The sequence below is a fragment of the Nocardioides sp. Soil774 genome (assembly GCF_001428125.1).
Classification (GTDB): domain Bacteria; phylum Actinomycetota; class Actinomycetes; order Propionibacteriales; family Nocardioidaceae; genus Nocardioides.
The window spans coordinates 1-115,343 of record NZ_LMSM01000008.1 but is presented as its reverse complement, the minus strand read 5'-3'; the positions used below and the strand labels follow the sequence as shown (position 1 = coordinate 115,343).

General features: G+C 72.9%; 100 protein-coding genes and 1 tRNA gene (1 of these 101 running past the window's edge). 45 read left to right on the top strand and 56 right to left on the bottom strand.

What is annotated here, in order from left to right:
- Positions 1-1,788, top strand: partial view of a glycosyltransferase family 2 protein gene (locus ASG76_RS11785; protein ID WP_056603203.1) — the 3' portion only. It extends 336 nt beyond the left edge of the window; only the last 1,788 of its 2,124 coding nucleotides appear in the window; its start codon lies off the left edge, out of view; its stop codon occupies positions 1,786-1,788.
- Between the two features lie 10 nt (positions 1,789-1,798).
- Here ASG76_RS11785 and ASG76_RS11780 read toward each other — a convergent pair whose 3' ends face one another.
- Both ASG76_RS11780 and ASG76_RS19800 read right to left on the bottom strand, forming a co-directional pair.
- Positions 1,799-2,884, bottom strand: coding sequence for a hypothetical protein (locus ASG76_RS11780; protein WP_056603201.1), 1,086 nt, complete (start codon positions 2,882-2,884; stop codon positions 1,799-1,801).
- Entirely contained in the window at positions 2,881-3,792 is a 912-nt protein-coding gene (locus ASG76_RS19800; protein ID WP_056603199.1) for a glycosyltransferase, read from the bottom strand. The genes ASG76_RS11780 and ASG76_RS19800 overlap by 4 nt, the downstream gene beginning before the upstream one ends.
- A gap of 157 nt (positions 3,793-3,949) precedes the next feature.
- Here ASG76_RS19800 and ASG76_RS11770 point away from each other — a divergent pair, with 157 nt between their 5' ends.
- Entirely contained in the window at positions 3,950-5,059 is a 1,110-nt protein-coding gene (locus tag ASG76_RS11770) for an acyltransferase family protein (protein ID WP_056603196.1), read from the top strand.
- On the opposite strand, the gene ASG76_RS11765 is transcribed toward ASG76_RS11770, so the two are convergent.
- A complete protein-coding gene (locus tag ASG76_RS11765) occupies positions 5,037-6,986 on the bottom strand; it encodes a hypothetical protein (RefSeq protein WP_157559088.1) in 1,950 nt (649 codons plus the stop codon). The genes ASG76_RS11770 and ASG76_RS11765 overlap by 23 nt on opposite strands.
- A 76-nt stretch (positions 6,987-7,062) precedes the next feature.
- Between ASG76_RS11765 and ASG76_RS11760 the strand changes: the two genes are divergently transcribed.
- From ASG76_RS11760 to pabB, 4 genes are all read left to right on the top strand, one after another.
- Entirely contained in the window at positions 7,063-8,970 is a 1,908-nt protein-coding gene (locus ASG76_RS11760; RefSeq protein WP_056603190.1) for an anthranilate synthase family protein, read from the top strand.
- Positions 8,971-9,090: 120 nt separating this feature from the next.
- A complete protein-coding gene (locus ASG76_RS11755; protein WP_157559087.1) occupies positions 9,091-10,791 on the top strand; it encodes a sulfatase-like hydrolase/transferase in 1,701 nt (566 codons plus the stop codon).
- 25 nt (positions 10,792-10,816) lie between these two features.
- Entirely contained in the window at positions 10,817-11,377 is a 561-nt protein-coding gene (locus ASG76_RS11750; RefSeq protein ID WP_056603184.1) for an anthranilate synthase component II, read from the top strand.
- Positions 11,374-12,654 carry an aminodeoxychorismate synthase component I gene (gene pabB, locus ASG76_RS11745; protein WP_056603181.1) on the top strand — a complete coding sequence of 427 codons (1,281 nt, stop codon included), beginning with the start codon at positions 11,374-11,376 and terminating at the stop codon, positions 12,652-12,654. Before ASG76_RS11750 ends, pabB begins: the two co-directional genes overlap by 4 nt.
- 51 nt (positions 12,655-12,705) lie before the next feature.
- On the opposite strand, the gene ASG76_RS11740 is transcribed toward pabB, so the two are convergent.
- The 5 genes from ASG76_RS11740 to ASG76_RS11720 all read right to left on the bottom strand — a co-directional run bounded on the left by ASG76_RS11740 (position 12,706) and on the right by ASG76_RS11720 (position 16,615).
- Positions 12,706-14,100: a sensor histidine kinase gene (locus ASG76_RS11740; protein ID WP_056603177.1), complete on the bottom strand. Its 1,395-nt coding sequence runs from the start codon at positions 14,098-14,100 to the stop codon at positions 12,706-12,708.
- Positions 14,097-14,792, bottom strand: coding sequence for a response regulator transcription factor (locus tag ASG76_RS11735; RefSeq protein WP_235529555.1), 696 nt, complete (start codon positions 14,790-14,792; stop codon positions 14,097-14,099). Before ASG76_RS11735 ends, ASG76_RS11740 begins: the two co-directional genes overlap by 4 nt.
- A 63-nt stretch (positions 14,793-14,855) precedes the next feature.
- Positions 14,856-15,719: a fructosamine kinase family protein gene (locus tag ASG76_RS11730; protein WP_056603174.1), complete on the bottom strand. Its 864-nt coding sequence runs from the start codon at positions 15,717-15,719 to the stop codon at positions 14,856-14,858.
- A complete protein-coding gene (locus ASG76_RS11725) occupies positions 15,719-16,219 on the bottom strand; it encodes a low molecular weight protein-tyrosine-phosphatase (RefSeq protein ID WP_056603171.1) in 501 nt (166 codons plus the stop codon). Before ASG76_RS11725 ends, ASG76_RS11730 begins: the two co-directional genes overlap by 1 nt.
- Positions 16,220-16,225: 6 nt before the next feature.
- On the bottom strand, positions 16,226-16,615 hold the full coding sequence (locus tag ASG76_RS11720) for a phage holin family protein (protein WP_056603168.1): 390 nt from the start codon (positions 16,613-16,615) through the stop codon (positions 16,226-16,228).
- Between the two features lie 54 nt (positions 16,616-16,669).
- Here ASG76_RS11720 and ASG76_RS11715 point away from each other — a divergent pair, with 54 nt between their 5' ends.
- Entirely contained in the window at positions 16,670-17,236 is a 567-nt protein-coding gene (locus tag ASG76_RS11715) for a VanZ family protein (RefSeq protein ID WP_056603165.1), read from the top strand.
- Entirely contained in the window at positions 17,233-18,303 is a 1,071-nt protein-coding gene (locus ASG76_RS11710; protein WP_056603162.1) for a histidinol-phosphate transaminase, read from the top strand. Before ASG76_RS11715 ends, ASG76_RS11710 begins: the two co-directional genes overlap by 4 nt.
- A gap of 122 nt (positions 18,304-18,425) precedes the next feature.
- On the opposite strand, the gene ASG76_RS11705 is transcribed toward ASG76_RS11710, so the two are convergent.
- Both ASG76_RS11705 and ASG76_RS11700 read right to left on the bottom strand, forming a co-directional pair.
- Entirely contained in the window at positions 18,426-19,688 is a 1,263-nt protein-coding gene (locus ASG76_RS11705; protein WP_056603159.1) for an MFS transporter, read from the bottom strand.
- A complete protein-coding gene (locus tag ASG76_RS11700) occupies positions 19,685-20,254 on the bottom strand; it encodes an ArsR/SmtB family transcription factor (protein ID WP_056603156.1) in 570 nt (189 codons plus the stop codon). Before ASG76_RS11700 ends, ASG76_RS11705 begins: the two co-directional genes overlap by 4 nt.
- Before the next feature lie 79 nt (positions 20,255-20,333).
- Here ASG76_RS11700 and ASG76_RS11695 point away from each other — a divergent pair, with 79 nt between their 5' ends.
- The 6 genes from ASG76_RS11695 to ASG76_RS11670 all read left to right on the top strand — a co-directional run bounded on the left by ASG76_RS11695 (position 20,334) and on the right by ASG76_RS11670 (position 28,187).
- Entirely contained in the window at positions 20,334-21,323 is a 990-nt protein-coding gene (locus ASG76_RS11695) for a glutathione S-transferase family protein (RefSeq protein ID WP_056603153.1), read from the top strand.
- 234 nt (positions 21,324-21,557) lie between these two features.
- Positions 21,558-22,670 carry a hypothetical protein gene (locus ASG76_RS11690; protein ID WP_056603150.1) on the top strand — a complete coding sequence of 371 codons (1,113 nt, stop codon included), beginning with the start codon at positions 21,558-21,560 and terminating at the stop codon, positions 22,668-22,670.
- 437 nt (positions 22,671-23,107) lie between these two features.
- The gene (locus ASG76_RS19110) at positions 23,108-23,707 is read left to right on the top strand and encodes a hypothetical protein (RefSeq protein ID WP_157559086.1); all 600 of its coding nucleotides are present in this window, start codon (positions 23,108-23,110) and stop codon (positions 23,705-23,707) included.
- A 756-nt stretch (positions 23,708-24,463) separates the two neighbouring features.
- A complete protein-coding gene (gene pdhA / locus ASG76_RS11680) occupies positions 24,464-25,618 on the top strand; it encodes a pyruvate dehydrogenase (acetyl-transferring) E1 component subunit alpha (protein ID WP_414858323.1) in 1,155 nt (384 codons plus the stop codon).
- Position 25,619: 1 nt separating this feature from the next.
- Complete coding sequence (locus ASG76_RS11675) at positions 25,620-26,606, top strand: alpha-ketoacid dehydrogenase subunit beta (RefSeq protein WP_056603143.1); 987 nt, start codon at positions 25,620-25,622, stop codon at positions 26,604-26,606.
- A 12-nt stretch (positions 26,607-26,618) separates the two neighbouring features.
- Positions 26,619-28,187, top strand: coding sequence for a dihydrolipoamide acetyltransferase family protein (locus ASG76_RS11670; RefSeq protein ID WP_056603140.1), 1,569 nt, complete (start codon positions 26,619-26,621; stop codon positions 28,185-28,187).
- 84 nt (positions 28,188-28,271) lie between these two features.
- On the opposite strand, the gene ASG76_RS11665 is transcribed toward ASG76_RS11670, so the two are convergent.
- On the bottom strand, positions 28,272-29,219 hold the full coding sequence (locus tag ASG76_RS11665) for an NAD-dependent epimerase/dehydratase family protein (protein WP_056603137.1): 948 nt from the start codon (positions 29,217-29,219) through the stop codon (positions 28,272-28,274).
- Positions 29,220-29,370: 151 nt separating this feature from the next.
- Here ASG76_RS11665 and ASG76_RS11660 point away from each other — a divergent pair, with 151 nt between their 5' ends.
- Both ASG76_RS11660 and ASG76_RS11655 read left to right on the top strand, forming a co-directional pair.
- Entirely contained in the window at positions 29,371-30,804 is a 1,434-nt protein-coding gene (locus tag ASG76_RS11660; RefSeq protein WP_056603133.1) for a hypothetical protein, read from the top strand.
- Positions 30,797-31,825, top strand: a complete 1,029-nt coding sequence (locus tag ASG76_RS11655) for a hypothetical protein (RefSeq protein WP_157559085.1) — start codon at positions 30,797-30,799, stop codon at positions 31,823-31,825. The genes ASG76_RS11660 and ASG76_RS11655 overlap by 8 nt, the downstream gene beginning before the upstream one ends.
- 113 nt (positions 31,826-31,938) lie before the next feature.
- On the opposite strand, the gene ASG76_RS11650 is transcribed toward ASG76_RS11655, so the two are convergent.
- From ASG76_RS11650 to ASG76_RS11640, 3 genes are read right to left on the bottom strand one after another with little or no spacing between them, the layout of a single operon-like run.
- On the bottom strand, positions 31,939-33,411 hold the full coding sequence (locus ASG76_RS11650; RefSeq protein WP_056603127.1) for a carboxyl transferase domain-containing protein: 1,473 nt from the start codon (positions 33,409-33,411) through the stop codon (positions 31,939-31,941).
- A gap of 9 nt (positions 33,412-33,420) precedes the next feature.
- Positions 33,421-34,953, bottom strand: coding sequence for a M1 family metallopeptidase (locus tag ASG76_RS11645; protein WP_056603126.1), 1,533 nt, complete (start codon positions 34,951-34,953; stop codon positions 33,421-33,423).
- On the bottom strand, positions 34,950-35,528 hold the full coding sequence (locus ASG76_RS11640; RefSeq protein ID WP_056603123.1) for an RNA polymerase sigma factor: 579 nt from the start codon (positions 35,526-35,528) through the stop codon (positions 34,950-34,952). The genes ASG76_RS11645 and ASG76_RS11640 overlap by 4 nt, the downstream gene beginning before the upstream one ends.
- A 20-nt stretch (positions 35,529-35,548) precedes the next feature.
- Here ASG76_RS11640 and ASG76_RS19400 point away from each other — a divergent pair, with 20 nt between their 5' ends.
- Positions 35,549-37,018 (top strand): serine/threonine-protein kinase, encoded by a 1,470-nt coding sequence (locus ASG76_RS19400; RefSeq protein WP_082587469.1) that lies wholly within the window; start codon positions 35,549-35,551, stop codon positions 37,016-37,018.
- Between the two features lie 21 nt (positions 37,019-37,039).
- On the opposite strand, the gene ASG76_RS11630 is transcribed toward ASG76_RS19400, so the two are convergent.
- Complete coding sequence (locus tag ASG76_RS11630) at positions 37,040-37,687, bottom strand: hypothetical protein (RefSeq protein WP_056603116.1); 648 nt, start codon at positions 37,685-37,687, stop codon at positions 37,040-37,042.
- Positions 37,687-38,346 (bottom strand): hypothetical protein, encoded by a 660-nt coding sequence (locus ASG76_RS11625; protein ID WP_157559084.1) that lies wholly within the window; start codon positions 38,344-38,346, stop codon positions 37,687-37,689. Before ASG76_RS11625 ends, ASG76_RS11630 begins: the two co-directional genes overlap by 1 nt.
- Before the next feature lie 104 nt (positions 38,347-38,450).
- Here ASG76_RS11625 and ASG76_RS11620 point away from each other — a divergent pair, with 104 nt between their 5' ends.
- Positions 38,451-39,935 (top strand): amidohydrolase, encoded by a 1,485-nt coding sequence (locus tag ASG76_RS11620; RefSeq protein ID WP_082587522.1) that lies wholly within the window; start codon positions 38,451-38,453, stop codon positions 39,933-39,935.
- A 135-nt stretch (positions 39,936-40,070) separates the two neighbouring features.
- Here ASG76_RS11620 and ASG76_RS11615 read toward each other — a convergent pair whose 3' ends face one another.
- The gene (locus ASG76_RS11615; protein ID WP_056603108.1) at positions 40,071-41,252 is read right to left on the bottom strand and encodes a PucR family transcriptional regulator; all 1,182 of its coding nucleotides are present in this window, start codon (positions 41,250-41,252) and stop codon (positions 40,071-40,073) included.
- Positions 41,253-41,355: 103 nt separating this feature from the next.
- Between ASG76_RS11615 and ASG76_RS11610 the strand changes: the two genes are divergently transcribed.
- The 5 genes from ASG76_RS11610 to ASG76_RS11590 all read left to right on the top strand — a co-directional run bounded on the left by ASG76_RS11610 (position 41,356) and on the right by ASG76_RS11590 (position 48,901).
- On the top strand, positions 41,356-42,486 hold the full coding sequence (locus ASG76_RS11610; RefSeq protein WP_056603105.1) for a ferredoxin reductase: 1,131 nt from the start codon (positions 41,356-41,358) through the stop codon (positions 42,484-42,486).
- 63 nt (positions 42,487-42,549) lie between these two features.
- Positions 42,550-43,779 (top strand): fatty acid desaturase family protein, encoded by a 1,230-nt coding sequence (locus ASG76_RS11605; RefSeq protein ID WP_056603102.1) that lies wholly within the window; start codon positions 42,550-42,552, stop codon positions 43,777-43,779.
- Positions 43,780-44,169: 390 nt separating this feature from the next.
- Entirely contained in the window at positions 44,170-46,875 is a 2,706-nt protein-coding gene (locus tag ASG76_RS11600; protein WP_056603099.1) for a carboxypeptidase regulatory-like domain-containing protein, read from the top strand.
- 159 nt (positions 46,876-47,034) lie between these two features.
- Positions 47,035-47,298: a hypothetical protein gene (locus ASG76_RS11595; protein WP_056603095.1), complete on the top strand. Its 264-nt coding sequence runs from the start codon at positions 47,035-47,037 to the stop codon at positions 47,296-47,298.
- Positions 47,299-47,386: 88 nt separating this feature from the next.
- Positions 47,387-48,901, top strand: a complete 1,515-nt coding sequence (locus ASG76_RS11590; RefSeq protein ID WP_056603092.1) for a hypothetical protein — start codon at positions 47,387-47,389, stop codon at positions 48,899-48,901.
- Here ASG76_RS11590 and ASG76_RS11585 read toward each other — a convergent pair.
- Positions 48,898-49,818, bottom strand: a complete 921-nt coding sequence (locus ASG76_RS11585) for an oxidoreductase (RefSeq protein ID WP_056603089.1) — start codon at positions 49,816-49,818, stop codon at positions 48,898-48,900. The genes ASG76_RS11590 and ASG76_RS11585 overlap by 4 nt on opposite strands.
- Positions 49,815-50,630: a maleylpyruvate isomerase family mycothiol-dependent enzyme gene (locus tag ASG76_RS11580; RefSeq protein WP_056603086.1), complete on the bottom strand. Its 816-nt coding sequence runs from the start codon at positions 50,628-50,630 to the stop codon at positions 49,815-49,817. The genes ASG76_RS11585 and ASG76_RS11580 overlap by 4 nt, the downstream gene beginning before the upstream one ends.
- 155 nt (positions 50,631-50,785) lie before the next feature.
- Between ASG76_RS11580 and ASG76_RS11575 the strand changes: the two genes are divergently transcribed.
- Complete coding sequence (locus ASG76_RS11575) at positions 50,786-50,998, top strand: DUF6458 family protein (RefSeq protein ID WP_056603083.1); 213 nt, start codon at positions 50,786-50,788, stop codon at positions 50,996-50,998.
- Positions 50,999-51,017: 19 nt separating this feature from the next.
- On the opposite strand, the gene ASG76_RS11570 is transcribed toward ASG76_RS11575, so the two are convergent.
- The 6 genes from ASG76_RS11570 to ASG76_RS11545 all read right to left on the bottom strand — a co-directional run bounded on the left by ASG76_RS11570 (position 51,018) and on the right by ASG76_RS11545 (position 56,653).
- A complete protein-coding gene (locus tag ASG76_RS11570; protein WP_056603079.1) occupies positions 51,018-51,248 on the bottom strand; it encodes a hypothetical protein in 231 nt (76 codons plus the stop codon).
- A gap of 23 nt (positions 51,249-51,271) precedes the next feature.
- Positions 51,272-51,877 (bottom strand): response regulator transcription factor, encoded by a 606-nt coding sequence (locus tag ASG76_RS11565; RefSeq protein WP_056603076.1) that lies wholly within the window; start codon positions 51,875-51,877, stop codon positions 51,272-51,274.
- Entirely contained in the window at positions 51,874-52,941 is a 1,068-nt protein-coding gene (locus tag ASG76_RS11560; RefSeq protein WP_157559083.1) for a sensor histidine kinase, read from the bottom strand. Before ASG76_RS11560 ends, ASG76_RS11565 begins: the two co-directional genes overlap by 4 nt.
- Positions 52,938-53,714, bottom strand: coding sequence for an ABC transporter (locus ASG76_RS11555; RefSeq protein WP_056603070.1), 777 nt, complete (start codon positions 53,712-53,714; stop codon positions 52,938-52,940). Before ASG76_RS11555 ends, ASG76_RS11560 begins: the two co-directional genes overlap by 4 nt.
- Positions 53,711-54,592 (bottom strand): ABC transporter ATP-binding protein, encoded by an 882-nt coding sequence (locus ASG76_RS11550; RefSeq protein WP_056604364.1) that lies wholly within the window; start codon positions 54,590-54,592, stop codon positions 53,711-53,713. The genes ASG76_RS11555 and ASG76_RS11550 overlap by 4 nt, the downstream gene beginning before the upstream one ends.
- A gap of 186 nt (positions 54,593-54,778) precedes the next feature.
- Complete coding sequence (locus tag ASG76_RS11545; RefSeq protein WP_056603067.1) at positions 54,779-56,653, bottom strand: acyl-CoA dehydrogenase; 1,875 nt, start codon at positions 56,651-56,653, stop codon at positions 54,779-54,781.
- 307 nt (positions 56,654-56,960) lie between these two features.
- On the opposite strand from ASG76_RS11545, the gene ASG76_RS11540 reads away from it, so the two are divergent.
- Together ASG76_RS11540 and ASG76_RS11535 are read left to right on the top strand one after the other, a co-directional pair.
- Positions 56,961-57,866: a sulfite exporter TauE/SafE family protein gene (locus ASG76_RS11540; protein WP_056604361.1), complete on the top strand. Its 906-nt coding sequence runs from the start codon at positions 56,961-56,963 to the stop codon at positions 57,864-57,866.
- A gap of 57 nt (positions 57,867-57,923) precedes the next feature.
- Positions 57,924-58,382: an RrF2 family transcriptional regulator gene (locus ASG76_RS11535; RefSeq protein ID WP_056603063.1), complete on the top strand. Its 459-nt coding sequence runs from the start codon at positions 57,924-57,926 to the stop codon at positions 58,380-58,382.
- A 4-nt stretch (positions 58,383-58,386) separates the two neighbouring features.
- Here the strand turns inward: ASG76_RS11535 and ASG76_RS11530 are convergent, their stop codons facing one another.
- The 6 genes from ASG76_RS11530 to ASG76_RS11505 all read right to left on the bottom strand — a co-directional run bounded on the left by ASG76_RS11530 (position 58,387) and on the right by ASG76_RS11505 (position 63,299).
- A complete protein-coding gene (locus ASG76_RS11530) occupies positions 58,387-58,923 on the bottom strand; it encodes a hypothetical protein (protein ID WP_056603060.1) in 537 nt (178 codons plus the stop codon).
- Between the two features lie 73 nt (positions 58,924-58,996).
- Positions 58,997-59,623, bottom strand: a complete 627-nt coding sequence (locus ASG76_RS11525; RefSeq protein WP_056603057.1) for a DUF2461 domain-containing protein — start codon at positions 59,621-59,623, stop codon at positions 58,997-58,999.
- Between the two features lies 1 nt (position 59,624).
- Positions 59,625-60,752, bottom strand: coding sequence for a hypothetical protein (locus ASG76_RS11520; protein WP_056603054.1), 1,128 nt, complete (start codon positions 60,750-60,752; stop codon positions 59,625-59,627).
- Position 60,753: 1 nt separating this feature from the next.
- On the bottom strand, positions 60,754-62,031 hold the full coding sequence (locus ASG76_RS11515) for a C39 family peptidase (RefSeq protein WP_056603051.1): 1,278 nt from the start codon (positions 62,029-62,031) through the stop codon (positions 60,754-60,756).
- A gap of 390 nt (positions 62,032-62,421) precedes the next feature.
- Positions 62,422-62,497 (bottom strand) — tRNA-Gly (locus tag ASG76_RS11510).
- A gap of 28 nt (positions 62,498-62,525) precedes the next feature.
- Positions 62,526-63,299 (bottom strand): SGNH/GDSL hydrolase family protein, encoded by a 774-nt coding sequence (locus ASG76_RS11505; protein ID WP_056603048.1) that lies wholly within the window; start codon positions 63,297-63,299, stop codon positions 62,526-62,528.
- A 56-nt stretch (positions 63,300-63,355) separates the two neighbouring features.
- On the opposite strand from ASG76_RS11505, the gene dcd reads away from it, so the two are divergent.
- Entirely contained in the window at positions 63,356-63,931 is a 576-nt protein-coding gene (dcd, locus tag ASG76_RS11500; RefSeq protein WP_056603044.1) for a dCTP deaminase, read from the top strand.
- Positions 63,932-64,117: 186 nt separating this feature from the next.
- On the opposite strand, the gene ASG76_RS11495 is transcribed toward dcd, so the two are convergent.
- The 9 genes from ASG76_RS11495 to ASG76_RS11455 all read right to left on the bottom strand — a co-directional run bounded on the left by ASG76_RS11495 (position 64,118) and on the right by ASG76_RS11455 (position 76,243).
- On the bottom strand, positions 64,118-64,951 hold the full coding sequence (locus ASG76_RS11495; protein WP_056603042.1) for a DUF4097 family beta strand repeat-containing protein: 834 nt from the start codon (positions 64,949-64,951) through the stop codon (positions 64,118-64,120).
- A gap of 99 nt (positions 64,952-65,050) precedes the next feature.
- Positions 65,051-65,599, bottom strand: a complete 549-nt coding sequence (locus tag ASG76_RS11490) for a toxin-antitoxin system HicB family antitoxin (protein ID WP_056603038.1) — start codon at positions 65,597-65,599, stop codon at positions 65,051-65,053.
- A gap of 234 nt (positions 65,600-65,833) precedes the next feature.
- Positions 65,834-69,481, bottom strand: a complete 3,648-nt coding sequence (locus tag ASG76_RS11485) for a (Fe-S)-binding protein (RefSeq protein WP_056604358.1) — start codon at positions 69,479-69,481, stop codon at positions 65,834-65,836.
- Positions 69,482-69,587: 106 nt separating this feature from the next.
- Positions 69,588-72,167 (bottom strand): hypothetical protein, encoded by a 2,580-nt coding sequence (locus ASG76_RS11480; RefSeq protein ID WP_056603035.1) that lies wholly within the window; start codon positions 72,165-72,167, stop codon positions 69,588-69,590.
- Between the two features lie 47 nt (positions 72,168-72,214).
- Positions 72,215-72,997 carry an IclR family transcriptional regulator gene (locus ASG76_RS11475; protein WP_056603027.1) on the bottom strand — a complete coding sequence of 261 codons (783 nt, stop codon included), beginning with the start codon at positions 72,995-72,997 and terminating at the stop codon, positions 72,215-72,217.
- Positions 72,998-73,022: 25 nt separating this feature from the next.
- Complete coding sequence (locus ASG76_RS11470) at positions 73,023-73,601, bottom strand: hypothetical protein (RefSeq protein ID WP_056603017.1); 579 nt, start codon at positions 73,599-73,601, stop codon at positions 73,023-73,025.
- A gap of 50 nt (positions 73,602-73,651) precedes the next feature.
- Positions 73,652-74,101, bottom strand: a complete 450-nt coding sequence (locus ASG76_RS11465) for a hypothetical protein (protein WP_056603014.1) — start codon at positions 74,099-74,101, stop codon at positions 73,652-73,654.
- Positions 74,102-74,212: 111 nt separating this feature from the next.
- Positions 74,213-75,469: a vanadium-dependent haloperoxidase gene (locus ASG76_RS11460; RefSeq protein ID WP_056603011.1), complete on the bottom strand. Its 1,257-nt coding sequence runs from the start codon at positions 75,467-75,469 to the stop codon at positions 74,213-74,215.
- A gap of 36 nt (positions 75,470-75,505) precedes the next feature.
- Positions 75,506-76,243: a helix-turn-helix transcriptional regulator gene (locus ASG76_RS11455; RefSeq protein WP_056603008.1), complete on the bottom strand. Its 738-nt coding sequence runs from the start codon at positions 76,241-76,243 to the stop codon at positions 75,506-75,508.
- A 167-nt stretch (positions 76,244-76,410) separates the two neighbouring features.
- On the opposite strand from ASG76_RS11455, the gene hutH reads away from it, so the two are divergent.
- The gene (gene hutH, locus ASG76_RS11450; protein ID WP_157559082.1) at positions 76,411-77,985 is read left to right on the top strand and encodes a histidine ammonia-lyase; all 1,575 of its coding nucleotides are present in this window, start codon (positions 76,411-76,413) and stop codon (positions 77,983-77,985) included.
- Positions 77,982-79,682 (top strand): urocanate hydratase, encoded by a 1,701-nt coding sequence (gene hutU / locus ASG76_RS11445; protein ID WP_056603003.1) that lies wholly within the window; start codon positions 77,982-77,984, stop codon positions 79,680-79,682. Before hutH ends, hutU begins: the two co-directional genes overlap by 4 nt.
- A 122-nt stretch (positions 79,683-79,804) precedes the next feature.
- Here hutU and ASG76_RS11440 read toward each other — a convergent pair whose 3' ends face one another.
- A complete protein-coding gene (locus tag ASG76_RS11440) occupies positions 79,805-80,875 on the bottom strand; it encodes a hypothetical protein (RefSeq protein ID WP_056603000.1) in 1,071 nt (356 codons plus the stop codon).
- Positions 80,876-81,007: 132 nt separating this feature from the next.
- On the opposite strand from ASG76_RS11440, the gene ASG76_RS11435 reads away from it, so the two are divergent.
- Positions 81,008-82,033, top strand: a complete 1,026-nt coding sequence (locus ASG76_RS11435) for a M48 family metallopeptidase (RefSeq protein ID WP_056602997.1) — start codon at positions 81,008-81,010, stop codon at positions 82,031-82,033.
- 65 nt (positions 82,034-82,098) lie between these two features.
- Here the strand turns inward: ASG76_RS11435 and ASG76_RS19395 are convergent, their stop codons facing one another.
- The 7 genes from ASG76_RS19395 to ASG76_RS11405 all read right to left on the bottom strand — a co-directional run bounded on the left by ASG76_RS19395 (position 82,099) and on the right by ASG76_RS11405 (position 88,365).
- The gene (locus ASG76_RS19395; protein WP_175507317.1) at positions 82,099-82,242 is read right to left on the bottom strand and encodes a hypothetical protein; all 144 of its coding nucleotides are present in this window, start codon (positions 82,240-82,242) and stop codon (positions 82,099-82,101) included.
- A gap of 117 nt (positions 82,243-82,359) precedes the next feature.
- The gene (locus tag ASG76_RS11430; protein ID WP_056602995.1) at positions 82,360-83,229 is read right to left on the bottom strand and encodes an HpcH/HpaI aldolase/citrate lyase family protein; all 870 of its coding nucleotides are present in this window, start codon (positions 83,227-83,229) and stop codon (positions 82,360-82,362) included.
- A gap of 1 nt (position 83,230) precedes the next feature.
- Positions 83,231-84,313, bottom strand: coding sequence for an HpcH/HpaI aldolase/citrate lyase family protein (locus ASG76_RS11425; RefSeq protein WP_056602992.1), 1,083 nt, complete (start codon positions 84,311-84,313; stop codon positions 83,231-83,233).
- A 59-nt stretch (positions 84,314-84,372) separates the two neighbouring features.
- Positions 84,373-84,933, bottom strand: a complete 561-nt coding sequence (locus tag ASG76_RS11420) for a DUF1992 domain-containing protein (RefSeq protein ID WP_056602989.1) — start codon at positions 84,931-84,933, stop codon at positions 84,373-84,375.
- A gap of 26 nt (positions 84,934-84,959) precedes the next feature.
- Complete coding sequence (locus tag ASG76_RS11415; protein ID WP_056602986.1) at positions 84,960-86,423, bottom strand: MFS transporter; 1,464 nt, start codon at positions 86,421-86,423, stop codon at positions 84,960-84,962.
- Entirely contained in the window at positions 86,420-87,754 is a 1,335-nt protein-coding gene (locus ASG76_RS11410) for a M20/M25/M40 family metallo-hydrolase (protein ID WP_056602983.1), read from the bottom strand. The genes ASG76_RS11415 and ASG76_RS11410 overlap by 4 nt, the downstream gene beginning before the upstream one ends.
- Positions 87,751-88,365: a nitroreductase family protein gene (locus ASG76_RS11405; RefSeq protein WP_056602980.1), complete on the bottom strand. Its 615-nt coding sequence runs from the start codon at positions 88,363-88,365 to the stop codon at positions 87,751-87,753. The genes ASG76_RS11410 and ASG76_RS11405 overlap by 4 nt, the downstream gene beginning before the upstream one ends.
- Positions 88,366-88,461: 96 nt before the next feature.
- On the opposite strand from ASG76_RS11405, the gene ASG76_RS11400 reads away from it, so the two are divergent.
- The 6 genes from ASG76_RS11400 to ASG76_RS11375 all read left to right on the top strand — a co-directional run bounded on the left by ASG76_RS11400 (position 88,462) and on the right by ASG76_RS11375 (position 97,511).
- Positions 88,462-89,667 (top strand): allantoate amidohydrolase, encoded by a 1,206-nt coding sequence (locus ASG76_RS11400; RefSeq protein ID WP_235529553.1) that lies wholly within the window; start codon positions 88,462-88,464, stop codon positions 89,665-89,667.
- A complete protein-coding gene (locus ASG76_RS11395) occupies positions 89,664-90,968 on the top strand; it encodes a formimidoylglutamate deiminase (protein WP_056602977.1) in 1,305 nt (434 codons plus the stop codon). The genes ASG76_RS11400 and ASG76_RS11395 overlap by 4 nt, the downstream gene beginning before the upstream one ends.
- A complete protein-coding gene (gene hutI, locus ASG76_RS11390) occupies positions 90,965-92,140 on the top strand; it encodes an imidazolonepropionase (RefSeq protein WP_056602974.1) in 1,176 nt (391 codons plus the stop codon). The genes ASG76_RS11395 and hutI overlap by 4 nt, the downstream gene beginning before the upstream one ends.
- Positions 92,141-92,439: 299 nt before the next feature.
- The gene (locus ASG76_RS11385; RefSeq protein WP_162254106.1) at positions 92,440-95,361 is read left to right on the top strand and encodes a helix-turn-helix transcriptional regulator; all 2,922 of its coding nucleotides are present in this window, start codon (positions 92,440-92,442) and stop codon (positions 95,359-95,361) included.
- A gap of 46 nt (positions 95,362-95,407) precedes the next feature.
- Entirely contained in the window at positions 95,408-96,163 is a 756-nt protein-coding gene (locus ASG76_RS11380; protein WP_056602967.1) for a sucrase ferredoxin, read from the top strand.
- A 52-nt stretch (positions 96,164-96,215) separates the two neighbouring features.
- Positions 96,216-97,511 carry an MFS transporter gene (locus tag ASG76_RS11375; RefSeq protein WP_235529550.1) on the top strand — a complete coding sequence of 432 codons (1,296 nt, stop codon included), beginning with the start codon at positions 96,216-96,218 and terminating at the stop codon, positions 97,509-97,511.
- Positions 97,512-97,517: 6 nt separating this feature from the next.
- On the opposite strand, the gene ASG76_RS11370 is transcribed toward ASG76_RS11375, so the two are convergent.
- The 3 genes from ASG76_RS11370 to ASG76_RS11360 all read right to left on the bottom strand — a co-directional run bounded on the left by ASG76_RS11370 (position 97,518) and on the right by ASG76_RS11360 (position 99,706).
- Positions 97,518-98,531 (bottom strand): hypothetical protein, encoded by a 1,014-nt coding sequence (locus ASG76_RS11370; RefSeq protein WP_056602959.1) that lies wholly within the window; start codon positions 98,529-98,531, stop codon positions 97,518-97,520.
- On the bottom strand, positions 98,528-98,827 hold the full coding sequence (locus ASG76_RS11365) for a hypothetical protein (protein ID WP_056602955.1): 300 nt from the start codon (positions 98,825-98,827) through the stop codon (positions 98,528-98,530). Before ASG76_RS11365 ends, ASG76_RS11370 begins: the two co-directional genes overlap by 4 nt.
- Positions 98,828-98,911: 84 nt before the next feature.
- Positions 98,912-99,706, bottom strand: a complete 795-nt coding sequence (locus ASG76_RS11360) for a hypothetical protein (RefSeq protein WP_056602952.1) — start codon at positions 99,704-99,706, stop codon at positions 98,912-98,914.
- Between the two features lie 127 nt (positions 99,707-99,833).
- Between ASG76_RS11360 and ASG76_RS11355 the strand changes: the two genes are divergently transcribed.
- On the top strand, positions 99,834-100,361 hold the full coding sequence (locus ASG76_RS11355; RefSeq protein ID WP_056602949.1) for a hypothetical protein: 528 nt from the start codon (positions 99,834-99,836) through the stop codon (positions 100,359-100,361).
- On the opposite strand, the gene ASG76_RS11350 is transcribed toward ASG76_RS11355, so the two are convergent.
- Positions 100,348-101,565, bottom strand: a complete 1,218-nt coding sequence (locus tag ASG76_RS11350; protein ID WP_056602946.1) for an MFS transporter — start codon at positions 101,563-101,565, stop codon at positions 100,348-100,350. The two genes, ASG76_RS11355 and ASG76_RS11350, sit on opposite strands and share 14 nt — an antisense overlap.
- A gap of 158 nt (positions 101,566-101,723) precedes the next feature.
- Positions 101,724-102,566: an aldo/keto reductase gene (locus ASG76_RS11345; RefSeq protein WP_056602943.1), complete on the bottom strand. Its 843-nt coding sequence runs from the start codon at positions 102,564-102,566 to the stop codon at positions 101,724-101,726.
- A 73-nt stretch (positions 102,567-102,639) separates the two neighbouring features.
- On the opposite strand from ASG76_RS11345, the gene ASG76_RS11340 reads away from it, so the two are divergent.
- Complete coding sequence (locus ASG76_RS11340; protein ID WP_056602940.1) at positions 102,640-104,580, top strand: M3 family metallopeptidase; 1,941 nt, start codon at positions 102,640-102,642, stop codon at positions 104,578-104,580.
- A 26-nt stretch (positions 104,581-104,606) separates the two neighbouring features.
- On the opposite strand, the gene ASG76_RS11335 is transcribed toward ASG76_RS11340, so the two are convergent.
- From ASG76_RS11335 to ASG76_RS11325, 3 genes are all read right to left on the bottom strand, one after another.
- On the bottom strand, positions 104,607-106,046 hold the full coding sequence (locus ASG76_RS11335) for a M28 family metallopeptidase (RefSeq protein WP_056602937.1): 1,440 nt from the start codon (positions 106,044-106,046) through the stop codon (positions 104,607-104,609).
- A 100-nt stretch (positions 106,047-106,146) separates the two neighbouring features.
- Positions 106,147-108,144 (bottom strand): M4 family metallopeptidase, encoded by a 1,998-nt coding sequence (locus ASG76_RS11330; protein WP_056602934.1) that lies wholly within the window; start codon positions 108,142-108,144, stop codon positions 106,147-106,149.
- Between the two features lie 197 nt (positions 108,145-108,341).
- A complete protein-coding gene (locus ASG76_RS11325; RefSeq protein WP_056602932.1) occupies positions 108,342-109,052 on the bottom strand; it encodes an SGNH/GDSL hydrolase family protein in 711 nt (236 codons plus the stop codon).
- Between the two features lie 136 nt (positions 109,053-109,188).
- On the opposite strand from ASG76_RS11325, the gene ASG76_RS11320 reads away from it, so the two are divergent.
- The 7 genes from ASG76_RS11320 to ASG76_RS11290 all read left to right on the top strand — a co-directional run bounded on the left by ASG76_RS11320 (position 109,189) and on the right by ASG76_RS11290 (position 115,197).
- On the top strand, positions 109,189-109,977 hold the full coding sequence (locus ASG76_RS11320; protein ID WP_056602929.1) for a GNAT family N-acetyltransferase: 789 nt from the start codon (positions 109,189-109,191) through the stop codon (positions 109,975-109,977).
- A gap of 282 nt (positions 109,978-110,259) precedes the next feature.
- Positions 110,260-112,125 carry a molecular chaperone DnaK gene (gene dnaK, locus ASG76_RS11315; RefSeq protein ID WP_056602924.1) on the top strand — a complete coding sequence of 622 codons (1,866 nt, stop codon included), beginning with the start codon at positions 110,260-110,262 and terminating at the stop codon, positions 112,123-112,125.
- Entirely contained in the window at positions 112,122-112,784 is a 663-nt protein-coding gene (grpE, locus tag ASG76_RS19600; RefSeq protein ID WP_235529548.1) for a nucleotide exchange factor GrpE, read from the top strand. Before dnaK ends, grpE begins: the two co-directional genes overlap by 4 nt.
- 41 nt (positions 112,785-112,825) lie before the next feature.
- Positions 112,826-114,010: a molecular chaperone DnaJ gene (dnaJ, locus tag ASG76_RS11305; RefSeq protein WP_056602922.1), complete on the top strand. Its 1,185-nt coding sequence runs from the start codon at positions 112,826-112,828 to the stop codon at positions 114,008-114,010.
- Positions 114,010-114,420, top strand: a complete 411-nt coding sequence (locus tag ASG76_RS11300; protein WP_056602920.1) for a heat shock protein transcriptional repressor HspR — start codon at positions 114,010-114,012, stop codon at positions 114,418-114,420. Before dnaJ ends, ASG76_RS11300 begins: the two co-directional genes overlap by 1 nt.
- Positions 114,421-114,422: 2 nt before the next feature.
- Positions 114,423-114,887, top strand: a complete 465-nt coding sequence (locus ASG76_RS11295) for an SRPBCC domain-containing protein (protein WP_056602917.1) — start codon at positions 114,423-114,425, stop codon at positions 114,885-114,887.
- 52 nt (positions 114,888-114,939) lie between these two features.
- Positions 114,940-115,197: a hypothetical protein gene (locus ASG76_RS11290; protein WP_056602914.1), complete on the top strand. Its 258-nt coding sequence runs from the start codon at positions 114,940-114,942 to the stop codon at positions 115,195-115,197.
- The last annotated feature ends 146 nt before the right edge of the window (positions 115,198-115,343 follow it).

Sequence of the window (115,343 nt, the reverse complement as noted above, 5' to 3'; positions counted from 1 at the left end):
ACCCGGGTCAGCGACCGACAGCGCGGCTACCACCTCGAGGACGACACCGACCCGTCGGCGGCCTTCCTGCAGGAGACCAGGTATCCCGGCTCGGACGACGAGCACGACGACCCCGACGACGAGGACGACGAGGACGACACCGACGAGGCGGAGGGCGAGGACGACGAGGGCGACCCCGACGAGGCGGAGGGCGACCGGGCGGAAGACGTGGGCCCGGGGCGCGACGACGCCGCGATGTCGAGCCACGACCTCCGGGCGCAGGACGGCTTCGTCCTGCAGGCGCGGGTCAGCGGCGCGTGCTGCGCGACGCGCGCCGCGCACGTCGCCGCGCTCGACGATGCCCTCCTCGCCGAGCCGTCGGAAGTCTCGGGCAACGCGCTGCTCGACGCCGCCGCGGCCCGCGGCATCGACGTCGTCGTCGCCGAGACGGGTGTCGTCAGCCTGCCGCTCCGGCTCGGGTGGGACGCCCGGATCGAGGGGCTGGTCCCCGTCGCGGCCGACCGCCCGGTGGAGTGGGACCCTGCGACCCACCCGGCCCTGCTGCCGGGCAGCGCGCTCGGCGCGCTCGCGCAGCAGCTCGGCCTCCGGCCCGCCGCGAGCGCCGACCGCGCCACGGCCGCGGACACGCCGTTCCTCAGCATCGTGACGCGCACCCAGGGGCGCCGCCTGCACTGCCTCGAGGACATGCTGACCTGCCTGGCCGGCCAGGGCGACCGCGACTTCGAGGTCCTGCTGATGTGCCACCGCACGACGACGCAGGAGCTTGCGGCGGTGCGATCGGTCGTCGACTCCGCGCCCGGGTGGCTGCGCTCGAGGGTGCGGGTGGTCGAGGCCGAGCGGCCCGGGCGCGCCGCGCCCCTGAACGACGGCTTCACCGCAGCGCGCGGTCGCTACGTCGTCGCGCTTGACGATGACGACACGGTCCTGGCGCACTACGTCGCCACCTTCAAGGCCGCGGCAGCCGAGCACGACGGGCGCGTCCTGCGTGCGGTGGCGGTCCGCCAGGACGTCGCGCCGGTGGGGGGCATCGACACGCTGTGCGCGGTGTCGGTCGACGACCCGTTCCGCGAGTGGCCGATGGACTTCAGCCTCGTCGACCACCTCGTCGCCAACTACAGCCCGTTCATGACGGTCGCCTTCCCCCGCGGGGCCTTCCACGACCTCGGCCTGCGCTTCGACGAGTCCCTCGACACCACCGAGGACTGGGACCTCCTCGTGCGGTGCGCCGCCGTCCTCGGCGTGGCATCGGTCCGCGAGGTCACGAGCGTCTACCGCTGGTGGGTGCACACCGGGTCCTCTCGAGCGGTACACAGCAAGGCTGAGTGGGCGGCGGCCCGCAAGCGGGTCCAGAGTGCCTTCGAGCAGTCGGTGCTGCTCATGTCGCCGGAGGAGACGCAACGCACGGTCGCGTCGCTGCGCAAGGCCCACAAGGACTCCAACACCGCCCACCGCATGGCGCGCCGGCTCGCGACCTCGCAGCACCACGTGATCCTGCAGATGGACGAGGTCAAGGCGGCCCACGACCGGGCCGTCGAGGCCTCGCACGAGTGGCGCGAGCGCGCCAAGGCCGCCCAGGACAAGGTGCAGGAGGTCCGCGAGCGGCTCCGCAAGCGGCACGCCCGGCAGCTCGCGCTGCTCCGCGAGGCCGACCTGTTGCTGGCCGAGCGGCCGCACGCGCGGCCCGCGACTTCCATCGTGGACCTGTCGCCCGGCGACCTCGAGGAGCTGGTCGCGCGGCTGCGCGCGGAGCCCGTCATGCGGTCCCGCGCAGGACGTCGTACGCGCTGAGCCGGGGACGTCAGTCCCCGGAGCCGCGGCCCCGTCGGCGCCACGAGCCCTTGGTGGCCGGCTTTTCGGTGGGCACAGCACCGTCGCCCGGTCGAGCCGAGCGGGCCGACTCCAGCTTGCGGCGCAGCCGGGCCACCTGCTGCTCGTGGCGGTCCTGCTCGGACTCGAGCCGGTCCTGGAGGCTGCGCACCACGGCCTCGAGGTTGACGGCGTGGTCATGGGTGAGGCGCAGCTCCTCGGCGGTGCGCGTGAGCTCCTGCGCCAGCGCCCGGGTGGTCGCGCTCTCCGACGACCCGGCCCGCAGGTGCTGCGCCTCGCCCGGCGGCACCACCAGGGGGCGGGCGTCGATGAGGTCGCGGGCCGTAGGCCCGTCACCGGTGCTGGCGGGTGCGGTGCCGACCCACTCACGGTGCAGCGACGTGACGACCTCAAGGTCGCTGACCCCGACGAGCTCCGCGGCGCGGACGAGGAGCTCCCAGTCGGCGTCGTCGGTCACGGTCGCGTCGTAGCCCAGCCCGTGGCTCCGCACCAGGTCTCGCGGCCACGCCCAGGTCGCCGGCGCGGAGAGCGGCTCCAGGGCGTGCTGCCACAGCGAGAAGCGGCTGGGTGCCAGCGCGCGCGGCGGCCCGTCCGCGCGGACCGCCTGGTGGCCCGCCACCTCGACGAGCGAGTGCTCCTGGGTGACGCCGAGCGCGCGCAGCAACCGCCTCTCGGGCGACGGCTCGGCGGCGCGGAAGGTGGTCACCCAGCTGCCGAGGACGAGGTCTCCCTCGGGCAGCACCGTCACGAAGCGGCCCTGGGCATCCGCCAGGCCGGCGTTGCGCACGGCGCCCGGGGTCGCCGCGTCGGCGACCACGCGACGCAGGCGTGCGGCCAGGCGGGGCGGCTGGTCCGAGACGACCTCGTCGACCTCGCCGTCCTCCTCGGGAGCGGCACCGGGCGGCGTGACGAGCACGACCTCGAAGTCGACGTCGTCCTGGCCGACCAGGCAGAGCAGCGACTCGCGCAGTGCCTGGGTGCCGGTGGTGCCGACGGGCACGACGACGGTCAGGAAGGGGCTGGTGGACCGGTCGAGGTCCTCGGCCACGGCGCTCACAGGGCGAACCTGTGCTGGGCGTAGTTTCCGGCGACGAACTGGCCGACCGCGTGGTCCGCGTCGCGTCGCGGGGCCAGCGTGCCGGCGTCGCGGCGCTTGCGGAACTCCGTCGTTGCCCGCCGGTGCACCTCGTCGGTGGAGGCGTCCAGCAGGGCCAGGGTGTCGTCGAGCACGTCGTCGCGCGACCACTTGTGGGCGAGCAGCAGCGCCGCCTCGGCGGAGAAGTAGCGCTCGGCCTCGGTGGGCACCCAGCCGCCCTGGGGGCTCAGGTCCTTGTCGTGGAAGACCACCGCGGACGGCTGGTTGACCACACGGTGACCGGCCTCGCGCAGGCGCCAGGATAGGTCCACGTCGTCGCAGTAGAGGAAGAAGGTGTCCTCATCGAAGCCGCCGACCTCCTCGAAGGCCGAACGTCGAACCAGTGAGAAGGCCCCCGAGCCCCACGAGCTCGCGCCGGTGGCGGGGTCGTAGTCCTTGGGGTGCTCGACCGGCTGCTGCTTGGCCTCGGCCATGCCCACGCCCGGGTCGGCGAGGGCCTCGAGCAGCCGCACGAGCCCGCGTCCCTCGGGGACCACGTCGGGGTTGCAGATCAGCACGTGGTCCGACGCGGTGGAGCGGCTCAGCCTGTTCTGGCCCCGTGAGGTGCCGGTGTTCTCGTCGAAGAACTCGTAGGTGACCTCGATGTACGAGGTGCTCTCGCGCAGCCGGGCGACCTGGCCGTCGTCGAGCAGGGGCTGCGGTGACGCGTCCCCGAAGGCGAGCACCAGCCGGTCGAGGAGCCCTTCCTCGGAAGCGATCCGGGCGGCGTTGTCGAAGGCTGAGACGGTGCGCTCCGCGGCGGCCGGCGAGTTGCCGTACAGCACCGTGAGCGCGGCGATCGAGCTCGGCGGGGAAGGGGGGACGGTCAAGGGTCGGCTCCTGGCGTGCTGACGGATATCCGACCGAGTCTAAGGTCGGCGTAGGCTACGACCCGCCCTGACCGCTGCTGATCGGACCGCTGCACATGACACCCTCCCTTGGCGGGAGCCACCCGAGGTGACCGCCGCGGACCGGACGGTTGGCCGGGTGGAGGCCGAGAGCCAGGTCGTGGCGGACCCGGACGAAACCGTCGAGCGCCCGATGACCCACCGCGCCAACAACTTCGACTTCCTGCGCCTGGTGGGCGCGCTGCTGGTGGTCCTCGGGCACGCCTACCCGCTCCTGGGCGCCCCCGCCGCGACGCCGGGCCTGATCGGCTACGGCGTGCAGAGCATCGGCGTCGTGATCTTCTTCTCGATCAGTGGCTACCTGATCACCGCGAGCTGGAACCGCACGCGTGACCCGCTGTCCTACGCTGCCGCACGATGCTTGCGCATCTTCCCCGGCCTAGCCGTGGTCGTGCTGGTCTGCGCCTGCGTGCTCGGCCCGCTGCTGACGGTGCTGCCGGTCGGCGACTACGCCACGCATCCGCAGACGACCGACTACCTCAACAACATCCTGATGAAGCCCGTCTACTTCCTGCCCGGCGTCTTCACTGACCTCCCCTACGCCAACGTCGTCAACGGCTCGCTCTGGACGCTGCCGGCCGAGTTCCTGTGCTACATCGTGGTCCCCCTGGCGCTCGTCGTGCCGCGGCTGGCGCGGCCAGCGGTCATCGCGGTGCTCCTAGCCCTCTCGCTCTGGTACGCCGCGACCCCGCCGATGGAGTCGGCGGTCGTCTACGGCACGCGCATCTCTGACGCCGCGGTCATGTGGGTCTTCTTCGCCGCCGGAGTGCTGCTGCGCTTGGGGCACGAGCGGGTCTCCGGACTCTTCCGCGCCGACGTTGCCGTCGGCCTCTTCGCGACCTACCTGTTGGTCATCGCGATCGAGCCGACATGGGTCGGCCACGTCTCGTGGGTCGCGCTGCCTTATCTCGTCCTTGCCGTCGGCCTGGCGAGCACGCCGTACATCCGCCAGGCTGCGCGCTTCGGCGACCTGTCCTACGGCATCTACCTATGGGCCTTCCCCGTTCAACAGACCGTGATCCATGTGGCCGGCGTGCAGAACATGGCTGTGAACCTGATCGTCGTCACCGCCCTGACCGCGCTCCTGGCACTGATCTCCTGGCACGTGGTCGAGAAGCCTGCTCTGCGTCTGAAGAACAGGGTTCCCCGGCTGGCGCAGGTCAAGGTCAGCTGGCGGGGTGGACGCTGACGACGCTCCAGTCGGCGTCCTGGCAGCGCCTCTCGAGCTGGCGGCCCCACTGGACGTCCTTGGTCCACACCTCGAGTCCCGGACCCCACGTCGTGGCCAGGTCGCAGAAGGAGTCCGGGTTGTCCGGTTCGAGGAAGTAGGCGTAGTACCGAACAGCGTCGTTGTCCTCGACGACCGGCTGGGAGAGCAGCCAGAAGTTCACGAACGCATCCAGTGCCGGGTCGGCGTGGAACCGGGAAAGCACGTGCTTCTCCTCCGGTGATGAGATCTTCAGCAGGGTCGCGACTGCCGGGTCCAGCTCGCTGGAGCCGTGCTCCTGGGCGATGGACAGCACAGGCAGGATGGCGCCCGGACTCCATACGGGCGTTGGCAGCGACACCGGGTGGGCGGCGGTGAGAGGCCGTGGATCCGCGGGGGGCACTTGGATGAGCATGGCCACCGTCGTAGCGATAGGGGCAATCGCGGCAGCCGCTGATCGCCCCGAGCCAGGCCGCCGATCAGGCGCGCCTGGCGTCGGCTCCGTGGGCGAAGGCATGGCGATCGCAGCTGCGGCGCGTGCGCCCACCAAGATGGCCAGGTAGGCGATGAGCCACCCAAACTTGGCGGGGTAGTAACCCCACGGACCCGAGGGCGCTCCTTCCCGTTGGGCGATCAGGTACTCCAGACCCGCTATCCCTGCGATCAGCACAGCAGCAGCGCCGAGCATCTCGCCGGTCCGGCCGCGCCCCGAGTAGGCGAGGAGACCGATCGCCGCGCTGGTGATCAGGATTGCCTGCACCGTGGTCTTGGCCATCGGGAACATCGCGCCGTCCGCGCCGAGTGCGGCTCCTTGGGAGGTGAAAAGGGGCCGCACCACGAACACGAAGTACCAGGCCAGCAGGGCCACCGGTGCGAGCCAGGCACCGAGCGCCCACCTCCGTAGTCCCATGTGCGCGCGCCAGTGGCGCAGGACCAGGATCAGGCCGAACAGTGCTGGAGCGAGAAGGAGCGGCGCCCAGAGCGCCAGCAGCGCCGTGCCCGCGAGTGCCTGTGCAGCGGAAGCAGCCGTTGGGTGCCGGTCGGCCTCAGCGAAGGCCAGCCACGCAGTCGCGAGGACCGCGCTGCTGACGATCGCGTTCCAGAACCCGAACTGGGTCGCCTGTCCGAACATGATCCAAGTCCAGGGCAGCACCGCGACCGCCACTGCCACACAGAAGCGGGTCACGAGCGGTCCGCCCCGCGCCGCAAGGACAACACCTATGGCGCCGACGAAGCTGAGAGCCGAGGTGGCCAGAACCAGGAGCTGCATCGCCCTGACCAGATCGTGCTCCAAGAGGTCAGCCGACGCAATTCCATCACGCCCCGGCCCGGTGAACAGCGCCACCATCTCGCTGATCCCCGCGGCTGGGCTGGGGTGCTTCTCGGGGTCTACCCCGCCGTCCCTCAGGATGTGCTGCGATGTGAACAGGTTGAAGGCGCTGTCGTTGTTCATCATCCAGGCGAGCTTGGGACTCGATGAGGCCATCCGGACGACGATCAGAGAGGCGGTGCAGACGGCGGGGGTGATCGCGGCGCCGAACGCGAGCCACCGAGCCTCGCCCGAGAGGGGACGAGGTCTGACGCCCTTGGCCATCACGGCGAGGGAGGAGGCGCCCGTCAACGAGAGAACGAGGGTGTTGCCCGCGACGAAGGGGATTCCGATGCGGAGGTAGAGCTGTCCCAACGCCATAAATGCAGCCACCAGCGTGAGCGAGGCGACTGCAGCTCCCAGCACCCAGCCGAATGGGCGGGAGAGAGCGGCGCTCAGCAGGGCGACGACGCACGACAGCAGTACCACGGGGCTCAGCCCGGCGACGGTCGAGAGGACGCTGCCGAGCAGTACCAAGGTGGCGAGCCCCCATGCTGCCCGTCCGGAGCGACAGACCCGACTCGCAAGCACGGTTGCCATGGTCGCAGTCTGCCGCAGAATTGCCGGCCCCAAGACGGTGCGGAACCCGCATTCCCTCGGAAGTAGGGTCTGCGTCATGACCGACACCGCTTCCGTCCACGACCTCCTGGAGCAGATCCAGGGGCACGGGGCGTGGGCGGTCATCCGGCGAAAGGCCGCGCCCACCGCGGGCCTGGTCGGTGGCACGCCGCACGAGGTCGCGAGCCTGCTCGACATCCCCCTGGAGACCGGTGCGCCCGAGCCGGGGCGCAGCGCCGACCGGCTCGTCGCGGTGCCGTTCCGCCAGGTGCGCGAGCGCGGCTTCGCCGCCATCGACGACGGCACCCCGCTGACGGTGGTCGACATCGAGGTCGAGCACGAGGTGTCGGTGGACGACCTGCTCGCGGCGCTGCCCGACGTGCCGGTGGAGCTCGCCGACCGCGGCGGGTTCGCCACCAGCGACGACGACTACGAGCGGGTGGTCGAGGCGATCATCCGCGACGAGATCGGGCAGGGCGAGGGTGCCAACCTCGTCATCGGCCGGCACTACCGCGCGGTCCTCGCCGACTGGGACGCCTCGCGCGCCCTGACGGTGTTCCGCCGGCTGCTCGAGCGCGAGCGCGGGGCCTACTGGACCTTCGTCTTCTTCACCGGCGACCGCTTCCTCATCGGCGCGAGCCCCGAGCGGCACGTGTCGGTGCGCTCGGGCGACGTGCGGATGAACCCCATCTCCGGCACCTTCCGGGTCGCGGGGCACGGCGACGCGCTCAAGGAGCGGCTGCTCGACTTCCTCGCCGACGAGAAGGAGGTCTTCGAGCTCTTCATGGTGGTCGACGAGGAGCTCAAGATGATGTGCGACATCTGCCACGAGGGCGGGCAGGTGCTGGGCCCCTTCCTCAAGCCGATGACCCACCTCATCCACACCGAATACCTCCTCGCGGGGCGCTCCGAGCGCGACCACCGCGAGATCCTGCGCGACACGATGTACGCCGCCACGGTCACGGGCGCGCCGGTCGAGAACGCCTGCCGGCTGATCGCCGACTACGAGCCCGAGGGCCGGGGCTACTACGGCGCGGCCCTGGCGCTCTTCGGCCGCTCGCCCGACGGCACGCCCACCATGGACAGCCCGATCCTGATCCGCACCGCCGACGTCTCGCCGGCGGGCGAGCTCAAGGTCACCGCCGGGGCGACGCTCGTGCGCGACTCCGACCCGGCCTACGAGGTCGCCGAGACCCGCGCCAAGGCCGGCGGCATCCTCAGCGCCTTCGGGCTCGCGCCCGCGGCCGGCTCCGACGGCACCGACATCGCCGAGCTGGCCCGCGACGAGGACGTCCTGCTCGCCCTCGGCTCGCGCAACCAGCGGCTCTCGCGCTTCTGGCTCACCGACCAGGCGGGCGAGCCCGCCGACCCGGGCCTGGCGGGGCGGAGCGCGGTGATCCTGCACGGCGAGGACGACTTCGTGAACATGCTCGTCCACGTGCTCGGCGTCTTCGGGATGACGTCGCGGGTGGTGCGGCACGAGGACTACGAGCCGGGTGCCTTCGACGGCGCCGACCTGGTGATCGTCGGCCCCGGACCGGGTGACCCCCGCGAGGGCGAGCACCCCAAGATCGCGTCGTTCCGCCGCGCGGTCGACGACCTGCTCGCCTCCGGGCAGCCCTTCCTCGCGGTGTGCCTGGGCCACCAGACCCTGTGCCAGCGCCTGGGCCTCGACCTCGCCTACAAGGACGTCGTCTTCCAGGGCACCCAGTCGCCGGTGCGGCTCGACGGGCGCACGGAGCGGGTGGGCTTCTACAACACCTTCGTCGGCCGGGTGCCGGCCGGCTTTGCCCTCCCCGACGGCACTCTGCCTCATGGACTGCGTGTGGAGGCCGATGAGACGACCGGCGACATCCACGCGATCGTCGGGCCGCACTTCCGCGGCATCCAGTTCCACGCCGAGTCGATCCTCACCGAGAACGGCTACGACCTGCTGCACACGGCGGTCCGCGACCTCCTGACCTGATCCGCGGCTCCCGTGCGCTATTGTCTAGTCAACGACTAGACATTCGTTCGGCGTGGCAGGCAACCCCACCGCGCCGGGGGACGTCACTCTGGGTAGTCGGCAGGACATGACGGGGGAGACGTGCAGCACTTCAGGGGAGCGTGGGTGGGCCTGTGCCTGCTCGCGGTGATGGCGGCGGGTGCGGCCTGCGGGGCGCCGGGAGGTGCCGGGCCGGACGGCGCCCGCCCCCCGCGTACGACGAGCAGCGCGGCGGCGGTCGGTGAGCTGCAGCCCGCGGCCGCCCGCGCGAAGCGCCCCAACGTCGTCGTGGTGATGCTCGACGACTTCTCGATGGACCTCGTGCAGACGATGCGGTCGGTGCAGCGGATGCGGCGCACGGGCGCGAGCTATCCGCACTCCTTCGTCACCGACTCGCTGTGCTGCGTGTCGCGCTCGAGCTTCTTCACCGGGCAGTACCCCCACCAGACCGGCGTGCGCACCAACACGTCCCACCAGGGCACCTCGACGCTGGGTGGCTGGCCGGCCTACGACACCCACGGCAATCCCGAGCGCGCCTTCAACGTGCGCCTGCAGGAGGCCGGCTACACCACCGGCTTCGTCGGCAAGTTCCTCAACGAGTACGAGTGGTCGCCCGGTCGCGCGCTCCCGCCCGTCGTGCCGGGCTGGACGACGTTCGACACGGTCTTCGGCTCGGCCTACGACGGGTGGGACTTCGCCAGCACCTCGCTCGTCGACCAGCGGCTGCGGCTCACCCAGCACCCGGCGCCGCCGGCGAGCGCGAGCGACCGCGCCAAGGACAAGGCCTACGCCGGCACCGTGATCGGCGACCTCGCGATGGACTTCCTGCGCGACGGCGAGGCCTCCGACGCGCCCTACTTCCTCGAGGTCGCCGTCTACGCCCCGCACAACCGTGTGAACGCCGAGGGCCACTACCCCGGTGACCCGCTCTTCCCGGCGGCGTTCCGCGACCGCGAGAGCGAGCGCAGCTGTGGTCGGGTCGCCTGCCGCAAGCTCACGACCGCAGACCTCCCCGGCTCCGGCGACTCCCGCACGGACAACCGCCCGCGCCTGGCCGACGGCAGCCGCGCCCGCGCGTGGAACACCGTCCGCACGCTGCCGGCCCCGCTCGCCGTGCGCGACCTGCGGGACCGCGCGCGGATGGCGCAGTCCGCCGACCGGCTGGTCTCGAAGATCCTGCGCACCGTCGGCCCGAACACCTACGTCGTGCTCACCTCCGACAACGGCTTCCACCTCGGCCAGCTCGGGCTCGGCCGCGGGAAGGGGACGCCGTACGACACCGACGTGCGGGTGCCGCTGCTCGTCACCGGACCGGGCGTGGTGCCCGGCGCGCGCGGCGAGGTCACGAGCAACATCGACCTCGCCCCGACCTTCGAGGAGCTCGCGGGACTGGCACCCGCGCCCTGGCGCAGCGGCGTCTCGCTGGCGCCGACCTTCGCCCAGCCGGGCCTGGTGCGCCAGCGCTACGCCTTCCTCGAGCACACCCAGCAGACCCTGACCGGGGGCGACCCCGACGCGGCGTTCAGCGGTGCCGAGCTCGACCGGATCCCCTCCTTCACCGCGGTGCGCAGCCGCACCGCGCTGCTGGCCCGCTTCGACCTCGACCCCCGCCCGAACGAGGTCACGTGGGGCTACGAGTACTACTCGTTGAAGAAGGACCGCTTCGAGCGCCGCAACACCTTCGCCAGCCCCCGGCACCAGCAGGACGTGGCCGCGCTGCTGGCCCGGCTCGCGGCCTTCGACACCTGCACCCAGGCCGGCGACGAGGCGGTGCCCGACGCCTGCCGAGCCGTGCGGCAGTAGCCCGCGCGGGCACTACTGTCGCTCCGTGCAGCCGGACGTGATCGTGGTGGACCACCACGACTCCTACACGTGGAACCTGGTGCACCTCGTCGCGTCGGTGACGGGCGTCCTCCCGCGGGTCGTGCAGCACGACGAGGTCTCCGCGGCCGACGTGCTGCGGCACTCCCACGTGGTCCTCTCGCCCGGGCCCGGTCACCCGTCGGTCGCCTCCGACTTCGCCGTCGGCACCGAGGTGCTGCTCGCCGGCAGCCGCCCGGTGCTCGGGGTGTGCCTGGGCATGCAGGGGCTCGTGACGGCGTACGGCGGCCGGGTGGAGCGGGTGCGGCCCGCGCACGGCGAGGTGGCTGCGATCCGGCACGACGGCCTCGGGATCTTCGCAGGCGTCCCGCAGGACTTCGCGGCCGTGCGCTACCACTCGCTCGCCGTCACCGCCCTCCCGGAGCACCTCACGGCGACCGCGTGGAGCGAGGACGGCGTCGTGATGGGCGTGCGGCACCTCGACCTGCCGCTCGAGGGCGTGCAGTTCCACCCCGAGTCGATCCTGTCCGAGCACGGCGAGGCGATGATCAGGAGCTTCCTGTCATGAAGGTCGACCCTGCTTCCTTCTTCGCTGACGTGGCTGCGCGCCACGCGCGGTGCTTCTGGCTCGACGGCGGCGGCGCCCGCGACTGGTCGGGGCGGCGCTCGCTCATCGGCTGGCTCGACGACGACGACGAGTCGCTGTCGTTCTCCGCGGCCCGGCGCGAGGTCTCCCTCCACGCCGGCGGCACCACGACCGTCGTCGGCGACGACGTCTTCGCCGTGCTCGAGTCGAGGCTGCGCGCGGGCGAGCAGTGGTTCGGCTACCTCGGCCACGCCGCGCGCACCGACCTCCCCGCCGCCCCCGACCCGCTCCTGCCCGACGCGGTGTGGATGCGGCCGCGGGGGGTGCGGGTGTTCGAGCACGCCGCGCCTCCTGCGCCTGCGTCGGGATCCCCGGTCAGCCGGGGATCCCTGAACTTGTCGGCCGGTGCAACGCCTGACAACGTCAGGGAAAGGCCGACAAGCCAGTACGCCGACGCCTTCGCGCGCGTCCAGGAGCACCTCCACGCCGGCAACTCCTACGAGGTCAACCTCACCCACCGGCTGACCCGGCGCTCCGGCCTCGACCCGCTGACGGCGTACCTCCGGCTCCGCGAGCTCAACCCGGCGCCGTACTCGGGGTTCCTCCAGCACGACGTCGACGGCGCGCGGGGCTGGCTGCTCTCGAGCTCGCCGGAGCGCTACGCCGTCATCACCGCCGACCGGCACCTGGAGACCAAGCCGATCAAGGGCACGACGCCGCGCGGCGCGACGCCGGCCGAGGACGAGGCGCTGCGCGAGCGCCTCGCGACCGAGGTGAAGACCCGCGCCGAGAACCTCATGATCGTCGACCTCCTGCGCAACGACCTGTCCCAGGTCTGCGAGGTGGGCTCGGTGGAGGTGCCGTCGCTCATGCAGGTCGAGACCTACGAGTCGGTGCACCAGCTCGTCTCCACGGTCCGCGGCCGGCTGCGCGACGAGGTGTCGACGATCGCTGCGCTGCGCGCGCTCTTCCCGGCGGGCTCGATGACGGGGGCGCCCAAGCTGCGGACCATGGAGATCATCGAGGAGGTCGAGTCGACGCCCCGCGGGGTGTACGCCGGCGCGTTCGGCTGGATCAGCGGCGACGGCCCGGCCGACCTCGGGGTCGTCATCCGCTCGCTGACGACCGACGGCAGCGGCACCTGGATGCTCGGCACCGGCGGCGGCATCACGGTGAAGTCCGACGTCGCCGAGGAGTGGGCCGAGGCGGGCTGGAAGGCGGAGCGGCTGCTCAGGGTGTTCGACGGAGAGCCGCTGTAACGCCGGGTCAGGGCTTGTACCCACCCCCGTGCACGGGGGTGGGTAGGTGCACTAACCCGGCGTTACAGCGGGGACGCCAGGGATCCACAGGCTGAACCGCGCGCCACCTGCCGGCGACTGCGACGCCTCCACCCGACCGCCGTGGCGGTCGACGACCTGGCGCACGATCGCCAGCCCGAGCCCGGAGCCGGGCATCGCCCGCGACTCCTCGGCGCGGTAGAACCGCTCGAACACGTGGGGCCGGTCGGCCTCGGCGATGCCGGTGCCCTCGTCGTCGACGGTGAGCACGCCGCCGACGAGCCGGACCGTCACGGTGCCCTCGGCGGGGCTCCACTTGCCGGCGTTGTCGAGCAGGTTGGTCACCGCGCGCTCCAGCGTGCTGGAGTCGCCGACGACCGGCCACGGCTCGAGGTCGACGTCGAAGGCCACGCCGTGCGCGCGGCGGCGCACGCGGGTCACGGCACGCTCGACGACCTCGGCGAGGTCGACCTCCGCCACCACGTGGGTCGTGGGCTCGTCACGCGCCAGCTCGACCAGGTCGCCGACCAGGGCGCTGAGCTCCTCGATCTGGCCGCGCACGTCGTCGAGGAGCTCGAGTCGGGCCTCGGCGGGGAAGGCGGTGTTGCCCTCGGCCTGGCGCAGCAGGTCGAGGTTGGTGCGCAGCGAGGTCAGCGGCGTGCGCAGCTCGTGGCTCGCGTCGGCGACGAGCCGGCGCTGCCGGTCGCGCGACGCCCCGAGCGCCAGCAGCATCTGGTTGAAGGCGGTCGCCAGTCGCGCGACCTCGTCGTCACCCTCGATCCGCAGGGGCCTCAGGTCCTCGGTGACCGCGATGCGCTCGACCGCGGAGGTGAGCCGGCGCACCGGCCGCAGCCCGTTGCGCGCGACCATCCACCCGATCAGCAGCGCGGCGAGCACGCCGAGGGCACCGAAGACGAAGAGCACGCCGCCGAGCTTCTCCAGCGTGCGGTCGTTGGGGGCGAGGGGCTGGGCGAGGATCAGCGCCTGCCCGCTGTTGGCCTGCACGGTGGCCACGCGGAAGCGCTCGCCCTCGCGGGTCACGATCGTGCGCACCGCCGAGTCGCGGCGGCCGGTCGCGACGTCGTACTCCGGCTGCCCGAGGGTGAAGTCGGGGACGTCGTCGCCCGTCATCGCCTTGCCCTCGGCGGTGATGAAGATGATGCGGACGTCGGCCGCGCCGAGCATCCACGCCGGTGCGCCGCGCGCGGTGATCTCCGACAGCGTGGTGAACGCCGTCGCCTTGTGCGCCCGGTTGAGCAGCGACTGGTCGAGCGAGCTCATCAGCTGCGCGCGCATCACCACGAAGGCCGTGAAGGCCAGCACGGCGATCGAGAGACCGATCGCCACCGTGGTGAGCACGGCCACCCGGGAGGCCAGCGAGCGCCGGTAGTGCCAGCGCCCGTCGGGCCACGTGGCGGTGGAGCTCATGATTCCTTCAGCACGTAGCCGACGCCGCGCACCGTCTGGATCAGCCGCGGCTCGCCCTCGGCCTCGGTCTTGCGGCGCAGGTAGCCGACGTAGACCTCGAGGGAGTTGGCGCTGGTCGGGAAGTCGTAGCCCCAGACCTCCTCGAGGATGAAGGAGCGGTCGAGCACGCGTCGCGGGCGGCGCAGGAACATCTCCAGCAGGGTGAACTCGGTGCGGGTCAGCTCGATCGCCCGGCCGCCGCGCGAGACGTCGCGGCTCGCGACGTCCATCGTCAGGTCGGCGAAGGTCAGCACCTCGCCGTCGGCGCCGTCCTCGGGCACCACCCGGCGCAGCAGGGCGCGCAGCCGGGCCAGCAGCTCCTCGAGCGCGAACGGCTTGGTGAGGTAGTCGTCGGCGCCGGCGTCGAGGCCCTCGACCCGGTCGCCGACCGCGTCGCGCGCCGTCAGCACCAGCACCGGTACGTCGTTGCCCGCCGCGCGCAGCGCACGCGTGGTCTCGATGCCGTCGAGGCGCGGCATCATCACGTCGATCACCACCACGTCGGGGTGCTGCGCGCCCACGGCGACCAGGCCCTCGGCACCGTCGGCGGCCAGCGCCACCTCGTAGCCGTTGAACTCCAGCGAGCGGCGCAGCGAGTCGCGCACGGCGCGGTCGTCGTCGACGACCAGCACGCAGGGCTTGGACTCGCTCACGGGCACATCACGACTGCAAGGATGCCAGTCGTGCCTGAGCGCACGCTGAAGATCGGGTGAGGGTCAGGCGTAGCGCGCCGCGACGCTGCCGGCCCGGGCGCCGTAGCCCCCGCCGAACATGCAGGCGTGCACGAGCAGCGGGAAGAGCTGGTGCAGGCCGAGGCGGTCCTCCCAGCCGTCGGCCAGCGGGTGCGCCTCGTCGTACGCCGCCATCGCGCGCGGCAGGTGCGTGAGGCCGAAGAGGTGCAGCATCGCGAGGTCGACCTCGCGGTGACCGCCGTAGGCGGCGGGGTCGATGACGTGGATGGCCAGGTCCTGGCCCCACAGGCAGTTGCCGTTCCAGAGATCTCCGTGCAGCCGCGAGGGTGCCTCGTCGGGGAGCAGCTCGGTGAGCCGGCCGACGACCGCCTCGACCGCCGCGGCGTCGGAGTCGGTGATCGCGCCGCGGTCGCGCGCGAGCTTGAGGTAGGGCAGGAGCCGGCGCACGGCGTAGAACTCCGCCCACGAGCCGGCCGTGCGGTTGGGCAGCGGGAGGCGGCCGATGAAGCCGTCGTGGTCGAGGCCCCAGCCGTCGGCGCCGGCCGCGTGGGTGACGGCGAGCTGCTGGCCGAAGGTGGTGGCCGCCTCGACCGGCGTCTTCGGGCCCTGCTCGACCCAGGCGAGGATGAGGCAGTCGCTCGCGGCGGCGAGGACCTCTGGCACCGGGACGCCGCCGTCGACCTCTCCCAGCCACGCCAGGCCCGCGGCCTCGGCCTCGAAGAAGCCCTCCGGTGCGTGCGGGAGCGTCTTCATCAGCGCGGTCTGGCCGCTGGAGAGCCGCAGCCGGGTCGCGGTGGCGATGTCACCGCCGGCGACCGGTGAGGTCGCGACGACCGACGAGCCGAGGAGCTCCTCGGCCCGACGGGCGATGATCGGCTGACGAGCCATCAGTCCCGGCCCGCCAGGGCGTCGCGCAGTGCAGCGACGATCGCGTCGCTCGTGCGCTCGACCATCGCCAGCACCTCCTCGAACCCGTCGGCCCCACCGTAGTACGGGTCGGGGACCTCGCCCCCGGGATCGACCGGATCGAGGTCGCGGAACAGCCCGACACGCGCGCTGCGCCCGCCCACGTCGGCGAGGTTGGCCTCGTCCATGACCAGGACTACGTCGTGGGTGTCGGGGCGCGCGGCGTCGTACTGCCGGGCGCGGTGCCGCGTCGGGTCGTAGCCGGCGCCGGTCAGTGTTGCGGCGGCGCGCTCGTCCATCGGGTTGCCGACGTGCCAGCCGCCGGTGCCCGACGAGGTGACCTCGACACGGTCGTCGAGGCCGGCGTCGGCGATCCGGCTCTCCAGCACGACGTGGGCCGTGGGCGAGCGGCAGATGTTGCCCAGGCACACCAGCTCGATGCGGTAGGTCCCTGCGGTGCGGGGCGGGGGGAGGCTCGGCAAACCGGGTCAGTCCCGCGCCGGGAGGGCGGCGCGGACGCCCCAGCCGACGATGGTGACGATGACCGCGCCCACGAGGGCGTTCCAGAAGCCGCCGACGTGGAAGCCGAGGTCGAAGGCCTGCGCGAGGCGGGCGGTGAGCAGCAGCATGAGCGCGTTGATGACGAGCAGCAGGAAGCCGAGGGTGAGGATGATGAACGGCAGCGACAGCAGCTTGACGACCGGCTCGACGAACGTCGACACCAGGCCCAGGATCAGCGCCACGACGAGCAGCGGCACGATCTTCTCCTGCACCTCGGCCTGGCCGGCCGCGGGTCCGTCGAACCGGATCCCGTCCAGCAGCTGGGCTGCCACCGCCAGGCCGACCGCGTAGGTCAGCAACCACGTCACGAAGCGCATGCCCCGACCATAGCCAACGTGCGTCGTCCACCGTCCCCGCTCTAGCCTCACCGGGTGGTCAGGATCGGCGGCACCGGCGTGATGGTGCTGGGCGCCCTCGTGGCCGCCGTGCTGGGCGTGCTCCTCGCCGTGGCGCTGCGCCGGCGGCTCGGCCCCGTCACGGCCGTCGCGGTCGCGGGGCTGCTCTGGTCGCTCGTCGCGATCGCGCTGGTGACGCTCGTGCCGACCCGCCCCGACGTCGGGATCGTGCCGGCCGACACGCGCAGCGAGTCGTGCTCGTGGGACTACGGCGGCCCGTCGGGCACCACGTTCGAGGTGCTCGGCCTCGACCAGCGCACCCTCAACGTGCTGCTCTTCGTGCCGGCCGGCATCTTCCTGGTGCTCGCCGCGGGACGGTGGTGGTCGGGGCTGGTGCTCGCCCCGCTCGGCCTCGCGCTGCTGGCGGCGTACAGCCTGGGGATCGAGCTCACCCAGCTCCAGCTCGCGCGCCTCGACCGCGCCTGCGACGTGACGGACCTCGTCGACAACGTGCTCGGTGCCGGGATCGGGTCGCTCGTCGGGCTCCTCCTGCTGCCGGTGCTCAGGCCGTGGCGCGGGCGGCTCACTAAGGTGCGGACATGAGCTCTCCCCAGCCGCGGCCCAACGTGCTCGCCATCCCTGCCTACGTCGCCGGCAAGCCGCCGGTCGCCCGCGAGGGGCTGACGTCCTACAAGCTGTCGTCCAACGAGAACCCCTACCCGCCGCTGCCCGGCGTGCTCGAGGCCGCCCACGCCGCCGCGGCGGAGATGAACCGCTACCCCGACATGGGCAGCTCCGCGCTCTACGCCGCGCTCGGCGAGGCGATGGGCGTGCCGACCGACGACCTCGCCGCCGCCACCGGCTCGGTCGCGCTGATCTACCAGCTCGTCAACGCCTTCTGCGACGCCGGCGACGAGGTCGTCTACGCCTGGCGCTCCTTCGAGGCCTACCCGATCGCGGTCACCGCCGGCGGCGCCACCAGCGTGCAGGTGCCGCTGCTGCCCGACGGGCACCACGACCTCGACGCGATGGCCGCGGCCGTCACCGACCGCACCAAGGTCGTCATCGTCTGCACGCCCAACAACCCCACCGGGCCTGCCGTCACCCAGCCCGAGCTCGACGCCTTCCTCGCGAAGGTGCCCTCCCACGTGGTCGTCGTGGTCGACGAGGCCTACCTCGAGTTCGTCCGCATGGACGACGCGGTCGACGGCATCGCGACCTACCGCCGCCACGACAACGTGGTGCTGACGCGCACGTTCTCCAAGGCCTACGGGCTGGCCGGCTTCCGGGTCGGGTACGCCGTCGCGCCGGCGCCGCTGGCCGCCGCGCTGCGTGCGGTCTCGCTGCCGTTCGGCGTGAGCCACGTCGCCCAGGCCGCCGCGATCGCCTCGCTGGAGGCGCAGGACGAGCTGTTCGCGCGGGTCTCCGACCTCGTCGAGCGACGCGCCGACCTCGTCGCCCGACTGCGCGAGGTGGGCTGGGAGCTCCCCGACGCGCAGGGCAACTTCGTGTGGTTCCCCCTCGGCGACCGCGCCCTCGACTTCGCCGCGGCCTGCGGCGAGGTCGGGATCTCGGTGCGGCCCTTCGCCGGAGACGGCGTACGGGTCAGCATCGGGGAGGCCGAGGCCTTCGACCGCGTGGTCGAGGTGGCGGCGCGCTTCGCACCCTGATCGCTCTTGGGGCGGTGCGTGAGGCGGGTTCTGAGGCCTGACAACCCCCCTCACACACCGCTCGGAACCGTTCGATCGGACCAGCGGTGCGTGAGGCGGGTTTCGGTGAGCCAGAAGCCGCCTCACACACCGCTCGGGACAGAGCCGGGCGCCCGGTCCATCGTGCGGAACGACGGCACCCGGGTCGGCGCCATCGTGGTGACGAGGTAGACCGCGCCCGCGACCAGCAGGGCCGGTGAGATGCCGAGGCCGGTGACCGCGAGCCCGCCGAGGATCCCGCCGAGCGGCATCAGCGACCAGCAGATCGCGGTGTTGAGCGACGACACGCGCCCGAGCAGCGGCGCGGGGATGCGCTCGAGGATGACCGCGCCCAGGATCGGGTTGAGGAAGCCCGACGCGACGCCCGCCACCGCGGTCACGACGAAGACCGCCCACACCGGCGACTCGAGCGCCATCGCGACGAAGCGCGGCGCCCCCGCGACGAGGAACGCGAGCACGTAGGTGCGGAAGCGCGGCAGCGTCTCGCCCCACCGCGCGGCGGTGAGCGCACCGACGACCGACGCCCCGCTCATCACCGCGAACAGGCTGCCGAGCACCGCGACGCCCGCGCCGGACTCCTTGGCCCACACCGGCGAGAGGACCGCGGTCCAGGCCTGGTCGACGAGGTTGGTCACCGCGACCATCGCGCAGATCGCGATCAGCACCGGTTCGGTGCGCAGGAAGTCCCAGCCCTGCCGCAGCTCGGTGGCGTACGACGTGGGGTGCACGTCGGCCTCCGGCGGGACCGGCCGGCCCAGCCCGCGCGTCGCCAGGCCGAAGACCACGAAGGACACGACGAACGACGCGGCGTCGACGTAGAGCGCGTCGGCCGCGCCGACGCCTGCCACCAGCAGGCCCGCGAGGGCGGCGCCGGCCATCGTGGAGGTCCGCTCCACCGCCGACGCCAGGCCCGACACCCGCTCCAGAGACCAGCCGGCCACGCGCGCGAGTTCGGGGCTCATCGCGGCCTTGCCGGCGTCGCCCGGCCCCCGCAGCGCGCCGGCGGCCGCGACCAGCACCAGCAGGGTGGGGAAGGAGAGCAGGCCGAGCCCGTGCAGGACCGGGATCGTGGCGACGACGACGGCCGAGACCAGGTCGCACGCGAGCGTCACGCGTCGCGGGCCGACCCGGTCGAGCAGCGGGCCGCCGAGGGCCTTGAGCAGCACGAGCGGGGTGATCTCGGCGGCCGCGACCAGCCCGGTCTGGGTCGCCGATCCGGTCGTCGACAGCACGAACCACGGGATGGCGATCATGGAGATCCGCGTGCCGACGAAGGAGACGCCCTCGGCGACCAGGCCGCCGACCAGCGGCGTACGCCGGGTCGCGGGGGCCACCGCGGTCGTCATGCCTGCTCCCCGGTGTCGAGCTCGCCGGGGCGGAGGTAGGCGTTGAGGTTGACCACGAAGCCTGCCGCGCCCTCCTCCTCGGTCTCCTCGACGTCCTCGATGAGGGTGGTGAGCGCCTCGACGAGCGCCTTGGCGCGCGCCGGGGTGAGGGAGAACTGCCAGTCGCTGAGCGTGCTCACGCCCTGCCACTCCTCGGGGTAGAACCGCAGCTCGGAGACGACCGTGCGCAGCCGCTCGCCGTAGATCATCGCGACGGTGCCGAGGTAGGCCTCGACGTCGTCGGTGATGTCGTCGCCGCGGAACTCGGTGCGCGTGGCGTCGTGCGTCGCGCGCCACCAGCGGTCGCGGGCGTTGCCGCGCTCGGTGTCCTCCTCGATGAAGCCGTGCTGCGCGAGCTGGCGCAGGTGGTACGACGTCGCGCCGGTGTTGAGGTCGAGGCGCCTGGCGAGGGTGGTCGCGGTGGCCGCGCCCTCGGCACGCAGCAGCCCGAGCATCCGCAGGCGCACGGGGTGGCTCAGCGCGCGGAGGCCGGCGATGTCGGGGGTGATGGCGGAGGTCGGCTTCACGGGACCAGCGTAGGACTGCAAAGAGTTATTTGCAAACACTTCTTTGGAGTCTGCATGGCCCGGTGGCTATGGTTGAAGCGTGAACGACACGGCGACCTACACCAAGCAGGGCGAGCCCTTCGAGCGCGACATGTCCTACCTCCCCGACCGGGTGCTGGCCGGCGAGCGGTCGGCGGACCCGCTCGACGACGCCTTCCCCAGCGGGTCCAAGGACAGCCCCCGCGACGTGGAGCGCTGGCCCGTCGAGCCCGGGCGCTACCGCCTCGTGGCCGCCCGCGCTTGCCCGTGGGCCCACCGCTCGATCATCGTGCGCTCGCTGCTCGGCCTGGAGGACGTCATCTCGTGGGGTGCTCCGGGCCCGACCCACGACGCGCGCAGCTGGACCTTCGACCTCGACGAGGGTGGGCGCGACCCGGTGCTGGGCATCGAGCGGCTGCAGGAGGCCTACTTCGCGCGGCAGCCCGACTACCCGCGCGGCATCACGGTGCCGGCGCTGGTCGACGTACCTTCCGGCAAGGTCGTCACCAACGACTTCCCGCAGATCACCCACGACCTGTTCTTCGAGTGGCGCGAGCACCACCGCCCCGACGCCCCCGACCTCTGGCCCGCCGACCTCCGCGAGGAGATGGAGGCCGTCATGAAGCGTGTCTTCACCGAGGTCAACAACGGCGTCTACCGGTGCGGCTTCGCCGGCTCGCAGGAGGCCTACGACGAGGCCTACGAGCGGCTCTGGGCCGCGATGGACTGGCTCGAGGAGCGCCTGGGCCAGCGTCGCTTCCTCATGGGCGAGGCGATCACCGAGGCCGACGTGCGGCTCTTCACCACGCTGGTGCGCTTCGACGCGGTCTACCACGGGCACTTCAAGTGCAACCGCAACAAGCTCACCGAGATGCCGAACCTCTGGGGCTACGCCCGCGAGCTCTTCCAGACCCCCGGCTTCGGCGACGAGGTCGACCTCGACCAGATCAAGCGCCACTACTACGTCGTGCACACCGACATCAACCCCACGCAGATCGTGCCTGCCGGCCCGGACCCGGCCGTCTGGCACACCCCGCACGGCCGCGGGTGACGCACCTGATCCGTGCGTACGCCTGAGGCTGGCGGGGTTGTCGTGACGGGTGTTCTGTCAGGTTTTCCCACGCTCGGTCGAGGTTCGGTCAAGCAGCTCCTCAGGTAGGCCGGGGCTTCGTCGAAGTCCTGCCCGACCCGCGTGTCGGGACGGCACCGTGGTGACCACGGCTGCCGACAGGGGTGGCAGCCCTCGACCGATCCCGTCCGGGATCGACGGCCAGGGGAGCACACAGTGGGAGCTGCACACGGGACCGCGACGCGCCGCACGGCCGCGCGCACCGGACGCGCCGTCCGGCTCGCACCGGTGCTGCTCATCCTGCCCGCGCTCGCCCTCGACCCGGCCCCGGCCACCGCAGCGTCGTACGACGCCGGAGCCACGCCGACGACCACGGTCACCGCCGTGGGCCACGTCGACCGCTCCTACGCGTGGTCGCTGGAGAAGGCCGTCGACGCGACCACACGGTCGGTCGACGCCAGCGGTCGCGCGCGCTTCCACTACACCGTGACGGCCCGGGCCGGTGCGATGACCGAGTCCGGGTGGACGCTCTCCGGCGAGGCCACCGTCACCAGCTCCGGCACCTCCGCGACGACCTCCGACGTGTCGGTCGCCACCGACCTCGGCGGAGCGCCCACCTGCACCGTCACGGGTGGCGACGACGTCCTCGTGGGCGCGGGCGAGACGGTGACGCTGCCCTGGACGTGCTCGTTCGGCTCCGTCCCCGCGTCGTCCGGCACCGTCACGGCCACCGCGGCCTGGGACCCGGCGGGTGACGGCGTCGCGGCGACCTCCGAAGGCTCCGCGCCGGCGTCGTTCGTCGCCCGCGAGACCGACGCCACGGTCGCCGTCGTCGACGACCAGGGCGTCTCGGGCCAGCGCGTCGTCCTCGAGCCCGCGCTGGGCTGGGCGCCCGGGCTGGAGCGATCGTGGGCCTACGACCTCGCCCTCGCGGGGGGTGCGCCCGGTGCCTGCGCCAGCCACACCACCACCACGTCGATCGACCTGGCGAGCGGCGCTGCGAGCGCCTCGACCACCGTGCGGGCCTGCACGCCGGAGGTGCTGCCCGCGCAGGCGTTCGGCTCTCCGGTCGGCTCGGTCCGCGCGCGCTGCCGGGGCCGGGTGCGCGCCCGGATGGCGAACCGCTCCGGCGAGGTGGCCGTCTACGTCCTGCGGATCGGTGCCACGGTGCACCGCGTCGCGGTCGGGCCGCTGGCCAGCCGGTCCTTCGTCACGCGGGCCCGCGCCAACCAGAAGGTCACCCTGGAGGTCGACGGCCGTCGCCTCGACCGGATCCGGGTCCCGCAGCGCTGCGCGGCCTCGGTGTCGCTCGACGACCTGGGCCTGTGACGAGGCCTCCTCCGCCGTCCTCGACGGCACCCCCGCACTCCGGGTAGCAGTCCTGCTCCCGAGCCTCCACCCCATGGGAGGGAATCGGCGCCGACGGGTCACCCACGGGCCCGGCGGCGCCGCTTCAGCTGTGGCGTGGCCCAGCCCTGCGGGTGGGCCGGAAACCCGCATGGGAGCGGCATTTCGGGCGCTTGAGGGTGTCTGCCGAGCGACGCAGACCGACCCACTGGTCCGGCCCAAACACCGGTGTTCCTCCAAGTACGTCGAGGTTCCCTCAAGTCCTCTCGCAGATCCCCCGGTGCCTCGTCCAAGCCCCTATGTCACGCCCATTCCAGCGACGAGGCTTGTGCTTGCAGAAGTGCCGACGTCTTGGGGGCGACGGCAGATGCAGCCGGCGGTAGTTGGGGCGCCGGCTCCACGGCAATCGAAGGAACATCATGTCCAATTACTCTCGCCGCACCGTCGTACGAGGAGCCGCCTGGTCGGTCCCGGTCATCGCGATCGCGGCACCGATCCCGGCCTTCGCCACCTCGCACGAGCCGCCGCCGCCGGTCATCGACTTCGGCAGGGCATGCGGAAACACCGGATCCGTCGGGAAGGGGTGTGGCGGCAAGTTCACGCTCGAGGTCCCCCTCACGCTGAGCAACCCGGGATCCACCGCCATCATCTTCCAGATCACGGGCATGTTCACCAGCAACGTCGGACCGGCTCCCACCGGACCTGGCCCCGGCGTCTACAGCGGGGTTCGGGGCATCTTCGACACGCCCGGGCATGCGCCAGCGAACCAGAACCAGTGCACGCAGGTGGCCGCGCCGGCGCCCGGTTGTAGCGGTGGGGTAACTGGCGGCAGCGTCCTCGTCCCGGCTGGGACCATCGGCGAGACGTACTGGATCGAGTCCGCGCCGACTGGTTCTGCGGATGACTTCGCCTCGACCATCTATTGGAGTTTGCTCGACGCAGCCACCTGCGACGTCCTCAGCTCGGGCAACGCACAGACGGCCGGAGCCATCCAGCCGCAGAACTGCGTTGGTTCGTAGGGCTGCGTCGGCCCAAGCCGGGTCGCTCGTCTCCAAACTGGCCCGCGCACCGTCGTTCCAGGGGAACAACCGGTCGTTCGCGCCTCCGGCCATCACAGGAAGGAGTGCTCATGCGCCGCGCCGCATTGGCTCTCGTAGCCGTCGCACTCACAGTCGGTGGGTTGTCCGTCGGACAGCCCAGCGGGTCCTCCGCCGCTCCGGCGGGCGGGACCGTGCCCAGCACGGCCCTGCACGCCACGAGCAGCTGACGACCGTGTCTCAGCTCCCGATGGGCACGTGTGCCAATCGGGACGTGGGCACGAGCCCACGGCATGCTGGAGGTCCTGTCCACCACGCTCGCAAGATCCTGCATCCCGGCGTCGCGCCCGGCCCTCGTGGTCGGACGGGACGCCGGTCTGCGGTTCCCGAGCAGGAGGTGGCTGCCCCCAGCTCCGGGTAGCGCGTGGAGCTGCCCGTGCCTCCACCCCCCAATGGAGGCGAGCCGGCGTCGACGGGTCACCCACGAGCCCGTCGGCGCCGGCTCATCCGCATGCCCCGATAGTCCGTATCAAATGTGTCGGCCGCCACCACGGGGGACGACCCATTCGACACGGACTATCGGTGCACGGGAGGGGCGACCCAGATTGGTGCTGGCTGGCCCCGGCCGATACGTTGAGCGCCACCATGTGGTCGGGGTCACACACGCCGACGACCACGCTGCAAGCCGTCGGCGTCCGGCGATCCCGGGACCGCCGCTAGCTGTTGAAGGAGAGCCCGTTGTCCGAACATGAGAGTTTCGGCCCCGACCTGGCGGACGTCTTCGGACCGTCCCAGTCCGACGGTGGCCCCGAGCTCGTCCAGCTCCTCACTCCCGAGGGTGAGCGCGTCCACCACCCGGAGTTCGACCACGACTTCTCGGCCGAGGAGCTGCGTGGCCTCTACCGCGACATGGTCCTGACCCGGCGCATCGACGTCGAGGCCACGGCGCTCCAGCGCCACGGCGAGCTCGGCATCTGGGCCCAGCTGCTCGGCCAGGAGGCCGCCCAGATCGGCGCCGGCCGCGCGCTGCGCCCCCAGGACTACGTCTTCCCGACCTACCGTGAGCACGGCGTCGCCTACTGCAAGGGCGTCGACCCGCTGCGGCTGCTCGGGCTGTTCCGCGGTGTCGACCAGGGCGGCTGGGACCCCAACGAGAACAACTTCGGGCTCTACACGATCGTCATCGGCGCCCAGACCCTGCACGCCACCGGCTACGCCATGGGCATGCAGCGCGACGGCGTGGTCGGCACCGGCGACCCCGAGCGCGACTCGGCCGTGATCGCCCACTTCGGCGACGGCGCCTCCTCGCAGGGCGACGTCAACGAGGCGTTCATCTTCGCGGCCTCCTACAACGCGCCCGTGGTGTTCTTCTGCCAGAACAACCAGTGGGCCATCTCCGAGCCGATCGAGCGCCAGACCCGCATCCCGCTCTACCAGCGCGCGCTGGGCTTCGGCTTCCCGGGCATCCGCGTCGACGGCAACGACGTGCTGGCGACGTACGCCGTCACCAAGGCCGCGCTGCAGCGCGCCCGCGAGGGCAACGGTCCGTCGTTCGTCGAGGCCTACACCTACCGGATGGGCGCGCACACCACGACCGACGACCCCACCCGCTACCGCCTCAACGACGAGCTCGAGCACTGGAAGCTCAAGGACCCGATCGAGCGGCTCAAGGTCTACCTGCGCCGCAACGGCCTGGTCGACCAGCAGTTCTTCGACGACCTCGACGCCGAGGCCAAGGAGATGGGCCACCACCTCCGCGAGGGGTGCAAGGCGCTGCCCGACCCGAAGCCGATGGACCAGTTCGGCTACGTCTTCACCGAGATGACCGAGGAGATCGCCGCCCAGCGCGACGGCTTCGCGGCCTACCTCGCGTCGTTCGAAGGAGCCCACTGAGATGAGCACCACTCAGAAGATCACTCTCGCCAAGGGCCTCAACATGGGCCTGCGCAAGGCGATGGAGGCCGACGACAAGGTCCTGCTCATGGGCGAGGACGTCGGCAAGCTCGGCGGCGTCTTCCGCATCACCGACGGCCTGCAGAAGGACTTCGGCGAGGACCGCGTCATCGACTCACCCCTCGCGGAGTCCGGCATCGTCGGCACTGCCGTCGGCATGGCGCTGCGCGGCTACCGCCCCGTCATCGAGATCCAGTTCGACGGGTTCGTCTACCCCGCCTACGACCAGATCGTGTGCCAGGTCGCGAAGTACACCTACCGCTCGCAGGGCAAGGTGAAGATGCCGATCGTCATCCGCATCCCCTTCGGCGGCGGCATCGGCGCGGTCGAGCACCACTCCGAGAGCCCGGAGGCGCAGTTCGCGCACACCCCCGGCCTCAAGGTCGTGGCCTGCTCCAACCCCGTCGACGGCTACTGGATGATCCAGCAGGCCATCGCCCACGACGACCCGGTCATCTTCTTCGAGCCCAAGCGCCAGTACCACGCCGACAAGGCCGAGCTCGACGAGTCGGCCACGCCCGAGCCGCTGTTCACCTCGCGCGTGGTGCGTCCCGGCACCGACGCCACCGTCCTGGCCTACGGCCCGACGGTGAAGACGGCGCTCAAGGCAGCCGAGGCCGCCGCGTCCGAGGGCCGCAACCTCGAGGTGATCGACCTGCGCACGCTGTCGCCGCTGGACATGAAGCCGGTCTACGAGTCCGTACGCCGCACCGGTCGCTGCGTCGTCACCCACGAGGCGCACGTCAACCTCGGCATGGGTGCCGAGGTCGCGGCCCGGGTCACCGAGGAGTGCTTCTACTCCCTCGAGGCCCCGGTGCTGCGCGTCGGCGCCTTCGACATGCCCTACCCGCCGTCGCGGATCGAAGAGGAGTACCTCCCCGACCTCGACCGTGTGCTCGACGCCGTCGACCGCACCTTCGCGTTCTGAGAGGGATCCGAGATGTCTGAGTTCCTCCTCCCCGACGTCGGCGAGGGCCTCACCGAGGCCGAGATCGTGGCCTGGAAGGTCAAGGTCGGCGACACCATCGAGATCAACGACGTGATCGTCGAGATCGAGACCGCCAAGTCGCTCGTCGAGCTGCCCTCACCGTTCGAGGGCACCGTCCTGGCGCTCCTGGTCGCCGAGGGCGAGACCGTCCCCGTCGGCACGCCGATCATCTCGGTCGGCGCTCCGGGTGAGGAGCCGTCGGCTCCCACCGCCGCCCCGGCCGAGCAGACCGAGTCCGACCCCTATCTCGGGATCGCGCAGAAGGCAGGTCAGCAGGCGGGTGCGGCCGAGGCTGCCCAGCAGGTCGACCCGGCCGACATCGACCTGTCCAACCCGGCTGCCTCCGGCTCGATGGAGGGTGCCTCCCTCGTCGGGCGGATCAAGGCCGAGCGCGGTCCGATGCGCCGGGCCCGCCGCGGCTCCGCGTCGCCGAGCACCGACGCCGGCGCCCAGACGCAGATGCAGGTGCAGGGCGCGTTCTCCCCGGGCGGGGCCCAGTCGCAGGACGTGCTGCCGGCCGACGAGCCGCCGGTGCCGGCCGTCGACCAGCGGCCCGCGCCCGCGGCCGCGCCCGCCGAGGCGCTCGTCCCGGCAGCCGCCCAGGTCGGCGCGGGCGACGTACGGGCGCTGGCGAAGCCGCCCGTGCGCAAGCTCGCCAAGGACCTCGGCGTCGACCTGACGACCCTGACCGGTTCGGGCCCCTCGGGCTCGATCACCCGCGACGACGTGCAGGGTGCCGTCTCCGGATCCGCCACGGCCCGGACGACGTCGGTCGAGGAGGTCGCCCAGCGACCGTCACGAGACCAGGCGTCCGGGGAGCGCGAGACGCGCGAGCCGATCAAGGGCGTGCGCAAGATGATGGCGACGGCGATGAGCCAGTCGGCCTTCACCAGCCCGCACGTCACCGAGTGGGTCACCGTCGACGTGACCGCCACGATGCAGCTCGTCGACCGGCTCAAGGCGCGGCGCGAGCTCAAGGACGTGCGGATCAGCCCGCTGCTCGTGCTCTCGCGTGCGGTGCTGATGGCGATGAAGCGGACCCCGGAGATCAACTCGTTCTGGGACGACGCCGCGCAGGAGGTCGTCTACAAGCACTACGTCAACCTCGGCATCGCGGCCGCCACGCCGCGCGGCCTGGTGGTGCCCAACGTCAAGGACGCCGACGCGATGTCGATGGTCGAGCTGGCCGGCGCGCTTGGCGAGCTCACCGCCACCGCCCGCGACGGGAAGACGCAGCCGGCCGAGATGGCGGGCGGCACCTTCACCATCACCAACGTCGGCGTCTTCGGCGTCGACGCCGGTACGCCGATCATCAACCCCGGCGAGTCCGCGATCCTGTGCTTCGGCGCGATCAACAAGCGGCCGTGGGTCGACGAGGCCACCGGCGAGATCGTGGTGCGCGACGTGACGACGCTGGCGCTGTCGTTCGACCACCGTCACATCGACGGTGAGAAGGGCTCGCGCTTCCTCGCCGACGTGGCCGGCATCCTGCAGGACCCGGGCACCGCGCTGCTCTTCTGACCGATCTCTGTCCGGGGTAGTGAGGGACGTTCTGGTCGGCGATCGGCCGACCTTCCTACCGGAACGTCCCTCACTACCCCGAGGTCACCGGGCGTGCCAGGCGGCGAGCACCTCGGCCTCCCGCTCGGCCGACAGCGCGACGACCGGGGAGTCGAGGCAGCCCGGTGCGGTCTCGGCCACCGGTCGCAGCCGCAGCCCGGCGGCGAGCGCCGGTGCGGGGTCGTGCGCCAGCATGCCGTCGTACTCCGGGCGCGGGAGCCACAGCGGCAGCGAGCCCTCGCCCGCCCACGGCGCGACCTCGTGCGCCTCGAGGAAGTCCTGGTCGACCCAGGTGAGCCGCGGGTCGGCCCCGACGCCGGACGCCACGCCCGCGAGCAGGTCGGCGAACGGCATCGGCTCGCCGACCGCGTCATAGGCGCCGGTCGTGCGGGCCTCGGCGAGGTCGAGCAGCCACGTGGCCAGGTCGCGCACGTCGATCACCTGCACCACGTCGTCGGGCGCACCCGGCGCCAGCACCTCGCCGCCGCGCGCCAACCGCTGCGGCCAGTGCGCGAAGCGTCCCGTCGGGTCGCCCGGACCGACGATGAGCCCGGGGCGTACGACGACCGCGGACGCCGCGGCGTCGACCACCAGCTGCTCGCAGGCGACCTTCATGCCGCCGTAGGCCTCGGGGTCCTCGGCCAGGTCGACGTCGTCGGTGATCGCCTCGACCAGCGGCTCCATGGCGGCTGAGGAGTTGTCGGCGTAGACGCTGATCGTCGAGACGAACACCCAGTGCGCCGCCGGCGCCGCCTCGACCGCGCGGCGCACGTGCGAGGGGTGGCGCGCGACGTCGACCACGGCGTCCCAGTCGCCGTCAGCCAGCTCGGCGGGAGCCGGCTCGGCGCGGTCCCACCGGAGGTGGGTGGCGCCCTCGGGCACGGTGCCCGACTCGCCGCGGCACGCACACGTCACGTCCCACCCGCGGGCCAGGGCCTGCGCCGCGGTCTCACGTGAGAGGAACTTGCTTCCGCCGAGGACGAGGAGCTTCATGACCCCCACTCCACCGGCCCGGCAGCGTGGGCGGCAAGGCGTTTCGCTCTGGGCGCAACAGTGCCGACCGCCCCTGTGTCTGCCCCTTTGTCACCCGCAGGGGTGGCCTGCGAGGATGAGGGTCTCGGAACGCACACGAAGGAGCGGGCGCATGGCTCTCGACGCCGCCACGGCCGCCTCCGGCGAGCCCAGCACGGCGACCTTGCTGGCGCGTGCCCAGCAGGTGGCCGACCAGCTGCAGAGCGAGGCCCGCGAGGAGGCCGAGCGGCTCACCGCCGACCTGGCCACGCTGCGCGCTGAGGCCCGCCGGCTGATGGCCGAGGCCGAGCGCGACCGGGCGGAGGCCGCGCGGGCGCGCAAGCAGGCCGAGGAGGTCCTCGCCGGCGCCTCGGAGGAGGCCGCCACGATCGTGCTCGACGCCAACGAGCAGGCCTCGCTGCTGATGACCGCGGCCGGGAGCGCCCGCGACCAGCAGGTCGAGGCGGCCCGCGCCGAGAGCGAGAAGCTGCGCGCCCAGGCCGCCGACGACGCCGTGTCGCTCCGCGCCGAGTCGCAAGAGCTGCGCGACAGCGCGGCGGCCGAGCGCGACGCGCTGCTCGAGGCCGCTCGCGTCGAGGCCGAGCAGACAGTCACCGGCGCGCAGGAGACGGCGGCCCGTCTGGTCGAGGAGGCACGTGCCGCTGGCCAGCAGCACCTGGACTCCGCCACGGCCGAGGCCGAGACGCTGCGCGCCAGCGCGTCGGCCGAGTCGGCGCGGATCCGTGACGAGGCGTCGCTCCACGTCGAGGACCTGCGTCGCACCACGGGCGCCGAGGTGGAGCAGATGCGCCTCGCTGCGGAGGAGACCCTCGCAGCTGCGCGCGCCGAGAGCGACGACAAGCTGCGTCACGCCTCCGAGCAGACCGAGTGGGCCACCCAGACGGTGCAGTCGGTGCTCGCCGGCGCGGCCACCGAGGCCGACTCGATCCGCAAGGCCGCCCATGCCGACGCGGGCGACCACGTACGCCGCGCACGCGAGCGCGCCCACGGCATCATCGCGGCGATCGACGCTCGCGTGGCCATCGAGCTCGCCGAGGGCAAGCAGCGCGCCGCCGAGATCGAGCACGCCGCCTCCCAGGCCGCCGCCGAGCGGACCGCGGAGGCCAAGGCGGTGCTCGAGCAGGCGCACACCGAGGCGGAGCGCATCATGGCCGACGCGACCGACGAGTCCGAGCGGGCCGTCGAGCGCCTCGAGCGCCGGCGCGCCGAGGCCGAGAGCGGCGCGGCGAGGCTGCGTGCCCTGGTCGCCGAGGAGGTCACCCGCAGCCGGGCCGAGGCGGCCGAGGACCGGCGCAGCGCCCGCGAGGAGGCGCTCGCCATGGTCGCCGACGGCCGGGCCGAGGCCGACCAGCTGCGCGACGGCGCCCGCCGCGCGGTGGAGCGGGCCCGCGCCGAGATCGCCCAGCTGCAGACGCAGCGCGACAGCATCGCCGCCGAGCTGGCCCGGCTCTCCGGCGTCATCGAGGCACTGTCGGTGCCCGAGCGTGCGACGGGCGCCCCCAGCTCCTCCAGCCAGACCCCCGACCAGGAGAACTCCGATGCCTGAAGAGATGTTCACGTCCGTGCGCCGCGGCTACGACCCCACCGAGGTCGAGCGCGCCATCGCCCAGGCCCGCGGGGAGGCCGCCGCCCTCCAGAAGCGGCTCGAGGCGGCCGAGGCCGCCGCCGAGCAGGCCCGGTCGGAGGCGGCCGCGTCGCGCGAGGCGCTCGTCTCGCGGGAGGCGCACGAGCCCGAGCTGCCGACGTACGCCCACCTCGGTGAGCGCATCGGCCAGATCCTGTCGCTCGCCGAGGCAGAGGCGGCAGAGGTCCGCGACCGCGTGCGGGGCGAGGTCGAGGCGCTGCGCAAGGACGCGGAGGCCGAGGTCGCCGCGCTGCGCGCCGAGGCCGACCGCTACGCCGAGGAGACCCGGCGCGACGCCGAGGCCGAGGGTGCGCGCGTGCTCGCCGACGCGCGCACGGCCGCCGACTCCGAGCGCGACGCCGCCGAGCGGGACGCCTCCGCCCGTCGGGCCGAGGCCGAGGCGCTGCACGAGGAGGCCCGCGCCCAGGCCGCGCAGGCCGCCGCCGACTTCGAGACCACGCTGGCCGAGCGCCGGCAGAAGGCCACCTCGGAGTTCCAGGCCCAGCAGGCCGCCAGCCAGGCCGAGCTCGACGCGATGACCGCGCGCAACCGCGACGCCGAGGCCGCGATGGAGCGCAGCCGCAGCGAGGCCGAGGCGAAGGTGGCGCGGATGCTCGCCGACGCCGAGGAGCGCGCCACCACGATGGTCGCCGAGGCTCGCGCCACCGCCGACCGGGTGCGCGCGGAGTCCGATCGCGAGCTGGCCGCGGCCGGGCAGCGCCGCGACAGCATCAACGCCCAGCTCTCCAACGTGCGCCAGATGCTCGCCACCCTCAGCGGCACCAGCGTGCCCGGCGTCGGGATGGCTCCGGCGGCCAGCGCCGGCGAGGACGACGTACCGGAGGCCGTCACCGAGGCCGAGGTCGTCGAGGCCCAGGAGGAGGCGGCTGCCGAGGCCGCCGAGCGCTCCGACGCGCCCGAGGAGTCCGCCGAGGAGCGGTGAGTGAGGAGGGTTCGGGCACTGCAGAACCCTCCTCACACACCGCCCGCTGAGTCGGCGGTGAGTGAGGCGGCTTCCCCGGGCCCAGAACCCTCCTCACGCACCGCTCGGGCCGATCACACGTAGCGCCGCGCCCGCTTCTGCGCCGACCCCGGACCCGACGCCAGCAGCGCGCTGAGCTCGTGCTCGAGCACCGCACCGACGCGCCGGCAGAACTCCTCCGGCTCGTCGGCGGCGTCGGGCTTCTCGGCGACGATGCGGTCGACGATGCCGCGGCGGTAGAGGTCGAGCGCGCGCACCTGTTGCGCGCGCGCCATCTCGGCCGCGTGGTCGAGGTCGCGGTGCACGATCGCGGAGGCGCCCTCGGGCGGGAGCGGTGAGAGCCACGCGTGCTGCGCGGCGACGACCCGGTCGGCGGGCAGCAGCGCCAGTGCGCCGCCACCGTTGCCCTCCCCGAGCATCAGGCACAGCGTGGGCGCATCCAGGGTGACGAGGTCGGCGAGGGAGCGGGCGATCTCGCCGGCGAGCCCGCCGTTCTCGGCGTCGGCCGACAGCGCGGCGCCCTGGGTGTCGATGACGGTGACGAGCGGCAGCCCCAGCTCCGAGGCCAGCCGCATGCCGCGCCGGGCCTCGCGCAGCGCCTCGGGGCCCATCGGGTGGTCGGTGGTCTGCCCGCGCCGGTCCTGGCCCAGGAAGACGCACGGCGCCTCGCCGAAGCGCGCCAGCGCGATCAACAGGCCGGGGTCGCGCTCGCCCTGGCCGGTGCCGTTGAGCGGCACGACGTCGCTGGCGGCGTAGCGCAGCAGACGGCGTACGCCGGGCCGGTCGGGGCGCCGCGAGCGCGTCACGCAGTCCCACGTGTCGACGTCGGGCACGTCCTCCTGCCCGGGGTCGGCCACCGGCGCGACGCCCTCGCGCGCGGCCATCAAGATGGTGAGCGCGCGGTCGAGGATGTCGGCGATCTCCTCGGGCGGCAGGACCGCGTCGACGATGCCGTGGGCGTAGAGGTTCTCCGAGGTCTGCACGCCCTCGGGGAACTTCTTGCCGTAGAGCGCCTCGTAGACCCGGGGGCCCAGGAAGCCGACCAGCGCACCCGGCTCGGCGACGGTCACGTGGCCGAGCGATCCCCACGAGGCCATCACGCCGCCGGTCGTGGGGTGGCGCAGGTAGACGAGGTAGGGCAGGCCCGCGGTGCGGTGGGCCGCCACGGCCGCCGAGATCCGCACCATCTGCACGAAGGCGGGCGTGCCCTCCTGCATGCGCGTGCCGCCGCTCACCGGCGCCGCGACCAGCGGCAGGCCCTCGCGGGTGGCGCGCTCGATGCCGGCGACGATCCGGTCGGCCGCGGCCCGGCCGATCGAGCCCGCCAGAAAGCCGAACTCGCCCACGAGCACCGCGATGCGGCGCCCGTGCATGCGCGCCTCGCCGGTGAGCACCGACTCGTCGACGCCGGACTTCTCGGCCGCGGCGGCCAGCTCGGCGGCGTACGCCTCGCTGACGCCGTCGCGGGCGGGCGGGGTGTCCCACGAGGTCCAGGAGCCCTCGTCGAGGACCAGGTCGATGAGGTCGTGGGCGGAGAGGCGGCTCATCCAGCGAGGCTAGCCGCGACGCGGCTCAGCTCCGGGCACTCCCGGCTTCGGCGTGGTGCGGCCCATGATCCACGCGTCGAAGAACGCCGACAGCTCGAGGCCGGTCTCGCTCTCCCAGTGGTCGTAGAGCTGCTCGCGGGTCACGGAGGTGTTGTCGTGGGCGGCCAGCCACGCGCGGGCGATCCGGAAGAACTCGTCGTCGCCGAGGGCCACGCGCAGCTCGTTCCACATGAGCGCGGGCGTGTAGTAGACGTTGGAGCCGCCGAACTGCGCCGGGTCGTAGTCGCCGGGCGGGCCGTACTCCGCGCGCAGCCCGCGGTCCGCGAACCGCGCGCCCTGCAGCGCGGTGCGCAGCGGACGTACGTCGTGCTCGTCCTCGTAGAGCCACTGCATGAGCATCGTCATGCCCTCGTTGAGCCACACGTCGCGCCAGTCGGCGGGCGAGACCTGGTCGCCGAACCACTGGTGCACCAGCTCGTGCGCGATCACCGGCGGCGACAGGACGTAGTCGCTGTTGCCGAGCGTGACCATGGTCTGGGTCTCCATCGCGCTCTGCGAGTCGGTGACGACGAGGCCGAGGGTGTCGAAGGGGTAGGGCCCGAGCTTGTCCTCGATCCAGTCGACCGACGCCGACGCGGTCCGCAGCCGGCCCAGGCGCTGCACCATGCCCCGCGGCGTCCAGTAGTCGACGCGCAGGCCGTCGTCGGTGGTGCTGGAGCCGTGGGCGTAGTCGCCGATCGCGAGGGTGACGAGGTAGGACGCGGCCGGCTCGGTGAGCTGCCACGAGGTGGTGGTGCCGTCCTCGTCGGTGCTCAGCTGTGTCAGCGCGCCGTTGGAGATCCCGGTCCAGGGGGCCGGTGCGTGGACGGTGATGTCGTAGAGCGCCTTGTCGGAGGGCTGGTCGTTGACGGGGTACCAGGTGTAGGCCCCGTAGGGCTCCTGCATCGTCCACACCTCGCCGGTGTCGGTGACGGTGAAGCCGGTCGTCGAGAAGTCGCTGCGCGTCGTCGGCGCCGGCGCCGGCCGCGGCGTGCCGACGTAGTCGAGGGCCAGCTCGTAGCGCTGGTCGGCGCTCACCGGCGCCTGCACGACGAAGTCCTTGCCGCGGCGGGCGAACCGCACGGGCTCGTCGTCGAGGGTGACGCGGCCGACGGTGAGGGCGGGGGAGAGGTCGAGCTGGAAGCGCGGCGCGCGGCGGGTGGCGCGGAAGGTCACGACGGCGTGCCCGGTGAGGCGCCGCGCGACGGCGTCCCACGACAGGTCGAGGTCGTAGTGGAGGGCGTCGACCCGCGGGTCGCCGACGGCGGGGTAGACGCTGTCCTCGCGGGGCTCGGAGACGGCGAGGTCGAGGTCGGGCTCGACCGCGTCGGTGACGGTGGGCGCCGAGGCCGGTGCGGGCGCGTCGCCGTCGGACTGGTCCACGGCCTGCGTGGCGGCGGGGGTGACGAGGTCGTCCGGTGTGCCTGCCTCGGTGGAGCAGGCGGCCAGGACGGCGACCGAGGCGACGAGCGCGAGCCCCCGGGCGCCGCGGTGGCGGGTCACCGGTCGCCGCGCAGCAACGGGCGGGCCAGCTTGCGGCCGTGGTGGATCTGCGCCTTGACGGTGCCGAGCGGGGCGTCGACCAGCGCGGCGATCTCGTCGTAGGGCAGGCCGTAGACGTCGCGCAGCAGCAGCGGCTCGACGTACTGCGGGTGGTCGACCTCGATGGTCTCCATCGCCTCGAGCAGGTCGAGGCGGGTGCCGGCGATCACGCTGGTGGTGCGCGGGTCGGGACGGTCGTGGGCGCCGTCCTCGAAGTCGGTCGGGACGGCGAGGTTCTTCAGCCGGCGGTACGTCGTGCGCGCGCTGTTGACCGACACGATGTGCAGCCAGGTCGTGAAGCGGCCCCGCGCGCCCCAGGTGTGGATCTTGGTCGCGACGTTGAGCATCGCCTCCTGGCACGCGTCCTCGGCGTCGCTGGAGTAGGGGAGCACCCCGCGGCAGATGTTGAGCACCCGCGGGCGCACCGCGGCGAGCAGCATCTCCAGCGCCTCACGGTCGCCGTCGCGCGCCCGTCGGGCCAGGTCGTCGATGTCGTCCGGCGCGAGTGCGGCACCGTGGTCCCCCGTATTGCTCACGCCTGCACGATAATGCCCGGGTGTCCGCTCCCTCTCGTCTCGGTCGGTACCCGGTGCGGCGTCGCATCGGGTCCGGGGCCTTCGCGACCGTCTGGCTCGCGCACGACGAGCACCTCGACTCGCCCGTGGCGATCAAGGTGCTCGCCGACAACTGGGCGGGCGACCTGCACATCCGCCAGCGCTTCATCGAGGAGGGACGCTTCCTGCGCAAGGTCGAGTCGCCCCACGTGGTGACCGTCTACGACGCCGGGGAGCTCGCCGACGACCGCCCCTTCCTCGTCATGGCCTACGCCGACCAGGGCACGCTGGCCGACCGCCTCGAGCTGGCCACCCTCACGCCCGGCGAGGCCCTGGCCGTGATCGACCAGGTGGGCAAGGGGCTCAGCGCGCTGCACGACCGCGGGGTGCTGCACCGCGACGTCAAGCCCGCCAACGTGCTGTTCCGCAGCGTCGAGCACCCCGGCGGCGCGCAGGTCGTCGCCATGGTCGGCGACCTCGGCCTCGGCAAGGCGATGGACATGTCGTCGCGGCTGACCATGGTCGGCGGCACCCCGACGTACGTCGCCCCCGAGCAGGCCCGCGGCGAGGGCCTGGACGGCCGCGCCGACCAGTTCTCGCTGGCCGCGCTCGGCTACTACCTCCTGGCGGGCCGCCAGCCGTTCTCCCACACCAGCCTGTCCGCGGCCGAGGACCCCGCACCGCCGCCGCCGATGGGCATCGACAACGCCGAGGCCGAGGCGGTCGTGCTGCGCGCGCTGGCCCGCGACCGCGACGACCGCTTCGACGACGTCGCGTCCTTCACCGCCGCGCTGGTGGAGGCGATGGGCGGCCAGGTCGAGGATGCCCCGCGCACGTGGGTGCCGATCGACCCCGACCTCACGCGCGCCGAGCCGCCGGCTGCCACCACGGCCGGCGACGTCGACGCGGCGCCGCTGCGGCCCGGGGGGCGGTGGCGGCGGGCCCGGCGTCCGGCGGCGGTCGTGGCCGCGCTGCTGGTGCTCGCGGTGGGCGCCGGGGCCGGCTGGACCCTCGAGCGCACGAGCACCGCGACGCGGACCGTCGCGGACCGCACGGGCACGATCTCGGTGACGGTGCCGGAGTCGTGGACCGCCCAGGTCGACCCCGAGCAGTGGACCCCCGTCGAGGGCGAGCAGGCCCAGCCGTCGCTGGCCTCGGGCAGCCGGGCCGGCTGGAACTCCGCCGACGACCCGTCGCCCGGCGTCTTCGTCGGCATCCTCGCCTCCGACAAGCTGCCCTCGCGCGTGCCGCAGCACAAGGAGTGCGTCGACGCGCCCGGTGGCCTGATCCGCGACCAGCGCGACGGCGACGCGTCGATGACGGTCTTCTTCAGCGGCTGTCCCGGCGCCGACGTCATGGTCGAGCGCGTCATCCAGGTCAACTCCAGCCAGCTGCTGTGGGTGCAGGTCCGCAGCGACGAGCGGGCCACCGCCAACCAGGTGCTCGACTCCGTCACCGTGTCGGGCATCTGAGACGCCCGACGACCGGTGCGGTCAGTCTCCGCCGAGCCGGATCCCCGAGGCGACGCGGGAGATGAGGTCGGCCATGCCCTCCTCGTCGACGGCGCGGCCGGTGACCGCGATCTCCACCTGCGCGTTGTCGGAGCCGGTGAGGTCGAGCCAGGTGAGGTAGCCGTTGCGCAGGTGGTTGCTGGTGACGTACGAGAAGTGCAGCCGCCCGTCGTCCTGGCCGAGGATCCTCACGTTGGACTCGTCCTCGTAGAGCTCGGCGATGCGCCGGTTGAGGGTCCAGTCGATCGAGCGCCGGTTGCTCAGCACCTGCTCGACGCGCATGACGTAGCCGAAGGACGGCTGGCCGGGCGGGCGCCACTGCCACTCGTTGAGCGAGTTCTCCGAGAAGTCCCAGCCCCGCGGCACCGGCAGCACCATCTGGAAGTCGCCGGTGCCGACCTGTCCCCTCACCATCCTGAGGCGGGGCTCCAGGGGCGGGTACGCCGGGTCGCGGAACAGCTCGGGGACCGGGTCGACGGGCAGGCTGGGCGACGCGGCCGCGACCGGTGCCGCCGTGCCGTCGCCGCGGGGGTTCTCGCCCAGCGCCCAGGACGCGCCGAAGCCGGTGACCAGGCCGGTGACCAGCAGCACCGCGAGCACGCCCGCCCAGCGGCGGACCGGGACGCCCATCAGGGCAGCTCGATCGCCTGCGCGGTGGCGCCGCGCATGCCGTCGGCGACCCGCCGGATGAGCGCCCGGCTCCCGGGCACGTCCATCTCGCGGCCGTGCACGACGATCTCGACGTCGGCCTGGCCGCTCTGGTCGAGGTCGAGCCAGCGCATGAAGCTGTGGCGCTTGTTGCCCTCGTTGCTGCGGTAGGTGTACTCCAGCGAGCTCGCGCCGCGGTCCTTGATCGAGACGTCGTCCTGCTCGGCGCCGAGGCGCTCGATGCGGATGTTGATGGCGTCCTCGATGGTGATGTCCTGGCTGTTGATCTGCTCGATGCGCATCACGTAGCTGTTGTTGGACGTGCCGGGCTTCTTCAGCTTCCACTCGTTGGTGGCGTTGGCGTTCGTGCTCCAGCCGACCGGGGCGGGGAAGGTGATCTCGAACTTGCCGCTGCCCAGCGTCTCGCGCCGCATCGCGATGCCGGCCTCGAGGGGCGGGTCGTCGGGGTCTGGCTGGTAGGGACGGGGCGCCTCGATCGGCATGTCCGGGCCCGCGGCGGGCACCGGGGCGGCCACTCCGGTGCCGATGGAGGTGTCGCGGGTCTGTGCGGACGCGGCGAAGCCGCTCCCGGCGCCGACGGCCAGGAGCGCGACCAGCACTGCAGCCCCCCGCCACTCCACCCGGACAGTATGTCGCCCCTCGGGGTGGTCTGGTCCAGCCGCCGCCCCGGGTGCGCGCGCGGGGTCGTCGCGCAGGGGTGACCTGCACCTCCTACGGTGGTCCCGTGCTCATCCGCAACGCCCACCTCGTCGCCGTCACCGAGACCGTCCCCGGCCCCGTCGACGTACGCCTCGAGGACGGCCGCGTGGTCGAGGTGGGCGCTGACCTCGCGCCCCGCGGGACGTCGTACGACGCGGGCGGGCGCTGGCTGATGCCCGGGCTGTGGGACCAGCACGTGCACCTCGGCCAGTGGACGCTCGCCTCGGCGCGCCTCGACCTCGGGCCGGCGCGCTCCAGCGCCGACGCGGTCACGCTCGTGCGCGAGCGGCTCGAGCAGTGGCCCGACCTCCCGGTCATCGGGTGGGGACACCGGCCCACGGCGTGGCCGGACAACCCGACCGTCTCCGACCTCGACGCCATCGACACCGACCAGCCGATCGTGCTGATCGCCGGCGACGGCCACCACGGCTGGCTCAACACCACCGCCCTGCACATGCTTGCCCTGCCGACCCGGGACAGCGTGGTCACCGAGGCCGAGTGGTTCCTGGCCTACGGCCGGCTCGCGGCGGTCGTGGGCTCCGACGGCACCAGCCCGGAGGCCTACCGCCGCTCGATGGAGGCCGCCGCCGCACAGGGCGTGGTGGGCCTCGTCGACCTCGAGTTCAGCGGCGGGGTCGCCGACTGGGTGGCCCGGTGGAGCGGGGGCGCCGACCTGCTGCGGATCCGGCACGCCTGCTACGCCGACGGCCTCGACGACGTGCTCGCCCGCGGGCTGCGCTCCGGCGACCCGCTCGACGACGACCCGCGCCTGACCATGGGCCCGCTCAAGATCATCAGCGACGGCTCGCTCAACACCCGCACCGCCTGGTGCTGCGAGCCCTACGCCGAGAAGGCCGTGCCGGGCGCTGAGGAGGGCCAGCCCAACCAGACCCCCGAGGAGCTGCGCTCGCTCCTCGCGCGCGCCGCCGCCGGTGGCCTCGACGTGGCGGTGCACGCCATCGGTGACCGCGCGGTCACCGAGGCCCTCGCCGCCTTCGCCGACACCGGCGCCCGCGGCGGCATCGAGCACGTGCAGCTCACCACCCGCGACGACGTACGCCGCATGGCCGAGCTCGGCGTGCGCGCCAGCGTGCAGCCCGCCCACCTGCTCGACGACCGCGACGTCACCGAGCGGCTCTGGCCCGGTCGCGCCGAGCGCTGCTTCCCGCTGCGCTGGATGCTGGACGACGGTGTCGACGTCGTCCTCGGCTCGGACGCCCCCGTCTCGCCGCTCGACCCCTGGCTGGCCGTCGCCTCCGCGGTCCACCGCTCCGGTGACGACCGTGAGCCGTGGCACCCCGAGCAGTCGATCACCGCCCGCGAGGCGCTCGCCGCCTCGACCGACGGCTGGGGCACGGTCGCCGTCGGGCACCCGGGCGACCTCGTCCTGCTCGACGCCGACCCGCTCGACGGCGGCTCCGACCGCGAGCACGCCCGGCGCCTGCAGGCCTTCGCCGACCGGGTCGCGGTGACCTGGGTGGCCGGCGAGGCGGCGTACGAGCGGGGCTGAGTGCGGCCCTGCTGTAACGCCGGGTTGGTGCTTGTTCTACCCATGGTGCAACGGGGTCCCTATAAGCACTAACCCGGCGTTACAGCGCCGCCGGCCCGCCTCCTCGCCCAGCAACACTGGCCCGCTGCCAGCGCCCTACGCCAGCGCGAGCGTCGCGTCGAGCACGAACGCCGGGTCCTCCAAGCGGTCGCCGTAGACCTCGCGCAGCTGCTGCACGCGGTAGCGCACGGTCTGGGCGTGGACGAAGAGCTCCTCGGCCACGGCGTCGCGGCGCCCGTGGTGGAGCAGCCAGCTGCGCAGCGTGTCGGTGAGCTTCTCGGCCGTCGATGGTCGCAGGTCGGCCAGCGGAGCGAGCACCCGCGCGCGCAGGTCGGCGCGGGCGTCGGGGTCGGCGCCGAGCACGAGCGCGGCGAGGTGCTCCTCGGAGTCGACGAGGCCGTCCAGGCCGAGGGCCGCGCACCGCAGCGCCCGGGCGTGGGAGGCCGCAGCCTCCAGCCACGGCGAGCCGGGGCCGACGACCGCGTCGGTGTCGCGCAGCGCACGCAGCAGGGCGGGGCGCGCCCCGGCGGAGCCGCTCCCGGGGACGAGCAGCGACGCGTGGCCGTCGGGCAGGCCGGGTACGTCGTCGGTGGGCTGCAGCGTGCCCGGGTCGAGCGCGGTCAGCGCCGCCGAGACCTGCGACTCGGGCAGCACGACCGCGGTCAGGGTGGCGGGCGGCTCCCAGTCGGCCCGCTCGGCGGCCGCCGCGACCGCGTCGGCCGGCGCCCCGGTGAGCAGGGCCCGTGCGAGCCGCTCGAGGTTGCGCTGGCGGACCCGTCCGCTGCTCTCGAGCTCGTCGGTGTGCCCGGCGACCGAGGCGGCCGAGAGCTCGTCGATGTAGGCGAAGACCAGCTCGGCGAAGCGGGCGAGCTGGCCGGGGTCGATCCCGGCCGCCACGGCCGCATCGGCCATGTCGCGCCAGGAAACGCGGGCCCCCACGCGGTAGGCCGCGAGCAGCGCCTCGACCGTGCGCCCGCTGCGGGCCTCGCCCCGCCCGAGCTGGTAGGCGCCCTCGATGGCCGGCGCCTTGGGGGCGTCGGCGTCCTGGCGGGTGGCGAGGGTGAGGAAGCCGCCGAGCGCGAGCTGGACGGCGTTGCGGATCACCTCGCCCATGCGCCCGGTGAGCGCGCCGGTGTAGCTCGGCACCTCGTCGATGATGGTGAGCACCGCACGGTCGGCGACGTCGGCCAGCCGTGAGCGCAGGGCGTCGGCCACGTGGGGGTCGAGCCCCACGACGGTCTGCAATTGTGTGGTGGGACGCACACTGCGTGAGGTCATTGGCCCTCCCGGGGTCAATCTTGTTCGCGACGAACAAGAGTCTACGCCCGATTCACGTGCTCGAGGCAGGAAGTCAGCGCCCGGATCCGCGACATTTGTTCTCATGAGCACGACTCTCGAGCCGCCGGTGCGCGGCGCACGGCTGGGCAGGAAGGTGGGAGACCGCCTGGTCCGCGTCGCCGAGGCCGCCACCACCCCCTACCTGCCCGCCGACTTCATGGACCTGTTCGCGCCCCTGCGCGCCGGTGCCGACCTGCGTGGTCGCATCGAGTCGATCGAGCCCGAGACCGCCGACGCCGCCACCATCGTGATCCGCCCCGGCGCCGACTGGGCGGGCCACGTGCCCGGCCAGTACCTCCGCATCGGCATCGACATCGACGGCGTACGCCAGTGGCGCGCCTACTCGTTGACCCACGGTCCGCGCCGCGACGGCCGCATCTCCATCACCGTCAAGGCCGTGCCCGACGGGCTGGTGAGCAACCACCTCGTGCACGAGGCCCGGCCCGGCACCCTGGTGCACCTCGAGCAGGCCGCCGGCGAGTTCGTCCTGCCGCCCGAGGGCGGCAAGTTCCTCATGGTGACCGCCGGCTCGGGCATCACCCCGGTGATCGGCATGCTGCGCAACCTGTTCCCGAGCACCGACGAGGGCGTGCTGCGCCCGGCCCGCAGCGCCGACCACGACATCGTGGTCGTGCACGTGGCTCCCAGCCACCCCGACTCGATCTTCATCCGCGACCTCGAGGCGCTCGACGCCGCCGGCGCGATCCGCCTGGTCGCGCGCTACGACGACGAGCACGGCGTGCTCGCCGTCGACGACCTGGCCGACCTGGTGCCCGACCTCGGCGAGCGTACGACGCTGGCGTGCGGCCCCGCCGGCCTGCTCGACGCCCTGGCCGCGCACCACGAGGCCGCCGGCATCACGCTGACGACCGAGCAGTTCCGCACCGCCCGCGTCGAGCCCGGCGACGGCGGCACCGTGAGCTTCACCTCCGGCACCACCCTCGAGGTCGACGGCGCCACGCCGATCCTCGACGCCGCCGAGGAGGCCGGGGTGCTCATGCCGAGCGGGTGCCGCATGGGCATCTGCATGGGCTGCGTCATCCCGCTGCGCGAGGGCAGCGTGCGCGACCTGCGCAACGGTGCGATCACCACCGCCGTGCCCGGCGAGACCGGCGACATCAAGGTGCAGACCTGCATCAACGCCGCAGCCGGCCCCTGCCACATCGACCACTGACCAGACCGGTCTCGTGACGGTCGCAGAGCGACCTCCTCGACCAGCGCCACGGAAGGAAATCCCATGACCACGATCCAGAAGAAGTCCGTCCTCGGGCAGGACAACCCCATCGCCCACCTCACCGAGGCCGACATCGAGCAGATCGGCATCGAGCTCGACGCGATCCGCCAGGACGTCCTCGAGAGCCGCGGCGCGGCCGACGCGGCGTACATCCGCCGGGTCATCGACACCCAGCGCAAGATCGAGCTCGGCTCGCGCGCGGTGCTGCTCTTCAGTGCCTTCCCGCCCGCCTGGGTCCTCGGCACGCTGGGCCTCAGCGTCTCCAAGATCCTTGACAACATGGAGATCGGCCACAACATCCTCCACGGCCAGTGGGACTGGATGCGCGACCCCAAGATCCACTCCAGCACCTGGGAGTGGGACATGGCCTCGCCGGCCGAGCAGTGGAAGCACAGCCACAACGAGCTGCACCACACCTACACCAACGTCATCGGCAAGGACAACGACCTCGGCTACGGCATCATGCGCGTCGACGAGGACCAGCCCTGGACGCCGGCCTCGCTGGCCCAGCCGATCTTCTGCTTCATCAACGCGGTCTTCTTCGAGTACGGCATCGCCGCCTACGACCTCGAGCTCGGCGCGGTCATCGCGAAGAAGCAGACCAAGGACCCCGAGTTCCGCCGTCGCGCCAAGCAGGTGCTGGGCAAGATCCGCAAGCAGGCCACCAAGGACTACGTCGTCCACCCGCTGCTGTCGATCCCGACCGGCTCGTTCCTGCCCACCCTCGCGGCCAACTTCACCGCCAACATCGTGCGCAACCTGTGGTCCAACTCGGTCATCCTGTGCGGCCACTTCCCCGAGGGCGTCGAGACCTTCGAGAAGCGCTCCATCGAGGGCGAGACCAAGGGCGAGTGGTACGTCCGCCAGATGCTCGGCAGCGCCAACATCTCCGGCTCCAAGGCGCTGCACCTGATGACCGGCAACCTGTCGCACCAGATCGAGCACCACCTCTTCCCCGACCTGCCGTCCAACCGCTACGCCGAGGTCGCGCCGAAGGTGCAGGCCCTCTTCGAGAAGTACGACCTCACCTACTGCGCGCGCCCGATGGTCCCGCAGGTCTACTCGGCCTGGCACAAGGTCGTACGCCTCTCGCTGCCCAACGGCTGGCTGAAGACGACGAACCGGAAGAACGCGCCGCAGCAGCTCGCGATCCTCTACAAGATGGCCACGGGCGACCGGCGCACGCGTCGCCTGCTGGGCCGCAAGCTCGAGAGCGAGGCCCGCGCCGCCTGACCAGCTGGTCTGGACATGCGTGCAATCGCGGATGTATCAGGACGGCCCCACGAGCATCCTCTATGTCGACAGCACGACCAGGGGGAGCAGCACGTGGGGACACTGATCAGCACCAGCAGGACCGGCACGCAGGGAGGGCACCGATGATCCGCATCGGTTCGGTGGAGGCACCGATGCTCGACGTCCGTGTCGCAGGAGCGCAGCCTTTGCTGCCGCGCCCGCGCGCGTCCGTGGACCGGGGGCCCACGGCGCGTCCGCCGGTGCGTTGACGGGGGAGGACCGGCGGGGTGGGGGCCGCCGGTCCGTCCGTGGACGTGAGCCACCGGGTGGTGCATCCTTGGCCCACGACCCCGGACGCTTCGGCCGTGGCGTGCACCACGGGGGAAGCACATGACTCGGTCTCGGCTCTGGCTCGCGCTCTGGAGCGCACTCGTCTCGACGGCGCTGGTCCTGACGGCGGCGTCCTCGCCCTCGTCGGCGCGCAGCGCCGCCGCGGAAGGCGTGGGCGGGCTCACCGGCCGGGTGTCTGCGCCCGACGGCAGCCCGCTCCCCGGGATCAGGGTGCTCGCCCGTCCTGACCAGGGCTACACGACGACCGTCGTGACCGACAGCGAGGGACGCTACGTCTTCGACGCCCTCGACCCGGGCCCCCACCAGCTGACCTTCTCCGACCCGAGCGGCGCGTGGGTCACCGAGCGCTACGACGACGCCTTCGGCTCCGAGCCCGGCACGCCCGTCACCGTGGTGGCGGGCACCGTCGCGGGGCCGTACGACGCCACGCTGGGCAGGCCCGCCTCGATCTCCGGTGAGGTGCGGGCCGGCGGCGTGCCCGAGGTCGACTCGTACCTCTACCTCTACGCCCGCGACGGCAACCGCTGGACACGGGTGAAGTCGACGAGCACCGGCTACACCGACGCCGGCTACACCTTCGACGGACTCGCGCCCGGCACCTACCGCGTGGGAGTCAGCCACCCCGACGAGCCCTACGTCGACACCTTCCACCCCTCGGCCGGCCTCGTGGCCGACGCCGCGGACGTGACGGTCGGCCACGGGGACGACGTGACGGGCGTCGACGTCGACCTGCTGCCCGGGGGTGCGGTCGCCGGCAGGGTCGTCGACGAGGCCGGTGCCGGCATCGGCGGCGTCAGGGTCGTCGTCACCGACGTCACGATGGAGACCCGCTACTTCGAGGCCGTCACCGACCCCGACGGCCGCTACCGCGTCGGCCTGCTCACCACGGGCGACTACGTCGTGCGCTTCGGCGGCTACGACGCCGGCAAGCAGTCGGAGTACTGGAAGGACGCCCCGACGCGCTACGCCGCCACGCCGGTGCACGTCGTCTCGGGCCAGGACTCGAGCGGCATCGACGCCGTGCTCACCGAGCCCAGCACGTTGAGCGGGACGGTCACCGACCGCGACACCGGCGACCCGATCCCCTGGGCTCGGATCGACCTCTACGAGCTGCAGGGCACCTCCTGGCAGGCCACCGGCGCCCACGCCTACGCCGATGCCCGCGGCCACTACGAGCTCAGCGGCACCTGGGGCACCTACCGTCTGCTCGCCTTCGACACGGGGTACGAGACGCATGACTACGCCTTCCACCCCGGCGTGCGCTCGGTGGACGACGCGACGAGCGTCGAGCTGCCGGCCGGTGCGGACGTCGTGGTCGACTTCGGGCTGACCCGGAAGGCGGAGACCTCGACCATCGCCGGCACCGTCCGCGTCGGCGGGCAGCCCCGCGGAGGCATCGTGGTCGAGCCGGAGATCCTCTACGACGGCCGGTGGCAGGTGATGAACCACGTCACGACCGCCGCCGACGGCAGCTACCGCACCTACGTCGCCGTGCCCGGCACCTATCGCGTGCACTTCACGGACCCGTCGGGGGCGCTGGGCGACCGGTGGTGGGACGGCGCGGCCACCGCGCCCGAGGCGACCGAGCTGAGCGTCGCCGCGGCCGCCGACCTGACCGGCATCGACGCCGACCTCGTCGCTCCGACGCCCACCGGCGGGATCGACGGCAGGGTGCAGGACGCCTCCGCCGCACCGATCCGCGACGTCGACGTCACCGCCTACGCCTGGAACGAGATCGAGGGAAGGTGGACCGCGGTCGACCACGCCCGCACCGGCGACGACGGCCGCTACGCCATCACCGGCCTCCCCGTCGGCACCTACCGTGTCGGCTTCGACGCCGGTCGCGCATGGATCGGCGAGTTCCACCACGACAGCGCGACCGTCGACGCCGCGGACGACGTCGCTGTCACCGAGGGCCCGGCCGCCGCGGTCGACGCCACGCTCGCGTCGGCGCCGGGAGCGATCGCCGGGCGGGTGAGCAGCGACATGGACGCGTCGCTGGAGGCCGTGCGCGTGGAGCTGTGGGCGTACGCCGACGGCGCATGGGCGGTCGCCCTGGACACCGCGCTCGACTCGTCGGGCACCTTCCGGTTCCCCGGGCTCGTGGGCGGCAGCACCTACCGGATCGGCGTCAGGGACACCGCCGGGCGCCACGCGGTCGTCTTCTGGCCGGGCGCGCCCGACGTGGACGAGGTGGACGAGGGCTTCGACGTGGTGGTGCGGCCGGGCGACACGTCGTTCTACGACTTCACGCTGCGCGCGGTCGCGCCGCCGGAGACCGAGAGCCCGAGCCCGAGCCCGAGCCCGAGCCCGACGCCTACGCCGACGCCGACGCCGAGCCCGACGCCGAGCCCGACGCCGACTCCGACTCCGACTCCGACTCCGACTCCGACGCCCGCGTCGACTCCGACGCCCACGCCGACTCCGACTCCCACCCCGACGCCCACGCCCACCCCGACTCCCGTCCCCGCCGCCATCAGCCAGGACGGAACGCCCCGCATCCTGGGCAGCCTCCGGGTCGGCGAGGTGGTCCGGGTCCGCCGGGTCACGTTCTCGCCTGCCGCGGTCCGCCTCAGGTATCAGTGGCGGGCCGACGGCCGGACGATCCGCGGCGCGACGCGGTCCAGGATCACCCTCACCCGCGCGCTGGCCGGCGCCCGGCTCCGGGTGCGGATCACCGCGACCCTCGACGGCGCCAGCCCGGTCGTCGTACGCACCCGCCCCACCGCACGCGTGCAGGCGTGACCGCACCGTCTTGACGGTTCGCGGGGCGGTCTGGACCGTCTCTCGAAGACTTCGCCAAGGCTTCACCTAGTCGTGAACAGTGCCCTCGGCCGCTCCTAGCCTTGGTCCACGAGGCGGTCCGTGGGGGACGTGCCGGGTGGGGACAGAAGGAGTGCGCAGATGAAGCGCGAGCGTGACAACCAGGTCGGGGACCTCTCAGGACGCATCAAGGCGTTGGACATCTTCAGCGGGTCGTTGGTCGCCCGCACGGTGCCCGACGAGGTGCCGGAGCCCTCCGCCGAGGTGATCCCGATCCACGAGGCGGTGCCGGCGCGCATCCCGCTGCCGCGGCGCTCGCGTGTCTTCCTGCGCCACGGCGAGGGCCACGGCGCGTTCGCCGACCTCACCCTCACCGCGCCGCGGCCCCGCGTCGCCGTCGACTGAGCTGCTCCCGGCGCGTGTGACCCACGCATCGCGGCGCTCCCCGTCGAGCCTGCCCGGAGGACCCGCCGCGCTCACCTAGAGTCGCCCGGTGGTCTGGCTGGTCGGCGCGCTCCTGCTCTCCTGGCTCGCCTGGGGACCGGCCGTCCTGCTCGTCGCCGCAGCGTTGCTGTGCGTGCCGCGCGTCCGCTGGTGGGTCGAGGACCGTGCCCACGTCGAGCGTCGCGTCGCCGGCCTGGCCGGAGCGGTCGTCCTCGCCCTCGTCGCGCTCGTGCTCGTCGTCCCGGACGGCTGGCTGCCCGTCCCGCCGGCGCCGGGCGTCCTCGCCGGGCCGTCGTACGTCGGACGTCCCGCCACGGCGCACCCCGCCGGCCCCGCCCCCGACGCGCCCGCGAACCCCCACCTGGCAGCGGACGACTCCACCCGGCCCGGTCCGCTGGGCCTGCAGCCGGAGGTGGACACCTCGTGGTTCGGCCTCCAGCGCTGCGGGAGGCTCGACGCCACCTCCGCCGGGACGCTCGTGGCCCGCTGCGTCGACCGGTCCGGGCCCAGCCTGCGACTGGTCGACGCCGACACGATGCGCCCGGTCGTGAGCCGCGACCTGCCCGACGCCGAGACGTGCGCCGACGCCGACGGACTCGACACGTCGTACGTCGACGAGGCCGACCGGGTCGTGGTGGCCACCCGCACCCGGGAGGTGCGCGTCGTCGCGACGCGGTCGGCGAAGGGCGACCCGGACCTGGGCACCGTGACGTCGTGGGACCTCAAGCCCTACGTCCCCTACGGCGACTGCCTCGTCGCAGTGGCCCCCGACTGGTCGGGCCGTGTCTGGTGGGCCTCGCAGCAGGGGCTGGTCGGCACCATCGACCCGGCGTCGGGCCAGGTGGCGGTGACCGACCTCGGCGAGGACGTGCGGCGCGGGCTCGCGACGGACGACACGGGGGCCTACGTCGTGACCGACGAGGCGCTGCACCGGCTGGTCGCCGGCTTGGGCGGCGGGCTCCAGGAGGTCTGGCGCAGCGAGTACGACGGCGCGAGCGGCTCCGCGCCGGTGCTGCTCGACGGCGGCGTCGTGGCCGTCACCGACCGCGTGGACGCCCGGCTGGGCGTGCTGTTCCTCGCGCGCGACGACGGCCGGCACCTGTGCCGCCAACCCGTCTTCGAGAAGGACGACGGGGCCACGGACAGCCCGCTCGCGCCGCTCGGCACCGGCGTGGTGGTGACCAACAACGACGGCTACTCCTCGCCGCGCAGCACGCTGCTCGGCTTCACCTCCAGCCCCGGGATGTCCCGCGTCGACCTCGTCGACGGCGGGTGCGTGGTGCGCTGGACCAGCGACGCGGTGTCGCCCGGCTCCGGGGCGACACCGAGCTGGCCCAACGGCCTGCTCTACGCCTGGACCAAGCGGCCCTCGCTCGTCGGGGTCAGTGCGTGGTACCTCACCGCCGTCGACGCGTCGTCCGGGCGGAGCATGTGGAGCGTGCGCACGGGCACCGGCCTGCTCGCCGGGAGCGACCGCTCCCAGGTCGCCGTCGGGGCCGACGGCACCGTCTGGCTCGGCACCCTGTCGGGCCTGGTGCGGGTGCGCGACCGCACCCGGTCCTAGGGCCAGGCCAGGCCGACGGTCTCCTCGCTGGTCTCCCACAGCCTGCGCTGCGCGACCTCGTCGCGCGCCAGCGGCGACGTGCCGACGACGCGCGGCGGGCCGCCGGCCTGGCCCGGACCACTGGGGCCGACGTAGGTGCCACCGGGCAGGTCGTCGGTGGCGGCCATCAGCGTCGGCCACGCGCCCGCTGCCGCCGACTGCGAGACCGCCTTGACCGCCGCGTCCATGATCGCCGCCCGACGGCCCTGGGTGGTGCCGAGCTGGCCGTTGACGGCGAGGTGGGTGCCGGCGAACCCGGGGTGGGCCGCCAGCGCGGTGACCGGCAGGCCGGCGCGGCGCAGGCGACGGTCGAGCTCGGAGGTGAAGAGGAGGTTGGCCAGCTTGGTCTGGGCGTAGACGTGCCAGCGCGAGTAGCGCCGACGGGTGTGCGGGTCGCCGAGCGGTGCGGACCGCGCCACGCGGTGCATCTGCGACGACAGGGTGACGACCCGGCCGTCGCCGGACGCGACGAGCTGGTCGAGCAGCAGCCCGGTGAGCAGGAACGGCCCGAAGTGGTTGGTGGCCATCTGCGACTCGAGCCCGTCGGCGGTGCGGCGCAGCGGGGTCGCCATGATCCCGGCGTTGTTGACCAGCAGGTGCAGCGGGCCGAGGCGCGCGGCCTCCGCGCCGGCGGCGCGCACGGAGGCGAGGTCGGAGAGGTCGACGACGAGGGTCTCGAGCCGCGCGTCGGGCACCTCGGCGGTGATGGCCTCGGCGGCCGCCCCCAGCCTGGCCGGCGTACGGCCTGCGAGGGTGACGCGGGCGCCGTGCCGGGCCAGCTCGAGGGCGGTGTGGAAGCCGAGGCCGCCGAGGGTGGGGCCGGTGACGAGGGCGGACCGGCCGGTCTGGTCGCCGATGTCGGCCGTCGTCCAGGTCACGGGGTCACGCCCATCACCGACAGCACCTGCGCGGCCAGGCCGGTGTCGCCGGAGACGCGCACGGCGTCGGTCGCGGACGCGCGGCGGCCTCCGGCGAGCAGGACGAAGGTCTCGCGGTCCATCGCCAGCGTCGCGGTCGGCTCGCCGTCGTCGGAGGTGCCGCGTCGTCCGCGGCCGTCCTCGCCCACGACGGCGGTCGCGGGCTCGTGGCCCTCCACCTCGAGGCGTACGACGCTGCCCGCCGGCGCTCCGGCCCGCTTGGCGACGACGAAGGGCCACGACTCCATCAGGTAGTCGGTGGTGTGGCGCGCGGGCGCCGAGTCGAGGTTGCCCGGACGCCCCAGCGCACGACGGACGTCCTGCTCGTGCATCCACACGTCGAGCGGGCGGTTGCGCAGCAGCAGGCCGGTGGTCCAGCCGATGGCGCCGAAGACGCCGGGAGCCGGCGCGCCGGGGTCGCTCGGCGGATCGGCGAGCAGCTGCGTGTGGCGCGCCGTGGCCGACTCGCGGATCTCGGTGATGAGCTGGTCGGCGGACTCCCCGCGCCGGGCGAGCACCCCCTGCTCGGTGAACTGGCCCATCGTGCCGCGCGCGTGGGGCGCGTCGACGACCTCCACGTCGTCGTGCGGCCGTCCCGCGAGCAGCGCCTCGAGATGGGCGGTGTGCGCGGCGACCGCGTGCACGTCCCACCCCGGAAGGTCGGTCGGCGCGGCCCACTCGTCGCCCTCGACGTGCTCGAGGAGGTGGGTGAAGGAGTCGATCGCCTCCCACCACACGGCGACGAGTGCGGAGAGCCGGTCCTGGTCGGTCATGGCACGAGCCTAGGGGCGCGCGCGTCGTCCCGGCCCGTGCGGCCGACCCGCGCCCACCCGCGCGGGTGGGCGGGTGCCGCGATCCGGGGCCGCGCAGGTCCTAGGCTGGTCGCGACGGCCGGGCCGACCGGCCGCACCCCGGCAAAGGAGTCGTCATGGGTATCGGCATCGGCATCGTGCTGCTCGTCATCGGCCTGATCCTGCTCTTCGCGATCAAGGAGTTCCCCGACTCCCTCCAGGAGGTCGTCGACCCCACCACGGTCGGCTGGATCCTCGTCATCGCGGGCGTGCTCGCCCTCGTGCTCAGCCTCGTCATGAACAACCAGCGCTCGAGGACCACCCACGTGGAGGAGCGCCGCGAGATGTGAGCCGGGCCGTGGCCCGGGGCTAGAGCCGGCTGAGCACCGCGCCGGTCGGCAGCACGAACGACAGCACCAGCACCACGAGGGACACCAGCACCGCCGGGCCGGCCAGGTCCTCGCCGCGCGCCATCGCCAGGGTGGCGCAGACCATCGCGACGACCGCCAGGAGCGGGCCGCCGAACCCGAGCACCGCTGCTCCCGCGCAGACGAAGGCGACCACGGAGAGAGCCGACCCGGGGCTGGTGCCGTACGCCATGGCCAGCAGTGTGGCAGAGCGCGTCAGAGCCAGCCTCGGTCCTGCGCGATCCGCGCGGCCTCGGTGCGCGTGGTGGCCCCGGTCTTGCCGATCGCCGACGACAGGTGGTTGCGCACCGTGCCCTCCGAGAGGTGCACGCGCGCAGCGATCGCGGCCACCGGCGACCCGTCGAGGGCGTAGGTCAGCAGCTCGCGCTCGCGCCCGGTCAGCGGGCTCGGCCCGTCGATCAATGACTCCGCGGCGAGGTCGGGGTCGATGACCCGCAGCCCGGCGTGCACGCGACGTACGGCGTCGGCGAGCTGGCGCGACGGGGTGTCCTTGACGACGAAGCCCGAGGCGCCTGCCTCGATCGCGCGACGGACGTAGCCCGGGCGCCCGAAGGTCGTGACGACGAGCGAGCGCACACCGGGCAGCTCCCGGCGCAGGGCCGCCGCGGCGTCGATCCCGGTCATGCCCGGCATCTCGATGTCGAGCAGGCAGACCTCCGCGCCGGAGGCGCGGGCGGCCTCGACCACCTCGTCGCCGCGCCCGACCTGTGCCACCACCTCGAGGTCCGGCTCGAGGTCGAGCAGCGCAGCGAGGGCGCCGCGGACCAGGGCCTGGTCGTCGGCCAGCAGCAGGCGGATCACGGCAGCACCACCTCCACGCGGGTCCCCGGTGACACGGCCGAGACGTCGAGCGTGCCCCCGACCCCCGTGACGCGCTCGCGCATGCCGCGCAGCCCGTTGCCCTCGGCGCCCGAGGGGCCCGCGCCGTCGTCGGTGACGCTGAGGCCGCGGGGGCCGAGCTCGATGACGACCGACCGCGCCCGCGCGTGGCGTACGACGTTGGTGACCGACTCGCGCAGCACCCAGGCCAGCAGCGCCCGGTGGCGCGGGTCGGTGTCGGCCACGTCGCCGACCGTCGTCGTCTCGACACCCGCGTCGGCGAGCACCCGTGGCGCGGCGGCCAGCTCGGCCTCGAGGTTGCCGGCCCGCAGGCCGCCGACGGTGGCGCGCACCTCGGCGAGCGCCTGGCGCGCGGTGGCCTGGATCGACTCCAGCTCCGCGCGGGCCTTGTCGGGGTCGACGTCGATCAGCCGGGCGGCGAGCTCGGCCTTCACCGAGAGCGCGGTCAGCGAGTGGCCGAGCACGTCGTGCACGTCGCGGGCGACCCGCTCCCGCTCGGCGACCAGGGCGAGCGAGCTGCGGGTCGCGCCCGCCCTCATCTCGGCCTCGGTCAGCACGCGCACGATGGTGCAGCCGCCGATGATGGGCCACACCAGGATGAAGAAGAACGCCGGGAAGTCGTCGTTGCCGAGCAGGGAGAGCACCGGGATCACGGCGGTCACCGGCGTCGTCCACTTCCACGCCGGTGCCGGCACCTGCAGGGCCGAGAAGGCGCCGAGGTAGGGCGTCATGCCGAGCGAGTCGACGCCGAGCACCGGCACGGTCGCGACCATGCAGAGCGCCATCGCCGCGAGCACGCCGAGGGCCAGGCGCTCGGGCACGACGCTGAAGCCCAGGACGTACAGGACCGCGAAGACCACGATCGCGGCGATGGTCGCGGCCCTGGCGGCGGCCGGCGCATCGGACTCCCACACCCCCACGAGCGGGAAGAACAGGAACCCGAGCCACACCACCGCCATGGCCCAGCCCCAGCGCGCCCACGGGCCGGGGGCACCGTCCGCGCCGCCGGCCAGCTGCTGGGTCACGCCCGCGCCCGGCTGCGGCGCAGGCCCCACAGGGCCAGCAGGGCGAAGATCACGGTCCACGCGAGCACGTTAGCGACCGGGAGCCACAGCGGGTCGTGCCCGCCGAGGGGGAGCCACCCGTCGGTCTGCGGGTAGTGCGCCAGCGCCGCGAAGCCGTACATCGGCGTGAGGCGCCCGATGTCGAGCATCAGACCGTCCATCGGCGTGAAGAGGTTGCCCAGGAAGGCCATCACCACGATCAGCCCCGAGGCGATGCCGGGGGTGTTGGGCCCGCGGAAGAGCAGGCAGATCGCCAGACCGTAGATCGCGAACATCGCCGACAGCGCCCACACCAGCAGCGCCGACAGCGCCCAGTCGCTCGCCGCTCCGGAGGCGCCGGTGAGCGCGCCGATGGTGAAGACCAGCGCGACGGCGACGGCTGCCACGGTCATGGCCACCGCCGCCTTGATGCCGACGATGGCGATCGGTCGCAGCGGGGTCAGCGCGAGCTGGCGGCCCCAGCCCATCACCTGCTCGGTCGTCGCGCCGCCAGCGACGGTGGTCGTGGCGGTCACCGCGGCGTAGGTCGCCATCGAGACCATGATGTACATCGCGACGTTGCCGCTGCCGACGGAGTCCTCGGACCCGAGCCCGAACACGACGTACATGAACGACGGCAGCGCGACGATGAAGAACATCCCCACGCGGTCGCGCAGCTGGCGGCGCAGGTCGAGGGCGGCGTACGTCGCCAGCGCGGGCCGCGGGCTCCGGGTGGTGGGTGCCAGGGCGGTCATCGCGATGCTCCGGCCAGCTCGTCGGCGGGGGTGGTCAGGGCGAGGAAGGCCGCCTCGAGACTGGCGCTCGACACCTCGAGCCCGTCGACGCCCAGGGGCACGAGGGCCTGCTCGACGCGGTCCAGCCAGGCCGGGTCGAGCCCGTCGGGTCGTACGACGTCGGGCGGGGGCCGGAACGACACGGTGCGCCCGCCGAAGGACGCGCGGACGTCGGCGGTCGGGCCGTCGGCGACGATGCGGCCGCGGGCGATGAGCACCGTGCGCTGGGCGAACTCGTCGGCCTCGGCGAGGTAGTGGGTCGCGAAGACGATCGTGCGGCCCTGCGCGGCGTCGGCGCGCATGGTGTCCCAGAAGTGCTGGCGGGTGGCCACGTCCATCCCTGCGGTCGGCTCGTCGAGGATGAGCAGGTCGGGGTCGGGCACGAGGGCGAGCGCGAACTTGAGGCGCTGCTGCTCACCGCCCGAGCAGGCCTGCACGCGCCGGCCGGCGATCGCGGACAGCCCGGCGCGCTCGATGACCGTTGCCACCCGGTCCGTACGCCCGTGCGTCGCGGCGATCGCGCGCACGGTCTCCTCGACGGTGAAGTCCGGCAGCAGGCCACCGGTCTGCATCACCGCGGAGACGCGGCCCGCGGCCACCGCCTGCCGCGGCGTGCCGCCGTAGACCTCGACGGTCCCGGAGTCGGGCCGGGTCAGGCCGAGCAGCAGGTCGACGGTGGTGGTCTTGCCGGCACCGTTGGGGCCGAGGAAGGCCACGATCTCGCCGGGCTGGACGCACAGGTCGACGCCGTCGACCGCGACCACCGTGCTCCCGTCGGTCGACCGGAAGGTCTTGCGGAGGCCGGTGGCCCGGATGGCAGGGGGATGTCTCTCGCTCACGCCTCCAGCCTCGTCGTACGCGCGGCCCGGCACAGGGGGCAGAGGTCATGACCTCGGCGTGACACCTGTCATCGGTCGGGCTTTGTACCCGAGTCTCCCGCTTCGCCCCCCAGATCTCGGGCGCAAAGCAGGAAAGTCCCCGGATATCCGGGGACTTTCCTGGCTGGTGCTGTCAGAGGCCGAGGCTCAGAAGGCCGCCTCGTCGAGGTCCATCAGGTCGAGGGTGGTGGCCTCGGCGATGGCTCGCTCGGCGCTGATCTTGGGCAGGTTGGTCTGCGCGAAGAACTGCGCGGCCTGCACCTTGCCCTCGTAGAACGCCTGGTCCTTGCCCGACACGTCGCCGGCGAGCTTGCCCAGCGCGACGTCGGCCTGGCGCAGCAGCAGCCAGGCGCACACGACGTCGCCGAGCACCATCAGCAGGCGGGAGGTGTTGAGCCCCACCTTGTAGATGTTGCGCAGGTCGTCCTGCGACGACATCAGGTCGTTGATCATGTGGCCGACGATCGCGTTGGCGTCCTCGAGCGCGGTGGCGAGCAGGGCGCGCTCGTTCTTCAGCCGGCCGTTGCCGGCCTCGGAGGCGATGAAGCCCTCGATCTCCTTCGCCAGGTGGCCCAGGGCACGGCCCTGGTCCTTGACGATCTTGCGGAAGAAGAAGTCCTGGCCCTGGATCGCGGTCGTGCCCTCGTAGAGGGTGTCGATCTTGGCGTCGCGGACGTACTGCTCGATCGGGTACTCCTGCAGGAAGCCCGAGCCGCCGTAGGTCTGCAGCGACTCGGTGCCCAGGAGCACCCACGAGCGCTCGGACCCGTAGCCCTTGACGATCGGCAGGAGCAGGTCGTTGACGGCCGCGGCCAGGCGCGCCTCGTCGGAGTCGGCGGTGCCCGCGTGCTCGGCGATCATCACCTGGTCCTGCCAGGTGGCGGTGTAGAGCACCAGCGCGCGCATCGCCTCGGCGAACGACTTCTGCGTCATCAGCGAGCGGCGTACGTCGGGGTGGTGGGTGATCGTCACGCGCGGGGCCGTCTTGTCGGCGGCCTGGGTGAGGTCGGCGCCCTGCACGCGCTCCTTGGCGTAGTCGAGCGCGTTGAGGTAGCCGGTGGAGAGCGTCGCGATGGCCTTCGTGCCGACCATCATGCGGGCGTTCTCGATGACCTGGAACATCTGGGCGATGCCGTCGTGGACCTCGCCGAGGAGCCAGCCCTTCGCGGCCTCGCCGCCGCCGACCTGCGGGTCGCCGAAGGTGACCTCGCAGGTGTTGGAGACCTTGATGCCCATCTTGTGCTCGACGTTGGTGACGTAGACGCCGTTGCGCTCGCCGGTCAGCTCGCCGGTCTCGAGGTCGAAGTGGTGCTCGGGCATCCAGAAGAGCGAGAGGCCCTTGGTGCCCGGGCCGCCGACGCCCTCGACGCCCTCGGGGCGCGCGAGCACGAGGTGCATGATGTTCTCGCTCATGTCGTGCGTCGCGCTGGTGATGAAGCGCTTGACGCCCGTGATGTTCCACGAGCCGTCCTCGTTGGGGGTGGCCTTGGTGCGGCCCGCGCCGACGTCGGAGCCCGCGTCGGGCTCGGTGAGGACCATGGTGCAGCCCCACTGGCGGTCGACCATGAACTGGGCGACGGCCTTGTCGCGGTCGTTGCCGTTGCGGTGCACGACGTTGGCGAACGCCGGCCCGGCGGCGTACATCCACACCGGGGCGTTGGCGCCGAGCACCATCTCGCCGATCGCCCAGATCAGCGAGGACGGCGCGGGCGTGCCGCCCATCTCCTCGAAGACCTGCAGGCGCCAGAACTCCGAGTCCATCCAGGCCTGGTAGGAGGCCTTGAACGACTCGGGCACGGGGGCGGTGTGCGTGGCGGGGTCGAAGACCGGCGGGTTGCGGTCGCTGTCCTCGTAGGAGCTGGCGAGGTCCTCGCGGGAGAGGCGCTCGACCTCGCGCAGGATCTCGCGGGCGCTCTCGCCGTCGACGTCACCGAAGGGACCGGTGCCGAGCACCTCGTCACGGCCGAGCACCTCGAAGAGGTTGAACTCGATGTCGCGGAGATTGGTCTTGTAGTGGCTCACGGATTCCACCTGTCAGGTCGCGTGTGGGGTGCGGTTCCGGGGTGCGAGCGCAGTGCGCTACTCGCCAGTAACAAAATGATGCCTCGCCGGGCCGCGTGACGCAACACGAACGCCGGATGTCGCGGCTCACACGCGTGGATCCGGTCTGGATCCGGGCCTGGGCCCGGGCCCGTGGAACTCGTCGCCGGACACGCCGCCACCCATGTCGGTTTTGTCTATCACCTCATGTATGTCTACTCTTTCACCTGACAAACATCACTCGCTCGACGTACGCCGTCGACCGGACGCGGAAGGGGGCTTGGCGATCGTGCGCAAGCTCATCGTTCTCGGCTTCGTGGGCCTCCTGGCCCAGCTCATCGACGGATCCCTGGGCATGGCCTACGGCGTGACGTCGTCGACCCTGCTGCTGGCCGTGGGCGTGGCCCCCGCTGCCGCGTCCGCCGCGGTGCACTTCTCCGAGATCGGCACGTCGCTGGTCTCCGGCTTCTCCCACCACAAGCTCGGCAACGTCGACTGGCGCACCGTCTCGATCCTCGCGGTGCCCGGCTTCGTCGGCGCCTTCCTCGGCGCGACCCTGCTCTCCAACCTCGACGCCGCCGTCGCCAAGCCGGTCGTGGCCGTGATCCTGCTGAGCCTCGGCTTCTACGTCGTCTACCGCTTCCTGCGCCTCGGCGGCGCCCGCCCGACCTTCAAGGGCCACCCGTCGGCGGCCTTCCTCGCGCCGATGGGCCTCGTGGCGGGCACGCTGGACGCCGTCGGTGGCGGCGGCTGGGGGCCGGTCGGCACCACCTCGCTGCTCTCCAGCGGTCGCCTCGAGCCGCGCAAGGTCGTGGGCTCGATCGACACCTCGGAGTTCGTCGTCGCCGTCGGCGGCTCGCTCGGCTTCCTCGTCGGCCTCGGCGCCGCGGGCATCAACTGGGGCTACGCCGGCGCGCTGCTCGCCGGTGGTGTCGTGGCCGCCCCGGTCGCGGCCTGGCTGGTCAAGCACCTCGCGGCCCGGGTCCTCGGCACGGCTGCCGGCGGCCTGATCATCCTGACGAACTCCAAGACCCTCCTCGAGGCCATGGGGGTGCCCGGGGTCGGTGTCGCGGCCACCGCGGCCGTCGTGTTCGTCCTCTGGATCGCGGGCATCGTGTGGGCGGTCAGGCAGGAGCGCCTCGCGCGTGCGACCGCGCCCGAGCACGACGCGGAGCTGCAGACCGCCGCGGTCTGAGCGCGCCCGGAGCCCAAGCTCGAGTGTGTGGGTCGACTTGTCTGACAAACTGGGCCCATGCGCGTCTCCGCCAAAGCCGACTACGCCCTCCGGGCCCTGATCGAGATCGCGGTGCGCACCGACGGCACGGCCGTCAGCGCCGAGCAGCTCGGCAAGGCCCAGGGCATCCCGCACGGGTTCCTCCAGGCCATCCTCGCCGACCTGCGCCGCGCAGACATCGTGGTGTCCCAGCGCGGCCAGTCCGGCGGGTGGCGCTTCGCGCGCAAGCCGGAGTCGGTGACGGTGGCCGACGTGATCCGCGCGGTCGACGGGCCGCTGGTCTCGGTCTACGGCCTGCGACCGGAGGCGGTCGAGTACGACGACTCGGCGCAGGTGCTGCAGCACGTGTGGATCGCCGCGCGCCACTCGCTGCGCATGGTCTTCGAGCAGGTCACCATCCAGGACCTCGCCGACGGCACCCTTCCCCAGGGAGTCGCCGCCCTCACCGAGGACGACGACGCCTGGCAGCCCCACTGAGCCGTCACGCGGCCAGGCCGCGGTCCACCTGACGGCGGCGCCCGGAGACCTTGGCCAGTCGCTTGTCGAGGCGTCGCTCCTCCTCCATCAGCGCGATGCGGGCGACCTGGGCGGCGAGCTGCTCGTCGGACAGGTGCGAGGGCAGCACGTGCACGCGGTCCTGCCGGACCTCTGCCAACCAGGCGGCCGGCGGCTCCACGTCGAAGCCGCTCGTCACGACCAGCACCACCTTCGAGCCGGCGAGGCCGTCGAGGGCCAGCGCCACCTGCTCGGAAGTGGCGTCGAAGAACGCCGGCACGCTGACGAAGCAGTCGGCCTTCGCCTTGCGGGCCCGGCGGCAGACCTTCGCCCACGAGCCCTCGACCTGCTTGCGCTTGAGCCCGGCGGCCTTGTGGCTGCGCCGGATCTCGATGCCGGCGTGGACGAGCACGTCCGCGGCCACGTCCGGGACGGCGACGTCGCCGTGGGCCAGGGTCGCGGTCATGGCGCGCAGGTCGACGGGATCGGGGCCCACGTGGAGCAGGAACAGTCTCTTGGCCATGGCGCGAGCGTGGCGGCGTCGTACGACGGGTGCGTGAACGCAGCCCGACCGCGACCGGAACTGTGGGAGTGCCTCAGTCGGTGGCGCGCAGCCAGCTGACGAGGGGTCGCAGCGCCTTCCAGTCCGCGCGCACCCGGTCGACCAGGCCGGCGTCGATGGCGTCGGCGTCGAAGCCGTAGGAGCGGCCGACGAAGAGCTGCTTGCGGCGCAGCAGGTGGATGCGCGGGTGGTTGGCGTCGTAGCCGCGCGGCGAGGTCTTGAGCTGCTCGCCGCCGACCTCGAAGCCGTCCTTCTCGAGGCGCTTCAGCAAACGGTCGAGCGCGGGGCCCGTCCTGTCGTCGGCCATCGCCTCGCGGATGCTCGCCAGCTGGGGGCCGTCGGCGTCGTAGAACCCGGCGCCGACGCGTGTGCCGCGCGGTGAGATCTCGAAGTACCACCCCGTCCGCGGGCCCGCGGCGACGAACGCGCCCTGGTGGGTCTTGTAGGGCGTCTTGTCCTTGGCGAAGCGCACGTCGCGGTAGGGACGGAACACCTTCGCGGGCCCGAAATCCGGCTCGAGCGCGGCCATCAGCGCCTTCATCGGCGCCTCGACCGACTCCTTCCACACGTGCTTGTGCGACTCCCAGAAGGACTTCGTGTTGTCCATCTCGAGGTCGTCGTAGAAGTCGAGCGCGGCGACGGGGAATCCGGTGAAGCTCACGTCAGGAGACGCTAGCCCAGACCTGCTCGTCGCCCTCCTCCCCGAACGACGTGAGGGTGACCACGCCGCCACCGCACACCGGCTCGCCGAGGAACGCGTTGCCGAGCGAGCGCGACTCGTAGGCCACCTCGAGCGTGTGCTCGGGTGTCCAGCGCATCAGCCGCGCGGGGTCCTGCGGCCCCTGCGGGTCGCGGACGAAGAACACCGAGTCGCCGCAGGGCAGCGCGGTGCCGGTGGTGCCGGGGCCGAGGTCGAAGAAGGCGCCGTCGGCCGAGGCGAGGAAGTGTGCCTCCTCCTGGCGCCGCGGCTTCGGGACCTCCGACCAGACGGCCCCGTCGGCGGTCGCCGCGACGTCCCACGCCGTGCACTCCTGCGGCCCCTCGAGCGGCTGGGGCACGCCACTGCCGTCGAGGAGGTTGACGGTGCGGCACGCGACCGGCCGGGCGTCGTCGAAGGTCATGACCCCGACGCCGTTCTCGCTCGCGGTGAGGCCGGAGAACCCCGAACCCTCGGGGGCGCACCAGCCGTCCTCGCCGTTGCTGTCGGCCAGCGCCGCGGTGGCCAGGCAGTAGGCCCCGCCGTCGCCGTACGTCGGGTAGTAGAGGTCGCCGGCGGTGAGGGCCCACGAGCCGCCGCTCGCCGCCTCGGGGGAGACCACGTCCTGCTGCTCGCCGCTCGCGAGGTCGACGGCGACGACGCGGCTCGGCGCGGTCTCCGCCTTGTCCTGCGCGACCACGACCGCCCAGTCGGTGCTCATCAGCACCTCGGAGATCGTGCGCCCGCTGCCGGCCTTCAGGCCCACGTGCTCGCCGTCCGCCGTGAGGTCGACGCGGGTGTCGGCCGCGTCGGACAGCGCCTCCCACTGCGGGCCCTTGACGTAGTGGGTGTCCGGGAGGACGCCGGTGTCGTTCCACTCGAGCAGCGCCTCGGTCGGCTCGACGGGCGCGGGGTCCTCGGCGGCGCCGCCAGTGGGCGCGGAGTCGCTGCTCGTCGGGCTGCTCGGGGTGCTGGGGGTGCTCGGGCTGCTGGGGGAGCTCGGCCCGGCGCCCGGGTCAGGGTCCGACGGGTTGCTCCCGCAGCCCGTCAGGACGAGCAGCAGCGCCAGCGCGAGCGTCGTACGCACCGGCACGTCAGACCCCGACGTTGTGCTGGAAGTGGTCGAGGTTGGCGCGGTAGGCCTTGTAGGCGTTGCGCCACTGCACGCGGCCGATCGCGGGCTCGCTGGGGTCGAAGCGCGACTGGTCCCACGGCTCGAAGTAGCCGAGCTTGGGGTTGCTGTCGGGGTCCTGGTCGAAGCCGCGGCCGACCTGGAAGTGCCCGCTGGCGTCGTCGTCGAGGTAGGGGTAGTACTGCTTGAGCAGCACGGGGTGGAGCACCACGGGCGCCTGGTAGTCGTGGATGTGGCGCATCATCAGGCGGTACCACTGCTTGAAGGTGAAGTCGCTGATGTCGAGCACGACGTAGGGGCCCGCGTGGGTCTCGTCGTCGTAGGTGGTCTTGTTGTTGACCACGCGGACCATGTCGGTGATCGCCGTCCCGGCGGTGGTCGTGCCGAGGCGCCGGGCCCAGTAGGACTGGTTGCGGCGCTTCTGGTCGCTGCCCCAGCCGATGGCCTGCATGGCCGTGGGCCCGCACCAGTAGGTCTGGTTCTGCGACTGCACCTGCGACTCGTCCATGATCGCGAACGTCTCTGGATACGTGTCCCCGAAGCCGCCACGCGCGGTCACGGCGGGGTCAGCGGTGACCTCGGGGTGCTTGGCGGCGAAGTCGGCGGGCAGCTCGACGCCCTGGATCTCGTGGCGCAGCATCCAGACCTTGCCGACCGACCGGGCGGCCATCGTGAGCTCGGCACGCTCGGCCTCGGTGCGCGCGGTCGACGTGCGTCCCGCGGCGCGGGCGAGCAGGCCGTCGGCGTCGAGGTCGCCGGTGCGCTCGACGCGCTTGAAGGACGGGCGCGTCTCGAGGCGCGCCGCGAGGGCCTCGGCCGTCTGGTTGGTCCAGCCGAATCCGAGGCAGTAGCGCTGGCCCTCGAAGGTCGCGCACCGCACCGACGCCCGCGCCAGCGCCGTGCGCCCCTGCGCGCGGTCGAGCGCGCCGCCCTCGGCCAGCACGCGGTCGATCTCGCGCTGCATCTCGGGCGTGAGCTCGCCGCGGCCGACCGCGCCGGGCGTCCCGGTCGACTCGGCGGTGGGCGCGAGGGAGCCGGTGTCGTCGCCGTCGGGCAGGAACGGCACGGCGCCGAGGGTGAGCGCGAGCGCGGCCGCCGCGATCGTCGCGGGGTGGCGCCAGAGCGGTCGGCGTACGTCGTCAGCGGCGATCTGGTGGGCGAGCTTCGGGGCGACCGGCCGGGCGAGGCGGGGGAGTCGGCTGGGGGTGCGGCGGGGGATTCGGCGAGGGGGAAGAGGCATGGGGAAGGACCTTCGGATCCGAGAACACGGACGCCTCACTGTCCTCTCTGGCCCCAGAAGGCGCAAGTCTCCCTCTGGTCACACGCCGGGCGGGTCTGCAGGTTTCCCCGGATATCCGGGGAAACTGGAGGTTCCAGTGCGAAGTTTCGGGGGTGAGGCTCGAGTTTCCCCGGATATCCGGGGAACGCGACGCCGCCGATCGGCAGGGGATCGCGCGGACGCGAGCCGGGAAAGACGTTGGAGCGGATGACGAGACTCGAACTCGCGACATCGACGGTGGGCAGAGCGTCGCGCTCGCGCGCCCGGGAAACACATTGGAGCGGATGACGAGACTCGAACTCGCGACATCGACGGTGGGCAGAGCGTCGCGCTCGCGCGCCCGGAGAGCAGTGGAGCGGATGACGAGACTCGAACTCGCGACATCGACCTTGGGAAGGTCGCGCTCTACCAACTGAGCTACATCCGCACGCCGTCGTACGACGGCGGGCCAGATGCTACCGGACCGGCTGGTCCACCCTGGTCAGCACCGGGTGCTTCGGGGTGACGGAGTCGCCCGACGAGCGCCCGGTGACCCGACGATGCACCCACGGCACGAGGAACTCGCGGGTCCACTGCGCGTTGGCCGCCCACTGCTCGCGGCGGCGCAGGACCGGCAGCGGCTCGACGACGACGGGGTCGAGGCCGTGCTCGACACCGATGGCCTCGAGGACGGCGTGCGCCATGTGGGTGTGGCCGTGGCGGTTGAGGTGCATCCGGTCGGTGTCCATGACGCTGCCGACCTCGATGTCGCGCATCCGCCACATGTCGACCACGGTCGCGCCGTGCCGGTCGGCGATCTCGCGGACCCACTCGTTGAAGATGGCCATCCGACCGCGCACGGGGCCGTAGATGCCGCCGCCGCCCGGGTCGAAGATGGTGAACATCACGACGTGCGCCCCGGTCGCCGCGAGCCTCGCGATCGCATCGTCGTACGTCCGGGCGAGGACGTCGAGGTCGACGCGGGGTCGCAGCACGTCGTTGCCGCCGCCGTGGATGGTCACCAGGTCGGGGGCCAGCGCCACGGCGGCGTCGACCTGCTCGTCGACGATCGCGCCGAGCTTGCGGCCCCGGATCGCGAGGTTGGCGTAGCCGAAGTCGTCGGTCTGCTGGGCGAGCACCTCGGCGACGCGGTCGGCCCAGCCGCGCAGGCCGTTGGGCCGCGATGCGTCGGGGTCACCGACGCCCTCGGTGAAGGAGTCGCCCAGGGCGACGTAGCGGTGGAAGGTCACTGCTCCATTGTGATCACGCCTCCCCGAGACGCCGCAGCAGGGCTAGGGTCGGCCGCGTGCTGCTCTCCGACCGTGACATCACCGCTGAGATCGACGCCGGCCGGATCGCCCTCGATCCCTGGGAGCCCGCGATGATGCAGCCCTCGAGCGTGGACGTGCGGCTCGACCGGTTCTTCCGGGTCTTCGAGAACCACCGCTACCCGCACATCGACCCGGCGGCGGACCAGTCCGAGCTGACCCGCGAGGTCGAGCCGGAGGGCGACGAGCCGTTCATCCTGCACCCGGGGGAGTTCGTGCTCGGGTCGACGTACGAGGTGGTGAGCCTGCCCGACGACATCGCCGCGCGAGTGGAGGGCAAGTCGTCGCTGGGGCGGCTCGGCCTGCTCACCCACGCGACCGCCGGCTTCGTCGACCCGGGCTTCTCCGGCCACGTGACCCTCGAACTGGCCAACGTCGCGACGCTGCCGATCAAGCTCTACCCCGGCATGAAGATCGGGCAGTTCTGCTTCTTCCGCCTCTCCTCGCCGAGCGAGCACCCCTACGGCTCGGAGAAGTACGGCTCGCGCTACCAGGGCCAGCGGGGGCCGACGCCCAGCCGCTCGTTCCAGGGCTTCCACCGCACGCCCATCTGAGTCGCCGGCGACCGGAGATCGGATGACGTCATGCCCCCGTGACGCCGCGGTGGTGCGTCAGCGGTTGCGTTTGGGAGCGCGGGGCGAGAAGCGCACGCGCTCGGCGATGCGGTGGCGGGCGATCAGCTCGATGTCGGTGAACGAGTCATACATGGTCTTGCTCCTTCCTGGGTGGGTGTTCGGGGTTCAGCTCTGGTGGAGGGTGACGTCGCCCGAGGCGGTGGTGGCGCGGACCTCGAGGTAGGCCTGGTCGGCGGCGGGCTCGCCGGTCGAGGGCAGGGTGGACGACAGCCGGCCGCTGAGGGTGCGGACGTCGGTCCACACCGGGGTCCCGGGGCGTACGCCGATGCGCACGTCGCCGCTGGCGGTCTTGGCGGTCACGCGGCCCGAGGCCGCCTCGGAGACCGCGAGGTCACCCGACCCGGTCGTGAAGATCGCCTCACCGTCGAGCAGGCCGACCTGGGCGTCGCCCGAGCCGGTCTTGATGGCCAGCTCGTCGCGGGCCTGGCCGACGAGCACGTCACCGCTGCCCGTGGTGACGACGAGCCCGGAGTCGGCGCGGTCGACCCGCACGTCGCCGGACCCGGACTTGACGCGCGCGTCGCCGGCGAGGTGGACGGCACTGACGTCACCGGAGCCGGACTGCACGACCGTGTCGCCGTCGACGACGTCGAGCGAGACCTCGCCCGAGCCGCACTCGACGCGGGTGTCGGCGAGCCGCCCGTGCGTCTGCACGTCGCTGCTGCCGGCCTTGACGACGAGGCCGCTGGACACCGGCACCTCGACCACGACCTCCGCGCGGGCGTCCTTGCCGAAGAACCCGCCCGAGCGCGTCGGGGCGATGATCGCGATGCGATCCCCGAGGTCGCGCACGTCGAACTCGTCGGCGCGGTCGCCGGTGATCCGGACCGTGGTCTCGGTGGTGCTCGTGGCGGTCACGTCCACGAGGCCGCGGCCGTTCTCGACGTAGAGGTCGATGGGCTCGGGGGTGTCGAAGGTGAGGTCGATCTGGTTGCTCATGGTGGTCTCCGGTTCAGGTCGAGATGGGTTCGGGGTGTGCTCGTCCGCCGGGCCGGCCTGGTGCCGGTCCGCTGCGTGCGGTGGGTGGTGTCGGTGGGGCTACAGCCAGCCGGTCATCCGGCGGCTGCCCTGCCCCTGCCTCCGGTGGGCGGCGAAGGGGTCGTAGCCCACGAAGGGGACGCTGCTGAGGTCGACGTCGATGTTGATCGCGTGCTCGTTGGTCGCGGCGCGCACGAGGCCGACCATCCAGGTGTTGAGGCTCTGCCCGGCGGCCGCGGCCTTCTCCTCGGCGCGGGCCTTGACCGCCTCCGGGATGCGGAGCGTGATCCGGGCGAGGTCGCCGTCGTCCTCCTCGGGCGGGGTCGGCGGGGACGGCGGCGGGGGCGGTGCCGGCACGGCGCTCGGCGGGGCGACCTCGACGACGAAGTCGAGCTCGCGGCCCACGAGTCGTACGTCGACGCTGCCCTCGGGCAGCTCGGCGGTGATCTCGGCCGCGGCGTGGGAGATGGCCTCCATCAGCGCCAGGCGCGCGCTCGGGTCGAGGGCGTACGCCAGCCGCTCGGCGGCCTGCTTGAGGTCCTCGCTGCCGGCCTCGGCCGCCGCGACGAGATCGCGTCGGAGGCTGTCGACGTAGGGGGTGATGTCCATGTGCACCACTTTGACATCACGGTGACGTCATGTCAAGCATTTGTGATGTCACGTTGGCGTCCTCGTGACATCAATCGGTCCCGCGCCGGGGTAGTCCGCTGCGTTCGGCCGGTCCCGGGCGGGTTTTCGCCAGCTCTTTGCAGCGGACTACCTGGGGGGTCGTGGGCAGGACGCGAGCCGGCGCCCGCCCTAGGATCAGGGGCGGGCGCCGGGGCGGTCAGGCGAGGGCGTCGATCAGAGGTCGAAGAGCGAGCCCGAGCCGGAGATGTCCACGTCCGTACGCGGGGTGTGGCCCGGGGTGCCCGGCGACGAGGTCGGAGCTGCGGCCGGCTCCTCCGCCGGCGCCGGCTCTGCGTCGGCGTCCTCGGCCTCCGGTGCCTCGGCCTCGGGTGCCTCGGCCTCCGCGGGCTCCGGCTCCGTGTCGGAGCTCTCGGGGTCGGCGAAGAGGGCTGCCTGGCTCAGGTCCGCACCGCTCGGCGGCGCGCTGGGCGCTGCCTGGGGTGCTGCCTCGGGCTCCGGCGTCGTGGTCTCGAGTTCTGCCTCGACCTCGGCCGTCGGCTCGGCCTCGGTCGCGGCGGCCGTGTCCGTCTCCGGCTCCGGCTCCGCTGCCGCGGGACCGGGCGAGGTCTGCTCGCTCGGGGTGGGTGCGGGTGCGGCCGCAGGCGCCTCGATGTCGAACAGCGAGCCCAGGCTCGTCAGGTCGACGTCGGTGGCGGGAGTCGACACGGCGCCGCTGGAGGCGGGCGCCTCCGTGGCGGGGGCCGGCGCGGGCTCCGGGGTCGACTCCGACTCAGGCTCCGGCTCAGGCTCGACCGCGGTCTCGGCCTCGGCCGCCGCCACGGGCTCCGGCTCCGACTCACGCTCGGTCTCGGGCTCGGCCGCAGGCGCTGCATCAGCCGGCGCGGCCGGAGCAGCAGGAGCGGCCTCCGGAGCCTCGAGGTCGAAGAGCGAACCCAGGCTGGACAGGTCGGCGTCCGTGGTGGGCGTCGACGCAGTCGCGCTGGAGGGCGCCGCCTCGGTCTCGGCCTTCGGCTCGGCAGCGGCCTCGGCAGCAGGCTCGGCAGGCACCTCTGCAGGGGCCTCTGTCGGGGCCTTCGGCTCAGCGGCGGGCGCGGCCGAGACCTCGGGCTCGCGCACTGCGGGCTGCTCGGCCACCGGCTCGGGGGCCGCGATGTCGAAGAGCGACCCGCCGCTGCCGAGGTCGGTCGCCGCCGGGGTCTCGGCGGACGCGGTGGGGGTTGAGTCGCTGGGAGACTCAGCAGCCACCGCGGGCTCGGCAGGGCTCTGCGTCGCGGCCTCCGGCTCGGGCGGCGTACCGAGGTCGAACAGCGATCCACCGCTGCCCAGGTCGGTCGTCGGAGCGGCCTCGGCGGGCGCGCTGGGGGTTGAGTCGCTGGGAGACTCAGCAGCCACTGCGGGCTCGGCGGCCGGCTCGGGCTCCGGCGCCGGGGTGTCGAACAGCGACCCGGATTCCGCAGGCTTGGCGGGAGCGGGAGCGGGAGCGGGGGCCGGGGCCTCCTCCGATGCGGGGGTGTCGAACAGCGACGACCCGCCCGACGCCTTCGCGGCCGGGCCGACGTCGGCGGTCTCGGTGACGGTGTCCTCGGTGACGGTGACGTCGCCGGCCTCCGGCTCGTCCTTCGTGGCCACGTCACCCGAGGAGGCGGCAGGAGCGGCAGCAGCAGCGGCAGCAGCAGCGGACGACCCGGGCGCGGCCTTGGTGGCCTGCTCGCCCTTGACCGAGGCGAGCAGCATCTGCGCGACGTCGAGGACCTCGACCTCCTCGCGGGCCTCGCCCTTGCTCTGCTGCATGGTCAGCCCGTCGGAGAGCATCACGCGGCAGAAGGGGCAGCCGACGGCGATCTGGTCGGCGCCGGTGCCGACGGCCTCCTTGGTGCGGTTCATGTTGATCCGCTCGCCGATGTTCTCCTCCATCCACATGCGCGCACCGCCGGCGCCGCAGCAGAAGGACCGCTCGGAGTTGCGCTCCATCTCGATGACCTCGGCGCCGGGCAGCACCTGGAGCAGCTCGCGGGGCGGCGAGTAGACCTCGTTGTGCCGACCGAGGTAGCACGGGTCGTGGTAGGTGATCGAGCGCTTCGCGGCACCCGCGCCGTCCTTGACCGGCGTCAGCTTGCCCTCGCGCACCAGGCGGTTGAGCAGCTGGGTGTGGTGGACGACCTCGAGCTCGATGCCGAAGTCCTTGTACTCGTTCTTGAGCGTGTTGAAGCAGTGGGCGCAGGTCGAGACGACCTTCTTGACCTTGTACTCCTTGAAGGTCTCGACGTTCTGCTGCGCCAGGCCCTGGAAGACGAACTCGTTGCCCGCGCGACGGGCGGGGTCACCGGTGCAGGTCTCACCGTTGCCGAGCACGCCGAAGGAGATGCCGGCCATGTCGAGCAGCTCGGCGACCGCGCGGGTGGTCTTCTTCGCGCGGTCCTCGTACGCCCCGGCGCAGCCGACCCAGAACAGCCAGTCGACCGACTCCAGCGACTCCAGGTCCTCCCCGACGACCGGCACCTCGAAGTCGAGGCCCTTGGCCCAGTCCATGCGAGCGGTGCTCGACATGTTCCACGGGTTTCCCTTGTTCTCCAGGCCCTTGAAGAGCTGGTTGAGCTCGGCCGGGAAGTTGGACTCCACGAGCAGCTGGTAGCGCCGCATGTCCATGATGTGGTCGACGTGCTCGATGTCGACGGGGCACTGCTGGACGCACGCGCCGCACGACGTGCAGTTCCACAGGACGTCCTCGTCGATGACGAAGGCGCCGTCGGTGGGGTTGTAGAAGTAGTCGAGCACGTCGGTGCCCGTGCCGCCGCTCTCGCCCTTGCTCCCGACGCCGACCAGCTGTCGCTCCGTGTGCGCCTCGTCGCCGGTCGCCTTGGCGTACGCGTGGTCGCGCAGGCTGGTGATCAGGAGCTTGGGCGACAGCGGCTTCTCGGTGTTCCAGGCCGGGCACTGCGACTGGCAGCGGCCGCACTCGGTGCAGGTGGTGAAGTCGAGGATGCCCTTCCACGAGAAGTCCTCGACCTTGCCGACGCCGAGGACCGAGTCCTCGTCGAGGTCGTCGATGTCGTCGAGGGTGACGGACTTGCCGTCCGAGGTCAGCGGCTTCATCGCGCCGAGTGCGGTGCTGCCGTCGGACTCGCGCTTGAAGTAGATGTTGAACCACGCGGTGAAGCGGTGCCACGCCACGCCCATGGTCAGGTTGGAGGCGATGACGATCAGCCAGATCATCGCCGAGGTGATCTTCACCATCGCGACGAAGAAGACGATGTTCTTCAGCGCCTGCTCGGAGTCGGGGTAGAACCACTCGCCGACGAGGTGGCTGAGCGGGAAGTGCAGCTTGGTGCCCTCGTGCAGCTTGTACTCCGCGCCGCGGATGAACAGGATCGCCGCGCTCTCGAGCAGGACCATGCCCTCCACGAAGTAGGCCTGCCAGAAGTTCGAGCCGAAGAACCGACTGCGGCGTCCGAGGGTCCGCGGGTGCTTGACCTGGCGGTAGACCGCGAGCGCGATGATGCCGAGGGTGCCGAGCAGGCCGAGGATCTCCGCGGCCCAGCCGTAGATGTACCACCGGCCGATGACCGGGATCTCGAACAGCGGGTCGAAGAGCTGCACGTAGCCGGCCATCACCGCGGAGGAGAGCAGGATGAACGCGGCGTAGACGAACCAGTGGAGGATGCCGATCCAGTGCCACTGGAGCATGCGGGTGTGGAGCACCGACTCCTTCAACATGTGGAGCAGGCGCGCGGCGGGCGCGTCGGTGCGCGACACCGGCTGACCAGTGCGGATCACGCCGACCATGTGGCGCACGGCGCGCGTGGTCAGGACCACGGCCACAGCCGTGGCGGCCAGCGAGATGATGATCGCGATGATCTGCATGAAGGGGTGCTCCTCGGTCGGGGCGTACAGAGCCGGAGCATAGGTCTGCCGCACGTGCGGACGGCAGGGCTCTGGCGAGTGACAATGATCCTACCCGCAGGTAACTTCAGCGGCGCCGCACGGCCGTGACCTTCCCGCTGCGCGAGAGCTCGACCGTCATCAGGACCCGCTTCCGGCCCGGCTCCCGTGCGCAGTAGGTGAACTCTCGGCCCAGTCGCTGCCACGGCTGGCCGAGACGCCGCATCAGCGCGCGCGTGCCCAGGTGCGGGGCGGCAGCCCTGGTGAAGGCGCGCACCGACATCCGCAGGCCGGGGTTGCGGCACGAGTCGGGCGCCAGGCCCCAGGCGCGCTCCCACGTCTGGAGGTAGGCCTCCGCCCCTCGTGAGAGGTCGGCGGCGAGCGCGGGACCGTCGGCGCCGGCCACGTGCTCGGCGTCCTCGACCCAGTCGGCGTACATCCCGTAGTGCGCGACGCCGTCGGTGTTGATGTCGAAGACGCGCTCGCCGCTGCGCTGCCGGGCGATCGTGACGCCGCCGAGGCCTGTGAAGGGGTACGTCACGGGGTCGGCGGCGTCGGCTCCGCGCGGGTCGCCCTGGGCGCCGAAGCCGTTCATGTCGGAGCCGAAGCCGAAGCCGAAGTAGAAGCGGCGGTCGGTCCAGCCCAGGTGCTGGCGCCACTTCTCGACGAACCCGGTCGAGTCGCCGGCGTAGGGGGCGACGAAGCCGCCGAGGCGGTAGATGCGGGGGTAGGCGTCGGGGGTCGACCACGAGTGCGAGGAGAGGACGCCGACCGGGCGCCCGGCGGCCTGCTGCTGCTCGAGGTAGTCGAGTGCGGCGTTGCGACCGGCGACGCTCATGTGGTCGGGGTCGAAGAGGATCCTCCGGTCGATCATCGCCGACAGCAGCTTCTCGCCGAGCGGGCTGAGGCCGAGCTGGTTGCAGTGCGGGCCGGCGGGGTAGAGCGGCGCCGGCTGCACGCCCACGTCGCCGAAGAGCTTCCAGATGGCGCCGAAGATCGCGTCCTGGTCGGGGGCGCCCTGCGGCGGGTCGCCCAGCTCGCCGAGGTTGGGCGACTGCAGCCGGTCCTCGGTGCCGGGGGCGTAGGTGGAGGGGCACGTCTGCATGCGCAGGAACGACCCGGTGCTGAGGAAGTTGGCGCTGTTGGTCAGCGTGCCGGTGGACCCGGCGTCGCCGGCGACGCCGGTGAAGGCGTTGTCGAACTTGTTGGTCAGCTCCATCTGGCTGACGCCCATCCGGCGCATCTCGTCGAGCTCGGTGAGCATCTGCTCCTCGGTGCAGGTGGGCCTGCCGAGCTGCACGTTGCACCCGAGCGGCACGGAGGTCTCCATGCCCATGACGACGGCGAGCTTGCCCTGGTTGATGACGCGACGCGCCTGGAACGGGTCGGTGACGATGCGGTACCAGCCGCGGCCGGGACCGCCGTACTGCGCGTCGATGTAGTCCTGCATCGCGCGCATGTCCCTGGCCTGCAGGCGCACCGCGTCGCGGTCGTCGCACGAGTTCTTCTTCAGCGGATAGATCGTGCACAGGATGTGGTTCTCGGTCAGCAGGCTGGTGTGGATGCGCAGGCCGGCGCGCCACGAGCGCTCGAGCCACTTGTAGTAGACCTGCTGGTGGGTCAGCGAGTGCGGGTTGGGCCAGTAGGAGAACGTCGGCCAGCCGACCGGGTCGTGCCCGGTGCCGGGCGCCCGGTCGGCCAGGACGTCCTCGAGCAGCGCGCCGCGACCGTCGGCGACCTGGTGGTCGGGGCAGTCGACGAGCGCGGCCGGGGCGCCGTACTTGTGGAAGGGCGGGCTGCAGATGACCCGACCACCGAGGAACTCGTGGGTCTGGCCGTGCACGTGCGGGTCTACCCAGCCGCGCACCTCCTGGAAGGAGGTCACGCCGCCGAAGGGCCGACCGCTGACGTCGGTCCCGACCTCGGGGAAGGCCGTGCAGCCACCCGCGCGCCGCAGCGAGAACGGCTGTGCGGCCCCGGTGGCGAGGCCCCTGGGGGAGGTCGTACGCCGCAGCGCGCGGCCGTCGGCGAGGGTGAAGGTGAAGCGCCCGAGGCCGACCTCGCGCACGGTCCAGTCCGCGTCGGGCGAGGGAGCAGCCGCCCACGTCGTGCCGGCGCCGCTCGCGGCGAGGAAGGTGCGGTCGGGGGCGTACAGCAGGTAGGTGCCCAGCCCGGTCGCCTGGAAGGTGAGCTCGTGCCCGGCGAGGCGGTAGCACCCGCCGGCCATCGCGTAGCGGCTCTCCGGGACCGTGCGACGTGGCGTGCGCAGCGGCACGCCGCGCAGCCGGGGCTCGCGCTGGGTGCGCTGGGCCGCGACCCGCCCCCGGCTCGCGGAGCGCTGCCGTGCGGTCGTCGGGTCGGGTGCGGCCGCTGCCTCACCGCTGCGGCTGACGGCGTTCTTGGTCGTGGGGTCGTTGTGGACGTGACCGTGGCCGACATCGGTGGCCGGACCGAGGGCGTCCACGACGCCGACGGTGCCGGGGTGCTCGTGCGGCGTGCGCTCGGCGGCGGCCTCGGCGCGCTCGCGGGCCTGCGCGTCGTACGTCGACGGCAGGTCGGCCGACGGCGCACCACCGGGCGCGGCGCCGAGCATGCCCGCGCCCACCAGCCCGGCCGCGGCCAGGACGGAGATCACGGTGCGCTGGACGGGACGGGGCGTCGGGGTCACGGCGGCTCCTTGTCGTCGGCGGCTCAACGACCGGGGCGTGCCGCGGGCTACGAGGGGCGCGCCGTCGTCGAGGTGGTCGCCGGGCCGCTGACCCGCCGGGTGAGCCGGGTGGCGGTCGCGCCCACGGCGGCCGCGATGCGCGCCACGTCGGCGCCCGCGTCGCTCGGGAAGGTGACCGCCACCCCGGCCACGGGGTGCGCGTTGTGGTCGAGCACCGCCACGGCGACGCTCTGCAGGCCGGGGGTCACCTCGCCGTCCTCCGTGGCGTGGCCGCGCTGCCGGGTCTCGGCGAGGAGCGCACGCAGGGCGCTGAGCGAGGCCGGGCCGCGGCCGTGCCGGTCCACGAAGGCGTCGCGGTCGGGATAGAGCGCGCGCACCTGGCTGGCCGGGAGCGCGGCGAGGATCGCGCGCCCCGACGCGGTGAGGTGCGCGGGGAGGCGGACGCCGACGTCGGTGACCAGCGGGGGGCGTCCGGGGGCGCGCTCCTCGACGACGTAGAGCACGTCGCGGCCGTGGAGCACCGCGAGGTGGGCGCCGTGGCCGGTGCGGTCGACCAGCTCGGCCAGGGGGCGCCGCGCCAGCCGGGCGAGAGGCTCCTGGCGGGTGAAGCCGCTGCCGACCTCGAAGGCGGCGACGCCGAGGCCGTAGCGGTGCTCGTCGGCGAGGTGCACCACGAAGCCCTCGTCGATCATGGTGTTGAGCAGGTGGTACGCCGTGCTGCGCGGCAGGTCGCAGGCGCGCACGATGCGGTCGAGCGGCACCGGGTCGGCCTGGGTGGCCAGGAACCGCAGCACCCGCAGGGCGCGGGTCGCGGCGGGGACCTGGCTCACGGTCGGGCGGATCTGCGGATCGGGCTCAGCCCTGGTCCGAGTCCTTGCGGGTGAACCAGCCGCCCGAGCCGTCGGTCTCGATCGGCTTGCCCGGCATCTCCTGCGCACCCGGCGTGCGGCGCGGCAGCAGCGGCGACTGGCCGGTCGCGGACTCGTCGGTGGCCGGGGAGTCGGCAGCGGTGTCAGGGGCGGTGTCAGGGGTGAGGTCGCGGTTGACGTCGGCGGGCGCGGTCGGCTGCTGGTCGACCGTGCCGGGGACCTGGGGGGCGTAGTCGTCGGCGCGCTCGTCGACACGGGGGTCGAGACGGTCCGCGGCACGGATCTGGCCCTCGTGGGCGGCCTCGGCCTGCTGCGCCGCCAGCTGGGCCTCGCGCGCCTCGGCCTCGGCCTGCTCGGCGCGGGCGCGGGCCTCTGCGGCCTCCGCCTCGGCCTGCGCGGCGCGCTCCTGGGCGGGCGGGATCGTCGTACGTGCCTGGCCGGCCGCCTCGTGACGCAGCTGGTCGGCGCGGGCGATGTTGGCCTGCTGGTTCCTCTGGCGGATCACCGCGAACGCCGCGGCGAGCACGACCAGGAGGATGACGATGATGATGATGAGCGCGGTCACGAGGCACCTCTCGGAGTACAGGGAGGTGCCAGTGTGTCAGAGCCCACGGCTCATGCGCGGTGGGTTCCGCCGGTCCCGTCGGTGCGGCGCGGGTCGTCCGCGTCGAGGACGGTGTCGGGGTCGTCGGTCCGCGCACCGGTCTGCGTGGTGCCGGGTGCGTAGTCGTCGGACGCGGTGTCCACGCGGGGGTCGACCTGGTCGGCGGTCCGCAGCCGGTCCTCGTGGACGGCCTGCTGCTGGGTCGCGGCGACCTGCGCCTCGCGCGCCTGCTGCTGGGCCCGCTCGGCCTCGAGCTGGGCGCGCTCGGCCTCCGCCTCGGCCTCCTTGGCGCGCACCTGGGTCTCGGGGAGCTCGCTGGCGTGCTGGTGGGCCTCCTCGCGCAGCTGCTCGGCCTGCGCGACCTGCTTCCTCTTGCGCTGCTGGGCGGCGACGAACGCGGCGATCGCCACCAGTGCAATCACGACGACGACGACGAGGATGATCCATGCGGTGGTGCTCATGACGTGCCCCTGCTTCCCGCGACCCCTTCAGGTCGCCTCCCTCACGACCGTGCCACAAGAGCCGTCGTTTGGTGTCCCCCGTCGGGGTGGGGGACACCGAACGCCGCGGGATCAGCGGATGACGGCCATCACCCGCTGTGCCGTGGTGTGGCCGAGCTGGTAGCCGTCGTCCATCGCGTCGCGGAAGTGCAGCCCTCCCCAGATGCGCGACTCGAGCGCGTCGTGCTCCAGGGCGCTGACCGTGGCGTACGTCCGCGTCTGCGAGCCCACCCGGAGCACGAGGGTGGTGTCGTCGCCGAACGTCTGGCGCACCACCTCCGCGAACGGTGCGGTGGCCGCGGCGTGCCCGCTGGTGTAGTCGGAGTACGCCGGTGTGGGCAGCAGGCCGACCCAGCCGGTCTGCGGAGCGGTGTCGGGGTTGCCGTCGGTCGCCGCGCCAGCGATCGCCTGGAAGGGACGCCAGAAGCCGACGTCGTACTTCAGCCGGAACGTCTGGATGAAGCTGGTGAGCACCGCCGCGTCGATCCTCGCGAACAGCCGCGTCGTGGGCAGCAGGCCCAGCGGCTCGGCGTCGAGGAGGTCGCAGACGGCGAGGCGGTAGCCCGCGCTCACGGTCGGCGCGGCGAAGAACTGCGAGATGGCGGTCTGCTCCGCCGTCCGCGTCGTCGAGGTCGCGGACCCCACGGACGCGACCTCGCGGAAGTCCGCGGCGTAGGCGGCGCTCGTCAGCGGGTGGGGTCCGTCGAGGGCGACGGGCTCGACGGCCACCACGGGCTTGAGGAAGCCGAGCCAGGCCAGCGCCATGCCGGTCGCGGGCGGCTGCCACACGCCGGGTGCCGGCGCCCTCTGGTAGACGATCGTGGTGTCGAAGCGTCCGTCGCCGACCCGGGACGCGATCATCTCGTCGGCCGCGGCGGCACCGATCGCGGCTCCGGCGTCGGCCTTCCAGCCGTCCGGCACGCGCGCCATGGTGGCCGCGAGGTCGGCGTCGAGGTGGGCCCGCGACGCCGGGAAGTACTCCCACAGGACGTCGTGCGCCGCCGTCGCAACGGCGGCGGTGGCCGCGACCCGGCCCCGGCGCTGGGCCTCCCGTGCTGCGTCGTGCACGGCGAGCGAGGTGAAGGCGAGGTACATCGAGCCGACCGGGGGCGCCGGGGCGGGCACCGTCTCGGTCCAGATGGTGCGCACCGCGATGCGCTGCCATGCGACGGCCGCCTCGGCGGCCTTGATGTGGTCGTCCTGCGGCCCAGCACCGACACGGGCCGGGCGAGTGCCGGCGGCCGGGGCGCTGGCGCCGCCGACGAGGAGGAGCGGGACGACGAGCACACCGGCGCTGAGCGCGACCAGGGTGCGGCGGAGGGAGGTCATGGGCGTGCCTCTCGGTCGAAGGGAGTGTCCTTCGAGTCAAGCCAGACCGGCGACCGCGCGATATTCGCTTCCCGGCGTATCTCTGGCCGGCTCGACCACCTCGCCCCGCGGCGACCAGGCCTGCGGGCGCCCCTCGAACGCCGCCACCGCGGCCATCCGGCTGTGCACCCCGAGCTTGCGGTAGGCGTGCTCGAGGTGCTTGCGCACGGTGGCCACCGAGACGAAGAGGTCGGCCGCGATGTCGGAGTTCGAGCGGCCCGTGGCGACCAGCTGCAGCACCCGGCGCTCGGTCAGGGTGAGCGAGTCGGGGAGGCAGGGGGTCGGCCGCGTGCGCATGAGCCGCTGGAGCGCGGGGCTGATCATGCGGAGCAGGGCGATCTCGCCCTCGGAGAAGGGCCGGGTGTAGCGGTCGAGGGCGAGCTGGACGACGTGGTCGGGCCCGCACCTGAACCCGAGGGTGACCCCGTCGGTGATGCCGTAGTGGCGCAGCACCTCCCGCTCGGCGCGCTGACGGCCCTGGTGCACGAGACCGAGCATCAGGGGGCCGTCACAGACCTGCAGGTTGTCGAGCGCCACCGGGGCCGAGGAGAAGGCGATCTGCTCGACGACGTAGCCCGTGGAGTCGGCCAGGTCGATCTCGATCGCGTCGCACGGCACGAGCCGGTCCACGAGGGCGAGCACGACCTGCGGTGGCGCGGCGCCCGGGACGGCCTCCAGCGCGACCAGCCGGCGCAGGGTGTCCTGCTGCCGTTCGTCCAGCACGATGTCAGCCACGGCGCGCCTCCTCCCCGACGTCGCGCCTCTCGTCACGGTAGGCCTGACGCGCCGGCGGCGCATGCTGGTCCAGACCCCGGCCCCGCCCTTCACCGGTCTGGGATCCGAGACACGGACCACTCGCCGACCACTGGTGGGCGGCCTCCCGCGGGCGTTGGATGACACTCATGCAGAGCACCCACACCACTGCGTCGCCGGTCGAGGTCGGCGTCGGCCCCGTGTCCTTCGACGACCTCGTCCGCGTCGCCCGCGAGGGCGCACCCGTGACGCTCGCGGACGACGCGCTCGACGCGATCGACCGCGCCCGCGCCGTCATCGAGGAGCTCGCCGCCGCCGAGACCCCGTCCTACGGCGTCAGCACCGGCTTCGGGGCGCTGGCCACCCGGCACATCCCGGTGGAGATGCGTGCCCAGCTCCAGCGCTCGCTCGTCCGCTCGCACGCGGCCGGGTCCGGTCCCGAGGTGGAGCGCGAGGTGGTGCGCGCGCTCATGCTGCTGCGCCTCTCGACGCTCGCGACGGGACGCACCGGCGTACGCCGCGGGACCGCGCAGCTCATGGCCGACCTGCTCTCCCACGGCATCACGCCCGTGGTCCGCGAGTACGGCTCCCTCGGGTGCTCCGGCGACCTGGCGCCGCTGTCGCACTGCGCCCTGGCGCTGATGGGCGAGGGCGAGGTGCGCGACGCCTCCGGCACCCTCCTCCCGGCCGCCGAGGCCCTTGCCGCCGTCGGCCTGGAGCCGGTGGAGCTCGCGGCCAAGGAGGGCCTGGCGCTCATCAACGGCACCGACGGCATGCTGGGCATGCTGGTGCTGGCGATCGCCGACCTGCGGATGCTGCTGCGCACGGCCGACGTCGCGGCCGCGATGAGCGTCGAGGCCCAGCTCGGCACCGACCGGGTGTTCGCCCCCGAGCTCCAGGCGATCCGGCCCCACCCCGGGCAGGCGCTGTCGGCGGCCAACCTCACCGCGCTCCTGGTCGGCTCCGGGGTCGTCGCCTCCCACCGCACCGGGCCAAGCAACACGGTGGAGTGCAACCGCGTCCAGGACGCCTACTCCCTGCGTTGCTCGCCGCAGGTGCACGGAGCCGCCCGCGACACCGTCGAGCACGCGGCGACGGTGGCCGGGCGCGAGCTGGCCAGCGCGATCGACAACCCGGTCGTCATCGGTGACCGCGTCGAGTCCAACGGCAACTTCCACGGCGCCCCGGTCGCGTACGTCCTCGACTTCCTCGCCATCGTCGCCGCCGACGTCGCCTCGATCAGCGAGCGGCGTACGGACCGGTTCCTCGACAAGGCCCGCAACCACGGCCTGCCGCCCTTCCTTGCCGACGACCCCGGCGTCGACAGCGGCCACATGATCGCGCAGTACACCCAGGCCTCCATCGTCTCCGAGCTCAAGCGGCTGGCGGTGCCGGCGTCGGTCGACTCGATCCCCTCCAGCGCGATGCAGGAGGACCACGTGTCGATGGGCTGGAACGCCGCACGCAAGCTGCGCCGCTCCGTCGACGGCCTGGCCCGGGTGGTCGCCGTCGAGGTGCTCACCGCCGCCCGCGCGCTCGACCTGCGCGCCCCGCTGACGCCCGCCCCCGCGACGGCCGCCGTCGTCGCGCTGCTGCGCCGGTCCGGCATCGAGGGCCCCGGCCCCGACCGCCACCTCTCGCCCGAGATCGAGGCCACCGTCGACCTCGTCCAGTCCGGCGCGGTCCTCGCCGCCGCCTCGTCCGTGATCGGAGAACTCGCATGACCAACCCCCGCCTGCCCATCCACGCCGCCCACGGCACCGAGCTGACCGCGAAGTCGTGGCAGACCGAGGCGCCGCTGCGGATGCTGATGAACAACCTCGACCCCGACAACGCCGAGCGTCCGGAGGACCTCGTCGTCTACGGGGGCACCGGGAAGGCCGCGCGCAGCTGGGAGGCGTACGACGCCATCGTGGCCTCGCTGCGCGACCTCGAGGACGACGAGACGCTGCTCGTGCAGTCGGGCAAGCCCGTCGGCATCATGCGCACCCACGCCTGGGCACCGCGGGTGCTCATCGCGAACTCCAACCTCGTCGGCGACTGGGCCGACTGGGAGGAGTTCCGCCGGCTCGAGGACCTCGGGCTCACGATGTACGGCCAGATGACGGCCGGCTCGTGGATCTACATCGGCACCCAGGGCATCCTCCAGGGCACCTTCGAGACCTTCGCCGCCGTCGCGGACAAGCGGTTCGGCGGGACGCTGGCCGGGACGATCACGCTCACTGCCGGCCTCGGCGGCATGGGCGGCGCGCAGCCGCTCGCCGTCACGATGAACGACGGCGTGGCGATCTGCGTCGAGTGCGACCAGCACCGCATCGACCGCCGCCTCGAGACCCGCTACCTCGACGTGCAGGCGCGCGACCTCGACCACGCGGTCGAGCTGGCACTGCAGGCCCGCGACGAGCGCCGCGGCCTGTCCATCGGCGTCCTCGGCAACGCCGCCGAGCTCGTGCCGGCGCTGCTCGAGCGCCACCTCGACCGGGTCGAGGCCGGCGACGGTCCGCTCGTCGACGTCGTCACCGACCAGACCTCGGCGCACGACCCGCTGTTCTACCTGCCCGTCGGGACGGCGTACGACGACTGGGAGCGCGAGCGCACCCAGGACCCGCGCGGCTTCACCAAGCGCGCGCAGGAGTCGATGGCCCGCCACGTGCGCGCGATGGTGGAGTTCCAGGACGCCGGCGCGGAGGTCTTCGACTACGGCAACTCGATCCGCGACGAGGCCCGCAAGGGCGGCTACGACCGTGCCTTCGAGTTCCCCGGCTTCGTCCCTGCCTACATCCGTCCGCTCTTCTGCGAGGGCAAGGGCCCCTTCCGCTGGGCGGCGCTGTCGGGCGACCCCGCCGACATCCACGCCACCGACCGCGCGATCAAGGAGCTCTTCCCGGCCGACGAGAAGCCGGAGTACGCCCGCCTCCACAAGTGGCTCGACATGGCGAGCGAGCGGGTGCAGTTCCAGGGACTGCCGGCCCGCATCTGCTGGCTGGGCTACGGCGACCGCGCCAAGGCGGGCGCGCGCTTCAACGAGATGGTCGCCAGCGGCGAGCTGTCGGCGCCGATCGTCATCGGTCGCGACCACCTCGACTGCGGCTCGGTCGCCTCGCCCTACCGCGAGACCGAGGCCATGCTCGACGGCTCGGACGCCATCGCCGACTGGGCGATCCTCAACGCGCTCGTCAACACCGCGTCGGGCGCGACGTGGGTCTCGTTCCACCACGGCGGCGGCGTGGGCATCGGCCGCTCGCTGCACGCGGGGCAGGTCACCGTGGCCGACGGCACCCCGCTCGCGGCCGAGAAGATCGAGCGGGTGCTGACCAACGACCCGGGCATGGGCGTGATCCGCCACGTCGACGCGGGCTACGACCGTGCCGTCGAGGTCGCGGCCGAGCGCGGCGTACGGATTCCCATGTCCGAGGCCTGACCGGCCTGCCGCCCGTCCACGGCGGGGGTTGAGCGGACCGTGGTCCGCTCGACGCACGGCATGCCGTGCGTCGAGCGTCCCCGGCGGTCGACAAGTGCCGCCGTCGACGCTCGAGTCGTACGTCAGTCGAGCGGCGCGGGTGCCTGGGCGCGCGCGGCGAAGCGACCGTTGACCGGGCGCAGGCAGCCCTTGCCGAGCCCGACCTGGGCCAGGCCGGCCAGGTCACCGGCGGCGAGGCGCGAGCGGTAGACCCCGTCGGCATCCGCGCTCCACGCGCCGCCGAACATCATCTCGTCGGTGCCGACGGAGTGGTCGAGGCCGAAGGCGTGGCCGATCTCGTGCAGGAGCAGGTGGCCGATGCCGGGTACGCCGGTCGACTCGAAGCCGGCGGTGTACGCGGTGCCGTAGCTCTCGGTCAGCAGGGTGACGCCCGCCTGGGTCGTCATCTGCACGCGCTGGCCACCGGCGGAGCGGGCGTAGAAGCCGCGACGTGGACCGCCGAACCCGTCCGCGCCCCTCGCGGCGAAGGCCGGGACCTCGGCGTTGGTGCCCCACGCGATGACGAGGTTGGTGCGCTTCGGCAGGCGCGCGCTCTCGTCGGCGGCCGGGATCATGTGGGTGGTGCCGGTGTACTTCACCGTGATGCCGGTCGCGTAGGAGATCTGGGCCATCGCCAGGCGGGCGGCGTCGAGCCCGGCCTGGCCGGTGTCGTCGGCGTTGACCTTGTAGCGGACGGTCTGGCACGGGTTGAAGCGCCACGACGTCGCGCTCGACGTGCCGAGCAGGTCGTAGTCGGCGGGGTTGCCCACCGGGGCGTAGCCGCCGGAGATGCTTGCGGTCGTGCTCTTCACGAAGCGGGGGCCGCGGCCCGCCGCGCGGACCCGCACCTTGTGGTTGCCGTACCAGTCGAGTCGTGCGCTCACCCGGAACTTGCCGCTCCGCTTGCTCGTGTGCGAGCCGATGGTGATCCACCGGCCCTTCGTCCTCACCTGGAGCTGGATCCTGCGGTGCTTCCCGGGGGCCGTGCCGTGGGCCTCGAGTCGGTCGGTGCCGGCGACGTAGCTCGTGACGTCCCAGCGCACCTTCGCCCCGGCCCGGCCGGCCGCCTCGGCCGGCGTCGCGCCCACCACCGCGACGAGGGAGCTGGTCAGGACGGTGGCGAGCAGGGCTGCGTGCAGCCGACGGGTGCGCATTCGGGGCTCCTCGTGGTGGCGGGTGACCGGCTCCTCCTACCCGCCCGGGCGGCGGCCAAACGCGGAGCACGGGTGCGGCGGCGCGAGGACCAAACGGCTGACTTCCGGCGTCCGGTGCGGCAGGATCACGCCATGGCCACGGGGGACAAGAAGCCGGCGCGTGCGCGCGTCGTACTGACCGACATCAGCTCGCGCGCGTGGGAGCACCCGGCGGACCGGGGGGCGCTCGTCGCCCTCCGCAAGCTCAAGGGCTTCGACGTGCTGCTCAAGACCATGTCGGGGGTGTTCCGCGAGCGCGCCTGGCGCCTGACCCTGCTGGGCTCGGCGGTGCGGGTCGACGAGCGCCAGTTCGCCCGCCTGCACCGGCTGCTGGCCGAGGTCGGGCGGAGCCTGGACGCCACCGACCTGCCCGAGATGTACGTCCAGGCCGACCCCACGCTGACGGCGATGACCCTCGGCATGGACCGGCCGATCATCGTGCTGTCGTCGGGACTGGTGCACCACCTCGACGACGACGAGCTCCGCTTCGTCATCGGCCACGAGCTCGGCCACGCGATCAGCGGCCACGCGGTCTACCGCACGCTCCTGCTGCGGCTGCTGGGCCTCGGCGGCCTGCTCAACGCGATCCCCGGTGGCGCGATCGGCATCCGCATGGTCACGGTGGGGCTGCTGGAGTGGTCGCGCAAGGCGGAGCTGTCGGCCGACCGCGCCGGCCTGCTCGCCAGCCAGGACCCGACCGCCGCGCTGCGCACCCACATGAAGCTCGCCAGCGGCGGCACCCTCGACGAGCTCGACGTGACCTCGTTCCTCTCCCAGGGGGCGGAGTACGACGAGGGCGGCGACGTCCGCGAGTCGCTCATCAAGCTCTCCCTGCTGCAGCAGCAGAGCCACCCCTTCGCCGTCGTGCGCGCGACCGAGCTGCGGCGTTGGATCGACTCCGGCGCCTACACCGCGATCCTCGGCGGCGCCTACCCGCGCCGTGCCGACGACGACGAGGCCTCGGTGAGCGAGGCCGCGCAGGAGGCGGCGGCCAGCTATGCCGTCGCCTTCGAGCGCACCCAGGACACCCTCGGCCGCCTGGTCCACGACCTCGCGGGCTGGGTGGGCTCCGCGAGCACCTGGCTGGGCGACCGGTTCCGCCGCGGCGAGAGCGCCTGACCCCGGAAATGCGACAGACCCCGGTCGCCCAACGGCGACCGGGGTCCGGCACTGGCGTGGTGGAACTACCAGACGCGCCGGCTCGAGCCGCCGATCGGGACGAAGTTGAGCACCAGGCCGACCACGATGAGGATCAGGCCGATGGTGGTCAGGATGCTCTGGGGCAGCAGCAGCCCGAGGATGAGCAGGATCAGTCCGAGGACAATCATGTTTTCGCCTCCTAGTAAGCAGCCCACCGTGGGCAGCCGCCCCACTCTGGCGAACGCGCGCCCGTTTGGGAAGTCGGACCATCCCTGTGGGTGGGACTTTCGCCGTTCCCGGGTGCGTCAGCCCGCGTCCAGCGCCAGGACCGCCTCGTCGATCGCGAGCGTGCGTCGGGCCGACTCGACGTGCAGGTTCTCCACCATCTTGCCGTTGTAGGTCACCACTCCCGCGCCCTTGCCGGCCTCCCAGGCCGCGATCAGGCCGCGAGCGTCCTCGACGGCCGCCTCGCTGGGCGCGAAGGCGGCGTTGGCCCCCTCGACCTGCCCGGGGTGGATGAGGGTCTTGCCGTCGAAGCCCATCTGGCGGCCCTGCTCGCACTCGGCGAGGAAGCCCTCGGTGTCCTTGACGTCGTTGTAGACCCCGTCGATCACCGCGATGCCGGCGGCGCGGCCGGCCAGCAGGGCCGTGTGCAGGCTCGGGAGGATCGGGGCGCGGCCGGGGACGTGCTCGGCGTACAGCTCCTTCACGAGGTCGTTCGTGCCGAGCACGAAGGCGCCCAGCCGCTCGGAGGCACGCGCGATGGCGAGCGCGTCGAGGATCGCACCCGGCGTCTCGACCATGGCCCACAGCACCGTGTGGTCCGGGGCGCCGGCCTTCTCCATGGCGGCCACCAGCTGCTGGACCTCGGCGGCGCTGCCGACCTTGGGCACCACGATCGCGGCGGGGCCGGCCTGGCTCGCGGCGACGATGTCGTCGTCGTGCCACTCGGTGCCGATGCCGTTGACCCGGATGGTGACGGTGCGCCGGCCGTAGTCACCGCTCGCGGCCGCGGCGGCTGCCGCCTCGCGCGCGACGGGCTTGGCGTCGGGCGCGACCGCGTCCTCGAGGTCGAGGATCAGCGCGTCGCAGGCGATGCTCTTCGCCTTCTCCAGCGCCCGCTCGTTGGAGCTGGGCATGTAGAGGACGGAGCGGAGAGGGGTGAACTCGCTCATCTCAGGCCTCCGTCGAGATCGCGTCGTACTGCGCCTTGAGCTCGGGATCGATCGCGGCGAGCTCGTCGGCGAGGCGCACCATCACCTGGCACTGCTTCACCGAGGCGTCGTCCTCCATCTTGCCGTCGATCATGACCGCACCGGTGCCGTCGCCCATCGCCGCGATCACCCGGCGGGCGTGGGCGACGTCCTCGACGCTGGGGGAGAAGACCTGGTGGGCGATCTTGACCTGGACCGGGTGCAGGCTCCACGCGCCGACGCACCCGAGGAGGAAGGCGTTGCGGAACTGGTCCTCGCAGGCCTGCACGTCCTTGATGTCCCCGAACGGCCCGTAGTAGGGGTAGATGCCGTGCATCGCGCACGCGTCGACCATGCGGGCGATCGTGTAGTGCCACAGGTCCTGCTGGTACGTCGTGCGCTCGGCGTCGTACTGCGGCACGCCGAGGTCGTCGCGCGGCGGGTCCTGGCGCACGAGGTAGCCGGGGTGGCCGCCACCGACGCGGGTGGTCTTCATCCGGCGGTCGGCCGCGAGGTCGGCCGGGCCGAGGGAGAGGCCCTGCATGCGCGGGCTGGCGCCGCAGATCTCCTCGATGTTGGCCACGCCGCGGGCGGTCTCGAGGATCGCGTGCACCAGGATCGGGCGCTCGAGGCCGGCCTTGGCCTCGAGCTGCGCGAGCAGCCGGTCGACGTAGTGGATGTCCTCCGCGCCCTGCACCTTGGGCACCATGATGACGTCGAGCTTGTCGCCGACCTCGGTCACCAGGGTGACGAGGTCGTCGAGGCCCCACGGGCTGTCGAGCGAGTTGACGCGGGTCCACAGCTGGGTCGGGCCGAAGTCGGTGGATCGGGCGATGTCGACCAGGCCCTGGCGCGACTTCTCCTTGTTCTCCGCCTTGACGGCGTCCTCGAGGTTGCCGAGCAGCACGTCGACGGTGCCGACCATGCCGGGCACCTTGGCCGCCATCTTCTCGTTGCCGGGGTCGAAGAAGTGGATCGCGCGGCTCGGCCGGGCGGGGATCTCACGCAGCGGCGTCGGTGCGCCGACGGCGAGCGGGGCGAAGAATTCCTTGGCTGTCCGGGGCATGGTGCGCAAACTACCGCTGCTGGGCGCCGCGTCGATATGACGGATGTCTCTCGGCCAGCTCAGCGGCCGCGCCGCCACCACCGCCGCTTCGCCGACTCCGGATGCACGGCGGCCCGGACCGCCCGCTGCGCCTCGATGCGGGCCGTACGCCGCTCGCGCCAGGCCACGACCTCGGGGTCGACCTCACGGGTGGGCGTCACCACCGGCGGGCCGCCCTGCAGCTGGCGCCTGGCCTCGATGACGCGCCTGTTGAAGTCCTCGAGCTCGCGCCGCACGTCCGTCTCGGCCGTGATGCGATCGAGCCTGGCGTCGAGCTCGGCGTCCTCCTTGCGCAGCGCGATGGCGGGCGGGAGCAGCGCGATGTTCTCCCGCTCGACGAGCTTCTTGATCCACCAGTCGGGGTCGTGCTCGACCCCGAGGTCCTCGATCGGCTTGCCCTGGCCGGGGAGGTCGTCGAAGTCACCGCGCTCCATCGCGACGCGCAGCTGCTGCTCGACCCAGCTCGACTGGTGGGCGATGCGGGCGGCCGCGGCGGACCGTCCGGTGCGCTCGTCCCGCTCGGGCAGGCGGCGTACGGGCTCGCCGTGCTCGGGACCTGCGTCGTCGTGGGGACCGGACATCGTTCATCACCTCCGCGCGACCCAGTCTAGGAAGTGGTGCCCAGCCCGGGTCGGTCGCTGAAGGCGTGCGCCGGCGCGGCCATCAGCGCCGCGGCGGCCAGGAAGGCAGCGCCGGCACAGACCGCCCAGACGGTGAGGTAGCCGCCCAGCGGCGCCACCTGCTCGGCCGTCGCGTCCAGCGAGCCGGTGGCGGTCAGCGCGATGGCGAAGACGGCCGAGGCGATGGCACCGCCGACGGTCTTGGCGCCGTTGGTCATGCCGGTCGCGATCCCGGTGCGCTCCGGGGGCGCGGCGGCCGCGGCTGCCGCGGGCAGCGCCGCGACGAGGGCACCTGAGCCCAGGCCGGCGATGCCCATGTTGACCAGCGCCTGCCAGGTCTCGTCGTGGAAGGGCAGCCACAGCAGGTAGCCGAGCCCGACGAGCAGGCACGCGACGACCAGCGCACGTCGTACGCCGCCGAGCAGGCGGGTGGTCAGCGGCAGCGTGAACGCGCCGATCGCCAGCGTGACGACGTAGAGACCGATCAGGGTGGAGATGAAGGCGGGATCGGCGCCGAGGCCGTAGCCGCGCTCGGCGGGGTCGGCCTGCGCGTAGGTGGAGAGCGGGATCTGGCCGCCGAGCACCGGGACGCCGAAGAGGAAGGCGGTGACCTGCACCGGCCACTGGGCCGGCCCGGAGAGCAGGCGCACGTCGACGATCGGCTCGGGGTGGCGCTGCTCGAAGCGCCAGAACGCCACGAACACCGCGACGGCGACCACGATCGTCAGCCAGCCGCGGACCGAGCCGGGGCCGTCGAGGCGCAGCCAGACGAGCCCGCCCATGAGCACGCCGAGCGCCACGGTGACCAGCGCGAGCCCGGCCCAGTCGATGCTGCCGCCGGCGTCGTCGCCCGGCGCCTGCTCGATGCCGACGAGGACGACGACGAACACGGCCGTCACCACGATCGCGGGCATCGCGAGCAGGACGTTCATGTCGAGGGAGTCGACGAGCAGGCCGCTGGTGACCGCGCCCACGATCACCGCGAGCTCGAGCGAGCCGACGAGGATCGCGGCGCCGCGCCGGGTGAGCAGCTCCTGGCGGCCCGAGGTGCGGGTGCGGCGGTGGATGATCGCGATCTCCAGCGGCAGCCACACGACGTACGCGCCCTGGATCGCCCAGCCCACCAGGAAGGTCGAGAACGTCGGGGCGAGCGCCAACCACCACGAGCCGAGCGCGGTCACGGCCGTCGAGACGAGCAGCACCCGCTTGTGCCCGACCAGGTCGCCGAGGCGCGCGAGCAGCGGGATGCAGAGCGCGCTGACGATCAGCTGCGCGGCCTCGAACCAGTTGATGTCGCCCTCGCTGATCGCGAGGTGGTCGGCGATCTGGGGGTAGATCGGGGTGTAGTAGCCCTGCAGGATGCCGCTGGCGAACTCGACCAGCACGAGGAAGCCGACGACCGCGGCGAGCCCCTTCACGGCGGTCGGGGCGGTGGGCCGGGTGGTGGTCATCGCGGAAGCCTCTCGATCAACAGCTCGTACCACCGGGCGCCGTCGACCAGGTCGGCGACACCGAGGTGCTCGTCGTAGGAGTGGATGGCCTGGCGCTGCGCCTTGGTCATCCGGAAGGGGGCGAAGCGGTAGACGTGCCCGCTGATCGCGGTGAAGTGGCGCGAGTCGGTGGCGGCCATCATCACGTAGGGCGTGGCGACGGCCTCGGGGAAGACCTCGCCGATGCACACCTCGAGGAGCTCGAACGGCTCGTCCATCGGCGACACCGGTGACGGCTCGCCGGCCTCGATGACGTCGATGCGGATCGAGTCGTCGGCGACGGCCCTGCGGATGTGCTCGACCACGCCGGCCACCGTGTCGCCGACCATCACGCGGACGTTGAGCCCGGCCCTCGCCGTCGAGGCGATCACGTTGATGGCCGGCGACCCGCTGAGGGTGGTGGCCGCGACCGTCGTACGGGTCATGGCGGCGGCCTCGGGCCCGGCGGCGACCAGCGCCCGGGTGACGACGGGCGCCACCTTGTCGGCGCGGCCGAGCAGCGGGCGCAGCGGGAGCGGCACGTGGGGTGCGAGCCGGCGCAGGAGCTCGAGGGTCGGCGCGGGCGCGGAGGCGGGGAACGGCGCCTTCTCGACGCGCAGGATCGCGCGCGCGATGCGGGCCGTGGGCCCGTTGCGCGCCGGGGTGGAGGCGTGACCGCCTCGTCCCTCGGCGACCAGCTCGAGGGAGGTCGTGCCCTTCTCCGTCACGCCGATGACACCCAGCGGTGCCTGGACGCCGGGGAAGGCGCCGCCCGCGATCGCACCGCCCTCGTCGAGGACCAGCCACGGCGTGACCCCGCGCTCGCGCAGCACGGCGACGGCCTCGGGGGCGGCGGTGCCGCTGACCTCCTCGTCGCAGCCGAAGGACAGCCAGACGTCCTGGGAAGGGGTGTGCCCGGCCTCGAGGAGCGACTCGACGGCGTCGCAGATCGCGGCGACGCAGCCCTTGTCGTCGAGGGTGCCGCGGCCCCAGATCGCCGGCCCGGTGGACGATTCGTGGATCTCGCCGCCGAAGGGGTCGTGCTGCCACGGTGCCTCGGTGTCGACCGGCACGACGTCGAGGTGGGCCATGAGCACGACCGGCTTCGCCGCGCTCGCGCCGGCCCAGTGCAGCAGCAGGCCGTGGCTCCCGACGCGGGTCAGGTCGAGGCGCGCGTGGAGCAGCGGGAACTGGGCAGCCAGCTCGACCAGCAGCCGGTCGAAGGCGTCGGTGTCGACGCGGTCGGGGTCGCGGTCGGAGACGGTCGGGATGCGGACGAGGGCCTGCAGGGCGCTCACCACGCGGTCGGTCATGGGGTGACCGTAGTGCCCCAGCGTCCGCGGTGGACCAGATTCGTACGTCGCCCGCGACGCGCCGGCGAGCCCGCGGGGCCGGTGTCGGCGAGGCGGTGCCCGACGGTGATCGCGCCGACCGGCGCGTGGTCGTCGGGGATGCCGAAGGCGTCGCGGAAGGTGGGGAGGTGCTCCTCCTGGATCCCGAAGAAGCAGGCGCCGAGCCCCTCGTCGACGGCGGTCTGGAGGATCAGCAGCGCGGCCATCCCGGCGTCGACCCACCAGTAGGGCACCGGCCACCGGCCCTCGCTGCGGTCGGTCCAGCCCTTGTCCGGCTCGGCGTAGCGGTCGAGGTAGGCGTCCTTGCAGGCCAGCGGCACGATCACGACGGGTGCGGTGCGCATCCCGTCCAGCCAGGCGTTGTGCACGTCGGGGTCGGCCCCGGTCGTGCTCCAGAAGAGCGCGACGTCGTCCGGGGTGTCGAGCACCAGGAACGCCCAGCCCTGGCTGAAGCCGGCGTTGGGCGCGCGCTGGGCGTGCGCCAGCATGCGGTCCACGACCTGCGGGTCGACCGGGGCGTCGGCGTAGCGGCGGACCATGCGGCGACGGCGTACGACCTCGCGGAACTCCATGGACCCATCATCGGGCACCCGGAGCGGTCTGGGATCCGAGACGACTTGCCGGGGTCGCTCGTTGACCGGCCCCGACGATCCCGGTGGACTGGACGCATGTCCGCCATCGACGACTTCGAGCAGATGTGGCGTGACCTCGCGCCGGTGGGACGCTCCGCGTCGTCCGGCGGCTACTTCCGCCAGCCCTGGACCTCGGCCGAGTCCGAGCTGCGTGCGTGGTTCGCCGAGGCGTGCGCGGCGCGCGGGCTCGCCGTCGAGACCGACGGCATCGGCAACCAGGTCGCGTGGTGGTCGCCGCCGTCGGCCTCCGGGCCCGGCGTCCTCACCGGCTCGCACCTCGACTCGGTGCTCGACGGTGGGGCGTACGACGGTCCGCTCGGCGTCGTGTCGGCGCTGGCGGCCGTCGACGTGATGCGCGAGCGCGGTGTCACCCCGGCGCGTCCCCTCGGCCTGTCCGTCTTCGTGGAGGAGGAGGGCTCGCGCTTCGGCCGCGCCTGCCTGGGCTCGCGGCTGGTCACCGGTGCGACGACGTGGGAGCAGGCGCGCGAGCTGCGCGACCGCGACGGGGTCTTCCTCGCCGACGCCGTGCACGCCGCCGGCCTCGACCCGGCGGGCGGGCTGCTCTCGCTCGAGGGGGTCGGCACCTTCGTCGAGCTCCACGTCGAGCAGGGCCGCGACCTCGTCGACCGCGGCACCGCGGTCGGCCTCGCCAGCCAGATCTGGCCGCACGGGCGCTATCGATTCGACTTCGCGGGCCAGGCCAACCACGCCGGCACCACCCGCATGGAGGACCGGCACGACCCGATGCTGACCTACGCGATGACCGCCCTCGCGGCCAACAAGCAGGCGCGCCTGGCCGGGCAGCGCGCGACCTTCGGCCGGCTCCAGGTCGAGCCCAACGGCACCAACGCCGTCCCGTCGCTGGTCACCGCCTGGCTCGACGCCCGCGCGTCCTCCGACGACGCCCTGGCCGAGATGGTCGAGGCGATCGAGCGGCAGGCCGTCGACCGCGCCGGGCGCGACGGCACCTCGCTGACCGTGACCGCCGAGTCGGTGTCCGGGTCGGTCGCCTTCGACGCCGACCTCGCCGCCCGCCTCGCCGCCCTCGGCGACTGGCCGGTCATCCCCACCCAGGCCGGCCACGACGCCGGCATCCTGTCCGACGCCGGCGTCCCGACCGCGATGGTCTTCGTGCGCAACCCCACCGGGGTCTCCCACTCGCCCGACGAGCACGCCGAGACCCCCGACTGCCTGGCCGGGGTCGAGGCACTGGCCGACGTCCTCGAGGAGCTCACACGGTGACGGCCTACCTCCTCGAGCGGGCGTGGCTCGGCGACCGTTTCGCGGACGACGTGCTGGTCGAGGTCGACGGCGGGCGGTTCGCCTCCGTCACCCCCGACGCCGACCCGCAGCGGGCCGTCCCGGTCCGCGGCCTGGTCGTGCCCGGTCTGGCCAACACCCACAGCCACGCCTTCCACCGGGCCCTGCGCGGACGCACCCAGCGCGGCCGCGGGACGTTCTGGACCTGGCGGAGGCAGATGTACGACGTCGCCGCGCGGCTCGACCCCGACGCCTACCTCGCCCTCGCGCGGGCGACGTACCGCGAGATGGCGGCCGCCGGCATCACCTGCGTCGGCGAGTTCCACTACCTCCACCACCAGCCCGACGGGACGCCCTACGACGACCCGCACGAGATGGGCGAGGTGCTCGTGGAGGCCGCGCGGCAGGCGGGGATCCGCATCACGCTGCTCGACACCCTCTACCTCTCCGCCGGCTTCGGCGCGGCGCCGGAGGGGGCGCAGGTGCGCTACAGCGACGGGTCGGTCGACGCCTGGGCGGCTCGGCTCGACGGCTTCCGCGGGGCCCCCCAGGCCTGCAGCGGTGCGGCCGTGCACTCGGTGCGCGCGGTGCCCGCGTCCGACCTCGGCGCCGTGGCCGCGGCCGTCGGCGACCGTCCCTTCCACGCCCACCTCTCCGAGCAGGTCGCCGAGAACGAGGGCTGCCTCGAGGCCTACGGCGTCACGCCCGCGCGGCTGCTCGCCGACCACGGCCTCCTGGGCGAGCGCACCTCGCTGGTCCACGCGACCCACCTGGGCGACGACGACATCTCGGTCATCGGCGGAGCGCGCGCCCACGTGTCGTTCTGCCCGACCACCGAGCGCGACCTCGGCGACGGGATCGGGCCGTCGCGGCGCCTGCACGACGCGGGGGCGCGACTGACGCTCGGCTCCGACAGCCACGCGGTCATCGACCCCTTCGAGGAGATGCGTGCCGTCGAGCTCGACGAGCGGCTCGCCACCCAGCAGCGCGGCCACTGGAGCGCCGCCGAGCTCCTCGACGCCGCCACCGTGACCGGGCACGCCTCGCTCGGTTGGGCCGATGCCGGGGCCATCGCTGTCGGTCGGCGGGCCGACCTGGTCGTCCTCGACCCCGCCTCGGTGCGCACTGGGGGCGCGGGCCGTGACGAGAACGCGGTCGTCTTCGCCGCTGCGGCCGAGGACGTACGCCGGGTGATGGCGGACGGGCGGTGGGTCGTCGAGGAGGGCGACCGGGGCGCGATCGGGCGCGAGCTCGACGAGGCGATCGGGAGGATCTGGACATGAGCACCACCGTCATCACCGGCATCGGCGAGCTGGTGACCAACGACCCCGCCCGCGCCGAGCAGGGCGGGCTCCTCGGGCTCGTCGTGGACGCCGCCGTCGTCGTCGAGGGCAGCCGGATCGCCTGGGTGGGCCCTGCGGCCGAGGCCCCCGACGCCGACGTGCAGGTCGACGCGGGCGGACGCGCCGTCGTCCCGGGCTTCGTCGACTCCCACAGCCACCTCGTCTTCGCCGGTGACCGGTCCGCGGAGTTCGAGGCGCGGATGACCGGTGAGCCCTACTCCGCCGGTGGCATCCGCACCACCGTCGCGAGGACCCGCGCCGCGACCGACGAGCAGCTCACCTCCCACGTCGCCCGCCTCGTCGCGGAGATGCGCGCCCAGGGCACCACGACGGTCGAGATCAAGAGCGGCTACGGCCTCTCGGTCCACGACGAGGCACGAAGCCTCGCGGTGGCGCGCCAGTTCACCGACGAGACCACGTTCCTCGGTGCCCACGTCGTGCCTGCCGACACCACGCCCGAGGCGTACGTCGACCTCGTCACCGGCCCGATGCTCGCGGCCGCGGCGCCGCACGCCCGGTGGATCGACGTGTTCTGCGAGGACGGCGCCTTCGACGTCGACCAGGCTCGCGCCATCCTGGCGGCGGGGTCCGACGTCGGGCTGCGCGGCCGCCTCCACGCCAACCAGCTGACCTACGGCGGCGGCGTGCGGCTCGCTTGCGAGCTCGGCCTCGTGGCGGTCGACCACTGCACCTACCTGAGCCCGCTGGACGTTGAGTCGCTCAGCGACTCAGGCACCATCGCGACCCTGCTGCCCGGCGTGGAGTTCTCCACCCGCCAGCCCTACCCCGACGCCCGGGGGCTGCTCGACGCCGGCGTCAGGATCGCGCTCGCCAGCGACTGCAACCCGGGTTCGTGCTTCACCTCGTCGATGGCGTTGTGCGTCGCTCTCGCCGTGCGCGAGATGCGGATGAGCCCGGCCGAGGCGCTGCACGCCGCGACCGCGATGGGTGCAGCGGCGCTCGACCGGGACGACGTCGGGGTCATCGCCCCCGGCAAGGCGGCCGACCTCGTGCTCCTCGACGCGCCGTCGTACCTCCACCTCGCCTATCGCCCCGGCGTGCCGCTCGTGGCCGGCGTCTGGCAGGGCGGCCGCCCGGCCGTCTCGCGATAGTCCGCTGCCCGCCGGATCTGAGGTAGCAGGGGCCCACGACTAGGGCACCCGCCCGATGTCCGGCCCTACCTCACGGACGGACTCTCGACCCACGGTCCACCGACGGGCCGTGAGGAAGAGGAGAAGGCCATGTTCACCACCGACAGCTTCATCGGCGCCGAGATCGCCTACCGGCAGGACAAGGTGCGCCAGGACTACGGGACCCGCCGCTGGACCCGCGTCCGCACCGACGACACCGGCGAGTGACCCGCACCGCGATCGACCCACGGGTGTCGCAGCGGCACGACACAATGTCGTCCGTGCCGAGCCTGCGGACCACCGATCTCATCGGACGTGATGCCGAGCTGGAGGAGCTCTCCTCCCAGCTCGGCATCCGTGCGTCCGGGGCCGGCCGCACCGTGCACGCGATGCTCGTCGGCGGCGACGCGGGTGTCGGCAAGACCCGCCTGCTGATGGCCCTGCGCGACCAGGCGCTCGAGGCCGGCTGGCAGGTCGTGGCCGGTCACTGCCTCGACCTCGCCGACAGCTCCCTGCCCTACCTCCCCTTCTCGGAGGTCCTCGGTCGCGTGATGGCCGACCTGCCCGACGTCGCGACGCGGGTGCTCGAGCAGCACCCGACCCTCGCGCGCCTCCAGCCCGGGCGGCGCATCCGCAGCAGCGAGACCGCGTCGGGCGACCAGGCCCTCGACCGCGGCAACGTCTACGACGCGTTCGGCGACCTCCTCGCCGCCGTCGCCGAGCAGGCTCCCGTGCTGGTGGTGGTCGAGGACGCCCACTGGGCCGACGAGTCGACCCGCGACATGCTCAGCTTCCTGTTCTCCCGCCCCGTGCCGGGCGTCTCGCTCGTCGTCTCCTACCGCGCCGACGACCTCCACCGGCGCCACCCGCTGCGCCGCCAGGTCGCGGAGTGGATGCGGCTGCGCGGGGTCGACCGGCTCCAGCTCGACCCGCTCGCCGACGACGACGTACGACAGCTCGTGCGGGCGCTGCGTCCCGGCACCCTGTCGGAGGCGGAGTACGTCTCCATCGTCGACCGGGCCGAGGGCAACCCCTTCTTCGTGGAGGAGCTGGTCGGCGCCGCGTGGACGGGTCAGGTGCCGGGTGAGCTCGCCGACGTGCTGCTGGTCCACCTCGACCGGCTCGACGAGGTCACCCGTCGGGTCGTCCGCATCGTGTCGGTGGCGGGACGGCAGGTGAGCCACGGCCTGCTCGCCGCCGTCTCCGACCTGGCGCCCCACGAGCTCGAGGCCGCGCTGCGCACGGCGGTCGAGGCCAACGTGCTGGCTGCGTCGCGCGGCGACACCTATGCCTTCCGCCACGCCCTGCTCGGCGAGGCGGTCTACGACGACCTGCTCCCGGGCGAGCGCGTGCGCCTCCACGCCGACTTCGTCTCCGCGCTCGGCGAGGGTCGCGCGGTCGGCACCGCGGCCGAGCTGGCCCAGCACGCCCGTCGCGCCGACGACCGCCCGGTCGCGATCCGCGCGGCGGTCGAGGCCGGCGAGGAGGCACTCGCGGTCGGCGGTCCCTCGGAGGCCGCCACCCACTTCCTCGACGCGCTCGAGCTCATCGACACCTCGCGCACGCAGGTCACCGACCTCGACCCCCTCACCCTCGTACGCCGCTGCGCGGAGGCCCTGGTCGCGGCCGGCAGGGTGCCGAAGGCCGTGAAGGTGCTGCGCTCGCGCCTGGCGGCGATGCCGGCCGACGCCTCAGATGTCGACCGCGGCCAGCTGCTGACGGCGCTGGCGTCCGCGCTGCTCCTCACCGACACGACCGAGTCCCCGCGGGAGACCGCGGCCGGGGCCGTCGAGCTGTTGCGCGGCGGCCCGCCCAAGCTGCTGGCCCGGGCGCTCTTCGTCCACGCCGAGACCCTCGGCAACTGGCACGCCGACGAGGCGCGGGCCGCGGCGCTGGAGGCGCTCGAGCTGGCCGAGCGCAACGACCTGACGAGCCTGGCGGTCGAGCTGCACACGACGCTGGCCGGTCTCGACCCCACCGGCGGCGAGGACCCCGGTGTGGGCTGGCGCGCCGCGGCCGACCGGGCCCGCGCGGCCGGCCTGCTCGAGCCGGAGCTGCGCGCCCTCTACTTCCTCGGCCGGCTGCATCACGACCGCGGCGACCTCGACGCCGCGGGCGAGGTCTACCGCGAGGTGCTGGCGCGCAGCGAGCTCGGCGGCCTGGCCTGGTCGCCCTACCCCGCCGAGGCCCGGCTGCTGCTCGCCGTCGCGCTCACCCACCAGGGCCGCCTCGGCAAGGCGTGGTGGACCCTCGACGTCAGCGGCCAGGACCCGCCGATGGTCTACGAGTGGATGTACTTCGCGCACCAGGTCTTCATCCAGTTCGGCCTGCGCGGCGACCCGCACAGCGACAACGCCCTCGCGCGGCTGCGCGAGCACTGGGGTGACGACGGCCTCACCGCCATCACTGCCGGCACCGCCGAGATCCTCCGGGCGGCCGCGGCCGACGACCCCGCTGCCGCACTGAAGGTGTACGACGACGTCGTGGCCGCCGTCGTGCCGCTGTGGCACGAGTGGTTCCAGGCCCGGCTGCGCCTCGCGACGCTGGTGGTCGGGACCTTCGCCACCGCCGCGCGGCACCAGTCCGCCGAGGAGCGCGAGACCGCCCGCGCCGACGTGGAGCGGCTGATGGCCGACGGCGCCCGCGTCATCGACTTCTACTCCCGCTACGACGCCAGCCGGGGCCCGGAATACCGGATGTGGGTGGCGCGCCGCAGCGCGGAGCACCTGCGCTGGCGCTGGCTGGCGCAGGTGGACCCTCCGTCCAGCGACGACCTCGTCCAGGGGTGGCGCGCCGCGGAGGAGGCGGCGTCCGCCTACGGCAGCGTCCCCGAGCTCGCGCAGGTCCGGGTGCGCCTGGCCGGCGTGCTGCGCGCGGCGGGCGACGCGGCCGCCGCCCGGCAGGTGGCCGACCTGGCCCGCGAGGCCGCACACGCGATGAAGGCGGCCCCGCTCCTGGCCGAGCTGCTCGCGCAGGGATCGGCGCCCGCCCCCGCGACGGGGACGCCCGCCTCGGTGCTCACCCCGCGCGAGGGCGAGATCCTGGCGCTGGTGGCCGAGGGACGCAGCAACGGCGAGATCGGCAAGCAGCTGTTCATCAGCACCAAGACCGTGTCGGTCCACGTCTCGAACATCCTCGCCAAGCTCGACGCGGCCTCGCGCACCGAGGCCGCCGCCGTCGCCCGGCGCCGCGGCCTGCTCTGAGGCCCGGCGCCACCGGCCCTGACCCGGGTGGGCCAGACTTCACCGCATGGCTGACTTCCGGTGCTCGTTCGCCAGCGTCGAGGACGGCGAGCCGATCGTCGGCACGGCCCCCACCGACACCGACCTCCTGCTGGTCGAGTGCCCCGGACCGTGGGGCCGTGACGCGGTCACCGACAACAGGCTGCCCGCCGAGGTCCGCGAACACCTCGCCTCGCTCGACCTGAAGGTCTTCCTGCTGCGCCGCTACGACGGTGCCTCGGGCACGGGGACGCACGTCTTCCGGGCACGCGCCACCGCCGAGGGCTACGACGTCACCGCGACGGTGCTCGAGCGGCCGGAGGACCTCCTCGACCTCGACCTCGACCACATGGCGACGTACGACACCGACCTGTGGCTGGTGTGCACCAACGGCAAGCGCGACCGGTGCTGCGCCGAGATCGGTCGCCCGATCGCCGGCCTGCTGAGCCAGGAGTGGCCCGACGGCACGTGGGAGACGACCCACCTCGGCGGGCACCGGTTCTCCGGGACCCTCCTGGCCCTGCCGAGCGGGCTGACCCTGGGCCGGCTGGACACCGCCAACGCTCTCGCCTCCTGCGAGGCCGTCGAGCGTGGCGAGGTGCCGCTCGACGTGTGCCGCGGACGCGCGGGCCGGCCCGGGGCCGAGCAGGCGCACGAGCTGCACGTCCTCGGCGGCGGCGACCCGGACGACGAGGTCGTGGCCGTGCCCGGACCGACGAGGCGCCAGTCGTGCGGCGACGACAAGGTGAAGGGGACCACGCGCTACGAGGTGCGCCCGCGCTGAGCGGCGAAAATCCGGTGCCGGGCACGCGGCACGGCTGGGAGAATCAGCGTTCGTGACCTGGACCGATCGGCTGCGAGCGCTGCGCATGGACGTCTCGCCGCTGCGTGGGTCGCGCGACTTCCGCCTGCTGTTCACCGCGGGCAGCGTGTTCTACCTCGGCAGCATGGTGGCCTACGTCGCCGTCCCGTTCGCGATCTACGACCTGACCGGCTCCAACCTGATGGTCGGCCTCGTCGGTCTCGTCGAGCTGGGTCCGCTCGTCGTCTTCGGGCTCTACGGCGGCGCGCTGGCCGACCACGTCGACCGGCGCCGGCTGCTGGTGGCGACGGGCGCGGTGCAGGTGGTGCTGATGGCCGTCTTCGCCGTCAACGCCTTCTCCGACCGGCCCCGGGTGTGGGTGATCTTCGTGCTGGCCGGCCTCTACGCCGCGGCGAGCTCGATGCAGCGCCCGTCGCGCGAGGCCCTGGAGCCGCGCACGGTGCGCCACGACCAGATCGCCGCCGCCAACGCGCTCAGCAGCTTCGCGATGCAGCTCGGGGTCCTGGTCGGACCGCTCATCGGAGGCCTGCTCGTCGCCTACGCCGGCGTCGGGTGGTGCTTCCTCGTCGGCATGGCGGGGTACGCCGTCGCGACCGGCCTGTTCGCGGCGATGCGGCCCTACCCGCACGACGGCGAGACCACGCCGCCCAGCCTGCGCGGCATCCAGGAGGGCCTGACGTACGCACTGCGCCGGCGCGACCTGCTCGGCACCTACGTCGTCGACATCGCGGCGATGATGCTCGCCATCCCCGTCGTGCTCTTCCCCGCGCTGGCCCACGAGGTCTTCGAGCGCCCGGAGCTGCTCGGGGTGCTCTACTCCGCCGAGACGGTCGGCGCGCTGGTCGCCACGGCGCTGAGCGGCTGGGTCGGGCGCGTCCACCACCACGGGCGCGCCATCGTCATCGCGGCCAGCCTCTACGGCGCCTGCATCGCACTGGCCGGCCTGATGCCGTCGTTCTGGCTGTGCTGCGCCTTCCTCGCCCTCTCGGGGGCCGCCGACATGGTGTCCGCGGTGTTCCGCTCGACGGTGTGGAACCAGACCATCCCCGACACCATGCGCGGGCGCCTCGCGGGCATCGAGATGTTGTCCTACTCGCTCGGGCCGATGGCCGGTGAGACCCGGGCGGGCTTCGTCGCCGACGCCTGGTCGGTGCGCGGGTCGATCGTCAGCGGCGGGGCGGCGTGCGTGGTCGGCGTGCTGCTGACCGCCGCGGCGCTGCGCGACTTCTGGTCCTACGACTCGCGCACCGACCCGTACGCCGTCGCAGAGCGGGAGCGTCGCAGCGCGGGCGCCGGCGGCCCGACCTAGCCCGTCCTAGCCCCACCGGTCGTCGAGGTCGACCGGCGTGCCCTGCTCGGCGGCCGGGGCGCTCGGCTGCGCGACGAGGCGGGGTCGACCGGCCTCGGCGTCGGCGAGGGTGCGCGCGGCACGGTCGGCCTGCGCCTGCTCACGGTCGGCGACGGCGTCGGCGTCGCGTGCCTCGACTCGCGCCTCGACCAGCTCGCGGTGGAGGGCCGCGACCTTGTCGGCCTGGGCCTGGACCTCCTCGGGCGGCCGCTCGGCCAGGACCAGCTCCTCGAGGTCGCCGAGGGCGGTCTGCTCGCGACGCTTGAGCGCCTCGACGGTGTGCCGCGCGGAGTCAGCGGCGTCGTGGGCGTCGACGGCGTCCATCGCCTCGTCGGCCGCTTCGCGGCGCAGGTCGCCGAAGTCGACCTGCCGCCCGCCGCCGGCGACGAACGCCGCGCGATCGCGATCGGGGTGGACGTCCGCGAAGTCGGCGAGCGCCCGCACGAGGTCTCGCGTGCTCGCCCGCCGGGCGTCACGGAGCTCGACCTTCGTGTCGAAGCACTGCCGGTAGGCCTTCCACGCGTGGTCCCAGGCGTCGACCTCCTGCTGCGGCGCGTCGTCGGCCAGGGTCTCGACGGGTGGCCAGATGCGGTGGTCGCGGACCTCGAGACCGGCGGAGACGGCGTAGGCACGCAGCTGCTCGAGACCCTCGCGGTGGCGGCGCAGCACGTCGGAGTAGTCGTTGATGGCGCGTCCGAGGCCGCGCAGCTTGTCGCGCACCGCTGCCGACTCGTCGTGGCGATGGGCGGCGCGGGTGCGCAGCGTGTCGGCGGCCTCGCCGGAGAAGACCTCCTCCGAGAGCGAGGCGGTGCGGTCGAAGGCGTCGACGGCGAGCTCCACCTTGGCGCCGAGGCGGCGCACGGAGTCGCCGTAGGCGTCGACCTGGTCGGGCTCGAGCCAGTGGTAGCGGCACCCGACGGGGTCGCCGAAGCGCAGGGTGTCCTGCTGGGCCTCGATCGCGTCGACGAGCACCTTGGTCATGGCGTCACCCGATCGAGGCGCGCGGCGACCTGCGCGGCCTCACCCACCATGAGGTCGAGCTCGTCGAAGTCGATGATCGAGTCGTCGATCGCGCCGGCGACCGAGCGGCAGCGCCGCGCCACCTGCTCGGCGTCCGCGACGAGGCTGCGCACGCCCTCGACCAGCAGGTCGCGCCAGGGGAAGTCGGCTGCCGGGTGGTCGATCTCGCCGAGCGCGGACCGCAGGTCCTCGCGGGCGGAGTCGAGGTCCTCCTTGGCGCCGCGCAGCGCCCGCTGGTTGATCGCGATCGGCCTCATGCCGATCTTCTGCCCCGATGGACGGTGCCGAAACCCCAGATGGTGCGGCTGTGGATCACCTCGTGGGCGTGGCCCGGACAGCCCTCAGACGTGTCCGCTGAGCTGGGCCAGGCGCAGCTCGAGCCGCCCGAGCAGGTCCGTGCAGGCCTGCTCCGGCGCGGAGGACTTCCGCCCACCGGTCTGCGCGCACACCGGCAGCACGTCGATCGAGAGCTTCGCGCCACCGGCCAGCGCGCGCAGCTCGTCGAGCTTGTCGCCGAACGGCGAGCCGCTGCCGGGCGAGTAGTAGTGCACGGCCGCGTCGACGTCGTCGGCGAAGAGGTCGGCCTTGGTGACCGCGATGACCAACCAGGTGGGCCGCTCGCGCCGCACGGCCATGCCCGCGATGCGGTGGGCGGTGATCGACCAGTCCTCGAGCTCCGCGGCGAGCTGCTGCTCGCGGGTCGCGGAGGCGGCCCCGGTCGTGCCGGCCGTGCGGCGCGGCGTGGCGTGGCCGTTGGCCACCACGTGCAGGACGCCGTCGACGGGCTCGTCGTGGAAGAGCTCGTCGAGCGCGCCGAGCCGGGTGGCGGCGTTCTCGCCCGGCACGACCCGGAAGCGGTAGCCGCGCAGCCGCGCGTCGCGGCGCGTACGTCGCTCCATGACCGCCGAGCCGACGTCCGGGCCGCCCTCTGCCGAGGACTCGGCGCTCGCGCGTCGGGAGAGACGGTCGGCGAGCCGGGTCTTGCCGACGCCCGTCATGCCGGTCACCGCGACCGTCGGGTAGCGGTGGCGCAGCAGGCGTGAGGCGCGCTCGGGCGCCTGGGACAGCGCGGCCAGGGCACCCCCGGCGATCGTCGTGCCGATGGCTGCCCTGCCGTGTCGCAACGGTGACTGCATGGGGCCATCCTGCCTGCCGCGCGGCTGCCGCCGACGCGGACCCGGGCGCGGGTGCCTGCCGCGGTTGGCCACGCGAGCAGTCGTCTTGGATGATGGGGGCGCTCCGTCCCGCCACTGGAAGGTCGTCATGGACACCGAGAACCGTCCCGTCCTGACCGGGCTCATCGCCCTCGTCGGCGTCGCCGTGGTCATCGGGCTGCTCGGGGGACTCGCGGTGATCGTCGGGGTCAAGGCCACGGGCATCGGTGGATCGTCCGACGCCGGGTCGAGCGGTGGCGCGGCCTCCACCTTCAACCTGCCCAAGCCGACCGACACCGGCAGCGCGTCGGCGACGCAGGAGCCGGAGCAGCCGTCGGAGAGCCAGTCCACGTCGGAGGCGCCGGCCGAGGCCATCTCGCTGTCCGCCACGCAGCAGTCAGTGAGCCCGATGCAGCAGATCGACCTGACCGGGACCTACCCGGCCGGAGAGGGCGCGATCCTGCAGGTGCAGCGCTTCGAGGACGGTGCCTGGTCGGACTTCCCGGTCACGGCGCCCGTGATCGGCGGCACCTTCACGACGTACGTCCAGACCAGCCGGGTCGGCCCCAACAAGTTCCGCGTGGTCGACACCGACTCCGAGGCGATCTCCAACGAGGTCACCGTCACGGTCGGCTGACGCCGGACGTACGGTCGCGGTCGACCCTGCGGGTCCACAGGCCCACCCAGCCGGCACCGGCCAGGCCGAACACGCCGACCACCAGGCACGCGGTCGCGAGCGGGGCCACGGCGGCGACCGCACCGACGAGGAGCGGCCCGCCGGTGTTGCCGATGTCGCCGCACAGCCGCCACGCGCCGAGGAACTGCGACCTGCCCTCCGCGGGAGCGGCGTCGGCGCCCAGCGTCATCACGATGCCCGAGCCCAGCCCGTTGCCGCTGGCGATGAGTGCCATCACCAGCGCCACGCCGAGCGCGGAGGTCGCCAGCGGCAGGAGCAGGCAGGCCACCGCCATGGACAGCACGACCGGCACGGCGACCACCATCCGGCCTCGGGTGTCCATCAGCCACCCGCCCGGCCACATGAAGGCGACGTCGAGGGCGGCGGCGCCGGCGAAGATCAGCGACGTCGTCGAGGCCGACAGGCCGATGTGGTCGGCCCACAGCGGCAGCAGGCTCAGGCGCAGCGACCGGCTCGTGCCCAGGACGATCACGGCCGTGCCGAGCGTGAGGAGCAGGCGGCGGTGCGCCGCGATCACCGTCCACACGCCCAGGTGCCCGCTCGTGCGCGCCCGCTCCCTCGTCTCCTCGCCCAGGTCGGGCATCGTCGAGGCGAGCAGCGAGGCGCCCACCGACATCGCCGCGCCGAGCCAGAAGACGCTGGTCAGGTCGGTGAGCCGGATCAGCCCGGCGCCCAGCAGCGGACCGATCAGCACGCCGACCCGGTAGGACCCGCCGAGCAACGACATCGCCCGCGCCCGGTGGCTGGCCGGCACGACGTCGATCATGAAGCCCTGGCGCGCGATCAGGAAGAGCGTCCAGCACACCCCGCTCAGCAGCACGCCGAGCGCGAGCCCGAGGACCGTGTCGGTCAGTGCGGCGTACGACATCGCGGCCGCGTCGACGAAGCCCGCCGCGACGAGTGCCCGGCGCTCGCCGACGCGTGCCACCAGGGCACCGGCGGGCAGGCTCGCGAGGAGCATCCCGACGCCGGTGAGCGCGACGATGACGGCCGCGGTGCTGACGTCGGCACCGAGGTCGCGGGCGCGGAGGGCCAGGACCGGCATGATCGCGCCGTGCCCGACGGCCGAGACGACCGAGGGGCCGTAGGCCACCAGCGCGATGTCGCGGAACCGGAAGTCGGTCTGGCTCGCCCCCGTGGTCACCCGGACACGCTACGTGCTGGCCCGGGCGGTGCGTGAGGAGTGTTCCGCGGGTGGGAAAGCCGCCTCACGCACCGCTCAGCAGGGACGTACGCCGCGAGCGGTGCGTGAGGAGGATTCACGGGTCCCGGAATCCCCCTCACGCACCGCTCAGCGGAGGATCAGGGGATCCAGTCGAACGCGTCGGGGTTCGGGCCCAGCCGCCCGGCCTCGCCGCGGTCGAGCCCGTCGAGGGCCGCCATGTGGGAGGGCTCGAGCTCGAAGTCGAAGATCTCGAAGTTCTGGCGCATCCGGTCGGGGTTCATCGACTTGGGGAAGACGATGTCGCCGCGCTGCACGTGCCAGCGGAGCGTGACCTGGGCCGGCGTACGACCCACGAGCGAGGCGACCTCGCCGATGGTGTCGTCGTCGGCCACCGTGCCCTTCGCGATCGGCGACCACGCCTCGGTGAGCACGCCGTGGCGCCGGTTGGCCGCCCGGACGTCGGAGTTGGCGAAGAACGGGTGCACCTCGACCTGGTTGACGACCGGGACCACACCGGTCTCCTCGACGATGCGGTCGAGGTGGGCGGGCTGGAAGTTCGAGACGCCGATGCTGCGGGTCTTCCCGGCCTCCTGCGCCTCGATCAGGGCGCGCCACGTCTGGACGAAGTCGCCGTCGTACTTCGTCGGCAGCGGCCAGTGGATGAGGAACAGGTCGACCTGGTCGAGGCCGAGGCGCTCCAGCGAGGCGTCGATCTCGCGGCGCGCGTCGTCGGGGCGGTGGAAGCCGTTGTTGAGCTTGGTCGTCACGTAGATCTCGTCACGGGCCAGGCCGGAGTCGCGGATCGCCGCGCCGACGCCCGCCTCGTTGCCGTACATCTGAGCGGTGTCGATGTGGCGGTAGCCGGCCTCGAAGGCCTGCGCGACCGTGGCCGCGGTCTCCGGCGGCGGCACCTGGAAGACGCCGAAGCCGAGCTGGGGGATGGACGTGCCGTCGTGGAGGTCGAGGTTCGGGACAGTCATGCCTATCCCTACGCCACCCGCGCCCGACGTATTCCGCGAGCCACCCGGGCGGGTGCCGTCATAGGCTCGGCCGGTGACCCACGACACCGACGCCCAGCCCCGCCCGATCGACCTCCCGGGGGCGGGTGACTGGCTCGCCTGGGTCGCCGGTCGCTGCGAGGGCGAGCTCGCCGAGGCCCGGGCCCGGGTCGAGCAGGTGAAGGTCGCGACGGGTGCGACCGAGGTGCTTGGTGCGTGGAACTCCGCGCAGACCGCGATCGCCAACGCCGACGCCGTGTCGCTGTGGGCCGAGGTGCACCCCGACGCCGCGGTGCGCGGTCGTGCCGACGAGCTGAGCCAGCAGGTGCAGAAGTACGTCACCGAGCTCGGGCAGGACCGCGACCTGTTCGACGTGTTCGACCGGCTGGCGGCCTCGCCGGAGGCCGGCGACCTCGAGGCCGACGCCGCCCGCGTCCTCGCGCACACGCTGCGCGACTTCCGCCGCACCGGCGTCGACCGTGACCAGGCGACGCGCGACCGCCTCCGCGAGCTGAGCGAGCAGGGCGTGCGCCTCTCGCAGGACTTCGGCCGCAACATCCGCGAGGACGTCCGGTCGATCCGCATCGCGCCCGAGCGCCTGGCCGGGCTGCCCGACGACTACCGCGCGGCGCACCCCGCGGACGACGACGGCCTGGTCACCATCACGACCGACTACCCCGACCTGGTGCCGTTCATGACGTTCGGCGCCGACGGCGAGGCGCGCCGCGAGCTGGCGCTGGCGCAGAACAACGTGGCCTGGCCCGCCAACGACCAGGTGCTCCAGGACCTGCTGGCCGTGCGCCGCGAGACCGCCGGCCTGCTGGGCTACTCGTCGTGGCCCGACTACGACACCGAGGTCAAGATGATCGGGTCGGGGCAGAACGTCGCCGACTTCATCGAGCGCATCAGCGTCACGGCCCACGAGCGCGCCGTCGCCGAGCTCGCTGTGCTGCTGGAGCGCAAGCGGGTCGACGCACCGGGGGCCGAGGCCGTCGAGACCTACGACTCGCGCCACTACTCCGAGCTCGTCCGTCGCGAGCAGTACGACGTCGACGGCCAGGTCGTGCGCACCTACTTCGACTTCGAGCGGGTGCGGCAGGGCCTCCTCGACGTCACCGGCCGGTTGTTCGGCCTCGAGTGGACCCCCGTCGCACAGTCCGAGGCGGGCACCTGGCACGAGGAGGTCGCCACCTACGACGTCGGTCTCGACGGGGCGCGGATCGGGCGCATCCACCTCGACCTCCACCCGCGCGAGGGCAAGTTCAAGCACGCCGCGCAGTTCGACCTGGTGCGGGGCGTCGCGGGCGTTCAGCTGCCCGAGGGCGTGCTGGTCTGCAACTTCAGCCGCGGCGTGATGGAGCACGACGAGGTGGTGACCCTGTTCCACGAGTTCGGCCACCTCGTGCACCACGTGCTGGGCGGCCAGGGGGAGTGGGTGCGCTTCTCGGGCGTGGCCACGGAGTGGGACTTCGTTGAGGCGCCCAGCCAGATGCTGGAGGAGTGGGCCTGGGACGCCGACGTGCTGGCGACCTTCGCGCGCGACGCGGCGGGCGAGACGATCCCGGCCGACCTCGTCGCGGCGATGCGGCGCGCGGACCAGTTCGGCAAGGGCCTCTACGCCGCCCAGCAGATGTCCTACGCCGCCCGGTCCTACTTCTTCCACGCCGGGGAGCACGACGACCTGACGGCGTACGGCGACGAGCTGCAGCGCCGCTACTCGGTGTTCCCGCCGCTCGAGGGCGCGCACATGCACTGCGCCTTCGGCCACCTCGACGGCTACTCCTCGGGCTACTACACCTACATGTGGTCGCTGGTGATCGCCAAGGACCTCTTCTCGGCCTTCGACACGAGTGACATGTTCGCGCCAGCCGTGGCGACCGCCTACCGCGACAAAGTGCTCGCGATGGGCGGTCGCCGCGACGCGGCCGACCTGGTGGCCGACTTCCTGGGTCGGCCCTACTCCTTCGACGCCTGGCAGGCGTGGCTGGTCGAGTAGCCGGCGGAGCAGGGGCGACCCGCGGCTCAGCTCGTCGTGACGGCGGTGTCGTCGACGACGAAGCTGGTCTGCAGCGAGGAGTCCTCGTTCATCAGGAAGCGCACGGTGATCGTCGTCCCGCGGTAGGCCAGCAGGCTGTGCGAGAACTGGGCGTACGTCGCGCTCGTGCCCACGTTGCTGAAGGTCTTGAGCGTGGTCGTGGTGGTGCCGCTGACGACCTGCACCTTCATCGTGTCGTACGCCGTCGTGCCGGTCTCGGCGGTGTCGGTGCGGATCCAGTAGGACAGCGACGCCGCGCTGGCGGTGGACGGGATCGTCACCTGCTGGGAGAGGTTCTCCGTCGAGGTGGTGCCGTTGCCGCCGAGCCAGGCCTTCCACGACCCGGTGCGCGCCGGGCGCGAGGTGCTGGTCGTGATCGCGCCGGTGGTGCCGGCCCAGCCCGTCGCGCCGGACTCGAAGCCCGGGTTGGCGAGCAGGTTGGCACCGCCCGGGGGCGGCGCGGTGGTGCCGAAGTCCTTGTCGGCGTAGAGCCACACCATGTGGCCGATCATGTCGATGTTGCGGTCCAGCGCGGTGGCGTTGATGTTGGCGATCGTGTCGCAGGACCGGTGGTAGCAGGCATCGAACGCGGCGCCGGCCGTCCCGCCCCACTTCGAGGCCTGCGCGGACGTCTTGATGGTCTCGCCACCGCTGTACATGCCGGTCGTGGCGATGCCGTAGCTGCGGAACGACGCGTGGTCCGAACGGCCCTGCACGTCGATGTACTCCCAGGGGATGCCCTTGGAGGTGTAGTAGGCCGCCATCGCGTCACGGGCGAAGTTGCCGACCGCGTTGTCGTCGTAGACGAAGTAGCCGGGGTTGGGCGAGCCGACCATGTCGTAGTTCATGTAGAGGTCGATGCGGTCCTTGTCGGCCGTCGGCAGCAACGACATGTACTTGTTGGAGCCGAGCAGGCCCTGCTCCTCCGCGCCCCACCACGCGAAGCGCAGGTGGTTGCGCGAGGTGTTGCCGCTCGCCGCCCACTGCAGCGCGGCCTCGAGGACCGCCGCGGAGCCGGTGCCGTTGTCGTTGATGCCGGCGCCGGCCGAGACGCTGTCGAGGTGGGCGCCGGTCATCACGACGTGCTCGGGGTCGCCGCCCGGCCAGTCGGCGACGAGGTTGTACGACGTCCCCGACGAGGTCGAGAACGACTGCACCGCGGTGGTGTAGCCGACCGCGTCGAGCTTGGCCTTCACCCAGTCCAGCGAGGCCTTGTAGCCCGGGCGGCCGGTGGCGCGGTTGCCGCCGTTGGCGGTGGCGATGTCCTGCAGCTTCTGCAGGTGGACGGTGACGTTGGTGACGCTGAGGTCGGGCGCGGTGGCCGCCTCGGCAGGCGAGCTGGTGCCGGCGAGCGTGACGCCGGTCAGGGTGGCGGCGAGGGTGGACGCCGCGACGGCGGTGAGCGCCGTCGTACGGAGTGAGCGCATGGGGATCTCCCGAGAGGTGGGCAGGGCTGGGGACGGAGAACGGGGCGGGGCAGCAGCGCTGCCCCGCCCCGTCCGGCGGTGCTAGTTCACGACTGGGACGTCAGGAGACGTTCAGCGCGGTGTCGTCGACCACGAAGCTCGTCTGGAGCGAGGAGTCCTCGGTCATGGTGAAGCGGATGGTGACCGTCTTGCCCTTGTAGGCGGTGAGGCTGTGCGAGTACTGGGTGTAGGTCGCGTTGGTGCCCACGTTGGTGAAGGTCTTGAGCGTGGTGACGGTCGAGCCGTCCACGACCTGCACCCGCATGTTGTCGTACGCGGTCGTGCCGGACTCGGCGGTGTCGGTGCGGATCCAGTACGACAGCGTGGCCGCGGTCGCCGTGGAGGGGATGGCCACCGACTGGTTGATGGTCTCGGTGCTGGTGGTGCCGTTGCCGCCGAGCCATGCCTTGTAGGACCCGGTGCGGGCCGGGCGGCCGGTGTTGGTGGTGATCACGCCGGTGTTGCCGGTCCACACGGTCGCGCCGGACTCGAAGCCCGGGTTGCCGAGGAGCTGGCCGCCGGTGGGCGGGGGCGTGGTGGTGCCACCGCAGGTCGGGTCACCGGTCTGGGCGGGAACGTTCACGGCGTTCCACGCAGCCTTGGTGGAGTTGAAGAGGCCACAGGTCGAGTCGAGGTTCTTCGCCGCGGTGAGGGTCCAGGTGCGGTACTTCAGGTAGGACGCGGAGCTGGTCTTCATCAGCATCGCGTTGTACATGATCTTCATGGCGTTCTGGACGCCGACGCCGCTCACGGCCTGGCCGTTGCACTTCGACGTGCCGCCGTTGGCGAGCAGGTACCACCAGTGGTCACCAGGGCCGGCCGCGGCGTGGACCTCGGCGGTGGGGATGGAGCTGGAGTAGCACGACGGGTCGCCCACGTTGCCCGGGTTGGACATGTCGCGGATCGGGCCCGCGCCGACGAGGTTGACCTCCTCGCCGATGGTGTAGTCGGCCGGGTCGGCCGGGTTGTTCGCGTAGAACTCGGTCGCCGTGCCGAAGGTGTCGGCGACGAACTCCTGGGTGCCGTTGCTCGAGATGCCGCCCGGGGTCTTGTCGTCGATGCCGTGGCCGAACTCGTGGGCCACGACGTCCATGGCGCCGATCCACTCGTTGGTGCCCTGGCGGTGCCCGATCTGCACCTGGGTGCCGTCGTAGTAGGCGTTGACGTCGGCGAGGCCGACGCGGATCGGCACCCAGCCGCCCGAGCCGTTCATGCCGCTGCGCCCGAGCCAGTTGGCGAGCATGAGGCGCTCCTGCTCGGCGCTGTAGAACGCGTCGACGCAGCCCGTCTCCTTGTTGGTGGCCACGCCGTTGCCCCAGGCGTTGTCGGTGCCGGAGAACGTCACGTTGGTGGCGGCGTCCTGGCACTTCAGGGTGGTGGCGTTGGTGTTGGTCATCGAGTACGACGTGCCCGAGCCGGAGGTCGGGATGGAGACCGAGCCCTCCCAGGCGCCGGTGCCGGTGCCGTGCGCGATCTGCTCGCGCGACTCCAGGACCTCTCCGTTGTCGGCGTCGATCCAGGCGCGCTGCCAGGAGACCTCGCCGTCCTTGGTGCCGCGCACCTCGACCTCGTAGGCCAGCTTGGTGCCGGCCTCACGGTGCCAGATGACCAGCTCGGGGGTGGAGGTCTCCGCGCCCTGGTCGGCCAGCGTGCGGGCGGCCGCCGTGGCGCGGGCGGCGGGGATCTTGGGCGTGGTGCTGGCGAGGTCGACCGGGGAGTCCTGGGCGACGGACGAGCCGACGACCTGGCCGTCACCGTTGGCCAGGACGACGAAGTCGCCACCGACCACGCGCAGGCCCTCGTGGGTGCGCTCGTAGGCGACCGAGTAGATGTCGGCCGCACCGGTGTAGGTGCCGGCGCGGACGAACGCGTCCTGGGAGGAGCGCTCGAGCGCGTTGCCGTGGCCCTGGACCCAGGCGGCGGCCGCCTGCTGGGCCTCGAGGCGGGGGTTGCCCGCCGCGGGAGCGGCATCGGCCGGGGTGACGGTCGGTGCCAGGAAGGACGCAACGACCGCAGCCGATGCGACACCGGCCAGTGCGGCCAGTCGGAGAGATTTCACTGGGGTTTTTCCAATCGTGAGATCGAGCCGGCGGCCCGAGGGGGATTGGTGAAGCGGACCAGTGCACAAGTTCGCAATCCAAGGCGACCACCGTCAATGGCGGTTGATCTGCAGGTTCGTGCAACGCGAGAACCTGCACGACACGGGTCTGGCGTCCGATAATCGGGGACGCGCGCGATTCCCGTGCCGCGAAGCGGTCAGTGGCGCAGAACCGCGGGTCGCGCGGGCTCGACGCTCGCGATTCGGTCGGCGACGGCAGCGCCGAACTCGCGGTGCCCGGCCTCGGTGAGGTGCAGGCGGTCGGCGAGGTAGTCGAGGTCGAGGTCGCTCGTGGCGACGTAGGGGACGCCGTAGTCGCGCGACAGCCCGGCCAGCAGTGCGTCGACCCGCGGCACCGCGCGCGAGCGGACGGGTGCGCTCGCGGGGCCCACGACGACGACCGGGTGCCCGGCGAGATCGGCCATGAGGTCACGGAACCCCGCGGTGATCGCGGCGGTCGGCTGGTCGTAGTCGTTGAGGCCGCCCTCGACCACGACGACCTGGGGCCGGGTGCCGAGTGCGGTGGACGCGCGGTCGGCGAACGAGACGGCGCCGCACACGCTCGCGCGGGCACTGAAGCCCGAGCCCGAGAAGCCGGCCACGTGCACCTCGCCGGGCAGGTCGCGGGCCCACGACGCGCCGAGGTCGTCCTGCCCGAGCCCGACCGACCAGGAGTCGCCGATCACCAGCACCCGCTCCCCGGAGCCGGTCACGATGCTTGCGCGCTCACGGGCGTCGGCGCGGTGCTGCTGGCACCGCGCGAGGCCGGCGCCTGCGCGGTCGTCGACGTAGAAGGCCATCAGCGCGGCGAGGACGACCGCGATGACTGAGACGCCGACGACCCGACGCAGGCCTACCCCCTGGAGCACGAGAGAAGTGTGCGTCCTCGGGCCCCCGTCGCGAAGCCGAACCGACCCCTGATTCCCCCTGATTTCGATGGAGCGGGCGGGGGCGGTGCCGGAAACCCCCGGGCAGTGGCGATCGGCCCGCCCTAGGCTGCGCCGCATGACGGCTGACCCCCTCCTGACGGCGTACGACGACCAGCTCCGCACCGACGCCGAGATGGCCAGGGCCCACGAGGTGGTGCGCGACGGCCCGCTGTGGTGGGCGGTCTTCGAGCACGGGGGGTTCGTGTCCTACCGCGACCTCGGCGGCCTCGAGGGCGCGGCGCTCGACGCCGCCATCGGCCGCACCCTCGCGCACTACCGCGACGACACGGCCGTGGCGTCGTTCGAGTGGAAGTCGCGGGGGCACGACCGGCCGGCCGACCTCGGCGAGCGGCTCGTCGCCAACGGGCTGGTCGCCGAACCGGTGGAGACGGTGATGATCGGCGAGGCGGCGCTGCTCGCGGTCGACGTGCCGCTGGACCCCGGGGTCGTGGTGCGGCAGATCGAGCCGGGTCCGGGGGCGGAGGCCGACGTGGCCCGGATGAAGCAGGCGCAGGACTCGGTCTTCGGCACCGGTCGCGGCCCCTCGGTCGCGTCGTCGCTCGCCGAGCTCGAGGCCGGGGCGGCCGAGCTCTGGGTGGCCGAGGTCGAGGGCCGAGTGGTCTGCGCGGGCCGCCTCACGCCCGTCGCGGGCACCGAGTTCGCGGGGATCTGGGGCGGATCGACGCTGCCCGACTTCCGCGGCCGCGGCATCTACCGCGCGCTCGTCGCCGCCCGGGCCGGCTCCGCCGTGGCCCGGGGGATCCGCTACATCCACTCCGACTGCACCGACATGTCGCGTCCGATCCTCGAGCGCTCGGGGCTGCGGCCGGTGACGACCACGACGCCCTACGTCTGGACCCGCTGACCTGGCCTGACCCGTCATCCGCCGCGTCCACGGCGGGGTTGAGCGGACCTTTGGTCGCTCGACGCACGCGATGCCGCGCCACGGCGTGCGTCAGGCGACCAATGGTCCGCTCGAGTCGCAAAATACTTCGCGCCCCCGGGAACATCCGCGGGGATCCTGCGTTCTACCCTGTGAGCAGACTTGAGTCGCACCGACTCAACTGTTTTGCCTCCTCCGGCTCAGCGCGGCAGGATGGCTCACAACGGCAGATCCCACGCAGAACCCCAGCAGGAGGTAGCAACCATGGCTCGAGCGGTCGGCATCGACCTCGGCACGACGAACAGCGTCGTGGCGGTCCTCGAAGGTGGCGAACCCACCGTCATCGCCAACGCCGAAGGCGCCCGGACCACCCCGTCCGTCGTGGCCTTCACCAAGTCCGGCGAGGTCCTCGTCGGCGAGGTCGCCAAGCGACAGGCGGTCACCAACGTCGACCGCACCATCCGGTCGGTCAAGCGCCACATGGGCGAGGACTGGAAGGTGGACATCGACGACAAGTCGTTCACCCCCCAGCAGATCAGCGCCTTCGTGCTGCAGAAGCTCAAGCGCGACGCGGAGGCCTACCTCGGCGAGACCGTGACCGACGCGGTCATCACCGTCCCGGCGTACTTCTCCGACGCCCAGCGCCAGGCGACCAAGGAGGCGGGCGAGATCGCCGGCCTCAACGTCAGCCGCATCGTCAACGAGCCCACCGCGGCCGCGCTGGCCTACGGCCTCGACAAGGGCGAGGACCAGACGATCCTGGTCTTCGACCTCGGTGGCGGCACGTTCGACGTGTCCCTGCTCGAGATCGGCGAGGGCGTCGTCGAGGTCAAGGCGACCTCCGGTGACAACCACCTCGGTGGCGACGACTGGGACAACCGGGTCGTCGAGTGGATGGTCAAGAAGTTCAAGGACAGCAACGGCGTCGACCTCGCGGCCGACAAGATCGCCAAGCAGCGCCTCCAGGAGGCCGCGGAGAAGGCGAAGATCGAGCTGTCGTCCTCGAGCGAGACCACGATCCACCTGCCCTACATCACCCACGGCGAGTCCGGCCCGCTCCACTTCGAGGAGAAGCTGACGCGCTCGGAGTTCCAGAAGCAGACCGCCGACCTGCTCGAGCGCACCAAGGCGCCGTTCCAGTCGGTGCTCAAGGACGGCGGCGTCGCGGTCTCCAACATCGACCACGTGGTCCTCGTCGGCGGCTCGACCCGCATGCCGGCCGTGACCGAGGTCGTCAAGGAGCTGCTCGGCGGCAAGGAGCCCAACAAGGGCGTCAACCCCGACGAGGTCGTCGCCGTGGGCGCTGCGCTGCAGGCCGGCGTGCTCAAGGGCGAGGTCAAGGACGTGCTGCTCCTCGACGTCACCCCGCTCTCGCTCGGCATCGAGACCAAGGGCGGCGTGATGACCACGCTCATCGAGCGCAACACCACGATCCCGACCAAGCGCTCGGAGATCTTCACCACCGCCGACGACAACCAGCCGTCGGTCGAGATCAAGGTCGCCCAGGGCGAGCGCCAGATGTGGTCGCAGAACCAGCCGCTCGGCAACTTCGAGCTGACCGGCCTCCCGCCGGCCCCGCGCGGCGTGCCGAAGATCGAGGTCACCTTCGACATCGACGCCAACGGCATCGTGCACGTCTCGGCCAAGGACCAGGCGTCGGGCCGTGAGCAGTCGATGACCATCTCCGGTGGCTCCGCGCTCGGCAAGGACGAGATCGACCGCATGGTCAAGGAGGCCGAGCAGTACGCCGAGGAGGACGCCCGGCGTCGCGAGGCCGTCGAGGCCCGCAACCAGGGCGACCAGCTGGTCTACACGACCGAGAAGTTCCTCGCCGACAACGCCGAGAAGCTCCCCGAGGACGTCAAGACCGAGGTCCAGGGCGACGTCGACGCGCTCAAGGAGACCCTCGCCAAGGAGGACTCCACCTCCGACGAGATCACCGCGGCGGTCACCAAGCTCGGCGAGTCGAGCCAGAAGATGGGCGCGGCGATGTACGCCGCCGCGGAGGCCGACCAGGCCGCCGCGGGTGGTGCCACCGGGGCGACCGGCGAGTCCGACGACGACGTCGTCGACGCCGAGATCGTCGACGAGCCCACCGAGGGCGACGCCGCCGAGGGTGAGTCCAAGTGACCCGTCGCCCCGACGAGCCCACCCCGGGCACCGAGGCGTACGACCTCCCGGAGGGGGAGCCCACCGCGGCTCCCTCTCCGGAGGGCGGCTTCGGCGACGTGGCCGGAGAGGCCCCGGCGCAGACCGAGGTCGAGGAGCAGGTCGCCGGTGACGCCGTCGCCGGCGACACCCCCGGCACCGCCGAGGAGGGCCCCGGGCCCGATGCCGACACCGAGGTCGACGAGCTCGGCGCGATGAAGGGCTCGCTGGCCGACCTGACCAACGACCTCCAGCGCCTGCAGGCCGAGTACGCCAACTACCGCAAGCGCGTCGACCGTGACCGCCAGCTGGTCGCGGAGAACGCCGCCTACAAGGCGCTCGCGCCGGTGGTCGAGGTGCTCGACACCATCGACCGCGCCAAGGAGCACGACGAGCTCGACGGCGGCTTCAAGGCCGTCGCCGACCAGCTCGAGCGCGTGGTCGCGGCCGCGGGTCTCGTGCGCTTCGGCGAGCCCGGCGACGCCTTCGACCCCACCCTGCACGAGGCGCTGAGCCACCTCGGCACCGACGCGGACGTCGAGGTGACCACCGTCAAGCACGTCGCCAAGGGCGGCTACCGGCTCGGTGACCGCGTCGTGCGCGCGGCGCAGGTGCTCGTGGTCGACCCGGCCGACGGCTGACCGGGACAGGTTGCACGGAGTGAAGGAGGGGAGGTCCGTCCATGGCTGACACCGACGGTTTCCGCAACGACTGGGCGACCAAGGACTTCTACCAGGTCCTCGGGGTGGCCAAGGACGCGAGCGCGGCCGACATCAAGAAGGCCTACCGCAAGCTGGCCCGCGAGAACCACCCCGACTCCAACCCCGGCAACGACGCCAAGCACGAGAAGTTCAAGGCCGTCGCCGAGGCCTACGACGTGGTGGGCGACGAGGCCAAGCGCGCCAAGTACGACGAGTTCCGCTCGTTGCAGGCGCGTGGCGGCTTCGGCGCCGGCATGGGCGGCGGCACGGGAGGTGGCGGCTTCGGCGGCGGTGGCTTCTCCATGGACGACCTGTTGCGTGACCGCGGGGCGGGCGGGCTCGGCGACATGTTCGGCGACCTGTTCGGCGGCGGCCAGCGCACGCGCGGCCAGCAGCAGCCCCGGGCCCGGCGCGGCGCCGACGTGGAGAGCACGGCGACGATCTCCTTCACCGACGCGCTCGACGGCGTGACGGTGTCGCTGCGGCTCACCTCCGACACCGCCTGCGCCACCTGCCAGGGCACGGGCGGCAAGCCCGGCACGCGTCCGCACATCTGCCCGCAGTGCGACGGCGCGGGCTTCGTGGTGGCGGGCTCCGGCGGGGCGTTCTCGATCAACGAGACCTGCCCGGCGTGCGGTGGTCGCCAGCTCGTCTACGACGAGGCCTGCCCGACCTGCCACGGCAGCGGTCGCGGCACCTCGGCACGCTCGATCCAGGCGCGCATCCCCGCCGGCGTCAAGGACGGCGCGAGGATCCGGCTCAAGGGCAAGGGCGCCCCGGGTGACCACGGCGGGCCCGCGGGTGACCTGTTCGTCACCGTCAAGGTCGCCCCGCACCGTGTCTTCGGTCGCAAGGGCGACAACCTGACCCTCGACGTCCCGGTCTCCTTCGACGAGGCCGCCCTCGGTGCCGAGGTCAAGATCCCGACCCTCGGCGGAGGCCCGGTGACGCTCAAGGTCCCGGCCGGCACGCCCAACGGACGCACCTTCCGCGTGCGCGGCAAGGGCGCCACCAAGCGCGACGGCTCGCGCGGCGACCTGCTCGCCACCGTCGAGGTGCAGGTGCCCTCCCACCTCGACCCGACCGCGCGCGAGGCCGTCGAGGCCTACCGTGCGGCCATGGCCGGCAAGCCGCTGCGCAGCGGGCTCTTCGAGGGAGCGAGCTGATGAGCACGTTCGGCTCGCCGTCCCCGGATGCGGCCGTCTACGTCATCAGCGTCGCCGCCGAGCTCACCGGCCTGCACCCGCAGACCCTGCGCGCCTACGAGCGGATGGGCCTCATCGCTCCGGGCCGCACCGGTGGCGGCGGGCGGCGCTACTCCCACCGCGACCTCGAGCGGCTGCGCGAGATCGCCGACCTCACCAGCGCCGGCATCGGCATCGAGGGCGTGCGCCGCATCATGGACCTCGAGAACCAGGTCGACGCCCTGCGCGCGCGCAACGAGGAGCTCGTGGCCGAGCTCGATGCCGTACGCCGCGGGCTGGCCGCGCGCGCCTCGCTGGCCCCGGCCAACAAGCTGCCGGTGCTGCACCAGGCCGTCGGCCAGTCGCTGGTCGTCTGGCGCCGGGGCAGCTGACGGTGCCGCGCATCGACCGCGCCACCGTCGACGTGCCGGCGACGCCGGAGCAGGTGTACGCCGCTTTCGTCGACGCCGACGTCCTCGCGGAGTGGCTGCCCCCGGAGGGCATGCGCGGTGAGCTGTGCGACGCGCGGCTGCGCGAGGGTGGCGGGTTCACCATGACGCTCCACTACCGCGATGCGTCAGGTGGGCGCGGCAAGACGACCGACGACACCGACGTCTCGCGCGTGGTGATCGACGAGCTGGTCCAGGGCGAGCGGGTCGTGTGGGGCGTGGAGTTCGATTCCGACGACCCAGACAACGCCGGTCGGATGACCATGACGTGGACCTTCACTGCGGGCGACTCGGGTGGCACGCGGGTCGCGGTCGACGTGACCGACGTACCTCCCGGGATCGACGCCGAGGCGCACCAGGAGGGCCTCGACGCGTCTCTGGCCAACCTCAGGGCCTGGCTCGAGCGCTGACCGCTGCCCCGGGTGTCCGAGGCTCCGCATAGGGTCAGGGGGTGAGCGAACGATGAGCAAGATGGACAACCTGCGCGCCATGCGCGAGGCCAAGTACGCCGAGGCCCAGAAGCGTGCCGGCTCGGCGCCCGCCCGCTCCCGGGCGGCCGTGCCTCCGGCTGCGCCTGCCGCGAAGAAGTCTGCGGAGAAGCCGGCCCCGGCGGCGGCCGAGCCCTCGGCGAGCGAGGAGCTCTGCGGCCACCGCAACATGAGCGGGCGCACCTGCACCCGCGAGGCGGGCCACGCGGCGAAGAGCCACCGCTACTCCTGACCGAGGTCCCTTCCGCGGCTGCAGCGGTGGTCCACCTACCTTTCCGGGCCGGCGGATTCAAGCGGTGGATGCAACACCGGTTGGTTTTGGTGGGTTTGACAGTAGTTCGTCGAGTGCTTGTGCTGGTGTCCTCCAGCCGAGGGTCT

Excerpts from the sequence above, each read along its gene's own strand:
- ASG76_RS11765 (WP_157559088.1), bottom strand. The coding sequence starts at position 6,986 with ATGGCAACCGTGCTTGCGAGTCGGGTCTGTCGCTCCGGACGGGCAGCA.
- ASG76_RS11760 (WP_056603190.1), top strand. The coding sequence starts at position 7,063 with ATGACCGACACCGCTTCCGTCCACGACCTCCTGGAGCAGATCCAGGGG.
- pabB (WP_056603181.1), top strand. The coding sequence starts at position 11,374 with ATGAAGGTCGACCCTGCTTCCTTCTTCGCTGACGTGGCTGCGCGCCAC.
- ASG76_RS11740 (WP_056603177.1), bottom strand. The coding sequence starts at position 14,100 with ATGAGCTCCACCGCCACGTGGCCCGACGGGCGCTGGCACTACCGGCGC.
- ASG76_RS11730 (WP_056603174.1), bottom strand. The coding sequence starts at position 15,719 with ATGGCTCGTCAGCCGATCATCGCCCGTCGGGCCGAGGAGCTCCTCGGC.
- ASG76_RS11720 (WP_056603168.1), bottom strand. The coding sequence starts at position 16,615 with ATGCGCTTCGTGACGTGGTTGCTGACCTACGCGGTCGGCCTGGCGGTG.
- ASG76_RS11710 (WP_056603162.1), top strand. The coding sequence starts at position 17,233 with ATGAGCTCTCCCCAGCCGCGGCCCAACGTGCTCGCCATCCCTGCCTAC.
- ASG76_RS11705 (WP_056603159.1), bottom strand. The coding sequence starts at position 19,688 with ATGACGACCGCGGTGGCCCCCGCGACCCGGCGTACGCCGCTGGTCGGC.
- ASG76_RS19110 (WP_157559086.1), top strand. The coding sequence starts at position 23,108 with ATGTCCAATTACTCTCGCCGCACCGTCGTACGAGGAGCCGCCTGGTCG.
- ASG76_RS11675 (WP_056603143.1), top strand. The coding sequence starts at position 25,620 with ATGAGCACCACTCAGAAGATCACTCTCGCCAAGGGCCTCAACATGGGC.
- ASG76_RS11670 (WP_056603140.1), top strand. The coding sequence starts at position 26,619 with ATGTCTGAGTTCCTCCTCCCCGACGTCGGCGAGGGCCTCACCGAGGCC.
- ASG76_RS11665 (WP_056603137.1), bottom strand. The coding sequence starts at position 29,219 with ATGAAGCTCCTCGTCCTCGGCGGAAGCAAGTTCCTCTCACGTGAGACC.
- ASG76_RS11660 (WP_056603133.1), top strand. The coding sequence starts at position 29,371 with ATGGCTCTCGACGCCGCCACGGCCGCCTCCGGCGAGCCCAGCACGGCG.
- ASG76_RS11655 (WP_157559085.1), top strand. The coding sequence starts at position 30,797 with ATGCCTGAAGAGATGTTCACGTCCGTGCGCCGCGGCTACGACCCCACC.
- ASG76_RS11650 (WP_056603127.1), bottom strand. The coding sequence starts at position 33,411 with ATGAGCCGCCTCTCCGCCCACGACCTCATCGACCTGGTCCTCGACGAG.
- ASG76_RS11630 (WP_056603116.1), bottom strand. The coding sequence starts at position 37,687 with ATGGGCGTCCCGGTCCGCCGCTGGGCGGGCGTGCTCGCGGTGCTGCTG.
- ASG76_RS11615 (WP_056603108.1), bottom strand. The coding sequence starts at position 41,252 with ATGACCTCACGCAGTGTGCGTCCCACCACACAATTGCAGACCGTCGTG.
- ASG76_RS11610 (WP_056603105.1), top strand. The coding sequence starts at position 41,356 with ATGAGCACGACTCTCGAGCCGCCGGTGCGCGGCGCACGGCTGGGCAGG.
- ASG76_RS11605 (WP_056603102.1), top strand. The coding sequence starts at position 42,550 with ATGACCACGATCCAGAAGAAGTCCGTCCTCGGGCAGGACAACCCCATC.
- ASG76_RS11600 (WP_056603099.1), top strand. The coding sequence starts at position 44,170 with ATGACTCGGTCTCGGCTCTGGCTCGCGCTCTGGAGCGCACTCGTCTCG.
- ASG76_RS11595 (WP_056603095.1), top strand. The coding sequence starts at position 47,035 with ATGAAGCGCGAGCGTGACAACCAGGTCGGGGACCTCTCAGGACGCATC.
- ASG76_RS11580 (WP_056603086.1), bottom strand. The coding sequence starts at position 50,630 with ATGACCGACCAGGACCGGCTCTCCGCACTCGTCGCCGTGTGGTGGGAG.
- ASG76_RS11575 (WP_056603083.1), top strand. The coding sequence starts at position 50,786 with ATGGGTATCGGCATCGGCATCGTGCTGCTCGTCATCGGCCTGATCCTG.
- ASG76_RS11570 (WP_056603079.1), bottom strand. The coding sequence starts at position 51,248 with ATGGCGTACGGCACCAGCCCCGGGTCGGCTCTCTCCGTGGTCGCCTTC.
- ASG76_RS11555 (WP_056603070.1), bottom strand. The coding sequence starts at position 53,714 with ATGACCGCCCTGGCACCCACCACCCGGAGCCCGCGGCCCGCGCTGGCG.
- ASG76_RS11535 (WP_056603063.1), top strand. The coding sequence starts at position 57,924 with ATGCGCGTCTCCGCCAAAGCCGACTACGCCCTCCGGGCCCTGATCGAG.
- ASG76_RS11530 (WP_056603060.1), bottom strand. The coding sequence starts at position 58,923 with ATGGCCAAGAGACTGTTCCTGCTCCACGTGGGCCCCGATCCCGTCGAC.
- ASG76_RS11515 (WP_056603051.1), bottom strand. The coding sequence starts at position 62,031 with ATGCCTCTTCCCCCTCGCCGAATCCCCCGCCGCACCCCCAGCCGACTC.
- ASG76_RS11495 (WP_056603042.1), bottom strand. The coding sequence starts at position 64,951 with ATGAGCAACCAGATCGACCTCACCTTCGACACCCCCGAGCCCATCGAC.
- ASG76_RS11490 (WP_056603038.1), bottom strand. The coding sequence starts at position 65,599 with ATGGACATCACCCCCTACGTCGACAGCCTCCGACGCGATCTCGTCGCG.
- ASG76_RS11485 (WP_056604358.1), bottom strand. The coding sequence starts at position 69,481 with ATGCAGATCATCGCGATCATCATCTCGCTGGCCGCCACGGCTGTGGCC.
- ASG76_RS11465 (WP_056603014.1), bottom strand. The coding sequence starts at position 74,101 with ATGAGCACCACCGCATGGATCATCCTCGTCGTCGTCGTCGTGATTGCA.
- ASG76_RS11460 (WP_056603011.1), bottom strand. The coding sequence starts at position 75,469 with ATGACCTCCCTCCGCCGCACCCTGGTCGCGCTCAGCGCCGGTGTGCTC.
- hutH (WP_157559082.1), top strand. The coding sequence starts at position 76,411 with ATGCAGAGCACCCACACCACTGCGTCGCCGGTCGAGGTCGGCGTCGGC.
- hutU (WP_056603003.1), top strand. The coding sequence starts at position 77,982 with ATGACCAACCCCCGCCTGCCCATCCACGCCGCCCACGGCACCGAGCTG.
- ASG76_RS11440 (WP_056603000.1), bottom strand. The coding sequence starts at position 80,875 with ATGCGCACCCGTCGGCTGCACGCAGCCCTGCTCGCCACCGTCCTGACC.
- ASG76_RS11435 (WP_056602997.1), top strand. The coding sequence starts at position 81,008 with ATGGCCACGGGGGACAAGAAGCCGGCGCGTGCGCGCGTCGTACTGACC.
- ASG76_RS19395 (WP_175507317.1), bottom strand. The coding sequence starts at position 82,242 with ATGATTGTCCTCGGACTGATCCTGCTCATCCTCGGGCTGCTGCTGCCC.
- ASG76_RS11430 (WP_056602995.1), bottom strand. The coding sequence starts at position 83,229 with ATGAGCGAGTTCACCCCTCTCCGCTCCGTCCTCTACATGCCCAGCTCC.
- ASG76_RS11425 (WP_056602992.1), bottom strand. The coding sequence starts at position 84,313 with ATGCCCCGGACAGCCAAGGAATTCTTCGCCCCGCTCGCCGTCGGCGCA.
- ASG76_RS11420 (WP_056602989.1), bottom strand. The coding sequence starts at position 84,933 with ATGTCCGGTCCCCACGACGACGCAGGTCCCGAGCACGGCGAGCCCGTA.
- ASG76_RS11415 (WP_056602986.1), bottom strand. The coding sequence starts at position 86,423 with ATGACCACCACCCGGCCCACCGCCCCGACCGCCGTGAAGGGGCTCGCC.
- ASG76_RS11410 (WP_056602983.1), bottom strand. The coding sequence starts at position 87,754 with ATGACCGACCGCGTGGTGAGCGCCCTGCAGGCCCTCGTCCGCATCCCG.
- ASG76_RS11405 (WP_056602980.1), bottom strand. The coding sequence starts at position 88,365 with ATGGAGTTCCGCGAGGTCGTACGCCGTCGCCGCATGGTCCGCCGCTAC.
- ASG76_RS11400 (WP_235529553.1), top strand. The coding sequence starts at position 88,462 with ATGTCCGCCATCGACGACTTCGAGCAGATGTGGCGTGACCTCGCGCCG.
- hutI (WP_056602974.1), top strand. The coding sequence starts at position 90,965 with ATGAGCACCACCGTCATCACCGGCATCGGCGAGCTGGTGACCAACGAC.
- ASG76_RS11380 (WP_056602967.1), top strand. The coding sequence starts at position 95,408 with ATGGCTGACTTCCGGTGCTCGTTCGCCAGCGTCGAGGACGGCGAGCCG.
- ASG76_RS11370 (WP_056602959.1), bottom strand. The coding sequence starts at position 98,531 with ATGACCAAGGTGCTCGTCGACGCGATCGAGGCCCAGCAGGACACCCTG.
- ASG76_RS11365 (WP_056602955.1), bottom strand. The coding sequence starts at position 98,827 with ATGAGGCCGATCGCGATCAACCAGCGGGCGCTGCGCGGCGCCAAGGAG.
- ASG76_RS11360 (WP_056602952.1), bottom strand. The coding sequence starts at position 99,706 with ATGCAGTCACCGTTGCGACACGGCAGGGCAGCCATCGGCACGACGATC.
- ASG76_RS11355 (WP_056602949.1), top strand. The coding sequence starts at position 99,834 with ATGGACACCGAGAACCGTCCCGTCCTGACCGGGCTCATCGCCCTCGTC.
- ASG76_RS11345 (WP_056602943.1), bottom strand. The coding sequence starts at position 102,566 with ATGACTGTCCCGAACCTCGACCTCCACGACGGCACGTCCATCCCCCAG.
- ASG76_RS11335 (WP_056602937.1), bottom strand. The coding sequence starts at position 106,046 with ATGCGCTCACTCCGTACGACGGCGCTCACCGCCGTCGCGGCGTCCACC.
- ASG76_RS11320 (WP_056602929.1), top strand. The coding sequence starts at position 109,189 with ATGACGGCTGACCCCCTCCTGACGGCGTACGACGACCAGCTCCGCACC.
- dnaK (WP_056602924.1), top strand. The coding sequence starts at position 110,260 with ATGGCTCGAGCGGTCGGCATCGACCTCGGCACGACGAACAGCGTCGTG.
- dnaJ (WP_056602922.1), top strand. The coding sequence starts at position 112,826 with ATGGCTGACACCGACGGTTTCCGCAACGACTGGGCGACCAAGGACTTC.
- ASG76_RS11300 (WP_056602920.1), top strand. The coding sequence starts at position 114,010 with ATGAGCACGTTCGGCTCGCCGTCCCCGGATGCGGCCGTCTACGTCATC.
- ASG76_RS11290 (WP_056602914.1), top strand. The coding sequence starts at position 114,940 with ATGAGCAAGATGGACAACCTGCGCGCCATGCGCGAGGCCAAGTACGCC.